Genomic DNA, 115,343 nt, shown 5'->3' on the forward strand with positions numbered 1-115,343 from the left:
CATAAGCGTTATAGTATTAAAGCCTTAAAAAGCTATAAGGATATTTAACATGGATATTTTAGTTATTAACGGTCCAAACCTTAATCTCTTGGGAAAGAGACAGCCTCATATCTATGGTAATAAGACTATTGATGATATCAATAATGACTTATATAGAACGGCACAAAATAATAAACTAGCCATTGATTTCTTTCAGAGTAATCATGAAGGAGAAATCGTTGACAAAATTCAACAAACAGAGGCAAAAATAATAATTATTAATCCTGCAGCATATACGCATACAAGTATTGCAATACGTGATGCTTTTTTGGCTATAGATAAGCCTTTTATTGAAATACATTTGTCGAATATATATAATAGAGAAGAGTTTAGGACTAAGTCGCTTCTATCGGATATCGCTTATGGGTGCATATTTGGGTTTGGGCCAAACGGATATACATTAGCGCTAATAGAAGCAATTAACTACATTAATATGAAAGGAGATTAGAAATATGGATTTATTAAAAGCGATAGATAGATTAGCAGAGATTCTTAACTCGAGCGATATCAAAGAAATTAGAGTTAAAGATGGTGGCTCAAGCATTTTTATGACAAAAAATAATACAGCTGCTACAGTTGTATCAGCAGCTCCTGCTGTGAGTAACGTAGCACCTGCAGCTCCAGTAGTAGCTAATACTACAGCTTCTGCATTGGCTCCTAAGCAAGTTGAAGTAGCTAATGAAGTTAGTGGTGAAGAAATTAAATCTCCTATGGTTGGTACATTCTATGGGGCGTCTTCACCAGATGCAGCACCTTATGTTAAAGAAGGTCAAGAAGTTAAGAAAGGTGATATTCTTTGTATAATCGAAGCGATGAAGATTATGAATAAAATTGAAGCTGAGAAAGCTGGTAAGATCGTTAAAATAATTGCTAAAGATGGCGATCCTGTTCAATTCGATCAACCTTTATTTATTATTGAATAATAACGAATCAATAATTTAAGTAGAGACTTCATAAATCTAGTATAAACTTTTAAAGGTAATACAAAATGATTAAAAAAGTATTAATTGCCAATAGAGGTGAGATAGCTCTTAGAATATTAAGAGCATGTAGAGAGTTGGGGATTAAGACAGTAGCAGTGTATTCAACTGCTGATGCTAATCTTATGCATGTAAAGTTAGCTGATGAAGCCGTTTGTATTGGTCCAGCAGCGCCTAATCTAAGTTATCTTAATATCCAAGCTATTATAGCAGCTGCTGAAATAACATCTGCAGATGCAATTCATCCAGGTTACGGTTTCTTATCTGAAAATGCAAAATTTGCAAAAGCAGTTGAAGAGAGTGGTTTCATTTTTATCGGTCCACGTGCTGAAAATATTGAAGTGATGGGTGATAAAGTAGAAGCTATTAAGTATATGAAGAAAGCTGGTGTGCCTTGTGTACCTGGTTCAGGTGGTCCATTAGGAAGTGATGAAAAGAAAAATCTAGAAATCGCTGAGCAAATTGGATACCCTGTTATCATCAAAGCCGCTGGTGGTGGTGGTGGTCGTGGTATGAGCATCGTTAGAAAGAAAGAAGATTTAATTAGTGCTATCTCTCTTACTAAGAGTGAAGCAAGAATAGCTTTCAATAACGATATGGTATACATGGAGAAGTTTTTAGAGAATCCACGCCACATTGAGATCCAAGTTTTCGGAGATGGTCAAGGTAATGCTGTCTACTTATTTGAGAGAGATTGTTCAACTCAAAGAAGACATCAAAAAGTTATTGAAGAGGCTCCAGCTATCGGTTTAACTGATGAAGAGAGAAAGCGTATTGGTGAGCAATGCGTTAATGCTTGTAAAATACTTAAATATCGTGGTGCTGGTACTTTTGAATTCTTATATGAAAATGGCGAATTCTATTTCATTGAGATGAATACTAGAATTCAGGTTGAGCATCCTGTTACAGAGTCGATTACATCTACAGATCTTATTAAAGAACAGATCAAAGTTGCATCTGGTCTAGGACTAAGTTGGAAACAAGAAGATATTGCTATAGTTGGTCATGCTATTGAATGTAGAATCAATGCTGAAGATCCTGAGAGAATGATACCATCTCCAGGTAAGATAGATATGTATCATGCTCCAGCGGGTCCAAGAGTTCGTGTTGACTCTCATATATACTCTGGTTATACAGTGCCACCAAATTATGACTCAATGATTGCGAAAGTGATTGTGCGTGGACATGATAGGGAGACTGCATTACAGAAAATGCGTGCTGCACTTGAAGAAATGGTTATTAGTGGTATTAAAACTAATATTTCACTTCACCAAGAAATTCTTAATCATGAAGAGTTTATAAAGGGTGGAACTAACATACATTTCTTAGAAAAAATGTTAGAAAAGAAAAAACAGTCTAAGTAAATATCTTCCTTTCGTATATATCTTCATTTAAATTTTTAGTTTTTTCTTATATAATTTTCTTAGTATCTAAATATAATAAAATATTTGTAAATTATGCATAATTTTCAAACTTTTCTTAAAGCTACAAGAGAAGCAAAAGAACTTCAACTAGAGACAGTTGCTGATGCTATAAACTTGTCAGTACAAACAATAAAGATAATTGAAGAAGCTGATAATGACTCGCTATTGCAAAACTCTAGTAGTGTACTCAAAAATCAGATTAGAAGATATTGTGAATATTTAGAAATTCCTGAGAAAAAGATAGTCTCTATGCTTAACAAAATTGATGTTTTGTATTATAAGAAATCACGCTATGGAAAACTAAAGTTTTTTGATTATTTGAATAGGTTAGCAATTCTTATAATTGCAATAGCAATAATTGTTTTAGTTGTTAAACATATCAAAGAAAATATGTATATAGCGAGCACAGAAGAAGGTCCTAAGTCATCTATAATATACACACCAATTAATTATGATTTGAATGAGCCAGACCAACAACCTGTTACTGATAATTCATCTGCTTCTAATAATGTATCTATCACTCAAAATAATGTATCAACTGCAAGCGATAAGACAAGTAGTGGCTCTTCTGTAGCAACAGAGTCAAAAGAATATCCTCAAAGTAGTACTAACAATATTATGGCAGCTCATCCACCAGTAACTGCAAATATGAATAATATTGTCATAGATGATGATATTGACAGTAACAGATAAACTTTTATATGGTTTTTTTAATAATGAGTTTTTTAAATAATATCTTATTGAGAATGGATAATTATTCCATTCTGTATATTTTATTTATAGATTTTTTATTATGCCTAGTTCTTAGTATAGTAGTTTCTGTATTTGGAAGTATTATAGTAATTAAATATAAAAATACTTTTAGATTCTCATTTGTTAAATCTCTGAAGCTGAGCTTACATTTAATAATTTGGATCTATTTTATAAAAACATGTATAAATTTACCTGTTGCTGTATATTTACCAAATTATAAGCATATTGTTATTGCATATTTAGATAAGATTTTTGATTTTTGTATTTATATTGTAATTATTATTAGTTTGTTTAGATTTTTATATAATAGTAAGAACATTGCTATTGAAAAGAAAAAAGCTCAGAATAAAAATTCATATAGTGATTTTAGAGATATAAATGCTATATATAAGGCTTCTGAACTTGTTGCTGCAGTGATCTCCTTCATTTTAATTTTAGCTGCACTTAAAGTTCCTTTAACCGCTTTAGGAGCTTTTAGTGGGGTCGCTTTTGCAGGCTTAACTTTTTCTCAAAGTACACTAATTACAAATTTTTTTGGTGGATTATTTGTTATATTTAATCGCAAATATTCTGAAGGCGATGTTATTTCATCAGATATTAATTCATCGATTAAGTTTAGTGGAACTATTAAAAAAATTGGTACTCTTACAACACAGGTTGATAATTATGAGACTGCACCAATGCATATTCCAAATTCGGTGTTTTTAAATACATGTATAACAACGACTTCGCGTCGTACTCATAGACGCATAGTACAGTTTATAACTATTGATTATAAATATATCGATAAAATACCTGTTATTAAAGAAAAAATTCTTGCAGTGCTTAAGTCACATCCTGATATTGATCAGAATAAAACAGTATCAGTATCACTAGCTTCTAGTGGTAGTAATATTTCCGGTAGATCGGAGGGTAGCTTTGGGATTAATGGTATAAACTTACAAGTTTATGCTATGGTAAATAAGGTATTTTTTGTTGATTTTATAACCGTCCAAGATGAAGTGTTTTTGAGTATTGCAAAAGAGCTAAGGGATTTGAATGTTGAGTTTGCAATAAATCCAATTACTTTGCATAAGTAGTATTGTTGATTAAATTAATCTATAATGCTCAGATCTTGTATTTTATCAATATTTTCTAAACTCATAATAAGTCTATCAAAACCTAATGCTACTCCTGAACATTCTGGTATATTTTCTATACAGTTTAGAAGTTTATAGTCTATATCTAAATAGGCTTTATTTTGTTGCTTTCTTATTTCGAGATCACTATTGAAGCGTTTGAGCTGTTCATCTTTATCAATTAATTCATAGTATCCATTTGCTAGTTCAATACCATTACTAAATACTTCAAACCTTGCAGCTACTAGTTGTTGATTTTGATTATATATTTTTTTAGCGAGTGCTGACTGGTGTATCGTATAATCATAAATAAAATAAATAGTATCTTTTTGGTTAAGATTTTTTTCAATTTTATAACTAAAAAGTATATCTAAACAATCTGCAATGGTTGGATTTGTCAGTCCTTGAATATCTCCGACAGTTTCTCTGACTATATCTTGTAAATGTTCTAAAGAGGTATCATGAGGATTAATCTTATAATATTTTTCAAATGCTTCATGATAACTTAAGTATATAAAGTTTAAATTTGGTTTAAGCGCTAAGAATAAATTCTCCATCTCTTGCATTAGTTGTAGATAGTCAACACCTACTCTATACCACTCTATCATTGTAAATTCATGCTTATGGAGTTGTCCACAAGGCTCATCACGAAATGCTTTACAAATTTGGTATATACTACCACTACCTGCAGCTAATAATCTTTTCATTGCATACTCTGGCGAACTTTGGAGATATCTTTTACCAGAAACTGTCTCAATATTAAAAACATCTATAAAAGGATCTGTTACACCAAACTCATATGCTAAAGGTGTATCCACTTCGAGAACTTCTAAGTTTTTGAAATAAGTACGAATTTTTTCTAAATATTCCGCACGTTTTTTAATATTTTTCATACTCATTATATAACTCTTATTTTGCTGATATTTGCTAGATCAAACTCGTGAAGATTGTTATTTTGATCTAAAATTTTTAGCATTAGATTATCAGTAATACCTTTGGCAATACCTTGGAAATTCTTATTTGAATAGTTAAACGTGATCTTTTTGTTTAGCGTGTAATCATACTTTGAAAAAGTTTCTAGAGTATCTAAGTAAGATTTCTCAAAATTATTAATAACATATCTTACTAAATCGACTATAACTTTGGATGAGTCTATCTCATGATTATTAATTATGGATAGTGATGTCCATTGCCTATCAATATCTTCATTAATATCTGTCATATTTATGTTTATACCGATACCAATAACAATATCAAAACTATCTTTTTTAATATTTTTAGTTTCAATAAGTATTCCTGCTAATTTATGATCTTCAAAATATATATCATTTGGTAATTTTATTTTTAGTTTTTCTTGTTGATCAATGGGAATATATTTCTTGATAGTTTCTAAAACTCCCAGTGCTATTTTAAGACTTATAAAAGAGTCTTTTGCGATGCTAAAGTTACAGCTAAATGCTAATGTTGAGTAAATGTTATCACTGTTATCAGAGATCCATTTATCGCCACGACGTCCACGTCCTTTTGTTTGTTGATCTGCATAGCAAAAATGATATTTATGTGATAAATCTCTTTCTAGTAAATAGTCATTAGTTGAGCCTATTGTAGATAAATGTTCAACATATATATCATCAATAACTTTATTGAGAGTTGTTTTAATATATTTATGATTTTTCATTTTTCGATAAGTTTAATATTGAGAGATAAGTTTGTCTGCCCGAGGAATTCTTCTTTTTGAAGTTCATAACAGGCTTTTATAGTATCGCCAATAGCTATTTGTTCAATTATTTTATTTTCTGAAGCATTAAACCATATAGCTTTGATTGAAGGAATATTTTTATAGCGTAAAATTAGTTGGGCATGATTTTTATCTTTACCAACTAAACGTAGATTCTCTATAGTAAAACTGTTGTAAAATAGTGGTTTTTCAAATTCTCTACCAAATGGTTCAAGAGATTCTATCTTTTCTAGAGTTTGTAGTTTGAAATCATTTTCATCAAGTTCAAAATCATACTCTAAAATAGGCTCTAAAGATATACTATTATTTTTAATGAAATTGATAATTTCACTTTCAAATAAATCATAAAAAGTATCGAAATCAGATTTGTTTATTGTTAAGCCAGCAGCACCTTTATGACCACCATATTTTATCATTAAAGCAGGCGATTTAAGTGCTATAGTATCAAGTATTGTTTTAATATTAATACTATCTACACTCCTAGCAGAACCTGATATTAAGTTAGGATCATTTTGTGTTTCAGAAAAAATAATCACAGGCTTACCAAACATTTCTTTGACTCTACTTGCTGTAATACCATGAATTCCAGAGTGGCCATCATCAAGTAATATACATAGTGAGTTGTTATCATTGTCTAATTGATATGCTTTGGCTATTGCTTCATGAGTAAGCTTTTTTTGAATTTCTTTACGTTGGCTATTTTGTTTAGTTAGGTTTTCGTACGTTTCTTCAATTTTGCGTTCATCATTCTCAAGCAAAAAGCTAACAGACCCTAGTGCATCAGAAACTCTTCCATCACTATTTAGCAAGGGAGCTATACTGAAACTAATATACTCACTTGATAGTTTCTCTTTATCTAAGAAGTCCCAACATAGACGATCGTTATTCTTAAGTTGCTCTATACCTAGTTTTGTAACAATACGGTTATTATGACTATTTGCCATACTAACACAGTCCGCAACTGTACCAATTGCAACAAAATCAAGTAAATTACTTAATCCATAAGACTTAGATAATGATTTACCATTTTGCAGATATTTTCTACGAAGAGCTGTCATAAAAAGCCAAGCAACCATACAACCAGCTATAGCTTTATCTGGATAATTACAATCATGTTGAGTAGGGTTTAGTACGGCGATAGCACTTTTAGGTGCTCCCTCAGGAGGAATACCATGGTGATCAGTTACGATAGTATCAATACCATTTTGTTTAAGAACAGCAATCCTAGGCTCATCTGTTGAACCATTGTCAGCTGTTATGATAAGACTTGGTCTAGTACTGTCTGTTAATATTCTATTCATTAAAGACTCAGACAGACCATATCCTTCTAGCATTCTATGACCTATATAGGAGCGAATCTTATCTTTAGGATAATTGAATATCTTTGTCAGAGCTTCATATAAAATTGCATGAGATGTTTGTCCATCACAGTCATGATCAGTTTCTAGTCCAATGACTTCATTATTTTGTAATGCTTGAAAAAGTCGATCTACAGCTTTATCAATATCTTTGAATAGGAATGGAGATGATAGATCTTTTATAGAGCCTTTTAGTATAAGATCAATATTCTCAAAATTACTTACTCTAGAAGAGATAATCCGTGCTAAAAATAAGTCATAACCTTTTGATAATAGGGTAGATAATATATTGTGATTAGTTTGTTTTTGTCTTATTAACATAAATTTATATTAGAAAGATTTTTTTTACCACTGAGATGGTTTCGACACATATTTACACCTGATATAAATAGTAATGCTAATGGTATTGCAAAGAATATACCCCACAATCCCCAAATACCCCCAAATATCAAGATAGATGATACTACCCCTACTGGGTGGATATTTAGAACTTCAGAAAAAAGAAGAGGTACTAATAAATTACCATCTAAAGCTTGAATAATAAAGAATACGATCAACATTGATACAAAAGTACCATTTAAACCAAACTGTAAAATACCAACCATGACTACTGGGATTGTAATAATTACCATGCCAACATAAGGTATAATTACGGACAAACCGACACCAACAGCTAGTAGTAATGCATAGTTTAGATTAAAGTATGCAAAACCCATATATGTTACGATAGACACTATAATCAGCTCAATAGCTTTGCCTCTAACATAATCAGCAAGTTTAGGTTTAAGATCATTCCAAACGAAATATAATGCACCATTTTGCTCTGGTAAAAATGATTTAAACCAGTTAATCATTCTTGCTTTATCTTTTAGAAAGTAAAACACCATAAGTGGTACTAAAAATAGATATATCAAAATAGAGAAAAGAACAGGAATTGTTGTCGCAGTATTTTGTAGAATAAATGATCCTATATTAGAGCTTATTTTTTGCCAGTCAATACTATCAAACCAAGTCACTATTGAATTGATTCTAGCTTCGGTAAGTATTGTTGGATACTTTACAGATAGCTGTTCTAAGCTTTCTTTTAAACTAGATAGTGTATGCGAAGCTTGTTTAATAAAATCAATTAGCTGATTAACAATAATTGGTAATAATACAAATATTAGTGATAAAAGTAATATAAGGAATAGCATATATACAATATATACTAATATGATACGTTTTATCTTGGTGAATTTTTGTAATATATTAACAAGTGTGTCGAGTAAATAGGCAATAACAAGAGCTGCCAATATAGGTGCTATATAATTACCTAAAAATGTTAAAACCAAGTAGAAAAATAGCATTAAGCCAAAAAACACTATAGGCTCATTATTTTGATATCTATTGCGATACCAGTCTTTTATAGTTTGTAAAATCATTTATAATTAAATCATTATTAAATTGAAGATATTGTAACAGTTTTCAAAAAAATTGAATACACAAAGACATTAAAAGTATACCTGAGAAGAGGCTATTTTTTGATAGTTATAACAGCTGGGATAATTAGAGCTATTACAATTCCACCAACAAGCATCATATCAAAATTTAAAACCGACATATCCATATTGTCTATAGGAATAAATCCAACAATAATTGCAACTATACAACCAACACAGCCTAACAGAGCCATTAGTATAGTTCCAAGAGAGCCTTTACATATTTCATATTGACCTTCTTGAAGAGGATAGCTTATTTTAAGCTTAACAGCCGTTATAAACATAAATATGTATGCGATTACAGCTAATTGCGCAGTTAAATCACTAAGATACCAGTATGCTTCATTGACTGATGGCATGAATATATATGAAAAACAAAATACTGTAAAGATAAGAGCTTGTGTTATAAGCATGGTATCAGGAGCGTCATTTTTGTTAGTTCTACCAAATATTTGTGGCAGGATATTATCATTACTAACAACCATAAATGCTCTGGATAATCCCATAATCCAAGCTGAAGTTGTTGTAAATGCACCAAATATTAATGTAATTGCAATAACATATGTCATCCAAGGCATATTGATTTGGTTAAAGAAGTAGTGAAATGAAACCATCAATCCTGTGACAATATCAACATCACCAATCTGTAGCTGACTACTAACTAAAATTACAGCTATATTTGATAATATCAAAGAACCTAGTATTACAGAGCCTGAGATTAGTAAGGCTCTAGGGAAGTTCTTTTTTGCATTTTTGACGTTAGCTGCATGAATTGCGCTCATCTCTAGACCAAATAGGCTAAACATAACTGTTATAAATAAAGCCCAGCTACTTATGTTATTACCTGATGGGATAAAATCACCAACAGTGGGTAAAATTATCTCAGAAGTGTGAGAAAACGACCAAATAATAGCTATTAATATAATAATAAACATAGGTAGAAGGGTACCTATAATAGCACCAAGAGTACTCACTGTGCTTGAGGTTTTGATACCAAATAAGTTGATAGCTGTAGCACTCCAAAACATAACCAAGCTCATTGATATCATATACCAAGGGTTAGATACTAACTCATTTGCATTTTGACCTATAGTCGGAGCTATTACATAAGCAATAATACCAGCGAAAAAACCACAAATAGAAGGAAACCATACAAGGTTATAAACCCATTGTATCCATATCACTAAAAAGCCTAATCTTTTACCAAAAGCTTTTTTGACCCAGATATAAATACCGCCAGTCTCTTGAGATGAACCTGTAGACATTTCAGCAGTAAGTAGAGCGCATGGAATTAAGAAGAAAATACCAGCTAGAATATAAAATGTAATAACTATCCATCCAGCTTGAGCAGTGATTGATATGTTTCTTAAGCTATCAACTGCAATAATATTTATCATTATCAGTCTGATTAGACCAAACTTTTTACTACTAACAATTTGTTCCATTATTCTACTTTTCTATTTCTCCGATACCACGGTTTAGTATATACTTAAAGGAATTTTATAACAACTAGAGCGTGTGTTACTTTTATGAAACGAAAAGTTTTTGTTTTGGGCCTGCTAGTTAGCTTACTAAATGTAGCTTATTCTGAAGAAGATTCGTATGTTTGTGATAACAAAATTCTCAAAAATCCAATTATAGCATCAGAGTCTAGAACTCAGTTGAATTTTACAAACTGGGCTGACTATATATCTCCGGATATAGTGCCTTGTTTTTCAGAGTTGTCTAATACTAGAGTTAAGTATATATACACATCTGATGATAATATGACAAGAGCGAAGATAATGACAGGCTCTTCTGGTTTTGATTTGATAGAGCAGGGTGCTTTGTATTTGAATAGCGAGATAGCATCGAATGCTCTTATTAAGTTAGATAAGTCAAAGTTACCAAATTTAGATTATCGTAATAAAGTTATTTATGACAAGGTATCTCAAATTAATGATCCGGGTAATAACTATGCTGTAGTATATAGTTATGGAACTACTGGACTAGCTTATAACAAACAAGAAATAGAACAAAGATTAGGAAAGGATGTTGTTCCTAATAGTTGGAAATATGTATTTGATAAAAAGTATCTCAAACAGATAGCACCATGTGGAGTTTCATTGCTTGATGAGCCTGAGCAGATATTCGGTAATTACTTTTTTTATCATGGTATTGATCCTAATACTAATAGTAAAGCTGAGTATGAGAAGGCAGCTCTAGATATTATCAAAAACGTACGTCCATATATTAAGTACTTTGATAGTAATAAGTATCAAAATGATTTCACAGCTGGTAATCTGTGTCTAGTAATGGGATACTCTGGTGATGTGGTTAGATCTGTCGAAAGAGCAAAAACTGTTAATCCTGATGTGACTTTAGCTTATGTGATACCTAAAGAAGGTACTAATATTTGGTTTGATATGTTGATGATTCCAAAAGGAGCTAAAGATCTTGATAAAGCTTATGCTCTTATGAACTATATTATAGATCCGTATGTGGCAGCTCAAAATAGTAATTATTTATATCAGCCTAATGCAGTAACACAAAATGAAAAATATTTAGATGATATATTTAATGATACGAATATCAGACCTACTGATGAGATGATCAAAAAGATGTATGTTCTTAATATTCATGATGCAGAAATGCAGAGTTTTATCAGTAGAATGTGGATGAATGTTAAATATGGCATAGAATTTACACCTAAGTACTATAAGCCAAATTAAAACTAGTTTAAAGCCATTTTGGATTGAATACTTCTAAAAGAGGTGATTGGTTAGGATCTATTCTTAGTTTTTGATCTCAGATAATATTCGATGATAATTCTTAAATCTAACGGGATTGATGCGACCTTGTTTAACTTGCTCAACAATTTGACAACCTTTAGATCCCTCTTCATGTGAGCAATTTCTGAATTGGCACATCCCTTTATATTTTTTGAAATCTAAGAAACCATCAAAAAGCTCTTCTTTTGTGATATGCCAAAGTCCAAATTCTCTTATGCCAGGAGAGTCAATTATATTAGTAGTATCATCTATCTCGTACAAAGTAGAGCATGTAGTAGTATGACGCCCTTTCTTGGTAGAATCTGATACAGCAGTTGTTGCAGTAATTTTTTCACCTAGTATTGTATTTAATGTTTCAGACTTGCCAACACCTGATTGACCTAAGAATATTGATGTTTTGCCTTTAAGCTCTTTAAGAGGCTTGTCAATTCCTATATTGTTTTGTGCAGATATATAAAAAACTTTATAGCCAATTTCTTGGTAAACACTTGCTAGGCTTTGAATATATTCTTTATCTTTTTCTGTCTGATTATCTATTTTGTTGATAACAATTATTGGTTCAATATTACTGTTATGTAGTGCAGCTAGATATCTATCAATATAGTGTTCAACTGGTGCTGGAGAGTGTGCAATAATTATTACAGCACTATCAATATTTGCGGCAATATTTTTATTTTTACGCTGATATTGATTCGGACGAGCGATTAAATTCTTTCTATCTAATAATTTAGTAATTACATAAGTGGAATTTGTATATTCTAATTCTACATTATCCCCTACAGTCAGTTCACCTTTTAAGTGGCTTCGTAATAGTGCCGAAACTTTCTCGCCATTTGTAAGTTTGACAGAAATGTTGCCACCGAAATTCGTTATGATTTTTCCTTGCAAGAATATAGACTTAATTACTTAATATTAAAATTAATTATAAGCCTTATTTATAAAAATGCTAATAATGTCTCGTATATATTTGAATAAAAATATTATCTTTGTTAGTATCGAGAGGTTAAGAAATAAAATTTATACTTAATCTTAAAGAAGAATTAAAGGAGAAGTAATGAAAAAAACTAAAATTTTAGCATTAATGGCTTTGGCAACGTTTGGTGCGACAAGTTTTTCTTATGCGGATGATACAGGAGGCGTTAACCTATCACCAGAAGGATACTGGGTACAATTTGATGAAGATCCTGATGCTGGTCGTGGTATGCCACAAGGTATTATTCATACTTATTTCGCAGATAATAATGATTATGGAAAGAAAGGGACTCTTCAAATGGAGATAGTAGTTCCTCTAATGTATGTCGATGCATCTGGTAAACCAACTAAGCCAAGAGCAACATGTAATAATTGCTCAAATGGCTCATATAATGGTTTTGATTACAAAGGTAAAAACACTCCGCTACAGGGAATAGTATTCGCAGGTAATATGCAGCCACAATCAGGTACAGGTGTTGCTGGTCAAAGTAGTGATGTATATAAAGATGGTGGTGTAATAAATCCAAATGATGGTAAAGTTTACGCATCTGAAGCACAAGTTCAAGATGCAGGTAGAACAATGTATGCTAAAGCTGCTTATATCGTGTGGGGTAAAGAACTAGGTAGCAAAGCTGCTCATTGGCAAAGAATCACAAAAGCTGATTACGAAAAAGTTAAAGCAGATTGTGGTGTAACCGCTGATGGACAATATGTAAATAAAGATGAGAAGGTTACTGCTACTTGTACTAACTATCCTGTTGAGCAATTTGGCGTTAAAAGTCCTGTCTAATTAGTTTGTATAATTCCAATTTTTCTTTATACTTTATCTTAAAAGTCATAACAAATTTTCTAGAATGATTAAAAAAATTACTTTCCTAATTTTTGGTTTTTTTATAGCTGTGAGTAGTTATGCAAATTTTGATAAATCAAATGTAAATGGTTATTGGTTACAGAGAGATGAAGCTACAAATACAAATGTTGGTGTAATTCATGCTTATACTAACGATCATGGTAGTTTAAATGCAAGAATGTTTGTACCATTAGCAAATATTGATGATGGTAAGATTCATCCTCCGATTGTATATTGTAAAAACTGTGGCAAAGGCGATGCTTATGGACATAAATATGATTACTCTAGTGGACATGATACATATCAAGGACTAGAGTTTGTATGGGATATTAAAAAGTCAGGTTCTGCTGATAAATCACATGGAAAAGGACCAGTTTATACCGAAGGATCTGTACTAAATCCACATGATGGTAAATTTTATCATGTTAAAGCTCAAACTATAGAAGATGGTGATAAAGTTTATGTTAGAGCTTTTTGGGGATTTTTAGGCAAAGATGAATATTGGCAAAGAATACCTAAATCCCAAGCTAATAAAATAAAATGGGAGTGCGGTTTAACAAAAGATAAAATCTATCCATATCAAGATAAGTCTGGCAAGATTGTAGATCAAGAGCTATGGAAGGAGTGTTCAACAAGAGATTTTGTAAAAGATCCTTTGTGATAAATTATCTATGTATTCTCAGCAAAATTATCGCCAAATAAGATTATTACCTGAAGATTTAGCCAATCAAATAGCTGCAGGAGAAGTTATAGAAAGACCTTCATCTGTTGTCAAAGAACTTATTGAAAACTCTATAGATGCAGGAGCAACTGCTATTACTATAGAAATTCAAGAGGGCGGTAAGTCATTAATCAGAATTAGAGATAATGGTAAAGGAATTGTTTATGATGATTTGCGACTAGCTCTAGCACCTCATGCAACAAGTAAGGTTTATACTCTTGAAGAATTAGAGTCTGTTGCTAGCATGGGCTTTCGTGGTGAGGCATTAGCAAGTATTGCATCTGTATCTAAGTTAAAGATTATATCTAAGCATCAAGACTATGATGATGCTTGGCAAATCAATAACGAAACTAGAGAGGTTACTCCTGCTGCACATGTGACAGGGACAACTATAGAGGTTAGTGAACTCTTTTACAATACACCAGCACGACGCAAATTTTTGAAAAAAGATAATACTGAGTTTTTACATATTTCTGATTTACTTAAGAAATATATGCTTTGCTATTTTGGTATAGCCTTTAGGCTTATTCATAATGGTAAAGAGGTCAAAGATCTACTTTTAGCAGAAGATGCGCAACTTAAATACAATCGTGTCTTAGATTTGTATAGTCGTGATTTTATTGAGAATGCTATTTATATAGATAAAGAGGTTGGAGATGCTCATCTATGGGGCTGGGTGGCTAGTCCTAGATTCAATAGAGCTAGAGCAGATATGCAGAGCTTCTATATAAATGGACGTATTATCAAAGACAAGATTGTTACTCATGCGATAAAAAATGCTTATAAAGATGTAATGTATGGTAATAGATATCCAGCATTTTTGCTTTATCTTGATATGGATTATAAAGAGGTGGATGTAAACGTTCATCCAGCTAAAAGTGAAGTGCGCTTTAGAAATCAGAAATTCATCTATGATTTTCTTTTTGGTACAGTCAATAAAGCTATAACTACAAGTGCAGATATCGAAATTGAGACTTCTAGCTATAGTGAAAGCAATATATATCAAGAATCTAAAGGTACTAATAATCCTCTTAATATTGGTAATATGAGTTTGGATATCAATATTGAAGATGATAAGGAAGAAGATAATAGTGCGACTATATTAGATAGGTACTTTAATAATCAAAACACTCAAGAAAATGAAATTCATATATCACAAAAAACAAAGTCTAGTGGATTAGGGCAGGCTATTTGTCAGATACATGGTATCTATATTCTCTCGCAGGTTGAAGATGGTGTAGTACTTGTTGATATGCATGCAGCACATGAGAGAATACTCTATGAAGAAATGAAAAAAACTTGGCATGCTGATACTGCTAAGTTTAAGCAAAATCTATTAATGCCCTTAACATGCAGATTATCAAGTAATATAGTCGCAACGATTGATGAGAATCTAGAAGTTTTTGAGAAGCTAGGCTTTGAAATATCAGTAGTAGCAGATGATGCAGTATTAGTTCGTTCAACGCCAATATATGTCAAAGATAAAGATGTACAAAATCTAATATCAAATATAGCTACAGAGCTTACATCTTCTGGTAAGACAAAGAGTGTCGAGTTTTATCTAAACCATATTTTGGCTACAGTATCTTGTCATGCTGCTGTACGAGCAAATGATAAGCTTAGTATTCAGGAGATGAATCATCTACTAAGACAGATGGAAACTGTTGAAAATTCCGGTCAATGTAATCATGGCAGACCGACTTGGGTTAAATTAAATTTTGCTCAGCTGGATGGTTTCTTTTTGAGGGGGCGATAATTCTAAACTTTTTGTAGAAATCAGTCGCGACTTGTCTAATCATTATAGTAGAAAATTATAGTTCAATCTTTTTTGTTTCGCTACTTACTGCGTAAGTTATAGCGACATACTTTTTTCATGGCAGAAAAAGTATGCAAAACTGCCTAGCACTACGCTATCGTAGTTCAAAATAAATGGAAAATAAAAAACTCACTTCGTTCAAACAGTTTTATTTTCTAATCATTTGTTTTTGAAACTACTTGTCGCTGATGTGCTTTTTTCAAAAAAGGCTTATACTTAAAGATAAGAATACAAGATTTTGATGAGATATGACTGATAGAGAAATCCGTGTACATTTGAGTAGAGTTTATTATGAGGATGAAGCCAAAAAAGATAGATTGGTTTTTGAGTTAGATAATAGTAACAAGATAATTAGAGAAATTGTTGATGGTGATTTAGGTAAGAGCATATTGCTTAGTAAAGAAGATTTAATAAAGAATGGTTTTGTGCTAGATGGAGATAGAAGAACTGAGCAAGAAATGCTTTCAGGGGAAAATATGCTTGTGGTTTCTAATTTCATCTTTGCAGATAATACATTTTCTATTCAAAATTATATTAATGAGGATAATAAACAGCAAAAATTTAAAAAAATTATTTTTGTTAACTGTATATTTTTGTGTAGAGTTATTTTTGATGTTAATGATATTTCTATAGAATTTAGTAACTGTTTTTTTAAAGATTTTTTTAATATAGGGCAGACATCAAAAGAATATATAGAGTTTGATGTTATAATCTCTTTTAAAGAGAGTATTTTTATAAAAGGTATCTATACTAAAAATAGATCTTTTAAAGAAAAGATAGTAATTGAAAAATCTATATTTTTTCTTGGAGGAATTTCTTTTGTCGATTCAACATTTGAAAATACTATAAGCCTTAATGAGTCTATCTTTAATGAAAGAGTGTTTTTTGAAAATACTAACTTCAATGGTAAATCAGTATTTGAGAGAGTCATATTTGATAAATTTATGGATTTTAGATATGTCTTTTTCAAAGAAAATGTGAGTTTTAGAGAGGCTAAGTTTAATCAAGGCTTAAATTTGGCTAGGATAAATGTTGATGCTGGAGCTATTTTAGATTTTTATGATATTACTGTTGCAAAAAGTTCTTATGAAATCTCAAATAAAGAAGCTCAAGAAACTGCAAGGGTACTTAAGTATGAAGCAATAAAGAAAAATGATTCTATAAAAGCAGTTGAGCACTATAAAGATGAATGTGAGTATCATTATCAAAGTTTAAAATGGTCGAGTCTAAAAGACTTCTTTGATAAGCTAATCCTATGTTTTGAAAGAAATGTTAGTAGTTATGGAACAAATCCTTATAAGACAGTATTAATTTTCTTAGGCTTTAATCTCTTATTTACATTAAATGAAATTCGTTCATTATTGATATTAATTGTTAGTTTTTCTCTACTTATTTTATTTGAAGACATAAGAGACACATCTTTAAAGTATGATATAAAGCCTGATTTAAAGTTATTTATTTATATGATAAAGATATTAGCAGTGTATATTATTTTAATTATTATATGTGTTTTAGCTATAGGATTTTTTATGCTTTGGGTTTATTCCAATGACTTATTGTATAACTTTGCAAGGATCTTAAATCCTATTACTAGTCTGGGTAGAGATAATATAAGTTTATTGAATATTATTCATTTAATAATAAATATTACCTTAATATACGAAGTACAAAAAAGCTTTAGGAAATATTCAAGAAAACTATAGAAAAAAATAAATAGTACATAAAATGTGCTAAATATTTACCTTGTTTATAACTATTTCTAATATAGAATAACCTTAGATTATTTGTATCTATATTTTCTGTAATTAATTTAGTCGTATGACTTTAAAAAATCTTATCTTAATAGGTATTGTATGCTCAATTATTTTAAAGCTAGAAGTAGACTATTTAGTAATAGTTCTTTTAGCTATGCTTGTGTGATGACATTATTTAATGCTACTGTGGTAGGTATCGCGTATATATCTATAAGTTGGCATTTGTTAACTCTAAAGAATAACCTTGAAGTTATAATGTTGTTTATGCTTACTTGGTGGATTTTTGGAGTTATATTATCTCCAATTACCGGTTATTTTGCTGATCTTATACCTAGAAGAATAATTATAGTTCTAGTAAATATCTTTAGAGTTATATTACTTTCAGCATTTGTATTTTTTGGTAATTTAGATTCTTTAACTCTAGTATATTTGTTTACAAGTATATGGGGGATTATATTAGCATTTTTTATGCCGGCAATGATGATAATGTCACGAGAGCTATTTCCTAATGATGATGTTCTATTATATGCAAATAGTACGATGGATGGGCTATTTGAATTTGGTATGGTTATTGGAATGTCTTTAGGAGGGATCTTAGTAGCGTATTTCGATATGCATCAGATTATGATAATAATGCTTGCTGGAAGTATTTTTGCGACTTTGTGTAGTTTTATGATTGTGCCAAAGAGAATTGTAAAAAATCAAAAAGGGAATTTTTTAGATAATTGGAAGGAGGCGATTAACTACCTTAACAAAAATATATCGTTATACTGGTGTTATTTGGCTCAAGTTAGCATGACTTGTATATATATGATTGCGCCAATCTTTATATCTCCATATGCTAAGAATATTCTTCATGCTTCATCTTTGCAATTTGGACTAATAGAGATAGCATTTTCGATAGGTTTTATTATTGGGAATATTCTATTGCCATATATGATAGAAAAAATGTCGCCAAAATTAACGCTAGCTTTTTCTATAAGTGCATCAGCTATGATGTATTTATTGTTGGGATTAAACCAGAGTATAGCTTTTGCTATCTTGTATTATCTAGTAGCTGGTGTATTTATATCATCATGGGTAATAATTGTTACTATAGCACAAAAAAATACGCCGATAACTTTACAGGGTAAAATACAAGGTGTTGCTTATGGTTTATCTGGTCTAGTAGTTATGTTTATATATACAATATTTTTTATGATTAATTATTTAGAACCATTACCTAGTAATAGATGGTTTTATGTATTGGCAGCTTTGGCATTATGTACATTATTACCAATATTTAAAGGATTAAAGTTTTTAGACAAAACTAAGTAATAGATATTGAATTAGTGATGAGTTGAAATTATTGATTTAGATTATCTAAGTACTTCTCAGCATCTAGTGCAGCCATGCAACCAGTACCAGCAGAAGTTACTGCTTGTTTGTAAATATGATCAGCTACATCACCAGCAGCAAACACGCCTTTGATATTCGTTTGAGTAGCATCGCCAGCTAGACCAGATTTTACCTTGATATAACCATTTTCCATTTCAAGCTGATCTTTGAAGATACCTGTGTTTGGAGTATGACCGATAGCAATAAATACTCCCATAACATCAATCTTAGATTCTTCGTTAGTTTTGACATTTTTAAGGCGTAAAGAATTAACGCCCATATCATCACCAAGAACCTCCTCTAATGTACTATCCCAGATAATGTTTACATTACCATTTTCTGCTTTTTCCATTAGTTTATCGATAAGGATTTTCTCAGATCTAAGAGAATCTCTACGATGAATTAGTGTTACAGATTTCGCAATATTTGATAAGAAAAGAGCTTCTTCAACAGCAGTGTTACCACCACCAACTACAGCGACATCTTTGTTTTTGTAAAAAAAGCCGTCACAAGTAGCACAAGCAGACACACCTTTGCCCATGAACTTTTCTTCTGATTCTAAACCTAAATATCTAGCAGTAGCACCAGTAGCTATAATTAGAGCATCACAAGTATACTCTTCAATCTCTCCAACTAATTTGAAAGGTCTAGTTTGTAGATCTACAGAGTTAATTGTGTCATATGTGATTTGTGTATCGAATCTCTCAGCCTGTTTCTGTAGTTTTTCCATAAGCTCAGGGCCCATGATACCATCAGCTTCACCTGGCCAGTTATCTACATCTGTAGTAGTTGTAAGTTGTCCACCAGGTTGCATACCTGTGATTATTACAGGGTTTAAGTTTGCACGAGCCGCATAGATCGCTGCAGTATATCCAGCAGGACCAGATCCTAGGATTATTAATTTATGATGATTTGCCATTTTTAAAAAGTTCTTCAAAATACGATTATGGCGAAATTATAGCATAGTGCTTGTTCAAGTGAAATTTTGAAATAACCTTCTTAAGAGGTTTATTTTGAAACTACTAATTGTTAATGTGGATTTATTTCTTTGACAATGTTTTGAATCTCAGCAAAATTATCAATATATGCAAAGCTATCTAGAGCTTCTAGATCTACACCATTATGATAACCGTAACTTACCATTATAGTTTTTACATTTGCCTCTCTAGCACACAAAAAATCATTCATAGAGTCGCCAACCATCAAACTCTCTTCGGCTTTAGCATTTAGCTTATTCATAGCAAACAGTAAGGGTTCAGCGTATGGTTTGTAGCTTGTTGTAGTATCTCCACCAACAATTACTTCAAAATAGTCAATTAAATCTAAATGGGTTAGGGATTGTATAGCATCTTCTTCATGTTTGTTTGTTACAACAGCCATTTTTATACCTTGTTGCTTTAAGAAATCTAAAGTTTCAATGACATTGGGATATACTCTACTATTTGCACTATTTAGAGTTTTGTATGTTTGACTGACAATTTTAACACCTGTATCAGCTATAGATTCAATATAATCATTATCATTGAAATCTAATGCTAGAACTTTTCTAACGGTGGTAGGGTAACCTTTACCAATTATATTTGCTAAGACATCTTCAGATACCGGCTCAAGTCCAAAATATTTACGCATGGCATTTGTTGCAACTGTTAGATCACCAACTGTATTTACAAGTGTGCCATCTAAGTCAAAGAATATATTTTTTATCATCATTTGGGATTTATTAGAAAACTAAGATTTCAAGATTATAGTTAAGTATTGCTAAAATCTAGAATTAAGTCTAATTATTAAGAGTTTTTTTGTTGAGATAAGATTTTGTTAGGCGTAAAAAAGAGAAGTATAAAGTACTAACAAAAACAATACATAATAATGTAACAATAGTACTCAAAAGGCGTTGGTATCCAGCTTGTACTTGTAAAATATCATTATTTGCATATATAGACGTCAAAAAACATAAGTTTGCTTGAGCTCCCATATAAGCTATGTATTTGCCTTGTAGTTGGATTAGACCAAATAAGATAACGATAATAAAAGAAATAATTAGAACTAAAATTATACTTAGATTAAATAACGCAAGTATAAATGGTACCAATAGACCTATTAAACATCCTAAAAACCTTTGTAAGCTTAGGTGATGTATTTGAGAGTGTTCAAAACTAGACATAACAGCGACAACACCTATGAGGGCTTGTTCAAATAATAATATGTTCTTAAATGGAACTGTTATAAAGAATATGAAAGCAAATGTTAAGATAAAGAAAATTGAAAAAGCTATCATTTCAAAATGACGCTCTTTAGTTTGTTTCTGAGATTGTTTCTTAGCAATCTCCTTTTTTTTCAAAAATGGTAGGACTATCACACATACACATAGAGCACCTATTATAGTCACTATAGAGCGATCAATAATAATAGCTATAGCTATATCCTTTGAAAAAACTGTATATGGATAGAAAAATAGACCTAAAGTGATACAAAACATAATAAAGAAATATGTATACTCGGTAAAATAATATGCCATTGAAACACAAAGAACCAATAAAAAAACTATCAGACTGATAATGGCAATATCAGATCTAAATAATGAGGTGCATATTAGTACAACTAATAAAGCCATGAGTGTTCCTATACATCTTAATAGGCCTCGTTTATAAGTCATAGTTTTGTTATCGGTCATAATACGCACACAAGTATAGCCTGCCCAATATGCGTACTGTATATGTAGAGCATATGAGATACCTATAGAGACCAAGACCGAAATACTTAGTAATACGCTAATCATGAATATATAACTATTAATACTCATTTTAGCAAGATCACTGTATAGATTTTTAAAATGTTGATACATGTTGATAAGTTGGTACTTAAATAAAATAACCTTATAGCCAAGGTATTATAATAGATTTGTTATTTATTTCTATTGAATTTGTAGCTAATTTTATGATTCACTATTTGATCTGAAGTCTTGATTTAATTACTGATATTTCATCAACTTGACTAACTTTAATTTCTAAGGCGGAAGTTGGGAATACTGTAGAGTCAATATCTCGTAAAATTTTTTTAGAAGCAGAGCAGTGGATATTTGTCACTTTTGTAGTTTCGAGTATTTCTTTTATATTATTTGAGTTAATTCCACCACCAGGCATTATTTGAATTTGGCTGCCAAACTTTTCTTGTAGAGTTCTTATAATTTCTAAACCTTTAATTACATTTGGCTTAGCTCCAGATGTTAAAATTCTATCAAAACCTAGTTCAATAACTTCTTGCGTAGCTGTGTATATATCTGTTGTTAAATCAATTGCTCTATGAAATGTTAGTTCTTTGCCAGCTTGTTTTGCCAGCTTGATAAATGGCTTTAGAAACTCTTTATCTATTTTATTTTCTTTAGTTAAAGCACCAATGACAATACCATCAACACCAAGCTCTAGCATCAGTTTACAATCAGTAAGCATAATTTGCTGGTCTATCTTATCATAATAAAAATCACCAGCACGATGGCGAACCATAGCCTGTAATGAACCTATGAAATTCTCTTTGGCAAATTTGACTAAACTAGGCGAGGGTGTAAGTCCTTCTACTCCAAGAGCGGAGCATAGTTCTAATCTATCAGCGCCAGCTTTTTGGGCATTGAGTATTGATTGATAGTTATCTATACAGATTTCTAGGGTTGTCATGGATTAGTAGATTATCTAACTTTGATTTATCATATTATAACATTAGTTTTATGTTGGTTTCGCTACTAACTACTAATGAGTAACCCTTTATTAATCATAATTCATAGTCTTCAATTTGTTTTAGAGTTGGTATAATTGTTTGTAACAAAATTAATTTTATAGAGTTTTTATGAGTCAACTATTTATCGTTTATCTTGGCGGGAACGCACCCAAAGCAAATATCGAGTTACATGATGTACAGTTTGTAATTGGTAATACTATCGAAGATACGTATGAGCAACTTAGACAAAATTGGTTTGGCACGGTCAAAGGATTGCATTTGGATAGTTATAAAGCTCTCAAAGGTGCAGATGGTTATCAAATATCTATCCAAGATAGACCTCAAAACTTTAATAAAAAGTTATATTTTGTCAATCTTGGAGGCTATGATGAATCTAAGCTAAATGAGCTACATGAGTTTGCTTTATTTGTTGCTACAGATAAGACAGAGGCAAAAGAGAAAGCGAAGCAAAGCCTACTAAAAAACTCATTACATCTGCATAAAGATAATCTTATGGAAGTCGATGATTGTTTAGAGATTGGCTCTATTGGAGGTAAGTATATTCATTTAACTCCGAGTGATGAAGAATATGACTTAAAACCTGATTGGTTTGGGTATAGAGTTATAGGTTCTTAAAGTTAATATGGTTTTGAAATAGCTTGAGTAACACTAACATTTTCATGAATTTCTTTGAACGCATTTGAAAATGCCTCTTTACTATTAACGTATTTATAGGTATTTTCTAAAAAATCTGATTGATTAATACTAGCAGCATCAAATGATTTGGTTTTCCATTCTTGTCCAATTTGTATTATAGTGCTTTTGAATTTAATAAATTTAAAAATAGCTATCTCACCAGGATTGTTATTATAGGCTTTTATATTTTTATTTGATAAGGATCCACATAGCAAAATTGACATACTTGAAGATTCTGTCTTTGCAGTGTTTAGAATTTTAACATTTTTACCACATGACTTTACAAACCCAGATAGAACATAGTTAGCATATTGAGATACACTAAGCTTATTTTCTTTGTCATATAATCCTGATATGGTATATATTTCTTTCCAATCATCAAAACTCTGTCCCGTAGGTATTTGCTCATATAAAAAGCTAATCCCTTTTTGACTTCTATATACATCGCCGACTAGATCCGTGCTAAACCATGTTGGATATGGGTATATCAATGAAGCATCATAAATTTGCATTGTTTGAATAGAGTTTTTAACTTGATCCTTCGACATCCCCATATAATCTCTTTCTGCTGAGAATGAAATACTAAGCGATATTAATATGGTAAAAACTGATAAAAGTAATTTTGTCATTTACTAGAGCATTTTATTTGAATATATCTATTTTAAATAGATGTATTAAGAAAAGTAAATAACTACGATATTAATTCAGCCTGCTTTTTAACAGGCTCATTCATACTGTCAGTCCAAACCCAATAGAATACTGGTTCGCTACCTTTAAAGCTTGCCACATAGTGATTGTCTTGACTATCAATAGCATGAATTGTTAGCTCATCTAAATATCCAGTTTTAAGATAGCGTAAATCTTTAGCAGCTTCTAACACAGCATCTTTTACAGACATTCCCATTTTCATATATAGAACTACAGACCTAGCTGTGCCACAACGAATAGCCATCTCACCAGTATGTGTACAAGCACAAGCACCATATCTAGAGTCGGCATACGAGCCAGCACCAATAATTGGGCTATCACCTAACCTACCAGGATAACGCCAGCCCCAGCCAGAAGTACTTGTAGCAGATGAGATAGTGTTATTATAGTCTTTTGATAGATAGACTGTAGTATCAAATATTTTTTCAGGATCAACAGCAAATTTACTTAGTTCTATCAGTGGAATATTTGGAAACTTAGCTTTTTGCTCAGCAGTTAAATGTTTATCTAAATGTTCTAACCAAACTTTTTTAATTTCTGGTAATAGGTTATCGATTTTAGTAGCATTAATTTCATTAGCAAATCGATTTGCTCCTTCAGCAACTAATATCTCATGATGTAATCTTTGCATAACTTCATAAGCAACCTCGACAGCATTAGCATAACCTTTTAGAGCACCGATAGAGCCTGTACGCAGATCATCACCATCCATTACAGAAGCATCTAGAGTTACATTGCCCAAAATATCAGGCCAAGAGCCTCTACCTACAGTTTTGATAGTAGTATCATTCTCTACAAGTTTAATACCCTCAATTATAGATCTGAGACCATTTTCTTTATTTTTAAGTCGTTTGAAAGCTTCAGGTACGCCACCACGACCTTCATCATTTGCAATTAGAATCATCTTTATACCCTAAGTTTAGTAAGTTTTTTTTAATACTGGAGTTAATGCAAATAATATAACAGCCATAATAATTGCTGCAATAAAAAGTTTAAAATATCCTGATGCAAAACTATTTGCAGGAGTGTTTTTATCTACAGCAATATGTGAACTAATTACACCACCAAAGAATCCAGCATAAGCACTAATTGTCCACCATACACCCATCATTGTTGATTTTAGATGCTCAGGAGCAAGGCGAGTGACTAAGGCTAATCCAACAGGTGAAATGCACAGCTCACCAAATACAAGCACTAGATAGCATAGTAATAACCATATTACATTAGCATGACCTGACTGAGCTGCTATTGATCCAGCTATGCTTAAGAATAAGAAACATAACGCAAGAAATACTAAGCTAAATACAAATTTTAACTCATCAGAAGGTTCTTTGTTACGTTGACTTAGTTTCTGCCATAAAACACCAAAAAAAGGGGTAATTATAACTAATAAAGTCAGTTGTGTTGCCATAACAGTAGTAACAGGCATATTAAAACCTAAGATATTAAGTTCAATATTATGCTTGATAAATATAGGAATACTAATAGAAGTTTGATTACTCAGTGACCAGTAAAAAAGCATAAATATTGATAGTATTAAAAGAATAGCAATATTAGTCTTTTGATTACTTCCAAGAGATTTCCAAAGAGATATTAGATAAATCAACAGAACAATTCCAGATAATGAAATAATTATCATAGATTGAGTAGGGTGAGCTATTAAATAAGCAAAAATACATGCTGAAAAAATCACAAATAATATAATTGCTTGCCAAACATTTAATCCCAAGAAAAGTTTTCTTTGCATAACTTCATAGTTCGGCGCATCACAGCTTTTAGGGAAATGCTTTTTACCTGATTCAAAAAATATTAACCCGAGAGCCATTCCAAAAGCGGCTAAACTAAAACCATAATGCCAACCAATTTTTTCACCAACAAAACCAACTATAAAAGTTGCTAATACAGAACCAAAGTTTATACCTGTGTAAAAGTATGCAAAGCCACTATTTCGTAGAGACTCTCTATCATCATAGAGCCTACCAACCATTGTAGAGACATTTGACTTGAAAAAACCTGTGCCAGCAGAAATACAACCTAACCCTAAAAATAATGCAGTATCACTAGATCCAGATAGTGCCATAATTATATGACCAGTCATAATTGAGACACCACCAATCAGCACACAACGCCTGTAGCCAATAATTCTATCTGCTAAAATCCCACCAACAGCGGTAGTGATATATAGATATGTTACATAGCTACCAAAAACTAGAGCAGCATTAGCATCTGTGAAATCTAATCGCTGAGTCATGTATAGAATTAAAATAGCTGATAATCCGTAAAAGCTGAAGCGTTCCCACATTTCAGCAAAGAATAAGAATTTGAGTCCTTGAGGATGTCTAAGATGTTCCATTTTTGATTTTATTAAAATATAGGGTAAATTCATTTTAACTAAACACTAAATATAAATCATTAATAAGCTATTGCTAAATGCACTTTTAATAGCTTAAAAGCCTTAGTAGCTATTGATATCTAATGTATATTGAATATAATTTCCGCTCTTATATAAAATTAATAACCCAAGGTAAGTAAGTATGTCATTCAAAGGTTCGTGTCTTTGTAATTCTGTTCAATTTGAAATTAATGGTAGTTTTGAAAATTTCTTTCTGTGTCATTGTGAGCATTGTCGTAAAGATACAGGTTCAGCTCATGCAGCTAATTTGTTTTCATCAAATGCAAAATTAAATTGGCAATCTGGTCAAGCATTAGTCAAAAAATATAAACTACCTGCATCACATCATACAAAAAGTTTTTGTAGTGAATGTGGTTCAGCATTACCTTTTGAGCAATCAGAATTTAATTTATTAGTAGTGCCTGCTGGTAGTCTAGATGATAAAGTAGATATTAAGCCGACAGCTAATATATTTATGGCTAGTAAAGCTAATTGGGATGAAAATTTAGCATCAGCTCATAGTTTTGATGCTTTTCCAATGCCTTAAAGAATAATATTACTTACTATTTTTCATAAGTTTTTCTATACCAACGAATGTAACATTAAATATTACAGGTCCAAGAAATATTCCGATAAAACCAAAAGCTTGGATTCCTCCTAGTATACCTATCAATGAGGCAGCGAAACTAAGTTGTACTTGTTTATTGATAATTTTGGGTTGCATAATATTGTCTGTGAAAATATTTAGAGCAAAACCGACTACTAATATTATAATAGCTTTGGTAGCACCATATACTACAAATACACTGGCTCCGATGAGTATATAAACAATGCCAACCATAAATGGGATCATAGATGCAATAGCTACGGTAAATGCAAGTAAAATAGGTGTTGGCATACCTGTTAGTAAGAATGTTATAGCCATAACAGTACCAACAAGTGATGCGGTTAGAAAAATTGCTAAACTTACTCTACGAGTTGTAATAATTGCTGTAGATATGAAACTATCACTATCATCAAAGTCCTTAAGTACTACTTTTTTTGCAAATTTTTCTAAAGTAGAGCTACTAACTAGGAATTGATATACCAGTAAAAGTGTAATTAAAAAATCTGTTATAAAGCTTATAGATGTTGAGCCTACGTATCTAACTTTAGGTAATATTTGACCTAAATTGGAGATTATGGTGTCACTATCATCGTTAATTGCCTTTACTAGTTTGTCAAAATGTTCTTGAAGGATACTTCCTATGTAAGGAATTTTGCCTATAGAATTACCAAGAGTAGTAAAAGTTTGTGAAAGTGTTTCTGGATGTTGTAAGTATGAAACAATCTCTGAAATAGCATAGTATAGAACAATTAATATAGGAATAAAAACACACAGAAGAATCCCCATAACTAATAGGAAACTACTTCTATGTTTACCAATATGTTGCTCTAAGTACTCTTGAAGGGGAGCAAGTATTATTGCTAAAAGTCCTGCAAAAAGAATAGAGTAAATAAAAGGGTATAAAACCCACATTACTAAAGCACCAATAATGCAAATAATAGATAGTTTTTTGATAGTTTGTAGTGACATTTTATTTATAGTTGTTGTAACAATTAGAATAAAGAATAGCAATATGTTTAAGTTTTATAAACTGCTCTATAAGCTTAATTCATAAAACTTACAACTATTTAAGTTGATTCTAAAGTGTAACAAGGTTGATTTATCAATGTTTAGAAGCATTTCGAGAGATTTTACCATTGCTCAATATTTCCTTGAGCATCTAAAAATTTTCCAGAATCTTTATGATGAAGATTCTCAATAAGATTCGTCATTGTTTGGATGCTATCACTAATTTCCATAGTAGCATTATCTCCACCCATCTTAGTTTTAACCCAACCAGGTCGAAGACTTATGGTAATTATCTCTGGGCACTCAGCAGCAAATGTTTTTGTCAACATATTTAGAGCTGCTTTTGATATGCGGTATGAATAACCAAAACCAGCTTTTGTTTGCTCTATAGAGCCAGCTTGACTAGCCATATTGATAACTATTGGATTAGCAGATTTTAGCAGATTCTCTTTGAAATTATGAATAAGATAAAAAGCTCCTAAACAGTTCGTTTGAAAAGCATTATTTATCCAGTTTGGATTAGTTTCAGAAATACTAAATTTTTGATGGTTCTCAGGGTAAATACCGGCATTGTTTATTAATATATCAATAACAATACTTTTATACTTTTGAAATAATTGCTCTTGGTCTGTAGGACTACTAACATCAAGTTTTTCTATAATAAGTTTTTGATATTTCTTAGAAAGTTCTTTTAGGTCATTTGCTTTAGCTGGATCACGGCAAGTTGCGATTACATTACAGTTTTTTGTTAAATAGTGTTCAACGAAACCTAGCCCAATTCCTCTATTCGCACCCGTAATTAAAATATTTTTTTGCATTATTTTAGTACTTATATATTTGGTTTTATATTATATGACAATTAGTTTTGGCATCACTAATTAAACTCTTCGCGGTACTTTTAGGTAGTTCAACAGCTCCTACTCCTGCACCTAAAATAGCTCCTAAAATAACAGCCCCGCCTATTTGGAATAGTTGTATAAATGAGTTTTTACTTAAGCCACCACTATCAAACATCATTGGAGACATCATGGCTCCGCCAACCATTCCTCCTAATAAACCTACAGGTACCATTAGAATAGTTCCTACTCCTATACCTACTGCTGAGATAGGCGTCATAAGGATGGTAGATAGTGTGCCACATTCTTTGTTTTGTTTATTATTTTTGCTCTCTGATAAGCAATACCCTATGTTGGTAGATAGGAGTAGTATCGTAAGACTAAAAAATAAAATTATTTTCTTAAACATAATCTCACTAGTAAGTTAATAGCTTATATGAAACTATATTATCACTTTAAATTAGATTTTTTAAAATTATAAAATTGAAATATGAATAAAGAAAAAATATTTAGAAAATAAAAATTACCAACCAGTAACTTCTTTAAGTTTAGAACCTAATTCAGCAGGTGATCTAGTATAAGCAATACCAGCAGCTTCAAATGCAGCGAATTTTTCTTCAGCTGTACCTTTACCACCAGAGATGATCGCACCAGCATGACCCATACGCTTTCCTGGAGGAGCTGTAACACCAGCGATATATCCGATAACTGGCTTAGTCACATTATGTTTAATGTACTCAGCAGCTTCTTCTTCAGCTGTACCACCAATTTCACCGATTAAGATGATAGCTTCAGTTTGAGGATCATTCTCTAAAAGTTTAAGAGCTTCGATTTGGTTCATACCTGGGATTGGATCTCCACCTATACCGATACAAGTAGATTGACCAAAGCCTAACTTAGTAGTTTGAGCAACTGCTTCATAAGTTAGAGTACCAGAACGAGAAATGATACCAACTTTACCAGGTTGGTGAATATGACCAGGCATAATACCAATCTTACATTGACCTGGAGTGATCACACCAGGGCAGTTAGGACCAACAACTTGTACATCTTTACCTTTTAAATATTCTTTAACTACTAACATATCTAGAGTAGGAACACCTTCAGTAATGATTACAACTAACTTAACACCAGAATCGATTGCTTCGATAGCAGAATCTTTTACAAATGGAGCTGGTACATAGATTACAGATGCATCCGCTCCAGTAGCTGCAACAGCTTCAGCCATTGTGTTAAAAACTGGTCTATCTAAGTGAGTAGTACCACCTTTACCAGGAGTTACACCACCTACGATATTTGTACCATAAGCAATAGCTTGCTCTGAGTGGAAAGTACCGTTTTTACCAGTAAAACCTTGTACTAAAACTTTTGTATTTTTATCAACTAATACGCTCATTATTTAATATCCTTTTAACTGTTTTAATTTATTAACCTAGTGATTTCACAACTTTATCAGCAGCATCAGCTAAACCATCAGCAGGTATTAGTGTTAAACCTGAATCAGCTAATATCTTAGCGCCTTTTTCTGCATTGTTACCTTCTAGACGAACAACTACTGGTACAGTTACGTTTACTTCTTTAACAGCTTCGATAATTGCTTCAGCGATCATATCACAACGTACAATACCACCGAAGATGTTAATTAAAACAGCTTTTACATTTTCATCATCTAGGATTAGTTTGAAAGCTTCGATTACTCTTTCTTTAGTAGCACCACCACCTACATCTAGGAAGTTAGCAGGCTTACCACCGTATAATTGGATAATATCCATAGTAGCCATTGCTAGACCAGCACCGTTTACCATACAACCGATGTTACCTTCAAGAGCTACATAGTTTAGCTCATGCTCAGAAGCTTTAAGTTCTTTAGCATTTTCTTGAGATTTGTCTCTAAGAGCTAATAATTTAGGGTGTCTGTAAAGAGCGTTTGAATCAAGGTTGATTTTACCATCAACACAAACGATTTCGCCGTTTTCTCTAACTGCAAGAGGGTTGATTTCAAATAATGCAAAATCACACTCAACAAATGCTTTGTAAGCACCTAGCATAGTTTTAACGAAATCATTAATTTGCTTACCTTCAAGACCAAGTTTGAAAGCTACTTCACGAGCTTGGAATGGTTGAAGACCAACTAATGGATCTACTTCTACTTTAAGGATTTTCTCTGGAGTGTTGTGAGCTACTTCTTCAATATCTACACCACCTTCAGTTGAAGCCATGAATGTTACTTTACGGCTAGATCTATCAACTACCGCACCAAGGTATAACTCACGAGTAACAGGGTATACATCTTCAAATACACCTACAGAATTAACTGGCTGACCTTCAGCATCAGTTTGGAAAGTAACAAGATTTGTACCGATTAGGCTCTCTGCTACTTCACGAGCTTCTTGAGATGATTTAACAACTTTTACACCACCAGCTTTACCACGACCACCAGCATGTACCTGAGCTTTAACCACAGCAAATTTACCACCAAGTTGGTCAAATGCTTGAGCAGCTTCATTTGGGTTATGAGCTACGATACCTTTTTGAACTTTTAGACCATAGCTTTCTAAAAGATCTTTAGCTTGATATTCATGTAAGTTCATTGATTTTCTTCCTTATTTGATCGTTTGACGAAAATTTTTGTTAAATAACATCTCAAATAATAACTCATTTACGCTATTTTTTCTAATAAAAAACAGAATTTAAACTTAAAGAATAGGATATATGAAAACTCTTTAGCTAAAGCATGTAATGGAGTACTCAATATCATTGATTTTATCGTCTATAAGTATTTTGTTTATGGTGGTGTTACATTTTACCTAGAGTAAATATAATTTACTAAAACTCTCGAATGCTGAAAGATTAGTCCTAAAAAAGTCGTTAATAAAATGCAATTATAGTAATATTATTTGGTAAATTTAAAAATAAAATAAGGTGATTGGGAATGTTTGATTACATATTTAATAAAATTAAATCGACTATTTTTTCTAAACTCACGCCTGCACAATTGTTAATTACATCAGTATTAGCGTTTGTGTTTGGTTTTATTCCAGGAGTCTCATACTCACCATTACTCTTTGTAGCAGTAATAATATTGGTGATAATTCTTAGAATAAATATTGGTGTGTTTGTATTTATTGCGATTATTGCAAAAGCACTTTCATTTTTGCTTGAGATTGTTAGCTTCTCATTCGGACAATTTTTGCTAGATGGTTTTACACAACCTATTTTCAAGACTATGGTTAATACGCCAGTCTTAGCCTATGCCGGATTTGATTATTATCTCGTTGCAGGAGGGTTTGTTCTAGCAATAATCTTAGGTGTTATATTTGGTCTTATTATCGCAAAGATATACAAAAAGATAATTGCAAAAATGTCATCTATTCAGTCAGGTACAGAACTATATAACAAAATCACTAAGAATTTTTTTGTTAAGGTAGCTAGCTGGATCTTCTTGGGTAAGAATATTGCAAAAGTTGACTGGGTTGAAATGCAAAATCGTAAGTTTAGACAGCCATTTAGATTAACAGGAATTGTTCTTGTAGCTTTAATTATTGCGGCTTTGATATATTCTCCTAAGCTCTTAGAAACATCAATGGTATCAAATATCATTAAGCAACAGTTGACTAAAGCAAATGGAGCAACAGTAGACTATCAATCTTTAAGCTTAGATTTCACAAAAGCAAGTCTTGATATTAAAGGTTTAGGCGTGGCAGATCCAAAAAATCTTGATAAGGATAGATTCTATGCTGAAAATGTGAGTGCGAGTCTAAATATTTCAAATTTACTTACTAGACAATTAACGCTAAAAAATGTTTTAGTTACTGGTGTATCTTTAGATAAACAAAGAGCTGAAAAAGCTAGCTTATATATCAATACTAAAGCAACATCTAAAGATGGTGCTAGTATAAACTCAGAAGAATTCAAGAAGAAAGCTATAGAAAGTATTGGTAAAGCAAGTCAAAATTTACAACAAGTAGATCTGCAAAAGTTAGAAGCTAATGCAAAGCAAACTAAAGAAATTGCTGATGGTATTAAGCAAGCAGCAGAGTTCTTATCAAACTTTAGTTCTAGTAATGATGATGCAACTGGTACTAAACAGACAGGATCAATTACACCGAAGCAACAAGCTAAAGTATATGGTTATGCGAATGTAAAAAATGAAATGCTTCGTGATAAGTATCCTAGTTTTGTAATTCAAAATATTGATATAAAAGGTTATCAAAATGCAGGTATTACCTACGATGCTAATATAACTAACATATCAACAAACCCCGTGTTATTAGGTCAGCCAACAGCAATTAATGTTAAATCTGTAAATAATAGTGATGTTGATGTTAGCGTAGTTGTTTCAAATGAGCTAAATGTTGATAATACTGTCAAATTTAATTTGCAAAATGTAGCTGGAAAAGCAATTAAGGGCTTAAATATTCAAGGGGTTAATATAGATGCTAATAGCTTAACAATATCTGGTCAAGGAACTTGGCAGTTTAGTGGAGTAAGAAATATAATGTTCAATATTCCTTTGCAGCTAAAATTTGATATTGTAAGTGTTAGCTTTAACCAGTTTACTCAGAAAATACCTAGCTTAACATTAAACGGTGTTATCACTGGTGATTTGAATAAACTCAACTTTAGTGTTGATGCATCTTCTTTGAAGAACTTATTGAGTGCTGATACTGTCAAAAATGTTGCAAATCAAGTAGCTAAGCAGGCAGGGTTAGATAAGAAAGCGCAACAAATTATTAACAACACCAAGATTAATGGTAAGTCTATCCAAGATTTAAATGCAAATGACATCAAAAAAATTAATAAAAAAGATGTTCAAAATATAGCTTCTCAGTTTGGAATTAAAATTAATTGATAAATTTATTTATAGTCAACTTTCTATTAGAATCCATTTAGTAAATTACTTATATGATATCAGCATATTTATATAGTACTCTTTGCTAGAATATTTATTTATAGTTTTATTTTTTATTATGATGTTACAATAAATGCCTAGGTATTAGGTTTAGTACTGCACTTTACTCATAAAAAGGAGAATAGTTTTGAGAAGGTTTATTATATCTATATTCAGTGTTTTGAGTTTAATGTTATCTAGCTGTGCTAATCAACAAGTTGAGACTAAACCAGCTACTTCTGTAGATGATGCAATATCAACAAAAAATGAAGATACTAGATCGTATGCAGAAGTTATAGCAATTCCTATGGTAATGAGTAGTCTATTAGATGATGAATCAACTCCTAGAGTTGGTCCTAAAAATGCTAAAAAAGCAGTAGTTATATTCTTTGACTATGCGTGTGGCAAGTGTGCACAAATATCAAAAGAAATGAATAAACTAATTAAGGAAAATCCAGATACAGAGTTTATCTTTAAGGCATATCCTTCATTGAAAAGAGATGCAAAAGTTGCAAATTATGCGACGTTAGTTGCTAATGAAGCGTATCTTCAAGGTGGATCAGAATTGTTTTTAGCATACAACAAAGCAGTTTTCTCACAGCGTGAGAGTAGTGGTCGTTTGACAAATGTAGATGTCGAGAATGCTGCTAAACGACTTGGAATCAAAGTCGATGATAATAATCTTAAGCAGAAGGCAGTTACTGAAGAACTTGAAACAAGAAAGCTTGGTAAATTAATAGGATTTCACGGGCCTCATGCATTTATAGTCCTTCCTACGGATTTGGCAAATATGAATGCGAAGCAGCTTGAGAGTAATACAGACAAAATATATGTGATTTCTGACAAGCAAACAAATTCTGTAACAGATGATTATCAAAAGGCTGCAAAATGGTCAGCATCAAAAATTCAAATACAGCTTAAAAATATGAAGTAGAGATGTAATATTACTCAAATACTTCTATAGCTTTCAGGAAAGTATCTACGTTAGCATCTTTTTTAGTTGCATTTTCACTTAAATAGCGACGGAAGACTTTAGCATTAGGCAAACCATTAAATAAGTTTAATGTGTGTTTTGTTATATTGTTAAGTTTCATGTTAGGATCACTTTTTAGCTGGATTTTTATGTATTCAGCCATTTCATAAGCTACTTCAAGTGGAGATATGTCATTGATCGGCTGATTATAAAACAAATTATCAAAATTCTTAAATAACATAGGATTATGATAAGCCTCGCGACCAATCATCACACTATCTACATACTTTAAATGTTCTTGAGTATCTTCTATGGTTGTGACTCCACCATTGATACCCAGTTCTAGGTTTGGGAAATCTTTTTTAATATTATAAACAACATCATATTTTAGTTCAGGAATTGTTCTATTTTCTTTGGGAGATAGACCACTAAGCCAACCTTTGCGAGCATGAATACAAAGATAATCAACACCAGCTTGTACTTGTTTGTTGACGAAGTTATAAAGTTCTTCATAACTGTCATTATGATCGTAGCCAATACGACATTTTACAGAAATAGGTATATCTAAATTATCCTTCATAGCTTTGACACAATCTGCTACAAGTTCAGGCTCAGCCATTAGTGATAAGCCAAAATTACCTTTTTTTACTCTTTCACTAGGGCAGCCTACATTTATATTTATTTCATTGTAGCCAAGATTTTGTGCAAGTTTACCACATGTTATGAAATCTTCTGGGACACATCCTCCAAGCTGCAATGTAACAGGATTTTCTTCGGGATTATATTTTAATAAAAAATCTTTATTGCCATGTATTATGGCATTCAAGGTAATCATTTCTGTATATAGCATAGTCTGCTTTGTTATTAGACGCATCATATAGCGATAGTGCTTATCTGTCCAATCTAACATTGGCGCAATACATATTTTTCTATCAGTAACTTTCATTTAATTGTGTAGTAAGAAATTGAATTATGGGTAATTATAATGGATCATCATCAAAAGTTAAGCGATGAATGATACTATCTATTTGAGTACGATATTTTTCGGTGTCTTTTGAATATCTACTATATTGAGGATTTGATCTATCATATAGCCAGTTAGCTAAATCCCAACCATAAGTTGTTGTAAAGCAAAGTTTACCGAATTCTGTTAGATTAAACTCTGCTTGAGTTTGAAGACACCCTGTCATAAAAACATCAGCATAAGTTTGCAAAATTGGATAATCTTTATTTGGGAATTCAGCATCTTTGAAGTCCTTAACATACATCCAATAGTCACCTTTGGGTAAGCTTTTGATGCCTAGTGGAACAATGTCTTTGTGTGGTATTTTTACGCGACAGTATGATGCTTCTCTTAAATCTGTAGCAGATATATCAGATGCGTTAGCTTGGTAATATATTGCATTCATTACATAGCCTTTATTTGGCACAGCCAATAAAAATGTAGCATGGGATTTATCACCACGTGATGCCCATAATCTTTCAAAACCACTAACAATTATAGGTGCCGCATAAGTCGCTTCAGGAACAGTTATTTGTCGAGAATCTTTATTCATCAAGCTTCCATAGCCAATAACATAGTTATTTCTTTTTGAACTGACCTCAGGACGGCAATTTAAACTGTTTTCAGGTGTTTGAGATAGTTTACTTTGTTCTAATATTCTAAGTTCACTTTGGTGAACTGATTCTGCTTTTTGTATGCCTGATTTCTTCCCGATCAGGAAACTAGAAGCAATTATAACAACTAATAATACTAGTAATAAAATATTTTTCTTTTTCAAGGCTCTAAAAACTGCTTTATATCTAAAGTATAAGATTATATTAGCATTTCTATATTAAATGAAAACCCCTTAAGGATTATTAGAAGGTTACTGATCTAAATTAATATAAATGTTTATTTGTGTTATAATATCATGTGATTGTAGATTTTAAATATAAATATATATTGGAGCTTGTTAATGTCTGAAAATAAAGCTTATGATTCGTCGAGTATTAAAGTACTCAAAGGCTTAGATGCAGTTAGAAAAAGACCAGGAATGTACATTGGTGATACGGATGATGGTAGTGGTTTGCATCATATGGTATTTGAGGTTGTCGATAATGCTATCGATGAAGCTTTGGCTGGTCATTGTGATGATATTAAAGTTATCATAAATAAAGATGGCTCAGTATCTGTGTCAGATAACGGACGTGGTATTCCAACAGATATTCATAAAGAAGAAGGTCGTTCAGCTGCTGAAGTGATTTTGACTGTGCTTCATGCTGGTGGTAAGTTTGATGACAACTCATATAAGGTTTCTGGTGGTTTACATGGTGTGGGTGTCTCTGTAGTTAACGCTTTATCAGAACAGCTAAAACTTACTATATATCGTAATGGTATCGAGCATTATCAAGAGTATGTTCATGGTGTTCCACAATTTCCACTTAAAGAAGTTGGAACTACCGATAAAAAAGGTACAGTTATTACTTTCAAGCCTAGTAAAGATACATTTTCTTTTGTCGATTTTGATTATGATATTCTGATGAAAAGAATACGTGAATTATCTTTTTTAAATTCAGGTGTAAAAATTGAGCTTATCGATAGAATCAATAATAGATCAGAAATATTCAAGTATGATGGTGGTATTATAGCCTTTGTAAAATATTTGAATAATAGTAAGAAACCAATCCATGAAAATGTTATTGCTGTAAATGGCATTAAAGATGATATTCAGGTTGAGCTTGCATTGCAGTGGAATGATTCTTACAAAGAGTCTATTTTCTGTTTTACAAACAATATTCCTCAACGCGATGGTGGTACTCACTTATCAGGTTTAAAGGCAGCTGTTACTCGTACTATGAATACATATATCGAGTCAGAAGGTTTAAACAAAAAGCTTAAGGTTACACTTACAGGTGAGGATACTCGAGAGGGCTTGGCTGCTGTATTATCTGTAAAAGTTCCAGATCCTAAATTCTCTTCTCAAACAAAGGATAAACTAGTATCGTCAGATGTTAAATCTGCTGTTGAATCATTAGTAAATGAGAAGTTACAAGAGTTTCTTTTAGAGAACCCTAAAGAGGCTAAAATAGTATGTGAGAAGATTTTAGACTCTGCAAAAGCTCGTGAAGCAGCTCGTAAAGCTCGTGATATGACTCGTCGTAAAGGAGCTTTGGATATTGCAGGTCTTCCAGGTAAGTTAGCAGACTGTCAAGAAAAAGATCCTTCATTATCTGAAATCTATCTAGTGGAGGGAGATTCTGCAGGAGGTTCAGCTAAACAGGCTCGTGATCGTAAAACTCAAGCAATTCTACCTCTAAAAGGTAAGATTTTGAATGTAGAGAAAGCTCGTTTCGACAAAATGCTTGGTTCTCAAGAAGTTGCTACTCTTATCAAAGCACTAGGTTGTGGTATTGGTGCAGAAGACTATAATCCTGATAAAACTAGATATCATAAAATTATTTTGATGACGGATGCTGATGTTGATGGATCTCATATTAGAACTCTTCTTTTAACATTCTTCTATAGACAAATGCCTGAACTCGTTGAGAGAGGTTATTTATATATTGCACAACCACCTTTATATAAGGTTAAAAAAGGTAAGCAAGAAACATACTTAAAAGATGAAGATGCTTTAGCAGTATATCTTGGGAATATTGGTTTAGAGGGCGCTATTATTTTCCTTGAAGGGGGTAATGCTATTTCTGGTCAAGTTTTAACTAATTATTATGAGCTCTATCAGAAATCAGAAAAAGTAATTAAAAAGTATGCAAAAACATATCCTGAAAAATTACTTAGAGTGATGGCATATGGTGCTAAGTATGTAGATGAAAGTGCTGATATAAAACAATGGTGGGAAACTATTGTTGATAAATGTAATCACAAAGCATTATCTTACGAAAGATTTAAGCTTATAGAAACTAAAGATGTAGATGAGGATGGTCAAGAAACTATTTCTTATGGTGTTAACCACTATATCAATGGTTATGATACTGACTATATTGTTAAAAATAGTTTCTTTACTACTAAGGATTATGAAGATCTTGTTACTTATGGTGATGTATTATCTGATATTTCTTTTAAAGGTGCTTATGTAGAAAGGGGTACTAAAAAGGAATATGTTGATGACTTTGAGTCAGCAATTGATTGGTTACTTAAAGAAGCAAGACGCGGTAATGATGTACAGCGTTACAAAGGTCTAGGTGAGATGAACCCAGGCCAGCTTTGGGAGACAACTATGGATCCTGATAATAGAGTGTTACTTCAGGTATCAATCAAAGACGCTGTAGAGGCAGATGCTTTATTTACTACTCTTATGGGTGATGAAGTTGAGCCTCGTAGGAATTTTATTGAGTCTAACGCGCTTAATGTTGTTAATTTGGATGTTTAATCCTTGTATCTTGTTTACTATTACTTTAATTACATTTACGTTATAATTCTGCTAACTATATATTCATAATTTGACATTTTCTGGTGAAGTATTATAAGCATATAGATGGTTTAAGGGCTGTTGCGGTATTATCTGTAGTATTTTTTCATCTTGATATAAATTTAGTTAAGTCTGGATTTTTGGGTGTTGATATATTTTTTGTTATATCAGGCTTTTTAATTACTAGTATCATTATTAGAGATTTAGAGAATAAAAGTTTTTCATTAAAGAGCTTTTATTTAAGAAGGATGCGAAGAATACTTCCAGCCTTAATTACTGTATTAATATTTTCTACGATTTTTGCATGGTTGATATTGTTACCACAAGATTTAAAGAATTACTCTAAATCGTTAGTAAGTGCATTGGGATCATTCTCAAATTTATATTTTTTCAAGACATTAAGTTTTGGTTACTTTAGTACAGATGCGACGGTAATACCTTTATTACATACATGGTCTTTAGGAATTGAGGAACAATTTTATATATTTTGGCCTTTATTTTTAATATTTGCTTTTAATGTATATATAGGAATAGGTTGGAAAGATAAACAAGCGTTGAGTAGTTTTGATAAGTATTTGATTATAAGTCTGATACTTATAGTTTTATCTTTATTTTGTTTTAGATATTTTAGTTATTTTGAGATATATGATTACTTTAATCATGAGAGGTTTTATTATTTTCCATTAACAAGGGCCTTTGAGCTTTTGTTTGGATGTGCACTTGCTATTTATCTTACAAAATATAAGCCAACAAGTAACAAGTTAATACTTGAGTTATTATCAATTATTTCGATATTGCTTATGTTGTATCCAATATTGTTTAAGGATGTGTCTTATCCAAGTAATTGGACAGTTATTGCATGTGTTGGAGCGGTATTGTATATATATGCTGGTTGTAACGAAAGATATAATACTTTAGTTAATAGGTTTTTATCGATTAAGCCAATTGTATTTATAGGTTTGATTTCATATTCATTATATTTATGGCATTGGCCAATTATTGCGTATTTAAATTATTTAAGTATAGAGAAGACACATTTAGTTAAATTGATCGTACTGACTGTAAGTATTGTATTGGCTACATTGACTTATTTATTTGTGGAGAAGCCATTTAGGTATAAGTTTAAGACATCATTTAAAAAGACACTTATAATATTATGGATAATTCCAATAGCAATCGCATGTTGTTTCGCTTTAGGTTCTAAATATATTAATAATTTCGGCTTTAACAAATATACTATAAAAACAGTAGATTTAGATAGTGATTTTACACAACTATTATATTGTTTTACACACGATAATGATGATGGTGACGGGACGATTAGTAAGAAAATGGCTTCTGATTTACCAAGTAAAGATAAGTGCACTATTATTAAAAATAATAAATCTCCGGATGTTCTTATAGTCGGAGACTCGCATGCTTCTTCAGACTTGCACATGCTAGGAGTGTTTTTAAAGAATGCGAAATTATCTGTTAGAGTTGCTACTCAATCAGGCACACCATTTGTTATCGATTCACAAATAACTGATAAAGTAAGTAATAGGTCTCTTAGAACAAGAAGCATAGTGATTCAAAAACTAATTAAAAGTAATCATTATAAATATGTGGTCTTAGCAGGATTTTGGAATTTATACGATACAAAAGGGTTTTGGCATGTCGATGATATTTGCTATAAGGATCGTTATAAACTTTTAAAAAAAGGCATGACAAATGCTGTTAAGTTTATTATTAATAATGGAGCTATTCCTGTCATAGTAAAAGATAATGCAAGTACGCTTGATTTAAAAGTCTATTGTGGACTTTCAACAGTGAGTCTAAAGTCATGCTTGAATCCATACACTAAAATAAAACAAAATCAAATCGAAATAAATTCTTTTATAGATAAGTTGAAAAAGAAGTATCATCAAATAATTATAATAGATCCAAATAAGATAATTTGTGCTGATGACAACTGGTGTAGAACATCAATAGATAATGTACCTTTATATGTAACTGCAGGAGTTAATAGTCACCTGAGTCCAGAAGGTTCAACATTAATAGGACAAAAATACTTACAAAAATATGGAAACCCTTTTAAGTAAAAATTTTAAAATGGTAATGCTATGAATAATAATTTTTAGTATTATATTTTTATAATTTATATATAATTTTATTAGTTGTATTTTTAGTAGAAGCTTTCCTTTGAAGTATTATAAGCATATAGATGGTTTAAGGGCTGTTGCGGTATTATCTGTAGTATTTTTTCATCTTGATATAAATTTAGTTAAGTCTGGATTTTTGGGTGTTGATATATTTTTTGTTATATCAGGCTTTTTAATTACTAGTATCATTATTAGAGATTTAGAGAATAAAAGTTTTTCATTAAAGAGCTTTTATTTAAGAAGGATGCGAAGAATACTTCCAGCCTTAATTACTGTATTAATATTTTCTACGATTTTTGCATGGTTGATATTGTTACCACAAGATTTAAAGAATTACTCTAAATCGTTAGTAAGTGCATTGGGATCATTCTCAAATTTATATTTTTTCAAGACATTAAGTTTTGGTTACTTTAGTACAGATGCGACGGTAATACCTTTATTACATACATGGTCTTTAGGAATTGAGGAACAATTTTATATATTTTGGCCTTTATTTTTAATATTTGCTTTTAATGTATATATAGGAATAGGTTGGAAAGATAAACAAGCGTTGAGTAGTTTTGATAAGTATTTGATTATAAGTCTGATACTTATAGTTTTATCTTTATTTTGTTTTAGATATTTTAGTTATTTTGAGATATATGATTACTTTAATCATGAGAGGTTTTATTATTTTCCATTAACAAGGGCCTTTGAGCTTTTGTTTGGATGTGCACTTGCTATTTATCTTACAAAATATAAGCCAACAAGTAACAAGTTAATACTTGAGTTATTATCAATTATTTCGATATTGCTTATGTTGTATCCAATATTGTTTAAGGATGTGTCTTATCCAAGTAATTGGACAGTTATTGCATGTGTTGGAGCGGTATTGTATATATATGCTGGTTGTAACGAAAGATATAATACTTTAGTTAATAGGTTTTTATCGATTAAGCCAATTGTATTTATAGGTTTGATTTCATATTCATTATATTTATGGCATTGGCCAATTATTGCGTATTTAAATTATTTAAGTATAGAGAAGACACATTTAGTTAAATTGATCGTACTGACTGTAAGTATTGTATTGGCTACATTGACTTATTTATTTGTGGAGAAGCCATTTAGGTATAAGTTTAAGACATCATTTAAAAAGACACTTATAATATTATGGATAATTCCAATAGCAATCGCATGTTGTTTCGCTTTAGGTTCTAAATATATTAATAATTTCGGCTTTAACAAATATACTATAAAAACAGTAGATTTAGATCAGAATGTTTTACAAGTTCAAAAAAATTGCTTTACTTATGATAATGTTGGCAAAGTGCCCGTTGTAACTAATAAGTCAGCTTCTATTTTACCGATAGCAAATAATTGTATTATAGGAAACTTAAATGCTAAAGCTAATATCTTAATAGTTGGAGACTCGCATGCTTCTTCAGCCTTAGAAATGATAAATGTTTTTTTGAAAAATGTTGATTTGTCAGCAAGAGTTGTGACACAGGCAGGATCACCTTATGTATCAGGAAGCGAAATAGCAAATAATTTGGATACTAGCTATATAAAATCAAGAAGTACTGCTATTGAGAAGTTGATTAAAGAAAATCACTATAAATATATTGCTATGATAGGGTTCTGGAATCTTTATAGTACGGATCCCAATGTTTATAATCCTTTTTGGAAAGCTAATATTAATAAGTACCATGATAATTACGCTTTATTTAAAAGTGGTTTAGAAGAGGCTATCAAATTTATAATACATAATGATGCAATACCTGTTATTTTTAAAGATAATGCGAGTACATTCGATTTGGGAGTAGATTGTGGGCTTACTAAGATAACTGTAAAAAAATGTTTAAATCCATATTCAAAGATAAAAAAAGAGCAATTAGAGATAAATTCTTTTATAGATGAAATGAAAAGAAAATATCCTCAAATAATAGTGGTAGATCCTAATAAAATAATTTGCGCTGATGGTAAATTTTGTAAAGTATCAATTGATGGTGTGCCTTTATATCAGACCTCTGGGGCTAATAGTCACTTAAGTCCTATGGGCTCGACGATTATAGGTGATAGGTATATCAAAAAATATGGAAATCCTTTTAGGTTGGAATAAAATTTATTGTGTATTATATTCTCAGCCTCATTAGTGTATGTTTAACTAACCTTAGCTTTTGTCAGATTGTGATATGACAAATTAAGAAATATTTATATTTGCAATTGATACTTTTTGTTCTATTTCATAAATTTTTATATATAATTTTATTAGTTGTATTTTTAGTAGAAGCTTTCCTTTGAAGTATTATAAGCATATAGATGGTTTAAGGGCTGTTGCGGTATTATCTGTAGTATTTTTTCATCTTGATATAAATTTAGTTAAGTCTGGATTTTTGGGTGTTGATATATTTTTTGTTATATCAGGCTTTTTAATTACTAGTATCATTATTAGAGATTTAGAGAATAAAAGTTTTTCATTAAAGAGCTTTTATTTAAGAAGGATGCGAAGAATACTTCCAGCCTTAATTACTGTATTAATATTTTCTACGATTTTTGCATGGTTGATATTGTTACCACAAGATTTAAAGAATTACTCTAAATCGTTAGTAAGTGCATTGGGATCATTCTCAAATTTATATTTTTTCAAGACATTAAGTTTTGGTTACTTTAGTACAGATGCGACGGTAATACCTTTATTACATACATGGTCTTTAGGAATTGAGGAACAATTTTATATATTTTGGCCTTTATTTTTAATATTTGCTTTTAATGTATATATAGGAATAGGTTGGAAAGATAAACAAGCGTTGAGTAGTTTTGATAAGTATTTGATTATAAGTCTGATACTTATAGTTTTATCTTTATTTTGTTTTAGATATTTTAGTTATTTTGAGATATATGATTACTTTAATCATGAGAGGTTTTATTATTTTCCATTAACAAGGGCCTTTGAGCTTTTGTTTGGATGTGCACTTGCTATTTATCTTACAAAATATAAGCCAACAAGTAACAAGTTAATACTTGAGTTATTATCAATTATTTCGATATTGCTTATGTTGTATCCAATATTGTTTAAGGATGTGTCTTATCCAAGTAATTGGACAGTTATTGCATGTGTTGGAGCGGTATTGTATATATATGCTGGTTGTAACGAAAGATATAATACTTTAGTTAATAGGTTTTTATCGATTAAGCCAATTGTATTTATAGGTTTGATTTCATATTCATTATATTTATGGCATTGGCCAATTATTGCGTATTTAAATTATTTAAGTATAGAGAAGACACATTTAGTTAAATTGATCGTACTGACTGTAAGTATTGTATTGGCTACATTGACTTATTTATTTGTGGAGAAGCCATTTAGGTATAAGTTTAAGACATCATTTAAAAAGACACTTATAATATTATGGATAATTCCAATAGCAATCGCATGTTGTTTCGCTTTAGGTTCTAAATATATTAATAATTTCGGCTTTAATAAAAGTGTTGGAGACTATGTCGCTGTTGGAAAAAATGGTAATGGGGTGTATGAGTATCAATATCCTGGTTGGCAAGAAAGGCTAAAAAAATTATATAATATTAATGACATTTGGGATTATGATTCTAAAGATCTTAATGAAAAAAAATTAGTTCAACAAATTGGGAATGATAAAGTATACGATGTACTTATCTTTGGTGATTCGCATTCTAAAGTTGCTAAATCCATGATAAATAACTGGACCAAAGATCTTGGTTATAGCTCTATTTTGATTGGAGGCGATCAGGGAGCTATATATAAAATTATTGCTGACAAAAGTTATAAAGATATTGTTGAAACCATAATTCATAAAACACATCCTAAGATTTTTGTTTTAGTAGGATGGTGGAATGCTTATGGGGAGAATGGTGGTCCAAAATATGGGAATACAATTTATTTTTTAAACGATATAATTAGTATTCTTGAAAAAAATAATATTCAGCCAGTAATATTATTAGACTGGCCATCACTTAAGGGAATGAAGCCTACTTGTGGAATGACAAAACTTCAACAATTATTGGGTATGGAGTGCTCTAGACCATTATCAGATGTTATAAGATCTCAAAGTAGTGCTGTTGAATATATAAATAGATTGAAAGAAAAATATAATAACTTGATAATTATTGACCCTAAAAAAATAATTTGTTCTCATAATAAATGTCCTAATGTGATGAATAATCATATTATATATATGGATAGTAATAAAATGATTGATAATAATGATTTAAATAATGCACATCTTAATGAATATGGCTCAAATCTAATTGGTGAGTTGTATTTGAAAAAATATGGAAATCCTTTAAAGAGTAGTTAGTCTATTTATTCTGCCAAATTGATTTATATTTCTTTAATTTAGTAATCTTAACAAAAATTAATTTATCTACAGCAATTTAAAAAACTATAATCTTTCGTAAATTTTAAAGTACGACAAATTTAGTGGAGTTTATAGATGTCAGATATTAATTTGAAGATTGGTTTAGCCGAGATGTTAAAGGGTGGCGTTATTATGGATGTTGTTAACGCTGAACAGGCAGAGATTGCTCAACAGGCAGGTGCAGTAGCTGTAATGGCTTTAGAAAGAGTGCCGGCAGATATCCGTAAAGATGGTGGCATCGCTAGAATGTCAGATCCAAAGCTGATTAAAGAAATTATGTCAGTAACCTCTATACCTGTGATGGCAAAAGCTCGTATAGGACATTTTGTTGAAGCACAGATTCTTGAGTCTTTAGGTGTTGATTTTATTGATGAAAGTGAGGTCTTAAGTCCTGCGGATGACCTTAATCATATAGCTAAAGATAACTTTAAAGTTCCTTTCGTATGTGGTTGTACAAATTTGGGTGAAGCTCTAAGAAGAATTGGTGAGGGGGCTGCCTTAATTAGAACAAAAGGTGAAGCAGGGACTGGTAATATTGTTGAAGCTGTTAGGCAGTTAAGACAAGTTAATAAAGATATTAATTACATTAAAGGTGCTGATCAGTCAGAGCTTATGGCTATAGCAAAGAATATGCAAGCTCCCTATGATCTAGTTAAGTATGTACACAAAAATGGTAAGTTACCAGTACCAAACTTTTCTGCGGGAGGTGTGGCAACTCCAGCTGATGCGGCTCTTATGATGCAACTAGGAGCTGAGTCAGTATTTGTAGGTTCTGGAATATTTAAATCAGCAGATCCTCTAAAGAGGGCTAAAGCTATAGTCAGTGCTGTTACATATTATAATGATCCAAAAATTTTAGCTGAAGTTTCTGAAGATCTTGGTGAGCCTATGACTGGGATTAATTGTGATTTTGAGAAATTCTCACAAAGAGGTTGGTAAAAGATGTCTGTCAACGTAGGCGTACTAGCGATTCAAGGAGGGTTCCAGAAACATGCTGAGATGCTTGAGTCTTTAGGTGTAGAAGTTAAGTTAGTCAAATTTACAAATGATTTTGATGAAATTGATAGGCTTATTATTCCTGGGGGAGAAAGTACAGCATTATTAAATCTTTTAACTAAACACCAAATTCTCGATAAATTACAAGATTTTTGCTCACGGAATCCAGTCTTTGGAACTTGTGCAGGTAGTATAATTCTATCAAAAGGCTCTCAGTATTTAAGTCTTATAGATTTAGAGGTAGAGAGAAATGGCTATGGACGTCAAGTTGATAGTTTTGTCACAGACTTAGGTTTTATGAGTAATTCTATCAAAGCCGTATTTATTAGAGCTCCAAAATTTACTAGAGTGGGAGATAATATTGAGGTGTTGGCTAAATTTGATGATTTACCTGTACTAGTTAGGCAAGGTAATATTTTAGTGAGTAGTTTTCATCCTGAATTGACTGAGGATTCTTCTGTGCATAAGTACTTTCTAAATATGTAGTCTTATTTTTGACATTTTTTGCAAAAGAATGTGTTTCTTTGGGCTATCACTAAACTTTCGATTTTAGTACTACAGATGTAACAGTTTTGATTGGCTCTGCCATAAACATTGAGTTGTTGTGTGAAGTAGCCAGGTTTACCTTCTGTATTTTTATAGTCCTTGAGTGTTGTACCACCTTCGGCAATTGCTTTATCAAGTATTTTCTTAATTGAGGTTACAAGCCTCTCAGCTTCTTTTTTTGTGATGGTGTTAGAAGCTCTTGTGGGTAAGATATTACTATCAAATAATGCTTCACTGGCATATATATTTCCTACGCCAACAACTATGCTATTATCCATGATAGTTTGTTTGATTTTTCTAGAGGTTTTCTTTAATTTAGATATCAAATATTCAGTATTGAAATCATCTGTTAAAGGTTCAACTCCATGAGTGGCTAAAACTCTGTGTTCTAGTGGCATCTTATTAGTATTGACTAACCAATATCCAAATTTACGCGGATCATTATAGACTAGATTTAAATCATCAGATAACTCTAAAATAATGTGGTCATGTTTGATCTTGTTGTATTCAGAAGTATTTATAATTTTAACGACACCTGACATACCTAGATGAATAATTAACTGTAAGTTATCTTCTAGATAAATAATTAGATGCTTACCTCTTCTTTGAATATTTTTTACGACTTTGTTTTTTAGTGATAGAAGTTGGGCTTTATCTACGGGATAGCGAAGCTTATCCGTATTTATCTGTACACTTTTAATCTTTTTGCTAATAATATTTTTGGTTAAACCTCTTTTGACAGTCTCTACTTCAGGAAGTTCAGGCATAAATTTGATATTACTATAAAAATTAAGATTACTATATGATAACATAATAGGTTATCTATAAGCTTATTATTACAATTAATACCGGTATAAAAATGCGCCTAAAACAGCTTAAATCTGCTATACATAAAAAATTAAATCAATCTTATATCTATGACTGCAATAAAGAAATTGACTTTAAAAGTTTTGTAAATGGGTCAATAATTATTGCTAATGATACTTCTATAATTACACTGTTAGCATTAAAGAAATATTTAAAAGATAAGGCTATCACTGTACTGGGATGTTTTGATGATAGAATCAGAGGTCTTGAAAAAGCTGTAATTGATGCTGATATAAATTATATTGATGATATTAGTTTTTGGAATCATCAAGATATACTTGTGGTAGATAAGAGCTACATTTCTCAGGTTGAGCAAAATGATAATAGATTTTTGTTGTTTGTATGTGGGCCTGAAATGCCATATTTTTCAGATCGTAAGAACCTAGATAGGCAAGTATTTTTCGATATTGCTAAACTTAAAAATTTAAAAAGTTTGAATGAGGAGATGGATGATCTTTCTGTGAGGGCATGGGAAGGGTACTTAACCTTGCTAAAAGCTCCTGCTGAAATTTGGTTTAGACAAATGTTAAATGCTAAAAAAAATTTAGTATTAACTGATACTACAGGTGTTGCTTTAGATGGCTACAAGTTTGCAACAGGTGCAGCATTGATGTCTAAAAAGCTTCAGGAAATCACTAAGCAAGAAGACAATGTTGGAGTTTGTTTGCCTACTAGTGCTGGTGGGTATTTGGCAATATTGGCTTTGATGATGAGTGCAAAGGCAATAGTTAATCTGAATTATACAGCTTCAGAAGAAGCATTAAGACATGCTATTAATAATGCGGCAATTAAAACAATAATTACCTCTAGAGCATTTGTCGAGAAGCTAACTCACAAAGGTTTTTTTGTCGAAGAGATTTTCTCGATGTGTAAGATTGTTTATCTAGAGGATATCAAAGCAAAAATAACTAAAGCTGAGTCAATAAAAACATTTTTACAAATCAAAATCTTACCTGTTAGATGGTTAGTTAAAAAATATCTTAAACCGACCAAACTAGATGACTTAGCTTTTATAATATTTAGTAGTGGTAGTGAAGGGGTGCCTAAAGGTATTGCAATCAAGCATAAAAACCTTCTTGCAAATGTTTATCAAAGTACAAATGTTATCGAGTGCCAAGAGAATGATTCTGTGGCTGGAATTTTACCAATATTTCATGCTTTTGGTCTTACAATCTCACTAGTTTCTCTGTTTCAAGGGGGGTATATAGCATGCCATCCAGATCCAACAGATGCTAAAGGAGTTGCTAATTTAATCAAGAAAAATAAGACCACAGTATTGTGTGCAACACCAACATTTTTAAGAATTTATACCAAAAATAAAGCAGTTGAAAAAGAAGATTTTGAAACTCTTAGACTTATTATTACGGGTGCTGAAAAACTTTCTAAAGAAGTTCGTACGATGTTTGAAGATAAGTTTGATAAGGTTATTAATGAAGGTTATGGGACAACCGAACTTTCACCAGTTGCTGCTGTTAATAGACCAACCAAATCGCCTAATAAAATAGGTACTGTAGGTTTAACAGTTCCTGGTGGCCAATTCAAAATCATTCACCCAGAATCTCATGAAGAGCTACCTATTGGTGTTGAGGGTATGATTATATATCGCGGGGTTAATAAGATGGATTACTATCTTAATGATCCCAAAAAGACGAATGAGGTGATGATAGAGAAGGGTGGTTATAAATGGTACATAACTGGGGATAAAGGCAAAATTGATGGCGAAGGTTACTTAACAGTAGTTGATAGGTACTCTAGATTTGCAAAAGTTGCTGGTGAAATGGTGAGTTTGGGACTTTTAGAGCAAAAAGTCTATGATACTTTGAGAGAAAAAGGTTATGACTCTCATAAAATTGATTTTGAGGTTTTAGCTGTGGCTACATCAGATACCAAAAGAGGTGAGATTATTAACTTACTATATACTCTAGAAGACTTGGAGCCAACTGATTTGAAAGAGATTGTAAGACATTCAGGGATAGAGAATCTTTATAAGCCAACCAATTATTTTAAAGTTATCTCTATACCTAAACTAGGCTCTGGGAAGACTGATTTCTCAAAGGCTAAAAAACTTGCCAACGAACTGGTTAAGGCATAATTTGTATGCATTTTTCAGTTTTACTTCAAGAATCTATCGCTGATCTAAATATTAATCCAGAAGGTATCTATATAGATGCGACATTTGGTCGAGGAGGTCATTCAAAAGCAATATTGGATAAATTAACATCAGGAAGATTGATAGCTTTTGATAAAGATTTAGATGCTATAGATTATGCAACACATAACTTCCAGAGTGATAATTTTGAAATGGTTCATGCAAGTTTTACCTACATTTATGATTATTGCTTACAGCACAATCTTTTGGGTAAGGTCGATGGTATCATTATGGATTTGGGTGTTTCTTCTCCTCAGTTGGATAATGCTAATAGAGGTTTTAGCTTTACTCATGATGGTCCATTAGATATGCGAATGGATATATCGAAAGGTCTGACAGCTAGTCAAGCACTAGAAGAGTTATCAGTAGATGAGTTGACTTATATTTTTAAGGTTTATGGTGAAGAGCGTTTTGCAAAAAAAATTGCTCTAAGAATTAAAGACTATATAGTCGAAAATGGGAGTATAACTACTACCCATCAGTTAGCTGAACTTATTCGAGCGACTATTGGCAAAAGAGAGAAAAAGAATCCTGCAACAAGGTGTTTTCAAGCATTGCGCATATATGTTAATGATGAGCTCAAAGACTTAGAAATTCTTTTGGAGAGTATTTTAGATGTTATCAAAAAAGGTGGTAGAGTTGCGGCTATTTCTTTTCATTCATTAGAGGATAGGATTGTTAAACAGAAATTTACTTCTTTAATTAATCCAAAGCAAGAAACTAATAGAATTGCAAAAATGTTACCACAAGACAATAGCCAAGCGAAAATGAAATGGATTACAAAAAAAGCGAAAGCAAATCAAGATGAACTTAGTCAAAACGTTCGTTCTAGAAGTGCTATTTTAAGGGTTGTTGAAAAGTTATGATGCTAACAAACCGTCAAATACGGATAAGATTATTTGAGTCATTAAAAAATAGTTTCCTAAAAAAGACTGTGGGCATTGCCTTTGTGCTTTTATTTGTGTTGCTGCTTACAGCTTTTACACTAATCGTAACTCGTTTTGAATTTAAGCTGTTATTGAATGAGCGTAAGGATTTGATTGTTGAACAAACTCAGTTAGATGAGCAGTGGAGTCAGATTGTATTAGAGTACAGCTCATTAGCTACACCTACAGCAGTAGAGAAATTTGCTGAAAAAGAAAAAATGTCACTACCTACACAAAAAAGTATAGGTACTTTGAGTGATCAGAAGGAGATCTCTACAAATGAGTAACTATAGACCAAAGTTAAGGCATTTAGTTGTTATCTTATTACTCTTATCAAGTTTTATAGTTTTATTTGCTAAGCTAGTCTATATGGAAAGTGTTGAATATCCCAAACTTAAGCAAGAAGGTGATAATCGTAGTGACAGAAGTATAGATATAAAGTCTTACAGAGGTATAATTCTTGATAGAAATGGTAATCCTCTAGCTATAAGTACTCCAGTAGATACTATTTGGGTAGACCCGTATTATGTTAGTGCGGATAGTCCCGAACTCAAAGAAGTTATGAATATTTTAAATCTATCTAAAGAAAAAAGAGAAAAGATAGAAAGACAAGTTAAGGTCAGAGAGGGTAGAAGTGGCTTCGTTTATATCGAAAGAAAAGTTCAGCCGTACTTATCTCAAAAAGTTAAAGATCTTGATATTACTGGTATTCATGTTATTCGAGAGTTTAAAAGATATTATCCAATGGCAGAAGTTGCTTCTCATATTGTTGGTTTTACTAATGTGGATGGCAAGGGTCAGGAAGGTTTGGAGCTAGAATTTAATCAATTCCTTACAGGGCAGGATGGTTACTTTGAGTATAAAAAAGATTTACATGGTGGCGTTGCTAAGGTTGAAGATAATTTTATATTACCTAAAAATGGACACAACCTTCAAATAAGTATTGATTCTAGATTACAGTATGTTGCATATAAGTATTTAAAAAAAGGAGTTATTAAAACAAACTCTGAAGCTGGATCAGTCATTATTGAAAACATTCATACAGGCGAAATACTAGCTATGGCTAATTATCCGTCATATAATCCTAACAGTATGGCAGATGCTTACCCTGATAGACGTAGAAATAGGGCTATCACGGACGTGTATGAGTTGGGTTCTGTAATGAAAGTTTTTGCAGCAGTTACGGCGCTTATTTATGGTGATGATGTGACCCCAGAGCAACCTGTAATTAATTCGCACCCAGGTTTTTATCGTATTGGTAAAAATACTGTCAGAGATGAGAGGGATTATGGTGAAGAAGATTTAAGATATATTCTTATGAAATCTAGTAACGTAGGTATATCTAAAATGATATTGGGTTTGACTGATCCTACAATACTTGAACCATCATTAAGAAATTTTGGCTTTGGAGACAAAACAGGTATACAACTACCAGGTGAGCGTGATGGATTTGTTCCAGTTAAGGATAAGTGGGGCGATTTCCAATTAGCCACTCTATCTTTTGGATATGGTATGAATGCTACAGATCTTCAGTTAGTTGCTGGAGTATCAGCTATTGCTAATGATGGTAAGTACATTAAACCAACGATTCTTAAAAGAAAACCTGGAGAGGAGATTGACTCAAGAGTGGTAGCATCTAAGAAAGTTTCTGAGGAGATGATTAGTATGATGCAGTCTGTTGTTGAAGATTCTGGTGGAACAGGAGCTAATGCAAGAATACCTCTGTATCATGTTGCAGGTAAAACAGGTACTGCCAGGATGCTTGCCGGAGGAACCTATGGTGCAAAATATTTGGCAAGCTTTGTAGGTGTCGTGCCAGCTAGTGATCCGCAGTTAGCGATAGTTGTTACAATCAAAGATCCTAAAGGCGATAAATATGGAGGTGGTTCTGTTGCGGCTCCAGTTTTTGCAGACGTAGCTCTTAATAGTTTACAAATATTAGGTATCAAACCAGATAAGATTGATAACTAAACTTTTGTTTTTTTTGCTTTAATAGTATATAATCTCCAACTGGTAAACTGTTCCTTTGTGCGGTTTATCGTGTGTTAATTAATAAGAAAACAAATGGAGAAATGTTATGTTAACAACTCAAGATAAGCAAAATATTATTAAAGAAAATCAACAGTCTGAAGGTGATACTGGTTCACCTGAAGTGCAAGTTGCTCTTTTAACTGCTAGAATCAATGATCTACAAGGTCATTTTGCAACTCATAAAAAAGACAATCATTCAAGAAGAGGTCTTTTAAGACTAGTAAGTCAACGTCGTAAATTATTGGATTACTTACATGGTAAAGATGTAGAAAGATACCGTGTATTAATCAAGAAACTAAATTTACGTAGATAATAATTTCATCTTAATCGTTCTTACGTCATTCAATCAAATAATTATATAAGGTTAAACTGTGAAAATATTTAGAGAAGTCTTTGAACTAGGTAACAAAGAAATAGTTCTAGAAACAGGTGGAATGGCTCGTCAAGCAGATGGGTCTGTGACTGTAAGTTGTGGTAATAATGTTGTGTTGGTGACTACAGTAGTCAAAAAATCAGTAGCAGCAGGCGCTGATTTCTTTCCATTGTCAGTACACTATTTAGAAAAAACATATGCTGCTGGTAAGATACCTGGAGGTTTCTTAAGAAGAGAAGGAAGACCATCTGAAGAGCAAATTCTTATTTCTAGATTAATAGATAGATCTATAAGACCATCATTCCCTGATGGATTTTTTAATGAGATTCAGATTGTAGCTACAGTCTTATCTTATGATGGATCGTTTTCTCCGGATATGTTGGCTTTGATAGGAGCATCTGCTTCTTTAGCAATATCAGGGGCTCCTTATGATGATATTATTGCTGGTGTAAGAGTCGGTTATACTAATGGTAAGTATATTCTTAATCCTAACAAAGAGGAACTAAAAGAGTCTGATTTAGACTTAGTCGTTTCTGGTACGGATGATGCGATACTAATGGTTGAGTCAGAGGCTAATAGCTTACCAGAATCTGTAATGCTTGGCGGTATTTTATATGCGCATAAGCATCTTAAGACTATTATCAATTCTATTAGTAAACTGGCTAAAGTATCATCTAAACCACGTATAGAATATACAATTTATCAAATTAATAAATTATTAAAGTCTCAAATTAAATCACATTTTTTTGGCGAGATTAAAAATGCTTATACAATACCATCTAAGCAAGAAAGAAATATTAAGCTTAACGAACTGAGAAAAAATGTTTTAGAGCATATATTTACAAGTGATGTCGATGGGAATGAGTATGCTGAAAAAGAAATTCTAGAAGCTTTTCATGATATAGAAAAAGATCTTGTTAGATCAAATATCTTAGAAGGCAAGCCAAGAATCGATGGTAGATGCACAGAAACTATTAGACCAATAAATGTTAAAATAGGAGTGCTACCTGGAGTACATGGTTCAGCTCTATTTACAAGAGGTGAAACACAAGCTCTAGTGGTTACAACTCTTGGAAGTGATAGAGATGCACAACTTGTTGAATCTTTAGACGGTATTGAAAAATCGCGTTATATGCTTCACTATAACTTTCCTCCATATTCTGTAGGCGAGTGTGGTATGGTAGGTATGGCTCCGAAGCGCCGTGAAATCGGTCATGCAAACTTAGCTAAGCGTGCTACTCAAGCAGTTTTTCCTAATGAAGAGGCATATCCATATGTGGTTAGAATAGTATCTGAGATATTAGAGTCAAATGGTTCTAGTTCTATGGCAACTGTTTGTGGCTCGTCATTATCTATGATGGATGCAGGTGTGCCTATAGCTGAGCCTGTAGCAGGTATTGCAATGGGGCTTATCAAGGATGGTGCAAAATATGCTGTATTATCCGATATTTTAGGTGATGAAGATCACTTGGGTGATATGGATTTTAAAGTTGCTGGTACTAGATATGGTGTTACAGCTCTTCAAATGGATATCAAAATTAAAGGGATATCTAGAGAAATTCTTGAGCAAGCTCTTGAACAAGCAAGAACTGGTAGACTACATATACTAGGAATTATGAATGAAGTGATCAGAGAGCATAAAGAATCTGTTTCTGACGTTGCTCCACAAATTCATATTATGAATGTAAATCCTGCTAAAATAAAAGATGTTGTTGGTCGTGGTGGTTCTGTAGTAAAAGGCATAGTAGAAAAAACAGGTGCGCAGATAGATACTAGTGACTCTGGTGAAGTTAAGATTTTTGCTAAAGATAAAAGATCCTTAGATTTGGCTAAATCTATGGTTGAAGAGATTGTTGCAGAAGTTGAAGAAGGACAAATTTATAAAGGTAAAATTGTTAAGCTTTTAGATTCTGGAGCATTTGTTAATCTTCTTGGGAGCCAAGATGGATATTTACCATTCTCTGAAATTGAACAAGCTGGGATGAAAACTAATTCATTAGTAGAGGGTCAGGGCTTGGAAGTTTTGGTTCAAAATATTGATAGAGGTGGTAGAGTTAAACTTTCTCTTGTTGCGAGGTAATTATTATGAGTGAAGTAGTTCAAAGTGTTGATCCAATCAACTTTACAGAGTCAGCATCTTTAAAGGTTAAGGAACTAATTGAAGAAGAGGGTGATAATTCTCTGAGCCTTAGAGTCTATATAACAGGCGGTGGATGCTCAGGGTTTCAGTATGCTTTTGCATTTGATAATGAGATAAAAGAAGATGATATGGTCATTACAAAAAATGGTGTTCGTCTTTTGGTTGATTCTATGAGCTTTCAGTATTTAGTTGGAGCTGATGTTGATTACAAGGATGATGTTGAAGGTGCCTATTTTGTAATAAGAAATCCAAATGCCAAAACTACTTGTGGTTGTGGTTCATCTTTTTCTGTATAATATTTAATCGTAATTAACTTATTTAAAGTAGAAGTGTTTTTATGAAAATTGCTAATTTTGAAGTAGGAAATGGTAAGCCATTTTTCTTAATGTCTGGACCATGTGTAATTGAGTCAGAGCAAATGGCTATGGATACTGCTGGATATTTGGCAGAAGTTACAAAAGATTTAGGTATCAATTTTGTTTATAAATCGTCTTTTGATAAAGCAAATCGTTCATCTATTAACAGCTTTAGAGGTCTTGGAGTTGACAAAGGACTTGAGATTTTAGCTAAAGTTAAAAAAACATACAACGTCCCAGTTGTTACAGATGTACACGAAGATACTCCATTTGCTGAGGTTGCAGAAGTTGTTGATGTGATGCAGACTCCTGCTTTTTTATGTCGTCAGACAAACTTTATATTAGATGTATGTAAACAAGGTAAACCTGTAAATATTAAAAAAGGTCAATTCTTAGCACCTTGGGATATGCAACATGTGGTTGCTAAGGCAAAATCTACTGGAAATGAGCAAATCATGGTTTGTGAGAGAGGCGTGAGCTTTGGTTATAATAATCTGGTTTCAGATATGCGCTCTCTTGAGATAATGAAATCTACTGGTTGTCCCGTAGTATTTGATGCTACTCATTCAGTGCAATTACCAGGTGGTCAAGGTAGCTCATCAGGCGGTCAAAGAGAATTTGTACCTGTTCTATCAAAGGCGGCTATGGCAGTAGGTATTGATGGTCTTTTTATGGAGACTCATCCAAAGCCAGCAGAAGCTTTAAGTGATGGTCCTAATTCTTTTCCAATGTATAAAATAAAAGAGTTTTTAAGTTTACTAAAAGAACTAGATCATTTAGTTAAGAGTCAACCAAAAATAGAGTTGTAAGGTATAAGTAATGGCTGGTAAAGGCGATGTTTTTATAATAGGTATTGTTGGAGGATCAGGCTCTGGTAAGACTTTATTTTCAAATGAGATTATCAAAAAATTAAAATCAAAACATTTAAACAAAATTGCAGTAATTTCTGAAGATAGATATTATAAAAACTGGGGAGAGATGGTTGGTTTTGAAGAAGCTAATAAAATCAATTATGATCATCCAGATGCTTTTGATCATAAGTTATTGAGAAAAGACTTAGCAGATTTGATTGAAGGTAATGATATTTATATACCTCATTATGACTATACTACTCATTCAAGAATAAAAGAGAAATCCGAAAAAATTACTGGTGGAGTAAGTGTAATTATCCTTGAAGGAATCATGTTGTTTAATGATCGTAAGTTATTAAAGATGATGGATTTTAAGGTATATATGGATACGCCATCAGACTTGTGCTTCATCAGAAGACTTATGCGTGACCAAAATGAAAGAGGTCGTAGTGTTGAAAGTGTTATAAATCAGTACCTAGAAACAGTAAGACCAATGCATATTAAGTTTATTGAGCCATCAAAGAGAAAAGCTGATATTATAGTTCCTGATGGAGCACAAAATAAAACTGTGATTGATATAATATATAATAAAGTAAAACAATTATTGAAGAAAAATGGAGTAAAAAATGGCTAGAGTAACAGTTGAAGATTGCCTTGATAAGGTAGAAACAAGATTTGATTTAGTAGTTTTGGCTTCTATGAGAGCAAATAATATACTTAAGAAAGGCTATTCAGAGTCTGCAGATAATGAGAAAAAAGAAAAGGCAACTGTAGTAGCTTTAAGAGAAATAGCGGAATCTGAAATTACCCCGGACCAAATTTTAAGAAATGAAATAGAAGGTTAATAAAAGTTTTATAAAAAGCTTGACTTGTTTTCACAAAGCTGTATAATTTTGATTTATCGGGTGCTTAGCTCAGCTGGGAGAGCATCGCCCTTACAAGGCGAGGGTCGGGGGTTCGAACCCCTCAGCACCCACCACGATTCAAAAAGCGACTCTAGTCGCTTTTTTTATATCTAATAATATAATTTATCATTAAGAATATTCTACTTTTATATGTTAAAATCTTTCTAGAAGCTTTGTTAGGAGATTTTATGAAGAAAGTATTATTAAGTTCGTTATTTTTATCTTTGAGTGTTTGTTCATTATCTTACGCAGATGATACAGATACTTCGGTATGTCCAGCTGACTTGAAATATCAAACTATTAATATGAGAGATATGGCTTTTGAATATGCACAATATGAAGATCATATTTGTGCAGTTTTAAGTGTAGATATTAGCAAGAATAGTGACTGGCAAAAAGATGGTAGTGGATGGTTTGCAGCTGGATTTGGTGCAGAAACTATGAAGGGCTCTAATATGTTTATATTTGTACCTGAAAAACTACAGGAAGGGATTAAGTATGATGTCTATGCAAATATTGGTGGAGCATATGGTCCAACTAAGCCTTTAGATACTAAGCCGACTACTGGACAAATAAAGCTCTTATCATCATCTTTAGGTAAAGTTGAGTTTGCTATTTATCCTCAGAAAATATCAGGATTATCAAATAGTGGTAAAATTGATATGATTTTTTCTCATTCAAAAGCTGGAGTATATAAATTTGCTCCAGGACATATTGCTGCATATGATGATAAAGCAATGAATCTGAAATAAATCCTTTGGTTGTATTTATAAATTTAATTAAATACAATTGTCGTAATATATTTTGTTAGAATTTTTTATGGGAAGATCTAGAAGACATAAGAAACCTCAAGAGGGTATTTTTGAAGCTGAAATTATAGCACTTAGTCATGATGGTAGAGGAATAGCAAAAGTTAATGGTAAAACGACTTTTATTCCATTTACATTACCTGGAGAAGTAGTCAAATTTGAGTATACATTTACAAAGGCTAAGTTTGATGAAGCAAAAGTAGTTGAATATATTAAAAAATCACCTAATAGAGTTAATCCACCTTGCGAGTATTTTGAAATCTGTGGAGGTTGTAGCTTGCAACATATGTCTACAGATGCACAGATTGAACATAAGCAACAAACCTTACTTAATCAACTTAAGTATATTGGTCAAGGAGTCGAACCTCAGAATATTCTAGAACCATTACGTACGACTAAAACCGAAGGGTATCGTAATAAAGCGCGTTTAGGTGTTAGATATGTTAATAAAAAAGAAAAAATTCTAGTAGGATTCAGAGAACGTAATGGCAGATTTTTAGCAGAGATAGATAGCTGCAAAGTATTAAATCCATTAGTAGGTGAGAAACTAACACAAATTGCCTCTTTTATAGAGACACTCTCTATATATCAGCACATAGCTCAATTAGAGATTGCAATTGATGATACTAGACCAGCACTTATCGTGCGCCACCTTGAGCCGTTTGTAAATGAAGATCTTGAAAAGCTAAAAGCTTTTGGTTTGGAAAATAGTTATTGGATATATCTGCAATCAAAAGGTCCTGATACTATCTTTAGACTATATCCACTAGAAGCTGTTGAGCCTAAAAAGTTAAGTTATCAGCCAGTTGCTGGGATAAATATTGGGTTTGAACCCAATGATTTTACTCAAGTTAATAATGATATTAATAAAAAAATGATTAAAAGAGCTATTGATCTTTTAGAAATATCAGAAAATGATTCTATTATCGATTTGTTTTGTGGTTTAGGAAACTTTACGTTGCCAATTTCTCAGTATGCAAAAACTGTAATTGGTGTTGAGGGAGAGCAGACAATGGTTAGCAGAGCTAAAGAGACAGCAGTTAATAATAATATTAGCAATGTTAAGTTTTATGCGGCTAACCTTTTTGAAAGCTTTGAAGATAAAGAATGGTTTAATAATTTTGAATATAACAAAATGCTTTTGGACCCGCCGAGAGCTGGGGCTCAAGAAGTTTGTAGCAATATTGAAAAATTTGATGTTGAGCGTATTGTTTATGTATCGTGTGATACTGCTACTTTGGCAAGAGATGCTGGCATTTTAGTAAATCATAAAGGTTATAAACTAGTTAGTGCAGGTGTTATGGATATGTTCCCTCATACAATGCATGTGGAATCAATAGCTGTTTTTGAAAAGGTTTAATCATGTTTATAGGTTTAGATATTGGTGGTAGTAATATTTCAGCAGGAATTTTTGATGAACATAAGAATCTACTTAAGACAGCCAAGGTAAAATCAAAAGGCAAGAGTGACTCTGATACAATTTTGGGTCAAATTTTTAAAGTTATTAACAAGTTACTTGATGACTCAACAAGAGACAAAATTAAGGCTATAGGTATTGGTATAGCTGGATTTGTAGATTCAAAAAATGGTATTTTAAATTTTAGTGCAAATATCAATCTCAATGGTATAAACATAGCTAAAGAAGTTAGTCAAAAATTTGGTAATGTACCGGTATTTATTGAAAATGATGTCAATGTAGGTGTTATTGGTGAATGGAAATACGGAGTTGGGCAAGGTCATGAAAATATCGTTGGTATATTTGCAGGCACAGGGATTGGCGGTGGTCTAGTTATAAATAATCAGTTTTTATATGGAGTTACCGGAGGTGCCGGAGCTGTAGGACATGTTAGTATCAATACCCAAGGCACTTATTGCCAAAGTTGTGGTTCACAGGGCTGTGTTGAGACTTATGCTGGTAAAGTAGGTATGGAAAATAGGATTCTAAACCTACATAAAAAAGGTGTCAAAAGCTTACTTATAGATTTGGTTTTAGAAAATAACAATAAGCTTAAGGGATCACATTTGAAAAAAGCACTAGATTCTAAAGATTCTGTGGCAGAAGATATTGTCAATCTGGCAATGACAAATTTGGGTATTGCTATAGCTAATTATATAAATCTTTTGAATCCATCATTGGTATTGTTGGGCGGTGGTGTTATGGAAGCTATTGGACATAAGTATTTGAATACTATTTATAATTCATGTTCAAAGTATGCTTTTAAGACAATGTTAGAGGCATGTGAATTGAAGATCGCAACATTAGGCGACAACTCAGGTGTTTATGGTGCTATGGATATAGCAGTTAATAGATTAGAAGGAAATTGGTAATGTTTATAGGTGTAGATATTGGCGGTTCAAATATGGCCGCTGGATTATTTGATGAAAATAAAAAGTTAATAACTACTGCAAAAGTCAAATCAAAAGCCAAAGAAAAAACTGATATCGTCATAGGGCAGCTATTTAAAGTTATTGATAAACTAATCTCAGAAATTCCTTCGGATAAGAAGCTTGAGGGTATAGGCATTGGTGTAGCAGGGCTTATAGATAAAAGAACATCAGTTGTACGTCGAAGTGTTAACATAAACCTTAATGGTGTTAATCTCAAAGAAGTCGTTGAAGATAAATACAAAGTTAAATCTGAGATAGATAATGATGTTAACGTTGGTGTTTTAGGTGAAGCGAAATATGGAGCTGGTATTGGCCATGATGATATAGTTGGTGCTTTTGTAGGTACTGGTATTGGTGGTGGATTAGTTCTAAATGGCAAACTCTATGGTGGTAATAGCGGCTTGGCGGCTGAGCTAGGACATACAATCATAAAACAAGGTGGGGCTTACTGTCCTGGATGTGGTTCTCAAGGTTGTTTAGAAGCATATGCTGGTAAAGTAGGTATAGAAAAGAAAATTGAAAATTTAGCTAAAAAGAAAGTTAAAAGTACACTAATTGAATTAGTAACTGAAAATGATGGTAAGCTAAAGAGTAGTCATATCAAAAAAGCACTTGAAACAAATGATGAGATTGCTAAGGATATACTTAGTGAGGCTATGGAGTATTTAGGTACTGGATTAGGTAGTGCTTTAAATATGATAAATCCTTCGATGGTAATATTAGGAGGTGGTGTTATGGAAGCTATTGGTGAACAATATTTACCACAAATCAAAAGAGCTGCTATGAGAAATTCATTTGCTGATATTTATGCAGAGTGTCAATTTAAACTTGCAAAGCTCGGGGATCAAGCAGGAATTTATGGTGCTATGGAGTTAGTTGCTGGTTAATCTAATTAGGATTATATTAATATGACTTGTGTTCTAAGTGAGTTTTTTTCTCAATTGTCTGCTTATTTTAAAGGCTTTAGAAATATAAGTTTGACGCAAATTTTTAATGATTGGAATATTTTTGAGATAGTTTGGCTTATAGCTTCTGTGAGTATTCTAGCTGTCATAAGTATTTTGACTACGGATGATTATTTAGTGCTCACAGTTATAGCTACAGTCACAGGAATGCTAAATCTGTTGTTAGTCGCTAAAGGAAAAATTCTTAACTATTTTTTTGCTTTTGTAAATAATCTTACTTATGCGTATATTTGTTATACTCAGGGTATTTATGGACAGTTTCTGCTTTTTGCATTTTTCTTTTTTCCAATGCAATTTTATGGTTTATATACCTGGACTAAGCCACAGAATATAACAGAAAATAGTGATATTATTACAAAAACGCTATCTAACAAATATAGAATTTATCTTATTAGTGGAATTGTGATTGCTGCATTTTTGTATGGTTTTTTTATTTTAAAAGGATACTTTCATCAACAAATAGGTTTAGTTGCCGACTCATTAACCGGAGTAGTATCTGTTGTGGCAATTATCTTGATGGTTAAAGCATATATTGAACAATGGGTATTGTGGATAGTTATTAATACACTTTCAACAGTTATATGGCTACAACAGTACTTTTCTGGCTCAAGTGATGGTATTGCATTTTTGGCAATGTGGTTGATATATTTATTTAATGCAATATATGGATATATAAACTGGCTAAAGCTAAAAAAAGACATATAAAAAAGCTCTTAAAAAACTTTCCTATAATTAGCTTAACTTACTTGGTCCATTTCTATATAATTTGCAGTATTGATTATATATCTTATGGAGGGTAGAACAGTGACTGTTAGACAAACTCTATTTCTTATTATTACTCCTATAATTGCAATGTGTGTACTATCATTTGGTAATGGTTATTTCACAACATACTCATCAATAGAGCTAAATAGTCTTGGTCGTTCTAACTTAATGATAGGTATAATATCAGCGGCCTATTTTTTTGGGATGACAGCGGGATCTTATTTTTCGCAATTTACTATAGTCAGAGTAGGATATATTCGAGCTTTTGTTTTGTTCGCATCTCTTATGGCAATTAGTACTTTGATAGTAGGTGTCAACAAAAGTGTACCAGTTTGGGTCTTTTTTAGATTTGTTTGTGGGTACTCTCTTGCCGCGTTATTTATTGTCATAGAAAGTTGGTGTATCTTATCTGCAGAGAGAAAAAATCGTGGCTTAGTATTTTCGATATATCTATTTGTTTACTATGGAACACAAGCATTATCACAGTTAATGATTAATGTTCATTTTAGCAATGGATTACTGGCATATTGTTTTATATCATCACTTTGTAGTGTTGCAATTGTTTTGATGGCATTTACAAAAACAGTAGCTCCAGTACCGCATTCTGAGGGGGTTTGTTCACCATTAAGGATTATTAAAAAGGTGCCTCTTGCAATGGCCGCTAGTGTGATAGGCGGATCTCTTTTGGGTTCTATATATACTTTATTACCAATATTTATGGTCAGGGTAAACATTCAACATGATATGGTCTCTGTGCTAATGATGACAACTATTCTTGGAGGAATGTTATTACAAGTACCTATCGGAAAAATCTCAGATCTTATCGATAGGAGAAAGGTAATATTGTTAGCTGGAGCAGGTATACTTATTGCATCATTGCTTATTGCTATTTTTCATACTTCTTATTTGATATTTGGAGTAGTTATATTTGTATTTGGTGGTTGTGCTTTTGTGATATATCCCTTATCTATATCTCACGCTAGTGACTTTTTAGAGGAAAATGAAGTGCTTGGGGCCATAGGGGTTTTGACAATTGCTTATGGAATAGGATCAGTTGTTAGTCCTGTTATAATATCCAGTGTTATGTCAGTATTTGGTCCATTTGGATTTTTTATTATAACAGCGATACTTAGTGCTATTTTATGTGTGTACTCAACGTATAGGATTTTTGTTAGAAAATCAGCAGTTGATACTTCTTCATTCACCATAGCAACACCAGAGAGTCTTAATTTTAGCGAAGCGCAAGAGATAGTTTCGGAGAAATAATCTAAGTATATTAAATTGCAAAGCATACATCGCTAGCTTATAATTGATAAGGTTTTTAAAATTCATAACAAGACTTAATTTATCTAAAGGAGATTATAGTTATGTCATCACAAATCAAGCAAGTTTTTGCTAGACAAATATTAGATTCACGTGGTAATCCTACTGTTGAAGTAGATGTAATTTTAGAAAGTGGAGCTTTTGGTCGTGCTGCTGTTCCTTCAGGAGCTTCTACTGGTATTAGAGAAGCATTAGAGTTAAGAGATGGTAATAAGTCTCTTTTCTTGGGTAAAAGTGTCTATAAAGCAGTTGAGAATGTTAATACTAAAATTGCTCAAGCAGTTAAAGGTTTAGATGCTCTTGATCAAAGATTAATTGACAAGACTATGATAGAACTTGATGGTTCAGAGAATAAAGGTAATCTTGGCGCAAATGCTATTTTAGGTGTTTCATTAGCAACAGCTAGAGCGGCAGCATCTCATTTGAGAAAGCCTTTCTACCGTTATCTGATGGATGTTAAAGAATATTTAATGCCTGTGCCAATGATGAATGTGATCAATGGTGGATCACATGCTGATAATAATGTGGATATGCAGGAGTTCATGATCGTTCCAGCAGGGTTTGATACTTTTTCAGAAGCTCTAAGATGTGGATCTGAAGTTTTCCATACACTTAAAAAAGTTCTAATTGCTGATGGTTATAGTGTAGCTGGTGTTGGTGATGAGGGTGGTTATGCTCCAGATCTTCCATCAAATGAGTCTGCTATTGAAGCAATTCTTAAAGCAGTTAAAGAAGCTGGATACGAGCCTGGTAAGCATGTGTTTATAGCATTAGATCCTGCTAGTAGTGAATACTATAAAGATGGCAAATATGAATTAGCCTCTGAAGGCAAGTCACTAACTTCTGAAGAGATGGTAGAGTACTTTGCTAAGTGGGTTGAAAAATATCCAATTGTATCAATCGAAGATGGTATGGCTGAGCAAGATTGGAATGGTTGGAAGTTAATGACTGAAAGATTAGGTAAGAAAGTCCAGTTAGTTGGGGATGATTTATTCGTAACTAATCCAAAAATCCTTGCTGAAGGTATCGAAAAAGGCGTCGCTAATTCAATTTTGATTAAGCTTAATCAGATCGGTACTCTAACAGAGACTTTCGAAGCAATGGCTATGGCTGGTCAAGCAGGCTATACATGTGTAGTATCACATCGTTCAGGCGAAACCTCTGATACTATCATTGCTGATTTAGCAGTAGCAACATGCTCAGGACAAATCAAAACAGGTTCATTATCAAGAGCTGATCGTATAGCAAAATATAACCAGCTAATTAGAATAGAAGAAGAGTTAGGTGAAAATGCTATCTATCCAGGTATCAAAGCATTTGTATTTAGCTCAGAAGAAGCTGATAATGAAGTCCAAGAGATTATTGTTGAAGAAAGTGAAACTGAAAAAGTTGTAGTGCAAGTAGAAGAATAATAGTTTCATGGATATTAAATCTAATTCTTTTTTTTATATTTTTATTTCAGCAGTTTTGTTACTAATTATCTTGTTACAATATCAGCTTTGGTTCAGTAATACAGGATTGTTAAATTATGAGACTCTAAAAAAATCAATTGCTACTCAAACAAAAGAAATTAAGCATAAATCTCAGACCAATGCTCAACTGTATTCCGAAGTAGTTTCACTGCGTAAAAATAGCGAAGTGCTTGAGAGTTTGGCTCGTGAAAATATGGGCTTCATAAAGCAGGGAGAGGTTTTTTATAGTGTCAAATAAATATGTAATAATTCCAGCTGCTGGGATAGGCTCAAGAATGGGATTAGATATTCCTAAGCAATATTACAAACTCATTAATGGTAAGACTATACTTGATAATACTTTAGAAAAGTTTGTCAAAGATTCCTTTTTTGATAAAGTAATTGTAGCTGTTAGTGATAATGATAATCTTTGGAGTAATTCTGAGTATTATAATCATCCAAAAGTACAATCCTGTATAGGTGGAGCCACAAGGTTTAATAGCGTTTATAAATCACTTAAAACTATCAATGATCGTAAAAGTGATGATTGGATATTTGTACATGATGCAGCTAGACCTTGTGTAAATATAGAAGATGTTATAGCTCTTTATAATCAAACTCAAAAATCTCATACTCAAGCTGGTATCTTGGCTATTAGAGCATTTGAGACGGTTAAAAAGGTAGCGATAAAGATGATTGTAACTAAGACTATTGATCGACAAGATATTTGGCTTGCACAGACTCCACAACTATCAAGACTTGGGCAGTTAGAAACAGCATTTGATTTTTGTTATACAAATAATCTCATAGATAAAATAACAGACGAAGCATCGGCTTTGGAGCTGTATGGTATAAACCCAATAGTCGTTGAAGGTTCTAGGAAGAATATTAAGATCACTACACAAGATGATTTAGAGTTTGCTAACTGGCAGATTAGCTAGTTATCTATTTTAGTAGTAAGCCTATCACATATCCAAATATTATCACTAATCCCATTATAAATAAAATACAATCAAGTACTACACGTCTGTAGTTTTTGTATTGTATGTTTTTGTAGATTATTATCACGGGTAATACATACAATAAGAAAGCTACGGTAGGAGCGACTAATATTCCTATAATGTTAAGTATTTTGAAGTTGCAGATTGTACATATCCATAAGATTATAAATATTAGACTGACACAAATTCTATTTATGACTATATCTGTGATATTGATCTTATAGATATTTCTAAAAAAGTATTTGAATAAATATTTTAATGCTTCTTTAGAGCCAATATAGCAACCGATAAATGAGCTTATAATAGCTGTAAAAACTATCATAGGAGCTAGAATGTTTAGTAATGTCCCCGGATGTTGTTCTTGTATTAGAGTTACTATTGAGAGGTTATTTATATTCGCTCTATCAAGGTCATGTATTGTAGTGCTGAGTAAGCAAGATGTTACAAATAATAGTACAAATATAAAAAGAATCAATGCATTAATCTGAAGTATTTTATATACTTTGTACTTCTCTTGCGAGCGTTCTACTTTTACATAATCACGATAGAATATTACTAGACTAGAAATAACCGGTGAATGATTCATCGATAATATCAAAATTGGCAAGACCATTAATACACCAGTAATATAACCAATAGTGTCAAAATGACTATCAGTTATAAACTCAAAGTTCCAATATGGAATTATATATAGTGACAGTGTAATTACTAATATTATTAGAAATATTACTATTAGTTGCATAAATTTAAGGATTAAATTGATCCCTAAAGAAACAATAACTAATAGTCCAGCAAGAATACTAAAGCTAAACCATATATTAGTCGAAAGATTTGTGTTGACAATATGATAGTTTAATAAGAAGTTACTTAGTTCATTATTTAAACCAATTGAGTACATCGGCATATTTAAAAATATAGCAAAAAAATAGAGTACTACACAAATTAGCCCAAATAACTTACCAAGATTATGTGTGAAAACATCTGTGATGCCACCATTATCTGTATATAAAACTATATTCGCCATATTCTTATGTGAATAATATGTCAATGGTAGCGCAAAAATAAGAACTGTTACTAAAGCCCATAATCCACTATGCCCAGCTTGAACAGGAAGATATAATAGTCCTGCTCCAATAGCAGTACCAAATAGTGTAAAAATCCACTGTATATCAACTTTAGTTGTCTTTGTGTGATTTGAATTTTCCACTTACCTACTCCAATCCAATATCACTTTACCACATTGACCACTTTTCATTATTTCAAATCCTTTTTGATAATCATCAATATGAAGTCTGTGTGTGATGATTGGTTCCATATCCATGCCTGCTTGAAGCATACTAGTCATCAGATACCATGTTTCAAACATTTCTCTGCCATAAATACCTTTAAGAGTAAGACCTTTGAACAATATAGCTCCCCAGTCAACAGAGATATCACCAGCTGATATGCCCAAAAGTGACAGCTTGCCACCATGATTCATAACATCAAGCATCATAGATATTGCTGAGTTAATCCCAGACATTTCTAGACCTACATCAAACCCTTCTGTCATGCCAATTTCTGACATAACTTTACGCATTTTTGCGGTTAATTGTTGTTGATTTTGAAACTCTGATACATTTACTGCAACAGTAGCTCCGAAGTCTCTAGCCATCTGTAGACGATATTCATTAATATCCGTGATAACTATTCTACGAGCACCGCAGAATCTTGCTATCTTGACTGCCATAAGTCCAATAGGACCAGCTCCAGTTATAAGCACATCCTCACCAGTTAGGTTAAATGAAAGTGCTGTATGAATAGCATTACCCATAGGATCGAATGTACTAGCTATATCATCACTTATAGAATCAGGGATCTTAAAAACATTGACAGCTGGCATTACTAAATATTCAGCAAAAGCTCCCTGTACATTTACACCTATTCCTATGGTTTTTCTACAAAGATGGCGTTTACCTGCTCTACAATTACGACATTGTCCACATACAAGATGACCTTCACCAGATACTCTATCGCCAACATCTACACTTGTGACACCATTTCCCTTGGCTACAACTTCGCCAGCAAACTCATGTCCGGTAATCATTGGTACAGGTATGGTAGCTTGAGACCATTTATCCCAATTATAAATATGTAAATCAGTGCCACAAATTGCTGTTTTTTTAATTTTAATCAAAACATCATTGTAGCCATATTCTGGCATAGGAGCATCATCAATCATCCAAATACCAGGTTCTTTTTTTAATTTAGCAAGTGCTTTCATAGTTTGATTCCTATTAACTATATAATACCTAATTCTTTAGCAGCTTTTGTAAAGCCATCAACAGCTTTGTCAATTTGCTCAAAAGTATGAGCAGCAGACATTTGTGTTCTAATTCTGGCTTTACCCTTAGGTACCACTGGATATGAAAAAGCGATTACATATATGCCATAATCTAGCAGCTTATCAGCAAATTCAGCTGCTTTTTTCTCATCGTATATCATGACAGGAATAATAGGGTGTTCTCCTGGTATTAAATCAAAACCTGCGGCAGTCATTTTTGATCTAAATCTCTGTTGATTTGCCTGTAATTGCTCTCTTAACTCATTTGAATTTTTAGTTATCTCTAAAGCTTTAATAGATGTTTTAGCTATTATAGGTGCTAAAGCATTTGAGAAAAGATATGGTCTAGAAAGGTTTTTAAGTAAATCTACTACTTCTTTTTTAGCGCAAATGTATCCACCTGAAGCGCCACCTAATCCTTTGCCTAGAGTACCAGTTAGGATATCAACTCTACCCATAACATCACAATGCTCAATTGAACCTTTACCATTTTTACCTACAAACCCTGAAGCGTGAGAATCATCAACCATAACAATAGCATTATATTTATCAGCTAAGTCACAGATCGATTTTAGATCAGCAATAATACCATCCATTGAGAAGACGCCATCTGTAGCAATCATTTTAAATCTTGCTCCAGATTGATCAGCCTCTATAAGTTTTGCTTCAAGGTCTTGCATATCATTATTGTTATATCTAAAACGCATCGCCTTGCACAATCTAACACCATCAATAATACTAGCATGATTAAGAGAATCACTTATAATAGCATCTTCTTTTGTAAGAAGTGTCTCAAAAAGCCCCGCATTGGCATCAAAACATGATGGATATAGGATTGTATCTTCAAACTCAAAGAACTCACTTAGTTCTTTTTCTAGTTGCTTATGCACAGAGTTTGTACCACAGATAAACCTAACTGATGCCATACCATAACCACATTCTTCAATATGGTTTTTTGCATAAGAAACTATTTCTGGATTATTTGCAAAGCCAAGATAGTTGTTTGCACAGAAGTTAATTAGTGTTTCACCATTTTCTAGATTAATGACAGGTTCTTGTGGGGTTGCTATTATTCTTTCGCTTTTGTATGTACCAGCTTCTTTTATTTCTTGTATTTTGTTCTCAACATTAGCATAGAAATTATTATTCATATTTGAGCTCCTCTCAAAAATAGAGTTTATATTATATTTGACTTTAGAATATTAGCTAATAAAGATACTTTTTAAAACAATTTGATATCAAATTATATTAATAATGAATATTATTTTTGCTTGGTAAATATTCTGCTAGCTCATAAGTTGTAGATTTAATGAAATAAAGCTGTTTAAAAAATTAATATTTTATTTGCTCTATATTATAGGTGTCGACTGTAAAGTTAATTATGTTGTTGTAGATTTGGCTATTAGTTTTTGCTGTGAGCTATTAGTTTTTGATAATTATTTATTTTTGGCTATATGTTATATTGTGTCTCAATAAAAATTCAGCAGGGTCTTTAAAGAAAAATTAATATTTATTTATGCAAATCATAATAAACAGGTTTTTTAAAAAAATTTGCTTGATTTGCTTTATTTTGTAAGCATAAAATTAATTTGTAAGCAATATGCTTACGGTTATTAATCTTTGTATAAGGAGAAATTCATGAACAAAACAAAATTAGTTTCAATGGTATGCGCTTTGATGGGTGTTGGTTCTTTTGCAGTAGCTGAAGCAGCTCCAGTAAATGATGTCAAAACTTATGATTTCAAAGCACCATTTAAGGACTATAATAATAAAATTGTTTTAAGTATTAATAATGTAGCATCTGGTAAAACAGTTGAATTTACAAGTAACTTTAAACCTAAAGCAGGTTGGGGTAATTGTTTTGGTACAACTGTTGATAATGTTAATTTTGATACTACTCAGAATGCCAATGGTGATTTTGTAACAAAAATGACATTAAAAGATGATACTGCATCATTTAACTTTAGTCAGTCATGTGACATTATGGGTACAGACTCTGGTAATGCAGTTGTATTACCGGGAGTAGTAGTTCCTATCGTAAGTAGTCTAAAAGTAGATGGTAAAGATCTAGATATTCAAAGACCGTGCGAAAATAATGTTTGTGAAGATCCAACACCAGGATATACAAATGCTGCATATTACGCACAGTGGGCTGTCTGGGGTCGTAAATATAACCCGTATGATTTCAAATACGATAAGTTAAACACTATAATTTATGCGTTTATAGGGTTTGATAAAAATACTGGTAATATCAAAACATTAGATGCCTCAGCAGACTCTTGGGGTTTATCTGCAGCAGCTAGAGCAGCTAAAAAATATCCATATTTAAAATCATTTTTATCATTTGGTGGTTGGACTAATAATGGAATTACAACAGCTCCAATGTTTGAAAAGCTAGCTTCAAATCCACAAAGTATGCAAAATTTTGCAGATCAATCAATTGAGCTTATGCGTAAGCTTGGTTTCAATGGTATTGATATCGACTGGGAGTGGTGGTCAGATTATGGTAATGATGTGGCACCAGCTAAGAAGATGTTAGCTTTCTTCAAAGTATTGCGTACAGAGTTAGATAAGGCTGGTAAAGCAGATGGTAAGAAATACTACCTTGCTATAGCTGTGAATGGTGCTAGAAGTCGTATCGAGGCAATGGAAAATCCGAGTAATCCAAATAGCGTATCAGATTTCTGGAAGCAAACTGGTGAATTGATGGATGAAATTAACATTATGAGTTATGACTATCAAGGTGGTTGGGGTACAGGTTTCCCTGCATACTTCCAAGCATCAACTGACTTCCCTAGCAATACTCCATACAGTAATAGAGTATACTCAGCTGGAGCTTCTCCTGTTGATGCTCAAGATAATGTTACTGATATTGGTAAAGATGGCGTTACCTTAGTTCAAGCTATAGGTAAAGAAGGAGGCTGGTCAATTAAAGGTGCAGTAGATGCATATATTGCAGCAGGTGTACCGGCTAAGAAATTAATTGTTGGCTTGCCATTATATGCTAGATCGATGACTGTAGATAGTGATGTTGATGGAGGTCTTTTCCAAACTATTACAGCACCTGGTATAGGTGATTACGAAGCAGGTGTATTTGACTATAAATGTTTAGTTAACCCTGTAAATGATCCAGTTACTGGTTGTGGTACAGCTAAGCCTGTTAGTGGTTTGGCTAATCTTAAGTACTATGATATTAGCCATAATGTCGATGTATTTAACAAATATGGTAAGGTCGCAATGCAGCCTTGGGCATATAGTCCATCAACTAAATCATTTATAACTTATGATGATGTTTGGTCTGTAGGTGAGAAGACTAAGTATACTAAGAGTAGGAATCTTGGTGGTACTATGTTCTGGCAAGCAGATAATGATTCTACAGATCCTAACAAATCATTGATAAATGCTGTTGCTAAAGTATATGCATCTGACACAATTAATGTATCTGTAACAGATGTTACTGAAAATTCTGCTACAGTATCTTGGAACAAACCAGAACTAGATGGTTCTATTAGTTATAAAGTGATAGTAAATGGTAATGTGATTGCTGAGAATATTACTGCTTTAAACTATGTATTAACTAATTTAGAGAAAGGTACTAGATACACTGTTGAAGTTGTTGCAAGTACATCTGCTACATCTAGAGAAGATAGTTTGACTTTTGAAACTGTAGGTGCAGAACCAGCTGATGATCAAAATCAAGATCAGAATGATGATCAAAATAATAATGAAGATCAAAACCAAAACCAAAATGATAATGAAGATCAAAATGCTGGTGATCAAACAGCAAGTACTTGGAAAGCTGATGGTGTATACAACAAAGGCGATAGAGTAGTTGTAAATGGTGTAACGTATGAGGCACAATGGTGGACTCAAGGCGAGAACCCTACTCAAACTGGTCAGTGGGGCGTATGGCGTACAGTTTCTGGTCAGACTGATAACCAAGATAATAATCAAGGTGATGACGCAGATCAGGGTAACGATCAAGGAAACACAGATCAAGGTAATACTGATACAAACCAAGGAAATGAGAATGATAACTCATCAGCTTCAGGTACTTGGGATGCTACAAAAGTCTATAATAAAGGCGATAAAGTAACTTATAATGGTGTAAGCTATGAAGCACAATGGTGGACTCAAGGTAACAAGCCTTCTGATGGTGGTGCTTGGAAGAAACCTGTTGTAGCTGGTGGTGCTTGGGAGAGTGGCATTGCTTACTCTGGAGGTCAAACAGTAACTTATCAAGGATCTACATACAAAGCTAAATGGTGGACTCAAGGAGATACTCCATCAAATAGTAGTGTTTGGCAAAAACAGTAATAATCTTTTGTCTAAAAATTTCTAAATAATATTCTGTCCTATTCAATATGCCTCCTGACTATTCAGCAAGGAGGTTATTTATTTTTAAGCTCGTAATAAACTAATTCAAAACACTTAATTTAATAAACTTTTGTTATAATTAAACAAATTAGTCTATCTCGAGAAAATTATGAAAGTAGTTGAAATCAAACATCCCATGGTTAAGCACAAGCTTGGTCTTATGCGCGCATTAGCAATAAGTACACAAGAGTTTAGAAGATTAACTAAGGAAATAACAAGCTTATTAACTTATGAAGTCACAGCAAGGTTTGAACTTGAAAAAACAGAAATTCTAGGTTGGCAAGGCGAAAATATCGAAGTTGATCAAATCAAAGGTAAGAAGTTGACTGTTGTACCTATACTCCGTGCTGGGCTTGGTATGATGGATGGGGTGTTTGAGCATGTCCCTGCTGCAAAAGTTAGTATGGTTGGTATGTACCGTGATGAAAATACTGCTAAACCGGTAGCTTATTTTGCTAAACTTTGTGACAAGCTTGATGAGAGAGTTGCACTAATCGTGGATCCAATGTTGGCAACTGGAGGATCTATGATTGAGACTGTTACATTATTAAAAAAAGCAGGCTCAAAAGATATAAAAATAATTACTCTAGTTTCTGCTCCAGAAGGTATAGAGGCATTAGCTAATGCTCATCCAGATGTTGAGTTATACACAGCATCTATAGATAGTTATCTAAATGAGAAAAAATATATAATTCCAGGTCTTGGAGATGCTGGCGACAAGATATTTGGAACTAAATAAATCAAAAAAATAATTAAAAATCTAACTAAAATAATAATTATGTATTATAGTTTATGGTTATTATTAATTTCTTTTAAAATATATGATGCAAAAGTATCGATTATTGATTGAGACAGATGACCAAAAAGGCTTGGTTTATAAAGTTTCAAAAATTATCTATGAAAATAATCTCAATGTTGAGAGAAACTCTGAATTCGTTGATAAACAGCATAATAAATTTTTTATGCGTACTGAGTTTTCTGGAGAAGTAAACATTGAGCAAATGTTGGTTGATGTAAAGAGTACTTTGCCTGCTAATTCAGAGATTAAACTAGTAGATTCTTCCAAAAAGAATATAGTTATCTTGGCTACAAAAGAAATGCATTGCTTAGGGGATTTGCTCATAAAGCATGCAGAAGGAAAACTAGATGCAAATATTACCGCAGTAATATCAAACTACGATAATCTTAAGAATCTGGTAAAGAAGTTTGATATCCCATTTGAGTATGTTTCTCATGAAGGGATTTCTCGAGAAGAGCATGAGGAAAAGGTCCAAGATATCATAAAAACTTATGATTATGATGTAATTGTACTTGCAAAGTATATGAGAATATTGTCTCCAAATTTTGTTGAGCAATTTCAAGGTAAGTTACTTAATATTCATCATTCATTTTTACCAGCATTTATTGGGGCTAATCCTTATAAACAGGCTTATGAAAGAGGAGTGAAAATAATTGGTGCAACTAGTCATTTTGTCACAGATGATTTAGATGAAGGACCAATTATAGCTCAGGATATAATTAGGGTGGATCATAATTACTCATGGCAAGATATGCGAGATGCAGGACATGATGTTGAAAAAAATGTTTTATCAACAGCCTTGAGTTTAGTTCTTAATGATAGAATTTTTATTTACAACAATAAAACAATAATTCTTTAAGTTAAAATAATAAGAAAAAGATTTAAGAAATATCTGACATTTATCTTGTGATTAAATAATATTGAAGCTAGTATCTCAGATAAATTAATTGTTGATAGTGAGAGATAAATTTGTATTATAGATCTTTATTTCTTAGCAAATATTTCTTGAGAATAGTTAGCCAAGGCATGGACGTTTTCACCTGTTACAATATCTTGGTTATATATTGAGTGTGTTCCCATAGCCACTTGGTTTATTGCCCAGAACATTGAGCCGCCAAAGCCATTATTAGCTATATAATCAATCATATTTTTATCTAGGTCCATACCTTCCCAATCGCCACTAGCAGCTTGACCGCCTGGCTCAAAACCAAGAACAATTAAGCTAGGGTCTACATAATTAGCATAGCTAGATAGTACATCTTTGTATACATCAGCAGTCCAAGTTTTTCCATTTGGCATCTCAGTAGGACCAACGTCATAAGCCATAATATTTACCCAATTGACAACTTTATCCAATGATGAACCATTATCTTTAAGCCATTTATCAATAGCAATACCTTCTCCATCTGAATTATAGTCAGTTGCAAAACCATGGGCTTTACTACTTTCAAAGAAAGCATTAAATCTAGTTGTATAGCCTATTTGTTTATCACTCATGCCTTCAGCATCTAGCTTTTCTCTAAGAGTTTTTAGTGTCTTAGCTAGAGTAGCTAATTGCTGATCTTTGTTAGGATTTGGTGAACCATTTGCTAATTGACTTAGATGTTCCCAGTCAAAGTCTACTCCATCACCAGCAATTTTTAATAACTTAACTACTTGATCAACAAAAGCATCAATCTGACTATCGCTTATAGTCTGTTGTAAGTCAGACCATCCTCCGATTGCCCATATAAACTTGCCATTATTTGCATGAGTTAAGTTAATAAGAGAGTCTATACGTACTCTTTGCCAATTAGAATTATTATCCCATGGATTCTCATAATTGCCCATTACAGATAGCACATCTACACCAGCCATGCTTTCATTCAAGTGTCCACTATTCCACGCTTTATTAGCTGGATTTTCATCATTTGGATTTGTATCTAAAGTTAAGAAAGAGTATAAAACATGAGTGTATGGAGCTACATCTTCAGCGCTACCTTTATAATCACCGCTTATTAAACCAGGTTTCCAGTTCTCCCAGTATCCAATAACTTTTTTACCATCCTCTATAGGTGCTAGTTGCTCAAAGCTAACGTTGATATTTTGAGCGTTATTATTAGCTGAGAAAGAAGAAGGGGATACAGTTGCTTTATATCCAGGGATATTATCTATAGTCACATTCCAGACACTATTGTCTTTAGGTATGTTAGTAGATAAAGTAGAGTTAGAATCTATAGTTATATTTTTATGTTCCCCACTTTTGTTAGTTAACGTCAATTTAGTTGATTTATTTTCAGGAAGTTGATCAACCATTATGTAGATATCTTCAGTAGGGATGGCTTTTTTAGTAAATGCGACATCGATATTAGAAGTATTGAAGTTGTATACAGTTACAGAATACTTATCATCAGCAGTGAAGCTAAATCCACTACTACTGAAACTACCGACAGTAAGAGTGTAAGTTACGCCTTTTTCAGAAGCTGGAATTTTTTCAAGAGTAGTTACTTTATTGATTTGTAGTTCACCTGTAGCAATTGTATTGCCTTTAGCATCTGTAAGAGTATAAGAAGTTGTAGGGCTATCGCTAACATCAGCTTTAGGGTTGATAGTAATAGAACCTTGTTCAGCAGGAGAAGCAGATTTATATTCAATACTAACAGTCTTAGATGCATTTTTAGCAAGAGTGAATGAAGCAGGTGTTGCCGATCCAGTAGCGCCATCAATTGCAGGTACGTTAATAGTCAGATTTGATTTTTCGCCAACTTCAACTTGTAAACTTTTAGTTGAGCCCCAGTTAGCATTATTAACTTCAGCAATTATTTTACCATCTTTTAGGATCTGAACATCTGCTAATTTATCATTAGCGATAAAATCAGGTTTAGCAGGTAGAACTATAGATACAGTTCCTTTACCTTGGGATGCTTCACCATTATATTCCCAAGGACCCCACTTAGAATCTTTACTTGGGGTTTCACCTTGAGTCCACCATTTTGCAGTATATTTTTCACCGTTATAAGTAACAATATCGCCTTTATTGTATGATTTTGAAGAGTTCCAATCAGAAGAGCTAGGCTCAGGCTTAGGTTCTGGCTTAGGTTCAGGTTCAGGTTTAGGATCTGGAGTTGGTCCATCACCGACAACATCCCAAGCATCAGAGCCATATATTCCACTTGGTTTATAAGAAGCATTTTGGCACCATCCAGAAGCAGGCCACTCTTTACATTGGTATGTTTTACCACTATCAGTTACTTGAGTACCAGCAACATAAGAAGAGACTTTAGATGCTGACCATGCATCAGTAGCATTAGCTACTGAGAATGAGCTTATACCCATTAAAGCACAAAGCATAGCTGGAGATAATTTAAGTTTATTTTTCATAAAGAAATCCTGTGGTTTATTAATTAAAAATATAATACAAATTATAAGTGGTTTTTTAAAATCATCACATATTATATTTATATTTAAATTAATTTTCAATAATTAAAAATTAATTTAAGTTAATTATTATGGTTGGTTAAATTAAGACTTAATTTGAGTATTAGATAGGTATATTGTAATTGTTTGATGTATAGAAATGTGAAGTGGTGATTGATTAGTTATAAGCTACTTCTTTGACACCATCAACCCAAGTCCAGCCTTGATAGTCATCTGAGTTTACAATCCAAGTCATTACACCGCCGTATTGGCTATAGTTACCAAGACCACCGTTAGTAATGTCTTTAGTTATATCAGCAGGTTTGTATAATCCCGAACCTGAGCATTTAGCTGTCGCTAAACAAGTTCCTGTTCTGTATTCAGATTCAGATACTGATGGATCTTTAAAGTTTGGTACTCCTAAGACTATTTTTGTTTCTTCTGGTATATAAAATGCATCAGCAGGTACGCCAGGCATTTTATCGCGTGTTTGTGGGCTTAGTAGCTCAAATGTTTTGGTTAAGAAGCCAACATCTTGTCCTTTAAGTCCAGAGAAGTTAGCACCACCATACTGGTTGTATGTTTGTATAAAGAAAGCGTCAAAGTGAGCATTGTTTACAAAGTTTTGAGTATACATAGGCTCAGCAAACTTAGCGCTACCACTTGCCCATTGACCGCTTCCATACCAACCTTGTATTTGAGGAGCTGCTGTTAGATACATGTCTTTACCAGTGATGTTTTTGTACTCAGCTCTAGTTGCTTCGATATAGCGTAAGAAATTTGCATCTATTTTGGCTGATCCAACAGGGTGCTCAACATCTATATCTAAACCATCGAAGTTGTGTTCTGCAATGAATTTACCCATAGCTTTACCAGCAGATACTGCTTTTTCTCCACTCATATCAGGTCTGAAGAAGTTGACTCCTCCACCAATAGCTATTAAAGCAATACCACCTTTTTGATGAATTGTTTCCATTTGAGTAGGCAGCTGGGCAATTAGGCTATCTTCCCATTTAAGTTGCATGTTATCTACCTCAAAAGGGCTGTCAAAGAAAACTGTACCGTCAGTATCTTGACCAATAAAAGCATATACTAGTACATTGTAGCCTCTGTCAAGAGCTGTTGAGATCATTTGATTTGTAGTATCTGGTTGACTATACCATTTTGAGTTGTAGCCTTTAACATAACCAACAACTACTCTATCAGGCCAGCCATCTCTTGATGAGCTATTTTCAGTAATTTTTAGTGAGATTTGCTGAGTATCTTGATTAGCTGTAAAAGATGTTGGAGTCACAGTAAGTTTAAATCCAGCGATTGCAGCTACTGCAATATTCCAAGTACTGCCATCTTTTGGTACTTCTATAGAAATTGAAGAGTTGCTCTTAACATCAACCTCTTTAGTATCACCATTTTCATTAGTTAATGTAAGAGTTGTTGTTTTATCTTTTGGTAGACCTTCTACTGCTATGGAAATAGTTTCAGTAGGAACTTGTTTTTTAGAGAATGTAACATCAACAGCTGTAGTATTAAAGTTAGTAACAGTTATAGCGTAAGTCTTGCTAGGAGTATAGTTGTAACCATTAGTTGTAAAACTACCTATAGTTAGAGTATAAGCAGTACCATTTTCAGATGAAGGAATATGATCTAAGGTAGTAGAACTATTAATTGTAAGATTACCACTACTAACAATATTTCCATTAGTATCTTTGAGAGTGTAAGTTGCTGTAGGATTACCTATTGCTTCTACTGTAGCGTTTATTTTAATAGATCCTTCTTCAGCAGGCTTAGGAGCTGTGTATTCTATATTAACTGTTTTGGAAGCATCTTTAGCTAGAGTAAATGAAGCTGGTGTAGCAGAACCTGTAGCTCCATCAATAGCTGGAACACTTACAGTTAAGTCTGCACTATCGCCAACTACAACTTCTAGATTTGTAGTAGAGCCCCATTTAGCATTGGTTGATTCTGCTATTTTTTGACCATCTTTTAAGATTTGAACATCCGCTAATTTATCATTAGCTATAAAGTCAGGTTTTGCCGGTAATACTATTGATACAGTTGCTTTACCTTGCTCAGCAACAGGGCCTTCATTTTTCCAAACCCCCCATTGCCCAGATTGACTAGGATTTTCACCACGGGTCCACCATTTAGCAGTATATAAGTTGCCATTATATATAGCTTGAGAAGGCTTAGACTTATCGCTTGGATTGTATACAGTATTTGCATCCCACTGTTGTACTGAGTCACCAGGATTTACTGGATCTGGTGTAGGCGTAGGCTCCGGAGTTGGCTCTGGTGTAGGTTCTGGTGCTGGAGTTGGATCATCACCAATAACATCCCAAGCATCAGAGCCATATGTGCCACTTGGTTTATATGCAGCGATTTGGCACCATCCAGAAGCTGGCCAGACTTTGCATTTATATGTTTTGCCACCATCAGTTACTTGAGAGCCTGCAACGTATGACTTTAGGTTTGCAGTAGACCATGCATCAGTAGCATTAGCTATTGAAAATGATCCTATACCTATCAAAGCACAAACCATAGTAGGTGTAAGTTTAAGTTTATTTTTCATAATGGAATTCTCCTTATACAAATATTAATAACCGTAAGTGTATTGCTTACAAATTAATTTTATGCTTATGAAATAAAGCTAATCAAGAAAAAAATATTTTTCCTGATGTTTATTATGATTTGCATAAATAAAAATTAATTTTTCTTTAAAGGTGCTGGTATGTCATTGATTGCGACACAATATAACATATTGTCATAAATTGTTAATTATCAAAAACTAATAGCTGGCTGTAAAAACTAATAGCTAAATATGTATAGCTAATGGAATTGTTATACATTTTTAAATGCTATAATTTTGTTCATAAATAGATTCTTGATTCTTTAGATGCACAAAAAAATATTTTTATTATCTTTACCTCTTATATTATCTAATTTGGTTTTACCAATGGTTGGTATTGTCAATACTGCATTAATTGGTCATCTTAGTGATAGCAACTATCTTGCAGCTATAGGCTTAGGAGTTTCAATAATAAATGTTATTTGTTTCATGTTTTCATTTTTTAGAATGAGTTTGACAGGGTTGATAGCTCAGTCTCTTAATAATCTTGAAAAGATGCTGGAAATAGTTATAAAGGCAGTGTTAATTGCATTATTAATATCAATAATTATTTTTAGTCTTAAAAGTGTGATTCTGATTGCTGTATTAAAAATAGTAAATACTTCATTTGATATAAAAATGTTATTAGCAAACTTTTATAATATTGCTATTTATATTTTGTTTTTTTCATTATTAAATTATATTTTTATTGGTTTCTTTATTGGTGTTGGAAATCCTAGAGTAGTACTTTATAGTTCTATTATCTATATGAGTGTAGCAATAGGGTTGAGCACGCTCTTGGTGGTTATTCTCAATTATAATGTTGTTGGTGTAGCAATTTCTTTAGTTATAGCCTCTGCTAGTTGTAGTATATATCTGAGTACAAAAATATTTAGATATTTCTATAGATCAGGTAGTTTTAGTATCAAAAAGTTGGTAGATTTTAAGCTCTTAAATTTTGGTAGTTATATGCCTTTTCTTCAACTTAATATAAATATTTTTGTGCGTTCTTTATGTTTATTATTAGCATTTAATTCTTTTTATATATTTTCTTCGAATTACGGGAAAACTATTTTAGCTGCGAATACTATCCTTGTAGAAATAGGTATGTTTTTTGCGATGTTTCTAGATGCTCTTGCTAATACAACTGAGTCGTTAGTTGCTCAAGCGCACGTTGATAAAAATACTAGCCTATTGAGAGAAACTATCTATAAAACATTTGTGCAAAGTATGATACTAACTCTGGTTTTATCTATAGTTTATTTTTCTTTTAGTGGTTATATAATATCAATCTTTACCGATATTGTAGATGTTAAGATCCAGATAAATAAATATATTATTTTTTCGTTTCTTATGCCGTTATTTGCAAGTTTTAGCTTTTGGATAGATGGTGTGTTTGTAGGTCTCCTAAAGACTGTAGCAATGAGAAATGCGATGATTTTATCAGCAGGAGTGTATATTGCTTTTGTTTTTTTATTACAACCCTATGAAAATTATGGCTTATGGATTGCGCTAATATTATTCTATATAGCTAGAACAGTATTTTTGATGCTTCCACTAGGTCAGTATATTAAAAAAGGAGTTTAAATGCCGCATATAATCTTAGAAGTACCTCAACAATTTGATACAGAATTAGCAAAGAAGGTAATAAATTTAGCACAGCAATTTTTGGTAGAAAAGTTACCAACTAAATTAGAAACCTTTAAAAGTAGAGTTTATAGATACAGTTTTAGTAGTGTAGCTGGAGATGATAGCCTGGATGTAATCCATGTGCAGATAAAAGTTCTAAAAGGAAGAAAGCCTGGGCACCTAGAAGAGATCTCACAACAATTGAAAGCTAAAATTCGCGAAGTGTTAAATTCTGAAATTGATTTAGACAGTTATAGTGTAACTTTAGAGTTGATGGAGCTATCTACTGCTTATGCTAATTAATATTTGATTATCGTTATTATTTCACTAATATATACTAAAATCTTCAAACTTAGATATTAGAAAATTAATGAAAAACTATAATAGATTACTATTTTCATCATTAGGTGCTGCTTTTGAGTTCTATGATTTTGCAATATATTCAGTATTTGCTGTAGCTATTGGTAGTAAGTTTTTTGATAAAAGTAGTTCTATAAGCAATACGTTATTGGTTTTTTTAGTATATATCGTTGGCTATCTTGTGCGTCCTATTGGTGCTTGGGGGTTTGGATATATAGCTGATAAGAAGGGTAGAGCATTTGTCTTAAGGCTTAATATGTTCTTACTATTCTTCGCAACTCTTGCATTAGCTTTTTTACCTACGATAGAAAGTATTGGTGTTTTAGCTACTATTTTGTTTGTTGGTTTGCGTTGTATACAGTCATTGGCAGTAGGAGCTGAAATACCAGTATCAGTAGTATATATTGTCGAGAACTACCCTCAAAGACAAGGCTTTATGACTAGTATAGTGTTTTGTTGTTTGAGTATTGGGATTATGATGACATCACTTGTACTGTTTATATTAAATCATTTTACTAGCCAAAGCTTTATAGAAAATTACGGTTGGCGGATTGGATTTTTCATAGGTGCTTGTTTTACATTTATATTATTTTTCCTCAGAAAAAATATTGTTGATGTTCCTAGAGTTGTTGAAGCGCTAGATAAACCTCGCTCCGAAAACTCTTTGTTTATTGTGAAGGTAATTGTTGGTATAGCCTTAGTTGCTTGTATTGCTATGTTAACTACTCAGCTATATATGTTTTTACCAGCGTATAAACAAATGTATGTAGAGTCAAATTATGATATTTCTAATTTACTTCTAACTGGTTCTATAATTATGGCGATTAGTTGTTTGGTAGGTGGTTTTATTAGTGATTATGTATCTAAGTCTAAGGTGATGGCACTATTGATTTTGATAAGTATAGCAGTAACCCCAATCTTCTATAAAAATATGATTGCCGGAACTGATGTTTTTGCATGTTTTATTATTTTGTCAATTATAATGGGATTTTTTGCTTCAACATATAATGTGATTATTACAAATTTCTTTAGATTAGAATATAGGTGTCGCGGTTATGGTATTGCCTATAATTTGGGATATCTAATATTTTCTGCAGGCATACCTGCTTTGACAATATCGCTTATAGCTACAACTAATAATCTTCTGGTACCAGTATATTTAATTATATTTGCTGGAGCGGTATCATTTTTTGGGATTGCTGCTGCTAGTTGGTTTATGAGAAAGGCTTAAAAATCATTGCCGAAGGGTCTGATTTGAATTGATTATAGAGCTCAATTATATATCTATCGGTCATAGAAGATATATAATCGCTTATAATTCTGGCTTTCTCGTGAATGTTTTGCGTATTATAAAATATAGCACCAATGTCATCTGGTAATAGGCTTTCATCTGGAGTTGAGCTAATCAAAATATCAAAAATCTCTGAAATTATTTCTCGACCACGATATCTTAGGACATTGAGTTTAGGTGATTTTATAATTTTGAATAAAATATATTTTTTAAGTACTTCTACCTGTTTTCTAATCTTATTATTTAGATACACCTTTGAAATAATAGGAACTTCTAGGTTTAAGTCTAGTTCAATATTTTGAATGCAACTATTGACTAGTTTTGAAGTTAGTTTAGTGCGTAATAAGCTATTATTAGCAATATTTTTTGATATCTTGTATATCTCAGTGCTATCTGCATTGAAATCAATATAATCTGAAAATATATCTTTGAGGATATTTTGAATTTCATCCTTAGTAATCTCTAAATCACTAGGCATTGCATTGTAGATTTTATCTAGAAGCTTATTATCAATACTTGCCATAGATAGCGGATCTATAAATCCGCCTTTAAGAGCATCTTCGACATCATAAGTTGAGTAGGCAATATCATCTGCTACATCCATAATATAACATTCTATAGTTTTGAAGTTTTCTATAGTTGTTATGCCATAAGGCTCCAGGAGTTTTTGTTTAATATCTTCAACTAGTCCTGACTCTTCATGATAGTAGCCTTTTGTAAGCTTGCCTAGATCACTAATTGGTGGAATATGCTGATCATATTTTATAGTTGCTGCAAGAGTTCTATATGTTAGATTTAAACCAAAAGTTTGCTTTTGATCAATATCTTTTTTCGCAGTATGTGATATCAGTCGTAGCGTCTGAGCATTACTTTCAAAACCACCAAAATTATGCATTTTTTTATTTAAGGCAACTTCACCGTTATGACCAAAAGGAGGGTGCCCAATATCATGGCAGAGTGCTGCTGTTTCAATTAGATCATAATCTAAATTTAGTCCATGTTCTGCGTTAAGTTTAACAGCTATAGATTTGGCTATTTGTGCTACCTCTAGAGAGTGAGTAAGCCTATTTCTAAAAAAGTCATTTTCAAAACTAGGGAAAATTTGTGTTTTTGCTTGAAGTCTTCTAAATGATGAAGAGTGAACGACACGAGCATAATCCCGTCTGAAAGGAGAAAAGTTATCCTTTTTTGATATATCATTATTTTGTCTTAGATAATCATTTTCATGATAAAGATTTATTGCCATATATACTCAAATATAATTTGTGATTATATATTAAATATTAGAGTAAATGACTAGATATGCAATATTTTAGTAGTAAGAAAGATAAAGAGACTAAGAATAATTATTCTTGAACATCAAATCTGCCAAGCATCATAACTTTATGCCAAGCTTTTGCAAAGTCATTTACAAACTTTTGCTCATTACCATTTTCAGCATAAACTTGAGCCACAGCTTTAAGTTCAGAATTTGAACCAAAGATTAGATCTACAGAAGAAGCAGTCCACTTTTGTGCACCAGTTTTTCTATCTATACCGATATACTCACCATTGTTTGTGTCAGATTTTTCCCATTTTGTAGACATATCAAGTAAGTTTACAAAGAAGTTGTTATTTAACTGACCAGGAGTTTTGGTAAATACACCTTCTTGGGAGTCATCGTAGTTTACATTTAGTGCACGCATACCACCAACCAAGACAGTCATTTCAGGTATATTTAGATTAAGCATGCTTGCTTTTTCAACTAGTGCTTGAGGTAGCTTGTTAGATGCTAGACTACCATCACTATAGTTTACAAAGCCATCAGCTTTTGTTTTTAGATAGTTGAAAGACTCTATATCAGTTTGAGCTTGAGTAGCATCTGTTCTACCTGGTACAAATGGTATTTCTATAGTATAACTAGCTTCTTTAGCTGCTTGCTCAACACCAACATTACCACCTAGTACTATTAAGTCTGCTAATGATACTTTGGTGCCATCAGTTTTGCTATTGTTAAAGTTGGTTTGAATCTCTTTAAGCTTAGCAAGAACAACTTCAAGTTTAGCAGGTTGATTCATTTGCCAATCTTTTTCAGGAGCTAAAGCAATTCTTGCACCATTTGATCCACCTCTATAGTCGGTTTTACGATAAGTAGAAGCTGAATCCCAAGCAGTTCTTATAAGTTGTTGATTCGTTAATCCAGAGTTTATGATATCTTGCTTAAGTTGAGCGATATCTTGAGCTGATACTTGCTTGTAGTCAGCAACAGGTACAGGATCTTGCCATATAAAGTTTTGTTCAGGAATCCAAGGACCTATATATCTAGATTTTGGACCCATATCTCTATGTGTTAATTTAAACCATGCCTTAGCAAATTCTTCTTTAAATTCTTCAGGATTATTGTAGAATTCTTGAGTATATTTATTAAATCCATCGTCTTCTTTTAATGCTAAGTCTGTTGTAAACATTATAGGTTTATGTTTTACACCTGGCTTATGAGCATCAGGAACCATATTTTCTGGCTTAGCATTTGTAGGAGTCCATTGATGAGCTCCAGAAGGGCTAAGAGTTTTTTCCCAATTTAAGTTATATAGGTTATGTAAGAAATCATGATTCCAAAAAGTTGGTGTAGAAGTCCAAGAGCCTTCAAGACCACTACCCATAGTATCATCACCCATGCCAGTACCGTAGCTATTATGCCATCCTAAGCCCTGTTGCTCGATAGGTGCTTTATCCGGAGCAGGACCAATATCTTTTTTGATATCTTTCTCTGGAACTGCACCATGAGTTTTACCAAATGTGTGACCACCAGCAATAAGAGCTACTGTTTCTTTATCAGTCATACCCATAGCTCTAAAAGCTTGGCGAATTTCACTAGCAGCACCTTTTATATCAGGTTTGCCATCTGGACCTTCAGGGTTTACATATATCAGACCCATTTGAGTTGCTGCATAAGCTGGAGCAAGCTTGCCATCTTTGACATTACTAGACATTAGTTGTTCAGGAGATATACCCCAGTTTGTATCATCGCCTTGCCAATCGTCTTCTCTACCAAAGGCAAAACCAATCGGCTTCATACCCATTGATTCTAATGAAACAGTACCAGCTAAAACAATCAAATCAGACCATGATACAGCATCACCATATTTCTGCTTGATTGGCCATAAAAGCTGTCTTGCTTTATCAAGGTTAACATTATCTGGCCAACTATTTAGCGGAGAGAATCTTTGCTGACCACGATTAGCACCACCACGACCATCTGCTAATCTGTAAGTACCAGCATCATGCCAAGATAATCTAATAAAGAAAGGACCATAATTACCAAAATCTGCAGGCCACCAATCTTGAGATTGGGTCAAAAGATCTTGCATATCCTTTTTAAGTTCTTCAGTATTTAACTTCTTGAAAGACTGGTGATAGTCATAGTTTTTCCCCATTGGACTATCAAGCTTATTTAGATTACGTAAGGGCGATAAATCTACACTTTGAGGTGTAGCCATTTCGGTATTTTTGTCATCAGCTATAGCACTATTGGCTGCTAGTAGCATTCCAGACATTCCTAATGCTGTTACAATTTTCTTTAGCATGGTGATTTCCTCGCTATAAAGTTAACTTATAATACAAGATTCTTCTTATATTTTCTAAACTGAACCGAATCTTATCTTTAAAATAAAATTAAGGTCTACAAGTGATTGTATGTAAATGAAAAAGTCTAGTCAAATAGTATATGGTTATAAGCTCTATAACAATTTCTTATATATTCATTAATTTAAAGATTTATTTTGATTTATTCACAGTCCACCAGTGATATCGATAATAGTTCCTGTGCAGTAGTTTGCACCATCTGATAATAGCCATATAACTCCACTAGCAATCTCTTCAGGATAACCACCTCTTTTAAGCGGGATTTTATGTTTGATTTTATCAACTCTAGCAGCATCACCAGATAGCTTATGGATATCTGTATAAGTAGAACCAGGTCTAATACAATTTACAAGGATTCCTTCATCAGCTAGCTCTTTTGATAATCCTTTTGTAAGAGTATCAATCGCACCTTTGGTACAAGCGTAATCTATATACTCATTAGGGGAGCCAGAGCGAGATGCACCAGATGATATGTTAATAATCTTACCACCACTGTAGCCATATTTTTGCGACATATTTTTTATCGCATGCTTTGCACATAGAATATTTCCAATAGCATTTACTTGGAATACTTTTTGTAGACGATCAGCACTCATATCCTCTAGCCGACAGGTCTGAAAAATTGTACTAGCATTATTTATAAGAGCATATATAGAACCATGCTGAGAAATAAATTCATCAAACATTATTTTGATATCTTCTTCATTTGCTATGTTAGCACAATGAGTAGAAATATTGATGTTATATTCAGATAGCTGAATTTTTAGTTTATCAATATTCTTATGATTTTTATTATAATGTAAACCAACATTATAACCAGCTTTTGCTGCCGCTAATGCTATGGCAGATCCAATTCCACCATTAGCACCAGTGATTAAAATATTTTTCATAAATGTATTTTTTAGTGTTTTTTTGCACTTAGGTTCCAGCAGATAGCTAATAATGCAGTAGCAATCACACAAGAGCCTAATAAGAATATAAATACAGCATCCCAACCTAGCATAGTTGCGATAATACCAATCACCGCTTGAGCTCCAACTGTACCTAAGAAATAGCCAAACAATCCTGTGAATCCAGCTGCAGTACCACCAGCTTTTTTAGGCACTAAGTCCAAAGCTAATATTCCTATCAAAGCAACAGGTCCGTAGATAAGTACACCCATAGCAGATAATGAAAGTAGTAATACCCAAGCAGTGTCACTATACCAGTATACAAATAAAGCACCGATGAATAAAAGCATACATATCACACCCATAGGAGCTCTACGACTACCAAAATATTTATCTGTTATCCAACCAATTATTATAGTTCCTGGAATCGCAGGTAATTCAAACAATGCAAATCCCAAAAGTCCTGTAGTTGTTGACATGTGCTTAACATGAACAAGATAATATGTTGACCAGCTTAAAAGACCATATCTGGCACAATAAACAAAAGCATTTGCAAATGCAATTAGCCAAACCCATTTATTGTTTAGGACATATTTAAAGAAGATTTCTTTAGCTGAAAACTCTTGTTCATGATGAGCTTCTGAAGTTGTATAGCCTTTGTATACTTCTATAGCTGGTAAGCCAACTGATTGAGGAGTATCAGCACCAAATATCAAAACTAAAATAGATACAAATATACACATTGCACCAGCAACATAAAAAAGTCCGTGCCAGTTATCATTGAATATTAGTAGTCCAATAGGTACAACTGCAATAGCTAAAAATCCAGCACCAACATTATGAGCAGTATTCCAGATTCCCATTTTTGTACCACGCTCATTAGCACAAAACCAGTGTGTCATGATACGCGCACATGCTGGCCATCCCATACCTTGTACCCATCCGTTAACAAGCATGGCAATGAATAACACAAGTACGCCTAGAGATAATAAGCTTGGTAATAAAAGGTTTATAAGCCCCGTAATAAATAATCCAATAGCCAAAAATATCTTTGCATTACTTCTATCTGAAATATTTCCCATCAAAAATTTACTTATACCATAAGCTATACCTAAACCCGCTCCAATTAGTCCAAGCTCATCTGGAGTTAAGGTTGTAATATATTGTTTTGATACATCGAAACTACTACGACCAAAATAGTATGTGAAATAGCCTATATAGGCTACCAAAAACATTCTCAGGCGCCAATGAGGGTAAGCTTTTTGAATTTGCTCTTTAGCTAATAAAGGCAGAGCTTTCGCAGGTTTAAGAAAATTCATTATTAATTGGTAAATATTAAACAATAGTAATTCGCTAGTTTAGTTTAATTTTTGGTATTCAGCAATATAAATTAACTGTTTAATTGGGATGTTTTAGGTAATGATTAGAATTTTTTTGGAAAAGGGATGTTAGGATAAGCAGGTGGTAAATCTAAACCTTTAGCTGCTTCTACACCTCTTAGTATGTCTGGTCTATCAGTAATGATACCATCAACTTTCCAATCGATTAAGTTATTGATAACTTCATAGTTGAAATCACTACCTTCATCTTCTGTCCAGCCCCAAGTCACAACTTTGACACCTAGTTTGTGAGCTTCTTCAACATCTTTTTTAGTTAGATCTTTTTCATAAGGTTCCCAGAATGTACCGCCTAATTTTTTGACCATTAATGGATAATTGTAATTATAGTCTTTAGGATCAAGTGGAGCTGTCCATTTTTGGTAATCCGTAAGTTGTTTTGCTTGTTCGGCATTCATTGGCTCTGTTGTATGATCTGTCAAATATGCTGTTTTGACTTTTGGATTTAATTTCTGTAAATCTACTAGAGCTTGCCATTCAAAAGATTGTACTTCAACATTATCAGTCATATCTGTTTTAACCAAAACTTTGTTTAAAGCTTCAGCCATTTCTTCTGCAGTCCAACTTGCATTTGGATCATAAGGGTTGGTTTTTATCTCAATTTGTAGACGAACTCTACTACCAACATTAGATTTGACATAGTTGATAACTTCTTCAAGTGTTGGCATGTGAACATTATCCATACCAATATGATTTGGATACATTTTTGCTGTTGCAGAATTAGGTTTTATATATCCAACTGTGTATTTTTTGACTTGATCTAAAGTGAGATCTTTTATTGGAGTTTTTTCTGTTACCCAATTACCATTTTCATCTTTTGTAAGATCTGGGTTTAGTGTTAAATCGTGTGTTACAACTAAAACTTTGTCTTTAGTCATATTTATATCCATATCAATAACATCGACACCAACACGCATAGCCTCTGTATATGCTGGCAAAGTGTTTTCTGGAGCAATAGGTCTAAGACCTCTATGAGCATAAATGTTTATAACATCAGCAGTAGCGATACTAACACTACATAAAGTAAAAGCAGTTGCGGTAATTTTTTTGAACATTTTGACTTACATGATTTGGTTGAAAGCAGAAGTATAATTACTTTTTTATTATCAAATAGCAATATTTTTATATCAGAAAAATGGTTTTTTATGATAGTTGTTTACTTTATAATCACCGTAGTGATTTTTATCTTTGATTAGTGATGTCGATTAGAAAAAAAATTATAATTGTATCGATTATATTTGTTACTTTTGTCTTAGGATTTATTTATTATATTAGTAGATCGAGTATTAAAGTAATTCCTGGTTACGTTGGTACAGATGTTAGATATATATCTTCACAGGAAAGTGGTAGGCTTCTTAGATTAGATGTAAGTCAAGGAGAGTATATTAGAGAGGGGCAATCATTATTTCTAATTGATTCATCAAAAAATCAGACTTTATTAGATTCAAATAAATTTTTGTACAGTGCATCTCAGGCAGTCTCAGAAAATATGTCTAAAGGTAAAAGACAACCATATATAGAAAAGACAGCCATCGATATATCTAATGCTAAAGCAAATTTAGCCGTTGCATCTAAAGAGTATCAGCGCCAACAAATGTTATTAAAAGATGATAGTACTTCTCAAAAAGAATTTGAACAGGCGCAAAGTAAATATATCCAAGCAAATAATCAAGTTGAAGTATTAGAGGTAATGCAAATTATTAATAATTTACCTGCTCGAGAGGATTTGCGAAATGCGATTGACTTTATGTCAAAATTTATCAATAGTAACTCTAAATATTTACAACAAAAAATCAGTTCAGCAGATGTTAAATCACTAGAAAATGGTTATGTTTATCAGATTTTTTATCACAAAGGTGAAGAAGTACGGGCGTATAGTCCAGTAATGACTATTATTAATCCTAAAGATGTATATATTGTATTTTACTTATCAAAGGATAATTTAGCTAACCTACATATTGGTCAAAGTATTAAATTTATTACACCTAATAATAAGAGTTTAGAAGCTAAAGTTAGTTATATCTCACAAAAGGCTGAATATACACCACCATTATTGTATGGCATAAATTCTGATTCAGAGATTTCTTTTGAAGTGCATGCTAAGGTTGATTACTCTGCAAATAGCTCTGAGATTCATATCGGAGAGCCTGTAAAGGTAGAGCTAAGATGATAAGTGACAAAGAAGATCAACTAATAATAGATGTCAAAAACCTTACCAAAGTCTATGGTGATAAAACGGTAGTTGATAATATCTCTCTGCAAGTTAAGCAAGGGGATATTTATGGTTTTTTGGGACCTAATGGTTCAGGTAAGACAACCTCTATAAGAATGGTATGTGGTCTACTTCCAATTACAAAAGGTGAGGGTACTTGTCTTGGTTATGATATAGGTACTCACGCGAGTATTATTAAACAGCAAGTTGGTTACATGACTCAGAAATTTACACTCTATCCAGATCTTACAGTTAGAGAGAATCTCAAGATTTTTGCGCGACTTCATAGTTTAAAAAATATTAAAGAAGCTGTTGAGAAGACTATAGATAATTTACAAATAGGTAAAGCTAGAGCGAATCAAAAAGCTTATGAGTTATCAGGTGGTTGGAAACAACGATTAGCTTTAGGTGTGGCAACAATTCATGATCCTAAATTATTACTATTAGATGAACCTACAGCTGGAGTAGATCCAAAAGCACGTAGAGAATTTTGGGACTATATATCTACTCTATCAAGTAAAGGCATCACAACATTGGTATCAACTCACTATATGGATGAAGCAGAAAGATGCAATAAGTTGTCATATATCGCTTATGGAAAGCTGTTATCTAGTGGTACTCAAAAAGATATTATTGATAGCTGTGGTATCAAAACATACAATATTTCAGGCAAAAATGTTTATAGCCTTGTGTTAGAGCTTCAAGATAATACTGAAGTTGAGCAAGTATCAATGTTTGGTAGTAGTGTACATCTTAGTGTTAAAAATAATGTTGATATTACACATATTCAAACAGAGTATAATCAATTTGAATGGCAATCAATAGAAACATCACTTGAGGATGCTTTTATATATTTGATGAGTAGCCAAAAGGATAACTTTGCATGAAGTATTTTGATATTAATAGGTACTATGCGATTTTTCTCAAAGAAGTTATTCATATGCTTAGAGATAAAGTCACAATTGGACTAGTGATTGGTATACCACTTATTCAGCTAATACTATTTGGCTTTGCTATAAATATGAATCCAAAGCATCTAAGTACAGCAATAGTTAATGCTGATAAGACACTACAAACAAACTATCTAATCGAGAAAATTAATAATACTGGTTATTTTGATATCAAATATCAAGACATCTCAAGAGATGATGCGACAACACTAATGCGTAAAGGTAAGGTACAGTTTATTATAGATATACCGCCTAACTTTACTAAGCAAGTTTATCGTGGTGAATCTCCGAATATTCTAATAATAGCAGATGGAGCAAATGCAACTTCAAACTCAGGTGCTTTACAAGCTGTTGATAAGGTCAAAGAGATATACAGTCAATACTTTTCTAATAAACAAATACCTCAGCCACAGCCTTTTAATTTTGTAATCCATAATAAATATAATCCAGAGAGTAAAACACAAAATAATATCGTACCAGCATTGGCAGGAGTGATTTTGACTATGACTATGGTTATGGTTACATCTTTGACAATCACACGCGAGAAAGAGTATGGAACTATGGAATCTCTACTTGCGACACCTGTTACATCTCTTGAGATTATTTTCGGTAAGATTACTCCATATATTGTGGTTGGTTATATTCAGTTATTGCTTATTATAATATTTGCCAAAGTAATATTTGGAATAACTATAGTTGGTAGTATTTTACTATTACTTATCGCAACTTTTCCTTTCATTATTGCAAATCTCTTGGTGGGTATTACATTTTCAACTATTGCTGATACACAATTACAAGCAATGCAAATGACATTCTTCTTTTTCTTACCATCGATATTGCTGTCAGGATTTATGTTTCCATTTGATGGTATGCCAGAGTGGGCACAAGTCATAGGTAATATTTTACCTTTAACTCATTATCTAAATATTGTCCGAGAAATTCTTCTCAAAGGAGGAGGATTCTTTGATATTCTAAATAGCATTTATCCACTATTGATTTTTATGATTGTGGTTTCGATAATATGTATTAAAAAATACAAAAATACTATTTAGATTATTTAGACGAACTTTAATTCTACTTAAATACAAATTTCTTTTATGGTATCTTTAAGGCTTAAAAATTAGAATCTAAAAAATTAGGAAATAAGTTTGTTAAATTATAAAGAGAATTTTATTGGCAGGAACATCAAATCAGATGTATTATCTGGTTTTGTAGTTGCAGTTGCTCTTATCCCTGAAGCTATAGGCTTTTCATTTATCGCGGGAGTATCTCCTACAGTTGGTTTATATACTGCTTTTATATTGGGTCTGATAACAGCTCTTATAGGTGGTAAACCCGGGATGATCTCTGGAGCAACTGGAGCGGTAGCAGTTGTATTAGTAAGCTTAGGTATTCAAGTTAAGGCATCACTTTCTCCTGAGATGCTAAACTCACTTACCCAGTCTGGTGAACTAAGTAGTTATATCCTGCAGTACATATTGTTATGTGCGATTATGGCTGGTGTTATACAAGTTATAATTGGGATACTTCGCTTAGGTAAGTTAATTCGCCTAGTACCACAACCGGCGATGTATGGTTTTGTTAATGGTTTAGCTATAGTTATCGCTTTAGCACAAATACCGTTATTCCGAGGTGAAGGAATTACAATGTATGTATTAGTTGGCGTAACTATGTTGATAGTTTACTTCTTACCTAAATTTACTGATAAAGTGCCTTCAGGTCTAGTAGCAATTATTGTTATAACAGCTGTAGTAGTATTCTTCAAATTACAGACAAAAAATGTTGGAGATTTGGCAGATATCTCTGGAGCATTTCCAAGTTTTGCATTGCCTAATATTCATTTGACTATGCAGTCATTTCTTATGGTATTACCTTATGCTGTGATTGTTGCACTTGTTGGTTTGATTGAATCACTGCTGACATTATCAGTGCTTGATGAAATGGATAATAAGCGTGGTAATGGTAATCAAGAATGTATCGCTCAAGGTACTGGTAATATTGTTTGTGGTTTCTTTGGTGGGATGGCTGGTTGTACCATGATAGGTCAGTCGATAATTAACTTCACAAATGGTGGGCGTGGGCGTTTATCATCATTAACAGCAGCATTGCTACTGATATCTTTTGTAGTTGCTCTATCTGGGTATATATCTTATATTCCTGTCGCGGTGTTAGCTGGTATTATGTTTATGGTGTGTATCAATACTTTTGAGTGGGAGAGTGTTAATCGTATCCGTTATATGCCAAATTCAGATAAGGTGGTTTTAGTAGCGGTCACAGTTATTACTGTATTTTCGGACTTAGCGATTGCCGTTATTTCTGGTGTGATTATTTCAGCTTTAGTTTTTGCTTGGAAGAGTTCACAAGTACATAGCCGTACTCATAGAGAAGATGACAATACAAAAGTATATGAGTTTTTTGGACCACTATTTTTTGGTTCAACATCTTCGTTTAAGAGCTTATTTGATGTAAATTATGATCCAGATAATGTTATATTAGATTTTGCTAACTCTAGAGTTATGGATATCTCCGGAGCTGAGGCAATAGATGATATTACTAAGAAATACTTAGATTTAGGTAAGAAAGTTACGCTTAAACATCTAAGTGAAGATTGTCGTAAAATACTCAAAAGTGCTGGTCCATACTGTGTTTTTGAAGAAATAGATCCAACTTATAAACTCGCGAGGGATGTCTAATGGAAAAGATTAAAATAAATACTACTAATGCACCGCAAGCTATAGGTTCGTATGAGCAAGCTATAAAAGTAGGAAACTTTGTATATACTTCTGGTCAAATACCACTAAAAGCAGATGGCACTATGTCTGGAGAGTGTGTTAAAGAACAAACTACTCAAGTCATGCAGAATCTAAAAGCAGTATTAGAAGCAGCAGGCTCAGGTCTAGATAAAGTAATCAAGGCAACTATCTTTATCAAAGATATGACAGAGTTTAAGCTTATTGATGAAGTTTATGGCTCTTTCTTTAATGGTAATTTCCCAGCTCGTTCATGTGTAGAGGTAGCTAGGTTACCAAGAGATGTGAAGGTTGAAATAGAAGCGGTCGCTTTAGCAGAGTAATAATTTTTTATACTATCTCTTATTAGAAGAGATTATAAAGTTTGAAGCCTAAGACAGTAATTATCATTACTACAGAAGGGTAGAATGTTAAAGTGAATCCTAAAGCTCTGGCACTGGCTCCTTTTCTATAATTAACAAAGAATAATACTCTTCCTAGAGCAAAAGTGAAAGCTGCGAAAATGATAGTTGACATACTTTGAGCTGGCATGATTACAGACCAAGCAGTATATGCTACAAAAGCTATACATAATTGCTCTAAAGTATTTTGTATTAAAGATTGTAGGATCTTAGCTTGCTGTGATCCTTGTGTTAACCCACTACCATTTATATCAGTATCACTAAAGAAGCGATATTTTGCTAATCTTGCTACGGCAATTACAAGAAATACCCCAGGAATTATTAAACTATTAAAAGCTATAGTAATTTTATTATCTATTTTTCCCAAATTAAAAACATCACATATTGATCCTATAGCAACTATCAAAACAGATAGAACTATTCCAATTAATAATCCCTGTAAAACGCCTTTTTGTTCATTGGTCATATATCCAATCCTATATTTTTATCTCTTAGAAGTATTATGATTTCTTAAATGATAACTTGCAAACTTTAATAAAAACAATTTACTTAGGATATCTATATAAGATATATTGAAATTATGACTTCTTAATTTTGAAATCAATATGAAAATATTTCGTCACTTATATGCACAGGTTTTACTTGGTATATTTATAGGAGTTTTACTTGGAATTATTGCTCCTCATTTCGCTGTGGCTTTGAAGCCTTTTGCAGATGTTTTTGTTAAATTAATCAAGCTGATGATAGCCCCAATTATTTTCCTCACTTTGGTATCTGGTATTGCTGCAATGAAAGACTTAAAAGCAGTGGGTAAGATAGGTGGAGTGGCATTATTGTATTTTTTCTCAATGACTATAGTTGCTCTAATTATTGGGATGGTTACAGCAAATTTATTAAAGCCTGGATTAGGTCTTAATATCGATCCAAATACTCTAGATGCTAGCGCCGCAAAAGCGTATATGGGAAATGTTGAGCATGTGGCAAATATGCAAGACTTTTTTATGAATATTATTCCTCATACATTTGTAGGAGCTTTTACAGATGGCGATATTCTACAGGTACTTTTTGTATCAATATTATTTGCTGTTGGCTTAGTAATGTATGGAGAATCAGGCAAGCCAATATTAGATGGTATCCAGAGCTTATCCAAAGTATTTTTTAAGATAATTCATGTAATAATGCATTATTCACCGATAGCTGCTTGTGCTGCGATTGGTTATACAATAGGTATGTATGGAGCAGGTACACTGCTTGGATTATTGGGGTTGTTATTATGCTTTTATATCACATGTTTGATATTTATCTTAGTATTTTTAGGGTTAATACTAAAGCTATATTGTGGCATAAATATATTTAAACTACTTGGATATATCAAGACAGAAATACTTATCGTATTAGGTACTTCATCATCAGAAACAGTTCTACCAAATTTGATGGAGAAACTTGAGAATTTAGGTTGTGATAAATCGGTTGTAGGTCTGGTGATACCAACTGGATATTCTTTTAATTTAGATGGTACAGCTATATATTTATCACTAGCTGCGATATTTATAGCACAAGCATTAGGTATAGAGCTTACTTTGAGCCAGCAAGTTTTTATGCTATTAATTATGGTTATTAGTTCAAAAGGGGCAGCTGGTGTTACAGGCAGTGGATTTATTATATTAGCGAGTACTTTGAGCGCCTTGGGCGTAGTACCAGTTGCAGGTATTGTGATTATCTTGGGTATAGATAGATTTATGTCAGAAGGGCGCGCTATTACAAATATGATTGGTAATACCATAGGAACGATTATTATATCCAAATGGCAGAAGAAATTAGATATTGATAAATTAAATAGTGAGTTGAGAGGGTAAACAAATCTATCCTATTTTTTTCGATACTTTTGCAATCTACTTTTAGGTTTATCAGGAATAGTCATCTCTATAAAACCTTGCTCTAAAGCTGGATTAAGATACCTGTCAGCAAATGATTTTCTATCTTTTAAGCCTAATTTATCTTGTATTTCTTGTCTTGATAGCTCCAAAGTTCCTAAAACTTTGAGAAGCTCTTTGACTTGGGGGGTAACATGCTGTGTGACTTGGGGGGTAATATCTTTGATTGAGATTAGAAGCATCTCAAGCATAAACTCTATAAATACAGAGCAATCAGTGTTATCTGTACTATCTTTAATAGCTTTATAATATGCTTGTTGGTTGTCATATATGATGCTTTCAACTGGTAAATAACTAAAGATTTCATTCCATTGGCTTAAAATTAGCGATTGCCATAATCTACCCATACGACCATTACCATCAGCAAATGGATGTATAAACTCAAACTCATAATGAAAAATACAACTACTTATCAAAGGATGTTCATCTGTATTAGATATCCAATTAAATAGATCAGCCATTAAATGAGGAAGTTTCTTACTTGGAGGTGCAACATGAATTACATCACTACCAGACATAACACCAACAGATCCAGAGCGATAGCAACCTATCTCATCAACCAAACCAGTCATTAGAAGCAAATGAGTTTCAATAAAGTCTTCTTCACTTTTATAGTTTAGTGTGTTAAAAGTATCATAAACCTTGATAGCATTTCTGATTTCTAAAATTTCTTTTTGAGGAGCTAAAACTTTTTTACCTTCAAGTATTGCTGTAATAACAGACTCATCTAGAGTATTACCCTCTATTGCTAGAGTTCCGCGTATAGTTTTAACTTTATTTACTTTGCGTAGTCTAAGATCTCTTTGGATTTTTGATGAAGCATTTATCTCACCAACCATTTGGCTTATTTCAGATACTAATGAAACAATTTTAGATGTAATAGTGTATGGCGGCTTATACTTCATCTCGTACTTTATATAAGTAATTTAATTGTTATAAATTATAACATTTTATTTTTCTATAAATTTGAAAAGAGTTTTATTGATATATCCGCTAGATTCTATTCTAGAAACCAATACTTCTAGTAATCATAAAACCAATTAAATATAATCTTTATATAGACCTTAAAATAATTTTATCTAAATGGTTAAATCTAAACCTAAGTCAAAAAAACAAATTTTGAGATTGATATTTCTTCGATTTGAAGAAGTGTTTTTTTTCAAAAATGGCAACTGTGGAGGGGTGAGGTTTGGATAAAGATTGTATAACTAGCTCACTTAAAAAACTTTTAGAACAACCTAATGCTTTATGTATAGCCATCAATGGTCAATGGGGAGTTGGTAAAACTTATTTTTGGAATGAATTTACAAAAGAAAGTTTCAAGAATATTAAAGAAACTACTCTCTCCATATCTATCAAAGAGTTCATCATTCGTTGTAAGAGTAAACCTAGCACCATATTTAACTTTAAAGATATTTATTTACAAGCTAAAGATCAATACAAAAAAGAAAAAAATATTAAAACAGCAGTTTATATATCGTTATTTGGTAAAGAAACTTTATCGCAAGTTAAAGAAGAGTTATTAATACAAATTTATAGAGAAAACAATTGGATTAATAAATTAAAAAATAAATTTGGTACTTTAAAATATAATGGTTTGAGTGCTGGAGCATTGCTTACTTTTTTTGAAAAAAAAGATTTTGAAAATCTTATTATTTGTTTTGATGACTTTGAACGAATATCAGATAAATTAAATTTAAAAGATGTCTTCGGATTAATATCTGAGCTTAAAGAGCAGAAAAACTGCCATATCGTTATGATTTTGAATAATAACGAGTTAGAAGAAACTGAGATTTTGGGTATTTATAAAGATAAGATAGTTGATTATGAATTTGAATATAACCCTTCACCAGAAAACTCATTTGATTTGGTAAAAAATGAGCTTTTAGCTTTTCATCAAAATGCTTTAGATTATTTTTATAGATTTAATATAAATAATATACGAAGTATAAAGCGAGTTATTAATGCCCTAAATGATTATAGTTTTATACAAAACAAGCTTACTTACTATATTGGGTTAGAAAAGGCTATAGTTAACAAAATAATAGGTTTAGCTTATGTTAATGCTATTAGCCAGACTAACTTTGAAGATTTGGATACGTATAATCAAAAATATTCTTTGGATAAAACTTTAACTGATGGTGAACCAGAGAAAGATAAAGAAAAAGAGGAGTTGTCAAAGTATCTAACAGTTGATAGTTATTACAGATTTACTATATCTGATTTAGAAACGAATATAATTGAATATCTTAGAACGTCAATAGTAAATAAAGAATCCATTAATATGGTTATTGATAAAAATATAGCTCGAATAAAAAAATCTAACATACAAGATGAGTTACAAGAGTTTATCAAAAAATCTCAAAATGATTTGACATACACCTTTGAAGAGTATGTAAGAGATGTTTTTAACAAATTAAATCAAAATAAAAGTCAAATAGAAGAGTTTATAGATTATAGAAACTTTCTTTTTTATATAGAAGAATTAATGAATTTTGATAAAAAAAATGAAGAAAAATATAGAAAATTTGCAATACCAGTTTTAAAAAAATATATTGAAAACTGTCTTTCTAATAATCATTTTTGTGCTAGACAATCGATAAATCAAATAGTTGGTTTTGATAACTCTTTAAAGGATTTTTATGAAGAAGAAATAGCAAGAATTAATCAAATTAAAATTAGTGATAAAGATGCTGTTAAAAATATTATGAAAGATGTTTTATTCAAACGAAGTTGGGATGAAGAACCTCAGATACTGTCTAGCATTAGTATAGATATTCTAAAAGAATATTTATTAAGTGATATGAATTTCATGTATTACTTTAGAGAATTTATAGATTGGGTTAATAGTTTTAGTATCAGAAGCGAAAATGGTTATGAGTCTTTTAGAAAAAATCTTATTAAAGCTATGGAAGAGCTATTGAATGAAGGAACTCAAGACCAAAAAACAAAATTAGCTATGATACTTGAAAGATATAAAAAATAAGCAAATTCACAGAAGAAAAACTAGAGCTTGCATTTATTGAGCTACTTGGGGAGTAGAAGAGACCACCCCACCACCTGCGGTGGCACCCCTCCAGCGGAGGGGAATTTGGCTTATAGCTAAGCTTAGGTACATTCCCTTTCTGTGAAAGGGTGGATTGCGAAGCAAAACAGGATAGTACTATACTTGGTAAAAAAATGAACAAATTTACAGAAGATGAGGTTTTCAAAGAGATATTTAAACAAGCTGAGAATTTTAAGAAGAATAGATAATTAAAAGGCTCTTTCCAATTAACTGTGTAAATTCTTAATTAAGATGCTAGATTATTTCTAGCAAAATATTAAGGATAAAAACAATGTCTAAAAATAAGAAATCAGAAGATATTTACTCAATGCTAGCAGACCAGATACTAGATTCTAGAGTTGATGTTAACCAGATGTTTGAGAAAGATGGTTTACTCAAGCAACTGACAAAAAGGTTATTGGAAAAAGCATTAGATACAGAGATGAATAGTCATCTTGGCTATTCAAAGCATCAACGAAGCAATTCTTCAAATGCTAGAAATGGCTATAGCAATAAAAGCCTATCTACAGATAGTGGCAATATAGATATATTAGTACCTAGAGATAGAGAAAGTGAATTTGAGCCACAAATAGTTCCTAAAAGAGTAACAAAAATAAATGGCTTAGATCAAAAAATCATATCTCTGTATGCTAAAGGCATGAGTACTACAGATATCCAACAGCAACTATTTGAGCTGTATGAGGCAGAGATAAGTACAAGCTTTATAAGTGATGTTACAGAAGCTATTATTAATGATGTTAAAGCATGGCAAAATAGACCGTTAGAGTCCGTTTACCCAATAGTATTTTTTGACTGCATAGTCGTTAAAGTTAGAGAGGATAAGCGTATTATTAACAAGGCAGTATATGTTGCACTAAGTGGTCACAAAGATGTATTAGGTCTTTGGATAAGTCAAAATGAAGGTTCTAAGTATTGGCTAGGAGTTTTTACTGAATTAAAGAATAGAGGCTTAGAGGATATATTTATAGCATGTACAGATAATTTAAAGGGTATGTCTGATACTATACAAGCTGTATACCCTCAAACAAAACATCAGCTTTGTATTGTTCACCAAATTAGAAACTCTTTAAAATATGTGCCTTACAAAGATAAAAAAGAAGTGGCAAGAGAGCTAAAGAAAATATATGACGCTGAAACCATTGATATAGCTGAATCTGAGCTTGAAAACTTTGCAAGCAAGTATGATGCTAAATACCCATTAATTTCAAAATCTTGGCTAAATAACTGGGATAATCTGACTGTATTCTTGCAATACCCTCCAAAAATTCGTAAAGTAATTTATACTACTAATGCGATAGAGTCGCTTAATAGTCAGTTTAGGAAAGTTATTAAAAATAAAAAAGTATTTCCTAAAGATGACTCTGTGTTCAAATCTTTATATTTGACTATAGATTATTTGACTAAAAAATGGTCTATGCCTGTGAGATATTGGAGTGAGGCTATGCCTTATTTCGCTATAGAATTTGAAGATAGAATTCAGAGATTTATGTAAGTGAATTTACACACTTATTTGGAAAGGCTCAATTAAAACCTAACAACCCTATCAAATTTATTCAAAAGCTTAGCATTATGAGTAATAAATATAACAGTCTTATTTTGCATAAGCTTAACTAAGTTTTCAAAAACTAGCCTTTCAGTCTCTTTATCAAGTCCTTCAGTAGGCTCATCTAGGATAAGTATAGGCTTATCTTGTAAGAATGCACGCGCTAAAGCTAGGCGTTTTTGTTGACCGCCTGATAATTGCCTACCAAGCTCCCCAGTCCAAGTATCAAGACCTTTTGGTAGTGATTCAACATGTTTTCTTAATTCAACTTTTCCTAAAGCTTCTAGGAGCTCTTCTTCAGTAGCATTATCTTTAGCAATCTTTAGATTTTCTCTAATTGTTGTATTAAAAATATGTGGAGATTGATTAATCACAGTCATTAGGTTTCTAAGTTGATCTTCGTTAAATTCTTTGATATTTCTATCGCCGATAGTGACTTCGCCACTACTAACATCCCAGAATCTAGCAAGTAGGTTGATAATGGTAGATTTGCCTTTTCCTGTTGGTGCGAATAGTGCTATTTTTTCATTTTGTTTGATTTTTAAACAAAAATCTTTAAGTACTGATTGCTCTGCATTATATCCAAAATCAACATTATTGAAGCTGATACTATAGTTATCTAAACTAATGTCAGAGTTTGTTGGATACTCAACATCTGCTTTAGCATCTGTAATATTTAATATCCTTTTTGAAGCAGAAATTGTCTTACCTAAATACTGATATGCTAGTGGTAATGGCATAATTGACTCAAACATCGCCATTATCGCCAAGAATATCAAAGCAATAAATGCACCACTTATATAGCCATTTTGAGTTAGTTTGACTGCAAAGACTGTTACCATAACTACAGTTAAGCCTAATGCCAAAGTCATTAAAGCACTACCAAAACCACTTATAAAGCTAATTTTTTCTTCTTGATTCAGTAGCTCAGAATTTTGCTTTTTAATATTTTCAAGATGCTTACCTTCTAAGTCAAAGATTTTAAGCTCTGCTAGAGAGTTAACATGTTCAGTGATATTTGTTTTTAATTCTGCACTAGTGTGATTAAGATCTTGAGTTTTTTTCATGGCTAATAGACTACTAACCAATGGTATCACAAAGCCTATTAACAGCAATGCTATAAATGTAAGTAGTGCAAGGCTTAAGCTAAAGAAACTAAATAATATAGCTATAGTTAAACTTGCTAAGACAAATACAATGGTTGGGGAAATTATACGAATATATAGATTATCTAATGCACCAATATCATTGACTAGACGTGTAAGTAAGTCGCCACTTTTATATTTGTACAAATGAGAAGGCGCTAGTGGTTCAAGCTTTTGATAGAACCACACACGAATATCTGTGATTATTCTAAAAGTTGCTTCATGTGTTAGTATTCTTTCACCATATCTACTTAGTATTCTACCGAGTGAGAAAGAGCGTACACCAGCAGAAGGGTAAAAATAGTTAAATGAAGTTGCAATAGCATAGGTAGTAGTAGCCAAATAGCCAGTATATGAAATAAACCAACCAGATAGTGACATTAATCCTATGCCCATAAGTATTGCTGACCATGCAAGTAGGGTACCCAAGAGCATCCATTGAGTTTGATTTTTAAACAGCTTTATAAATGGTATTAAATTTCTCATGCTGTTACCTCATTTCTATAGAAGTTATAGAATTCACTATTTTGATCGCTAACTAGCTCTTCAAATGTTCCTGTTTCAACTATTTTTCCATCTGCTAAGACTACAATTTTGTCAACACACTCTAGGAAGCTTAGTTTATGAGTTAGCATAATCACAGTTTTATCATTCCAGTTTGATTTTAATGAGTTAATGATTTTTTCTTCACTATCTTTATCTAGACTTGCTGTAGGCTCATCGAGAATTAGAATATCATGAGGTTTTAGATATGCGCGAGCTAAAGCTAATCTTTGTGCTTGACCTCCAGATACTCCTATATTCTGCTCGCCAACTTCCGTATTTAAACCATTTGAGAGAGAGTTTATAAAGTCATTTAAATCGGTATTTTGTAAAGCTTGATTTATTTGCTCATTTGTAGCACTAGCATTTGCCAGTAGCAGATTATCTTTGATAGAACCTTTAAATAATGATGAGTTTTGTCCTAGCCACGAGATATTTCTAAGCCAAGATTTTTCTTCAAGATTTTTGAGCTCAACATTGTTATTAACTAAGATATTGCCTTGATATTTTATAAAACCAAGTAGTGTATTTATCAACGTGGTTTTACCTGCGCCACTAGCTCCAACTATAGCTATTTTCTGTTTGTGATTAATCTCTAAAGAAACATTATCAAGAGCTATTTTATCATCATATTTAACAGTCAGATACTTGATGTTTATAGAGTTTACTTTATCGTTAAATATTTCATTTCTTTCTTGATGAGATGGTTGCATCTCAAATATTTTAGCTATTTCTAGAGCAGCACCAACTGCTTCAGCTTTGGCATGATAATGAGTGCTAAGCTCTCTAAGAGGCATAAAAAATTCAGGGGCTAAAAGTAGAATAAATAATCCACCTTGTAAAGTTATATTTTCTAGTGACCACCAAATATCATTACCTGCACCAGCATTGATAAAACCCATACCAAGATATATCGCAACTAGAGCGATAGAAGCAGCAGCAAAAAGCTCTAGTACAGCCGAAGATAAAAAGGCAATTTTAAGAACTTTCATTGTACGGATTCTATAGTTATCAGATGCTTCGTAAATAGTCTCGCTATGAGATTTACTTTTATTAAAAAGTTTTAGAGTTGTAAGTCCTTTTAGAGTATCTAAGAAAGTCATACTCATTCTTGCAAGAGTTTTAAAATGTTTTTGGCTCTCAGATTCTGCACCTAAACCTACTAAGATCATAAATAATGGTATAAGAGGAGCACATATTAGTAGTAGAATCCCACATACTATACTTTGTGGAAATATAAATACTAAAATAGCCAAGGGCATTAGCCCAGATAATGTTATTTGAGGTAAAAATTTAGTCAAGAAACCTGTTAGCCCTTCAACTTGCTCCATTGCGCTGGTTATTATGTTGGCATTAGAGGTTTTATTAAGCTCAATAGGACCAAGACTGTTAACATGAGCTAGGATATCTTCACGAATTTGTTTTTTGACCATTGTTGCGGCTTTGTAGCTTACTATTTCTCGGATCCAGCTTAGACCAGCTCTAACTAGTACAATTACAATAATCAAAACAAAATAAGTACTTAGTTGACCTAAGGTTGAATTTTGTAGATATGCTTCATAAGAGATATGAGCAAGTAAATAGAGTTGACCTATTAGTAGTAGGCCACTTAGGAAAGCTATTAATACAGTTAATTTAATCCATTTTTTAGCAGGAGATGCGATATCTTTAAGCCAATTCCTTGCTAGTTTTTTATCTTCTTTAGATGCATCTGATAGCATTAGAAATTCATTAGTTTTTATTTTGTTTTAAATTATAACACAATAGAATTATAAACTTGTTTATGATATCAAACTAGTGCTGAAATATAGTAAAAAAAGGAGTTTTGTGGTAATTTCTATAGTAATTTATTCGCTTTATAGTGAGGTTAATACGATGAAAAAAAGATATCTAAGTTTGTCGGTATTAAGTTTGATGATATTACCAATGTTCTGTGGAGCTATTCCTGAAGCTACTTCTATGGATACTCCAGCCCAAAATATAACTAGTGATAGTAGTACAACTCCGCAGCAATCACAATCAGTTAAGACTTTAGCAGATGTTGAATCTGAAAATAATCAAGCAACTATTGATAACTCTAGTAAAACTCAAACTATGAAAGAAGAAATTAGCAATATTGATGATGCGGCTAATGGTTTGACTAGTTAGCTAATTTTATAAAATTGGATATAGATAATTACTAGGAGATTCTCTTATGAAAAAAATTAAAATAGCAATTATAGCGACAGCTTTGGGATTATCTTCTTTATCAGTATATGCTGATGATTTTGATTATTCGCAAGGAGATTCTTATCAAGCTGGTAAAGAATTTGGACAATCTGTTACTCAAGCAAAACAGGATATTATTGAGAAGACTAACAACGCTTCACAATCTATGAATCAAACATATAATAATGTTAAGAATAAATTTTCTGAAACAGCTAATCAGATAGTAGATCAAGCAAATAAGAGCCAAGAAGTTATAAAAGCAAAGGCAAATGATGCCTCAGATGCTTTGAATGATATGGCTAATAGCGCCCAAACAAAAGTTCAAAACTTCAAAAAAGGATTTGATGATGGTACAGATCAAGCAAGTAGCGGAGCAACAATGGTTTTTTAAATAATTAAGTAGATATAGTATGAAAATTTTAAAAAAAATTCTTGGAAAAATAAATATACCGTTAATAGTTTTCTTGGCTCTTGTAGGTGGCTTGTTACTTGTTGCAAATATAAAAAGTGAGCCAGTAAAGGAAGTCAAAGAAAAAGTAAATAACGCCGTTGATAACGTTTCTAAATCACTTAATAGCGCAGCTAAGACTAATAGTAGTCCAATAGAGTCGTAAGACTATCTAAAAATAAATATAGTAGGATTGATCTTTATTTTTGTGAATACTTTATACAATAAATGAATATTCCAGTATATCATTGAAATGCTTGAAGCAACTGCTAGTCCGTATACACCCCAATACAATGTAAAAATACTTCCTAATACGATATTTAGAACTAAGGCAATATAAAATGCAAAGCAAGTACTTCTTTCAAATCCTGCCATATTAAGAATTGTCGCCACACAGCCAGAAAGTACATTAACAATTTGCCCAATCATTAGAATACAGAAAATAAAGTATGATGTTGTATATTGCTCTCCATACATCAAAGTTATTGGGTAACCGCAAATAATAAGCCCTAAAATAGCGATAATAGATAAAACGAATATTATTCTTGTGTATGATGTTATCTTCTGTTGAAATATCTCTCTAGAGTTATTTTTGTAGTCATCAGCTATCTGTGACAAAACATTAGAGTTTACCGCATTTAAAACAAAGCTTACTAGAGCACTGAGCTGTAGTGCAACACCGAATAGCGCTACATCACTAGGACCTGACAATCCTTTTAAAATGATAATATCAATCTGTGATAGAAGTAATAATCCCCATTGCATCAAAGCAAAAGATAAGTTGCTACCAACAGGTTTGGCACTTTCGAAGCTATATTTTGATGTTTGGATAAGCCATATAGATGTTACATATATGGTCATAAAAATCATCATTGTACCAATAAGCATTGCAGTGTCATTAATATATAAGACTATAAAAGCTACAGTTAAAAATAGCATAATAAGTCTTAAACCTAGTTGTATTAGGTTAGCAAAAACAACTACTCTTCTTGCAACGAAGAATGATTGAAATATATTTGCCATAAAAAATGGTACAGCAAACAACAGTGCAAAATTCTCTATTGAATTATCACTATGTTCAGAACGGTTATAAAAAATTATAAGAGCGATTACTATAACTACTATGGCGAAACCTCGTTTGAAGTACCAGTTGTGGACTCTAAATGTTTCTTTATGGCGCTCAAAATTACTTTTTAGGTCAGACTTGCCCCAAGTCCTAGCTAATATACCTCCAGCTCCCATAGTCGCAACTACTGCTATGATAGTAGCAACAGTAACACCAAAGATATAAAAACCATAATCTTTCATATTTAAGTGGCGAGCTAAAAGGATAGCTGTAATAAATGCACATGCTTGTCCTAAAGCCTGAACTACCATGGTTTGTAAAGATTTAGATAGTATATGGTTAGAAAGTATTTTTTTTATCAAGATTAGCTAATAGTTTATTTATCAATTAAATTTAAGGAGATTTTAACAGTAAAGAGCAAATAATATAAGGATAATTTTGACTAGATTACTTAGTTTGTGTATTGAAAGTTTCTAGTGCAAGAGCAAGGGAGCCTTTGACACCTGTATTGTCACCAAAAGAAGCAGGTACTATAAAGTTATCCATGTCTTTTAATGCAGGATAGTCAAAATAGTTGTTTAAGTATTGTTTCACATTTTTACGAATCATATCAAACAAGATTGTTTTATGCATTACACCACCTCCAAGAATAATCTTTTCTGGAGAAAAAGCACATATATAGTTTACTAATGCTTTCGCTAGATACTCTGCTTCAAATACCCATGCGATATGATCATCGTTAAGCGCTCCAGCATGAGCAACTTGCCATCTTTTATTTATAGCTGTACCAGAAGCTAAACCCTCTATGCATGTGCCATGAAAAGGGCAACAGCCCTCAAATTTATCTTCAGGATTCTTTGGGATAAAAAGATGACCAATTTCAGGATGCATAGCTCCTTGAACTAATCTATTATTACATATAACACCGCCACCAACACCAGTACCAACCGTTAGATATAAAAGATTTTCTAGGTCTTGAGCACAACCCCAAAGTTGTTCGCAAACTGCCGCAGCATTTACATCAGTATTAAAACCAATCGGTCCTTTATATACTGACTTTATAGCTCCAACAATATCAAAGTTTTGCCATGCTATCTTAGGAGTGTTTGTAATATATCCATAAGTTTTAGATTTAGTATTAATATCAATAGGTCCAAAACATGCCAAACCTAGAGCTTTGATCTCATAATTGTTCTGATAATCTCTTATTATCTCAAGAACTTCATACATTGTTTCTTCTGGAGTGGTAGTATCAGTACGATGACGTTCAATTACATTTCCATCAAAATCACCAATAGTTGTAAAAAACTTGGTTCCACCAGCTTCTATACCTAGTAAATGCATATTAAATAAATAAATTTTGAAATACACTGATGAAATTTTATCATTATTTTATGGTAAAACTTATGAATAAATACTGAATCAAATAATTTTTTTGAGAAGTTTACTTAATAACAGAAATTCCACCCATATAGTTAATAAGTGCTTCAGGAATCATGATAGATCCATCTTCTTGTTGGTAATTCTCAATAATAGCTAGTAATGTTCTACCAACTGCTAAACCAGAACCATTTAAAGTATGTACCAATTCAGGTTTTTTCATACTTGGATTTTTGTGTCTAGCTTTCATGCGACGAGCTTGGAAATCTCCACACCAGCTACATGATGATATTTCTCTATAAGTATTTTGTGAAGGTATCCAAACTTCTAGATCATAGGTTTTTTTCGCACTAAAACCCATATCTCCCGTACATAGTTTGACTACTCTGTATGGTAGGTTTAGTTTTTGTAGTACTTTTTCTGCATGAGATGTTAATAGCTCTAAAGATTCTTCGCCTTTATCAGCTATAGTGATATGCACTAATTCAACTTTCTCAAACTGATGTTGACGAATTAATCCTTTAGTATCTCGCCCATAAGAACCAGCTTCACTTCTAAAACATGGTGTGTGTGCCGTGTAGTATCTAGGCAGAGATTCTGTATCTAAGATTTCATCTCTTACTAGATTTGTGATAGGTACTTCTGCCGTTGGTATTAGGCTATATTCAAAGTCACCTTCTAATTTAAACAAATCTTCAGAGAATTTAGGTAACTGACCTGTTCCATACAAACTATCATTATTTACCATATATGGCACATATAATTCTTCATAGCCATGTTTTTCTGTATGCATATCTAACATAAATTGTGTCAATGCACGATGAAGCTTAGCAATTTTACTTTTTAGAACTACAAATCGACTACCTGTAATTTTTGCTGCAGCTTTGAAGTCAATCATATTAAGTATTTCGCCAATATCTGCATGATCTTTAGCTTGAGCTTCAGGGTGGAATTCACGAGGAGTTCCCCATTTTTTTATCTCGAGATTTTCACTCTCATCCTTACCAACTGGTACATCATCAGCTGGAAGATTTGGCATTGACAGAAGAGTATTATTTATACAGTCTTGAAGATCTTTAAGCTCTTTTTCGATTACTTTTAGTTCATCATTGATATCATTAACTTTGGCAAAAATGTCACTAGCATCTTCACCTTTAGACTTTCTTTTACCTATTTCTTTGGAGATAGTATTACGTTGAGATTGAAGCTCTTGAGTTCTCTCTTGAAGGTCTTTTCTTTTTGCTTCTTGAGCTTTGAATTCTGCTATATCAAACTGATAACCTCTAGTTGCGAGTTTCTCAGCCACTTCTTCTAAATTATCTTTAATATATTTAGCATCAAGCATTTTGTCTGAAATCCTTATTTTTCAAATTTAAATATAGTTTTGCCTGTCATTTCTTGAGGCTGAGCAATATTCATCACATTAAGTATAGTTGGAGCAATATCAGATAACTTGCCATGCTCTAAAGCTACTTGAGCTTTTTTATGCCCAACATATACAAATGGTACCAGATTGGTAGTATGAGCAGTATGAGGCTTTTGTGTTTTAGGATTGACCATCATATCTGCATTACCGTGATCTGCGGTAATAAACATATTACCATCATGTTCAAGTATTGCGTCTTTCAATCTTGCTAAACATTTATCAAGATATTCAATTGCTTGCATTGCTGCTTCATAGTTGCCAGTATGACCAACCATATCTGAGTTTGCATAGTTACAAACTATACAGTCATATTTACCATTGTTGATAGCATCAACTAATTTGTCAGTAACTTCCGGAGCTGACATCTCTGGCTGTAGATCATAAGTGGCAACTTTTGGAGAAGGAATTAATATTCTATCTTCACCTTCAAATTGATCCTCCTTACCACCATTAAAAAAGAAAGTTACGTGAGGATACTTTTCAGTTTCAGCTATTCTTAGTTGAGTCTTATGATTTTTCATTAGCACTTCACCAAGAGTGTTAACTGGTTGTTCTGGTGGGAATGCTACATTACATTTAAGTTTTGAATCATACTCTGTGAGAGTCGTGAAGTTTATGTTTAAATGTCTATCTTTCGGGAAATGATCAAAGTTCTCATCCGTGAAAGCATGAGATATTTCTCTAGCTCTATCAGCTCTAAAATTCATAAAAATAACACTATCATTATCTTCAACTTTTATCAGTTTTCCATTTTTTTGGATACAGGTTGGAATTACAAATTCATCAGATTGATCACGAGCATAAGACTCTTCTAGAGCTTCTAATGCGGAATTACAAACAAATTCAGCATCAGCATTTACTATAGCATTGTATGCTTTTTCAACTCTATCCCAACGATTATCTCTATCCATTGCATAGTATCTACCACTAACACTAGCAATATAGCCAAGATTAAGTTTTTGTAGCAGATCATCTGTTTTTTTGATTGAGCTTTCAGCTGAGCGTGGAGGAGTATCTCTACCATCTAAGAAAGCATGTAGATATACTCTTTTGACACCTTTTTGTTTAGCAATTTTTATCATTTCAAAAATATGTTCTTCGTGAGAGTGAACTCCTCCAGGAGAGAGTAGGCCCATTAAGTGAAGATTTGAGTCTTTTTGAATAACATTATCAATAGCATCACAGATGGCTTTATTATTACCAAAAGTTTTTTCTTCGATCGCTTTATCAATTTTTGTAAGCTCTTGATAGACCACTCTACCACAACCAATATTTACATGTCCGACTTCAGAGTTTCCCATTTGACCTTTAGGTAAACCAACTTCTAAGCTAGATGCGCTAATTAATGTTCTAGGAAAGTCTTGCCAGATGCTATCCCAAGTAGGAGTGTTTGCATTTTTGATAGCATTAAAGTAATCACTTTCGCTATAGCCCCAACCATCTAAGATTACTAAAAGAGTAGTTTTTTTCATATTTATCCTCAAAAACTTTTAACTTTTGAAATTATTTTTAAATACGAGTGTTATTATAACTTTATATTTGTACTTTGTCTGCTTTGATACAAAAAAATGAAATGTTTTTATCTTCTATGTATTTTTCTAATATTATTTATGTGAAGTTAATTTTCTTATATAATTTAAGAGAATCTTGTCTGTTTTTTATTAACTAGGGTCATTTTTTATATATGAAAACAAGTAAACTGCCAGTCTTAAATAAGACAAATGCTCTAAATGCTTTGATTAATGCTTTTGCTGAGGAGCTAAGAGGAAAAGGATTTGAAGGTGATATACATTCTGACTATGCTTCGAGAATATCGTCATCAATGGATAATAGTGTATATTTTGTTGTTCCTGAGCTTGTTGTTTTTCCATGTAATAAAAATGATGTAAATAGAATTTTTGCATTAGCAAGCAAAAAAGAATATCAAGAGCTTAAATTCTCACCTCGTGGCGGTGGCACAGGTACATCTGGACATTCATTGTGTGCTGGTGTTATTGTTGATACTAGTCGATACATGAATAATATTCTAGAGGTGGATTTTGATAATGAATATGTCAAAGTAGAGCCAGGTGTTGTACTTGATCAGTTAAATGATACATTAGCCGACTCAGAATATTTCTTTGCACCGAACTTATCACCAAGTAATAGAGCAACTTTGGGTGGTATGGTAAATACTGATGCATGTGGTAAAGGTTCTAGAATATATGGGCGTACAAGTGCTCATGTCTTAGAATTAGAGTGTACTCTAGTAAATGGGCAGAAATTCTCTACTAAAAAAATTAAGTTAAGTGATCTTAATGAAAATAAGTTAAATGATATTGAGAAAAATATATACTCAACAGTTGTTGAGCAAATTATAGATAAGTATGAGCTAATCGAGGAGAAGTTTCCTAAATTAAGCCGTTATCTGACGGGATATAATCTAGCTAAAACTTATAATAAAAAAGATAATACGGTCAATCTAAGTTATTTAATATCCGGTTCTGAAGGAACATTAGCTTTTGTTACTGAGCTAAAACTTAAACTAACTAAAAAACCTAAATTTAAAGCACTGTTTGCAATTTCATATAGTAGTTTTGATGACGCATTGAGAGCTGCTAGAGATTTATTATCATCTAACCCATCTGCTATAGAGACTATAGATAATAATATTATTGAGATTGCAAAGGGTGATGAGGTTTATCACAAAATAAAGTATATGCTTGAAAAGGGTCGTAACTCTACAAATGTAGCAGCTGTAAATTTAGTTGAATTTATTGCTGATAGTCAACATGAGTTAGATAATATGACTTCTCGTCTAGAAAGAAAACTGTTAGAAAAGCAAGCAGTGTTTCATTTCACAGAAAGTCAAACAGATATGGATAGTCTTTGGGAGTTGAGAAAAAAAGGTGTAGGTCTACTTGGTGCTATGAAAGGAGATCGTAAACCAATACCTTTTATTGAAGATACGACAGTGGCTCCTGAAAAATTAGCAGACTATATCAAAGAGTTAACGGTATTGTTAGATTCTTATGGTGTTAAATACGGAATGTTTGGTCATGTTGATGTAGGCTGTCTGCATGTAAGACCAGCGCTAGATATGTCTTCAGCTGAAGATTCTCAAAAGGTCAAACAAATTACCCAAAAAGTTAGTGATCTTGTTAAGAAGTATGGTGGAGTCTTATGTGGTGAGCATGGTCATGGCTATAGAAGTGAGTACATCAAAGAGTACTTTGGTCAAGAGCTGTATGATTCATTAGGACATATCAAAAAAGTATTTGATCCACATAATCAACTTAATCCTGGTAAGATTACTGTTCCAACAGGTAGTAAAGATAAGCTTGTAAAAGTAGATGGACCATTCAGAGGCTATTCAGATGAGCAAGTGCCAAAAGAAATGCGCGAACAATTCTCTGGAGCATATAACTGCAATGGTAATTCACAATGCCTAAACTATAATTTAGATACTGTAATATGTCCATCAGCCAAAGCTAGTAGAAACTGGTTATACTCACCAAAAGGTAGGTCAGCAGTATTACGTGAGTGGCTTAATCAGCTCTCAGCAGCAGGGTACTCAACAAAAGATAAAGTTTATAACACTGGTTTTGATAAGTTGGAAGAATATCCAGATGATTTCTCACATCAAGTATATGACTCACTAGATAAGTGTTTAGGGTGTAAGGCTTGTGTATCTGGATGTCCAATAAAAGTTGATATTCCTACGATGAAATCACAATTTTTATATCACTATCATTCTAAATATAAACGTCCTGGCTTGGATTATTTTGTTAAATTTAGTGAATCATTGCTGAGTATCAATTTATATATGCCAAAAATATATAATGATATTTTTAATACTCAATTTGTTAGGGCTGGGTTGACTAACTTGGTTGGTTTTGCGGATACTCCAATTATTAGTTCATTAAATCTAAGATCAGAGCTTAAAAAAAGAGGTGCTCCAGAGTTTAATCTCGAAGAGATGATAAGTCTGTCTACAGAGCAAAAGAAAAAAACTGTTTGTATCGTTCAAGATATATTTACATCTTTATATGATACTCATATAGTTTTGACATTATATGACTTTTTGACAGCTTTAGGCTTTAGGGTTTATTTTGCTCCATTTAAAGTAAATGGTAAGCCATCACATGTCAAAGGTTTCCTTAAGTACTTTAAAAAGCAAGCTATGAAAGCTACTAAGCTATACAACCAAATAGCAGAAACAAAAGTCGAAATGATTGGTGTCGATCCGGCAATGACTCTTGTTTATAGAGATGAGTACAAAAAGATCTGTGGTGATAAGGTAAGATTCAAAGTCAAACTAATACAAGAGTGGTTAACAACAAAACTTGATACTTTGCCGACTATGCGCAAAATGCTAGATAAAGAGTTTAATTTATTTAATCACTGTACAGAAAAATCATTATCAGCTGTTTCGATAGAGCAATGGCAAAAAATATTTAAGCATTTTGGGGTAGAAACTAAAATTGCTAAAGTCGGTTGTTGTGGTATGTCTGGTAGCTTTGGTCATGAGACTAAGCATATCGATACATCAAAGCATATTTATAATTTGAGCTGGAAAGACAAAATTAAAGAAAGTGGAATTAGGTCTGTAATCGCAACAGGATTTTCATGTAGATGTCAAGTAAAGCGTATGGAAGGCCATACAATCAAACACCCTATAGAAATTTTGGAATTAAATAGAAAAAAACAGCATAAAGTGTTGACACAAAAAATCTAGTCAGTATAATAAACAGCATCTTTTGGGTAGTTAGCTCAGTCGGTAGAGCAGTTGGCTTTTAACCAATTGGTCACAGGTTCGAATCCTGTACTACCCACCATTAGATTAATCATTTCAATACAAAAT

General features: G+C 32.4%; 97 protein-coding genes, 2 tRNA genes and 1 pseudogene (1 of these 100 only partly in view). 61 read left to right on the plus strand and 39 right to left on the minus strand.

All coding sequences use genetic code 11. The features are described 5' to 3' along the window. From IMS64_RS02505 to IMS64_RS02530, 6 genes are all read left to right on the plus strand, one after another. Positions 1-48, plus strand: partial view of a symmetrical bis(5'-nucleosyl)-tetraphosphatase gene (locus IMS64_RS02505; RefSeq protein WP_211490803.1) — the 3' end only. It extends 780 nt beyond the left edge of the window; the window shows 48 of its 828 coding nt (coding positions 781-828); the start codon falls outside the window, past its left edge; it ends in the stop codon at positions 46-48. Between the two features lies 1 nt (position 49). Further along, positions 50-487 carry a type II 3-dehydroquinate dehydratase gene (aroQ, locus tag IMS64_RS02510; protein WP_211490804.1) on the plus strand — a complete coding sequence of 146 codons (438 nt, stop codon included), beginning with the start codon at positions 50-52 and terminating at the stop codon, positions 485-487. A 4-nt stretch (positions 488-491) separates the two neighbouring features. After that, positions 492-962: an acetyl-CoA carboxylase biotin carboxyl carrier protein gene (accB, locus tag IMS64_RS02515; protein WP_211490805.1), complete on the plus strand. Its 471-nt coding sequence runs from the start codon at positions 492-494 to the stop codon at positions 960-962. 65 nt (positions 963-1,027) lie between these two features. After that, the gene (accC, locus tag IMS64_RS02520) at positions 1,028-2,383 is read left to right on the plus strand and encodes an acetyl-CoA carboxylase biotin carboxylase subunit (RefSeq protein ID WP_004288176.1); all 1,356 of its coding nucleotides are present in this window, start codon (positions 1,028-1,030) and stop codon (positions 2,381-2,383) included. A 93-nt stretch (positions 2,384-2,476) separates the two neighbouring features. Further along, positions 2,477-3,136, plus strand: a complete 660-nt coding sequence (locus IMS64_RS02525; protein WP_211490806.1) for a helix-turn-helix domain-containing protein — start codon at positions 2,477-2,479, stop codon at positions 3,134-3,136. Positions 3,137-3,159: 23 nt separating this feature from the next. Further along, the gene (locus tag IMS64_RS02530) at positions 3,160-4,275 is read left to right on the plus strand and encodes a mechanosensitive ion channel domain-containing protein (protein WP_211490807.1); all 1,116 of its coding nucleotides are present in this window, start codon (positions 3,160-3,162) and stop codon (positions 4,273-4,275) included. A gap of 14 nt (positions 4,276-4,289) precedes the next feature. On the opposite strand, the gene epmA is transcribed toward IMS64_RS02530, so the two are convergent. The 5 genes from epmA to gadC form a co-directional block, all read right to left on the minus strand. Next, a complete protein-coding gene (epmA, locus tag IMS64_RS02535) occupies positions 4,290-5,213 on the minus strand; it encodes an EF-P lysine aminoacylase EpmA (RefSeq protein ID WP_211490808.1) in 924 nt (307 codons plus the stop codon). Beyond that, positions 5,213-5,992 (minus strand): biotin--[acetyl-CoA-carboxylase] ligase, encoded by a 780-nt coding sequence (locus IMS64_RS02540; protein WP_211490809.1) that lies wholly within the window; start codon positions 5,990-5,992, stop codon positions 5,213-5,215. The genes epmA and IMS64_RS02540 overlap by 1 nt, the downstream gene beginning before the upstream one ends. Beyond that, positions 5,989-7,731, minus strand: a complete 1,743-nt coding sequence (recJ, locus tag IMS64_RS02545) for a single-stranded-DNA-specific exonuclease RecJ (protein WP_211490810.1) — start codon at positions 7,729-7,731, stop codon at positions 5,989-5,991. The genes IMS64_RS02540 and recJ overlap by 4 nt, the downstream gene beginning before the upstream one ends. Then, on the minus strand, positions 7,725-8,831 hold the full coding sequence (locus IMS64_RS02550) for an AI-2E family transporter (protein ID WP_042522852.1): 1,107 nt from the start codon (positions 8,829-8,831) through the stop codon (positions 7,725-7,727). The genes recJ and IMS64_RS02550 overlap by 7 nt, the downstream gene beginning before the upstream one ends. A gap of 92 nt (positions 8,832-8,923) precedes the next feature. After that, positions 8,924-10,333, minus strand: coding sequence for a glutamate transporter GadC (gene gadC, locus IMS64_RS02555; protein ID WP_211490811.1), 1,410 nt, complete (start codon positions 10,331-10,333; stop codon positions 8,924-8,926). 84 nt (positions 10,334-10,417) lie between these two features. Here gadC and IMS64_RS02560 point away from each other — a divergent pair, with 84 nt between their 5' ends. Next, positions 10,418-11,599 carry a polyamine ABC transporter substrate-binding protein gene (locus IMS64_RS02560; protein ID WP_211490812.1) on the plus strand — a complete coding sequence of 394 codons (1,182 nt, stop codon included), beginning with the start codon at positions 10,418-10,420 and terminating at the stop codon, positions 11,597-11,599. A gap of 63 nt (positions 11,600-11,662) precedes the next feature. Here IMS64_RS02560 and rsgA read toward each other — a convergent pair whose 3' ends face one another. Beyond that, positions 11,663-12,547 (minus strand): ribosome small subunit-dependent GTPase A, encoded by an 885-nt coding sequence (rsgA, locus tag IMS64_RS02565; RefSeq protein WP_211490813.1) that lies wholly within the window; start codon positions 12,545-12,547, stop codon positions 11,663-11,665. A 166-nt stretch (positions 12,548-12,713) separates the two neighbouring features. On the opposite strand from rsgA, the gene IMS64_RS02570 reads away from it, so the two are divergent. The 5 genes from IMS64_RS02570 to IMS64_RS02590 all read left to right on the plus strand — a co-directional run bounded on the left by IMS64_RS02570 (position 12,714) and on the right by IMS64_RS02590 (position 19,089). Continuing rightward, entirely contained in the window at positions 12,714-13,421 is a 708-nt protein-coding gene (locus IMS64_RS02570) for a DUF2147 domain-containing protein (RefSeq protein ID WP_004288166.1), read from the plus strand. A 64-nt stretch (positions 13,422-13,485) separates the two neighbouring features. After that, positions 13,486-14,142, plus strand: coding sequence for a DUF2147 domain-containing protein (locus tag IMS64_RS02575; protein WP_088820993.1), 657 nt, complete (start codon positions 13,486-13,488; stop codon positions 14,140-14,142). Between the two features lie 10 nt (positions 14,143-14,152). Beyond that, on the plus strand, positions 14,153-15,958 hold the full coding sequence (mutL, locus tag IMS64_RS02580) for a DNA mismatch repair endonuclease MutL (protein ID WP_211490814.1): 1,806 nt from the start codon (positions 14,153-14,155) through the stop codon (positions 15,956-15,958). Positions 15,959-16,266: 308 nt separating this feature from the next. Further along, on the plus strand, positions 16,267-17,721 hold the full coding sequence (locus IMS64_RS02585; protein ID WP_211490815.1) for a pentapeptide repeat-containing protein: 1,455 nt from the start codon (positions 16,267-16,269) through the stop codon (positions 17,719-17,721). A gap of 150 nt (positions 17,722-17,871) precedes the next feature. Beyond that, positions 17,872-19,089 (plus strand): MFS transporter, encoded by a 1,218-nt coding sequence (locus tag IMS64_RS02590; RefSeq protein WP_211490816.1) that lies wholly within the window; start codon positions 17,872-17,874, stop codon positions 19,087-19,089. A gap of 28 nt (positions 19,090-19,117) precedes the next feature. Here the strand turns inward: IMS64_RS02590 and trxB are convergent, their stop codons facing one another. The 4 genes from trxB to IMS64_RS02610 all read right to left on the minus strand — a co-directional run bounded on the left by trxB (position 19,118) and on the right by IMS64_RS02610 (position 22,817). Continuing rightward, positions 19,118-20,068 carry a thioredoxin-disulfide reductase gene (gene trxB, locus IMS64_RS02595; RefSeq protein ID WP_211490817.1) on the minus strand — a complete coding sequence of 317 codons (951 nt, stop codon included), beginning with the start codon at positions 20,066-20,068 and terminating at the stop codon, positions 19,118-19,120. Between the two features lie 110 nt (positions 20,069-20,178). Then, positions 20,179-20,856, minus strand: a complete 678-nt coding sequence (locus IMS64_RS02600) for an HAD-IA family hydrolase (protein WP_211491079.1) — start codon at positions 20,854-20,856, stop codon at positions 20,179-20,181. A gap of 70 nt (positions 20,857-20,926) precedes the next feature. After that, positions 20,927-21,949, minus strand: coding sequence for an FUSC family protein (locus tag IMS64_RS02605; protein ID WP_211490818.1), 1,023 nt, complete (start codon positions 21,947-21,949; stop codon positions 20,927-20,929). 142 nt (positions 21,950-22,091) lie between these two features. Further along, the gene (locus tag IMS64_RS02610) at positions 22,092-22,817 is read right to left on the minus strand and encodes a copper homeostasis protein CutC (protein WP_211490819.1); all 726 of its coding nucleotides are present in this window, start codon (positions 22,815-22,817) and stop codon (positions 22,092-22,094) included. A 169-nt stretch (positions 22,818-22,986) separates the two neighbouring features. On the opposite strand from IMS64_RS02610, the gene IMS64_RS02615 reads away from it, so the two are divergent. After that, entirely contained in the window at positions 22,987-23,493 is a 507-nt protein-coding gene (locus tag IMS64_RS02615; RefSeq protein WP_200151383.1) for a DUF1543 domain-containing protein, read from the plus strand. Positions 23,494-23,495: 2 nt separating this feature from the next. On the opposite strand, the gene IMS64_RS02620 is transcribed toward IMS64_RS02615, so the two are convergent. The 3 genes and pseudogenes from IMS64_RS02620 to IMS64_RS02630 form a co-directional block, all read right to left on the minus strand. After that, on the minus strand, positions 23,496-24,182 hold the full coding sequence (locus IMS64_RS02620; protein WP_200151384.1) for a hypothetical protein: 687 nt from the start codon (positions 24,180-24,182) through the stop codon (positions 23,496-23,498). 62 nt (positions 24,183-24,244) lie between these two features. Next, entirely contained in the window at positions 24,245-25,165 is a 921-nt protein-coding gene (locus tag IMS64_RS02625) for a glycosylasparaginase (protein ID WP_211490820.1), read from the minus strand. A gap of 2 nt (positions 25,166-25,167) precedes the next feature. Then, a pseudogene (locus tag IMS64_RS02630) lies at positions 25,168-26,614 on the minus strand (peptide MFS transporter). Positions 26,615-26,795: 181 nt separating this feature from the next. Here IMS64_RS02630 and IMS64_RS02635 point away from each other — a divergent pair. Further along, positions 26,796-27,200, plus strand: coding sequence for a GFA family protein (locus IMS64_RS02635; protein ID WP_211490822.1), 405 nt, complete (start codon positions 26,796-26,798; stop codon positions 27,198-27,200). 9 nt (positions 27,201-27,209) lie between these two features. Here IMS64_RS02635 and IMS64_RS02640 read toward each other — a convergent pair whose 3' ends face one another. The 5 genes from IMS64_RS02640 to sucC form a co-directional block, all read right to left on the minus strand. Continuing rightward, positions 27,210-28,229, minus strand: coding sequence for an AI-2E family transporter (locus IMS64_RS02640; RefSeq protein WP_211490823.1), 1,020 nt, complete (start codon positions 28,227-28,229; stop codon positions 27,210-27,212). A 161-nt stretch (positions 28,230-28,390) separates the two neighbouring features. After that, positions 28,391-29,086, minus strand: coding sequence for an SDR family oxidoreductase (locus tag IMS64_RS02645; RefSeq protein ID WP_211490824.1), 696 nt, complete (start codon positions 29,084-29,086; stop codon positions 28,391-28,393). Positions 29,087-29,111: 25 nt separating this feature from the next. Then, positions 29,112-29,513 (minus strand): hypothetical protein, encoded by a 402-nt coding sequence (locus IMS64_RS02650; RefSeq protein WP_211490825.1) that lies wholly within the window; start codon positions 29,511-29,513, stop codon positions 29,112-29,114. Between the two features lie 114 nt (positions 29,514-29,627). Next, positions 29,628-30,500, minus strand: a complete 873-nt coding sequence (sucD, locus tag IMS64_RS02655; protein WP_035735287.1) for a succinate--CoA ligase subunit alpha — start codon at positions 30,498-30,500, stop codon at positions 29,628-29,630. A gap of 31 nt (positions 30,501-30,531) precedes the next feature. Then, complete coding sequence (sucC, locus tag IMS64_RS02660) at positions 30,532-31,695, minus strand: ADP-forming succinate--CoA ligase subunit beta (RefSeq protein ID WP_004288146.1); 1,164 nt, start codon at positions 31,693-31,695, stop codon at positions 30,532-30,534. Positions 31,696-32,036: 341 nt separating this feature from the next. On the opposite strand from sucC, the gene IMS64_RS02665 reads away from it, so the two are divergent. Together IMS64_RS02665 and IMS64_RS02670 are read left to right on the plus strand one after the other, a co-directional pair. Then, positions 32,037-33,956, plus strand: a complete 1,920-nt coding sequence (locus IMS64_RS02665; RefSeq protein ID WP_211490826.1) for a TIGR03546 family protein — start codon at positions 32,037-32,039, stop codon at positions 33,954-33,956. Between the two features lie 187 nt (positions 33,957-34,143). Continuing rightward, the gene (locus IMS64_RS02670) at positions 34,144-34,929 is read left to right on the plus strand and encodes a thioredoxin domain-containing protein (protein ID WP_211490827.1); all 786 of its coding nucleotides are present in this window, start codon (positions 34,144-34,146) and stop codon (positions 34,927-34,929) included. A gap of 10 nt (positions 34,930-34,939) precedes the next feature. Here IMS64_RS02670 and dusA read toward each other — a convergent pair whose 3' ends face one another. Further along, positions 34,940-35,914, minus strand: a complete 975-nt coding sequence (gene dusA / locus IMS64_RS02675; protein ID WP_211490828.1) for a tRNA dihydrouridine(20/20a) synthase DusA — start codon at positions 35,912-35,914, stop codon at positions 34,940-34,942. A gap of 34 nt (positions 35,915-35,948) precedes the next feature. Then, a complete protein-coding gene (gene chaC, locus IMS64_RS02680) occupies positions 35,949-36,749 on the minus strand; it encodes a gamma-glutamylcyclotransferase ChaC (protein ID WP_211490829.1) in 801 nt (266 codons plus the stop codon). 177 nt (positions 36,750-36,926) lie between these two features. Between chaC and gyrB the strand changes: the two genes are divergently transcribed. From gyrB to pdxT, 6 genes are all read left to right on the plus strand, one after another. Then, positions 36,927-39,338, plus strand: coding sequence for a DNA topoisomerase (ATP-hydrolyzing) subunit B (gene gyrB, locus IMS64_RS02685; protein ID WP_088821007.1), 2,412 nt, complete (start codon positions 36,927-36,929; stop codon positions 39,336-39,338). Between the two features lie 83 nt (positions 39,339-39,421). Next, complete coding sequence (locus IMS64_RS02690) at positions 39,422-41,458, plus strand: acyltransferase family protein (RefSeq protein ID WP_211490830.1); 2,037 nt, start codon at positions 39,422-39,424, stop codon at positions 41,456-41,458. Between the two features lie 100 nt (positions 41,459-41,558). Next, positions 41,559-43,619, plus strand: a complete 2,061-nt coding sequence (locus IMS64_RS02695) for an acyltransferase family protein (protein WP_211490831.1) — start codon at positions 41,559-41,561, stop codon at positions 43,617-43,619. Between the two features lie 178 nt (positions 43,620-43,797). Beyond that, the gene (locus IMS64_RS02700; protein ID WP_211490832.1) at positions 43,798-45,834 is read left to right on the plus strand and encodes an acyltransferase family protein; all 2,037 of its coding nucleotides are present in this window, start codon (positions 43,798-43,800) and stop codon (positions 45,832-45,834) included. 135 nt (positions 45,835-45,969) lie between these two features. Beyond that, positions 45,970-46,833 carry a pyridoxal 5'-phosphate synthase lyase subunit PdxS gene (gene pdxS, locus IMS64_RS02705; RefSeq protein WP_004288138.1) on the plus strand — a complete coding sequence of 288 codons (864 nt, stop codon included), beginning with the start codon at positions 45,970-45,972 and terminating at the stop codon, positions 46,831-46,833. A gap of 3 nt (positions 46,834-46,836) precedes the next feature. After that, on the plus strand, positions 46,837-47,376 hold the full coding sequence (pdxT, locus tag IMS64_RS02710; protein ID WP_211490833.1) for a pyridoxal 5'-phosphate synthase glutaminase subunit PdxT: 540 nt from the start codon (positions 46,837-46,839) through the stop codon (positions 47,374-47,376). A gap of 2 nt (positions 47,377-47,378) precedes the next feature. Here pdxT and mutM read toward each other — a convergent pair whose 3' ends face one another. Next, the gene (gene mutM / locus IMS64_RS02715; protein ID WP_200149677.1) at positions 47,379-48,203 is read right to left on the minus strand and encodes a bifunctional DNA-formamidopyrimidine glycosylase/DNA-(apurinic or apyrimidinic site) lyase; all 825 of its coding nucleotides are present in this window, start codon (positions 48,201-48,203) and stop codon (positions 47,379-47,381) included. 92 nt (positions 48,204-48,295) lie between these two features. Here mutM and migR point away from each other — a divergent pair, with 92 nt between their 5' ends. The 20 genes from migR to ispD all read left to right on the plus strand — a co-directional run bounded on the left by migR (position 48,296) and on the right by ispD (position 66,676). Further along, positions 48,296-50,395: an iglABCD operon regulator MigR gene (gene migR / locus IMS64_RS02720; protein WP_211490834.1), complete on the plus strand. Its 2,100-nt coding sequence runs from the start codon at positions 48,296-48,298 to the stop codon at positions 50,393-50,395. A 5-nt stretch (positions 50,396-50,400) separates the two neighbouring features. Further along, positions 50,401-51,318: a 16S rRNA (cytosine(1402)-N(4))-methyltransferase RsmH gene (gene rsmH, locus IMS64_RS02725; RefSeq protein WP_211490835.1), complete on the plus strand. Its 918-nt coding sequence runs from the start codon at positions 50,401-50,403 to the stop codon at positions 51,316-51,318. Further along, positions 51,315-51,665, plus strand: a complete 351-nt coding sequence (gene ftsL / locus IMS64_RS02730; protein ID WP_211490836.1) for a cell division protein FtsL — start codon at positions 51,315-51,317, stop codon at positions 51,663-51,665. The genes rsmH and ftsL overlap by 4 nt, the downstream gene beginning before the upstream one ends. Next, positions 51,658-53,349 carry a peptidoglycan D,D-transpeptidase FtsI family protein gene (locus IMS64_RS02735; protein ID WP_211490837.1) on the plus strand — a complete coding sequence of 564 codons (1,692 nt, stop codon included), beginning with the start codon at positions 51,658-51,660 and terminating at the stop codon, positions 53,347-53,349. The genes ftsL and IMS64_RS02735 overlap by 8 nt, the downstream gene beginning before the upstream one ends. 106 nt (positions 53,350-53,455) lie before the next feature. After that, positions 53,456-53,722, plus strand: coding sequence for a 30S ribosomal protein S15 (rpsO, locus tag IMS64_RS02740; RefSeq protein ID WP_211490838.1), 267 nt, complete (start codon positions 53,456-53,458; stop codon positions 53,720-53,722). 58 nt (positions 53,723-53,780) lie between these two features. After that, complete coding sequence (gene pnp / locus IMS64_RS02745) at positions 53,781-55,862, plus strand: polyribonucleotide nucleotidyltransferase (RefSeq protein WP_042518874.1); 2,082 nt, start codon at positions 53,781-53,783, stop codon at positions 55,860-55,862. A gap of 5 nt (positions 55,863-55,867) precedes the next feature. Next, on the plus strand, positions 55,868-56,218 hold the full coding sequence (erpA, locus tag IMS64_RS02750; protein WP_004288128.1) for an iron-sulfur cluster insertion protein ErpA: 351 nt from the start codon (positions 55,868-55,870) through the stop codon (positions 56,216-56,218). Between the two features lie 41 nt (positions 56,219-56,259). After that, on the plus strand, positions 56,260-57,087 hold the full coding sequence (gene kdsA / locus IMS64_RS02755) for a 3-deoxy-8-phosphooctulonate synthase (protein WP_004288127.1): 828 nt from the start codon (positions 56,260-56,262) through the stop codon (positions 57,085-57,087). Positions 57,088-57,097: 10 nt separating this feature from the next. Continuing rightward, the gene (gene udk, locus IMS64_RS02760; protein ID WP_004288126.1) at positions 57,098-57,763 is read left to right on the plus strand and encodes a uridine kinase; all 666 of its coding nucleotides are present in this window, start codon (positions 57,098-57,100) and stop codon (positions 57,761-57,763) included. Then, positions 57,756-57,974, plus strand: coding sequence for a DNA-directed RNA polymerase subunit omega (rpoZ, locus tag IMS64_RS02765; protein WP_004288125.1), 219 nt, complete (start codon positions 57,756-57,758; stop codon positions 57,972-57,974). Before udk ends, rpoZ begins: the two co-directional genes overlap by 8 nt. Before the next feature lie 58 nt (positions 57,975-58,032). Next, positions 58,033-58,108 (plus strand) — tRNA-Val (locus IMS64_RS02770). A 114-nt stretch (positions 58,109-58,222) separates the two neighbouring features. Next, positions 58,223-58,786, plus strand: a complete 564-nt coding sequence (locus IMS64_RS02775; RefSeq protein ID WP_012279743.1) for a hypothetical protein — start codon at positions 58,223-58,225, stop codon at positions 58,784-58,786. Positions 58,787-58,853: 67 nt separating this feature from the next. Next, complete coding sequence (gene rlmD / locus IMS64_RS02780; protein ID WP_211490839.1) at positions 58,854-60,203, plus strand: 23S rRNA (uracil(1939)-C(5))-methyltransferase RlmD; 1,350 nt, start codon at positions 58,854-58,856, stop codon at positions 60,201-60,203. A gap of 2 nt (positions 60,204-60,205) precedes the next feature. Next, positions 60,206-61,171, plus strand: a complete 966-nt coding sequence (locus tag IMS64_RS02785; RefSeq protein ID WP_088821017.1) for an ROK family protein — start codon at positions 60,206-60,208, stop codon at positions 61,169-61,171. Next, positions 61,171-62,118, plus strand: coding sequence for an ROK family protein (locus IMS64_RS02790; RefSeq protein WP_004288121.1), 948 nt, complete (start codon positions 61,171-61,173; stop codon positions 62,116-62,118). Before IMS64_RS02785 ends, IMS64_RS02790 begins: the two co-directional genes overlap by 1 nt. A gap of 21 nt (positions 62,119-62,139) precedes the next feature. Beyond that, the gene (gene pnuC, locus IMS64_RS02795; RefSeq protein ID WP_234362488.1) at positions 62,140-62,901 is read left to right on the plus strand and encodes a nicotinamide riboside transporter PnuC; all 762 of its coding nucleotides are present in this window, start codon (positions 62,140-62,142) and stop codon (positions 62,899-62,901) included. Between the two features lie 84 nt (positions 62,902-62,985). Further along, complete coding sequence (locus IMS64_RS02800) at positions 62,986-64,227, plus strand: MFS transporter (RefSeq protein WP_004288119.1); 1,242 nt, start codon at positions 62,986-62,988, stop codon at positions 64,225-64,227. Positions 64,228-64,328: 101 nt separating this feature from the next. Continuing rightward, positions 64,329-65,696 (plus strand): phosphopyruvate hydratase, encoded by a 1,368-nt coding sequence (gene eno, locus IMS64_RS02805; RefSeq protein WP_004288118.1) that lies wholly within the window; start codon positions 64,329-64,331, stop codon positions 65,694-65,696. A 7-nt stretch (positions 65,697-65,703) separates the two neighbouring features. Next, a complete protein-coding gene (locus IMS64_RS02810) occupies positions 65,704-65,994 on the plus strand; it encodes an FtsB family cell division protein (protein WP_088821018.1) in 291 nt (96 codons plus the stop codon). Next, a complete protein-coding gene (gene ispD, locus IMS64_RS02815; RefSeq protein WP_211490840.1) occupies positions 65,984-66,676 on the plus strand; it encodes a 2-C-methyl-D-erythritol 4-phosphate cytidylyltransferase in 693 nt (230 codons plus the stop codon). The genes IMS64_RS02810 and ispD overlap by 11 nt, the downstream gene beginning before the upstream one ends. Positions 66,677-66,680: 4 nt before the next feature. On the opposite strand, the gene IMS64_RS02820 is transcribed toward ispD, so the two are convergent. Genes IMS64_RS02820 through IMS64_RS02830 form a run of 3 tightly spaced genes read right to left on the minus strand, consistent with a single transcriptional unit; the run spans position 66,681 to position 70,210 of the window. Beyond that, positions 66,681-67,943 (minus strand): amino acid permease, encoded by a 1,263-nt coding sequence (locus IMS64_RS02820; protein WP_004288115.1) that lies wholly within the window; start codon positions 67,941-67,943, stop codon positions 66,681-66,683. Continuing rightward, a complete protein-coding gene (gene tdh / locus IMS64_RS02825) occupies positions 67,944-68,999 on the minus strand; it encodes an L-threonine 3-dehydrogenase (RefSeq protein WP_088821020.1) in 1,056 nt (351 codons plus the stop codon). 17 nt (positions 69,000-69,016) lie between these two features. Then, positions 69,017-70,210 carry a glycine C-acetyltransferase gene (locus tag IMS64_RS02830; RefSeq protein ID WP_211490841.1) on the minus strand — a complete coding sequence of 398 codons (1,194 nt, stop codon included), beginning with the start codon at positions 70,208-70,210 and terminating at the stop codon, positions 69,017-69,019. 487 nt (positions 70,211-70,697) lie between these two features. Between IMS64_RS02830 and IMS64_RS02835 the strand changes: the two genes are divergently transcribed. The 3 genes from IMS64_RS02835 to purU all read left to right on the plus strand — a co-directional run bounded on the left by IMS64_RS02835 (position 70,698) and on the right by purU (position 75,094). Continuing rightward, the gene (locus IMS64_RS02835; RefSeq protein ID WP_211490842.1) at positions 70,698-73,376 is read left to right on the plus strand and encodes a glycosyl hydrolase family 18 protein; all 2,679 of its coding nucleotides are present in this window, start codon (positions 70,698-70,700) and stop codon (positions 73,374-73,376) included. A 169-nt stretch (positions 73,377-73,545) separates the two neighbouring features. Further along, a complete protein-coding gene (gene upp / locus IMS64_RS02840; RefSeq protein ID WP_211490843.1) occupies positions 73,546-74,175 on the plus strand; it encodes a uracil phosphoribosyltransferase in 630 nt (209 codons plus the stop codon). An 85-nt stretch (positions 74,176-74,260) separates the two neighbouring features. After that, complete coding sequence (gene purU / locus IMS64_RS02845) at positions 74,261-75,094, plus strand: formyltetrahydrofolate deformylase (protein ID WP_211491080.1); 834 nt, start codon at positions 74,261-74,263, stop codon at positions 75,092-75,094. A 125-nt stretch (positions 75,095-75,219) separates the two neighbouring features. On the opposite strand, the gene IMS64_RS02850 is transcribed toward purU, so the two are convergent. Together IMS64_RS02850 and IMS64_RS02855 are read right to left on the minus strand one after the other, a co-directional pair. After that, positions 75,220-77,595 carry a carbohydrate-binding protein gene (locus tag IMS64_RS02850; protein ID WP_211490844.1) on the minus strand — a complete coding sequence of 792 codons (2,376 nt, stop codon included), beginning with the start codon at positions 77,593-77,595 and terminating at the stop codon, positions 75,220-75,222. A gap of 214 nt (positions 77,596-77,809) precedes the next feature. Beyond that, positions 77,810-80,200 carry a glycosyl hydrolase family 18 protein gene (locus IMS64_RS02855; protein ID WP_211490845.1) on the minus strand — a complete coding sequence of 797 codons (2,391 nt, stop codon included), beginning with the start codon at positions 80,198-80,200 and terminating at the stop codon, positions 77,810-77,812. 324 nt (positions 80,201-80,524) lie between these two features. On the opposite strand from IMS64_RS02855, the gene IMS64_RS02860 reads away from it, so the two are divergent. The 3 genes from IMS64_RS02860 to IMS64_RS02870 all read left to right on the plus strand — a co-directional run bounded on the left by IMS64_RS02860 (position 80,525) and on the right by IMS64_RS02870 (position 83,456). Beyond that, positions 80,525-81,823, plus strand: coding sequence for an MATE family efflux transporter (locus tag IMS64_RS02860; protein WP_211490846.1), 1,299 nt, complete (start codon positions 80,525-80,527; stop codon positions 81,821-81,823). After that, positions 81,824-82,168, plus strand: a complete 345-nt coding sequence (locus IMS64_RS02865) for a tautomerase family protein (protein WP_211490847.1) — start codon at positions 81,824-81,826, stop codon at positions 82,166-82,168. It abuts the gene before it with no gap. A 67-nt stretch (positions 82,169-82,235) separates the two neighbouring features. Then, positions 82,236-83,456: an MFS transporter gene (locus tag IMS64_RS02870; protein WP_211490848.1), complete on the plus strand. Its 1,221-nt coding sequence runs from the start codon at positions 82,236-82,238 to the stop codon at positions 83,454-83,456. Here IMS64_RS02870 and dgt read toward each other — a convergent pair. From dgt to IMS64_RS02895, 5 genes are all read right to left on the minus strand, one after another. Then, entirely contained in the window at positions 83,440-84,762 is a 1,323-nt protein-coding gene (gene dgt / locus IMS64_RS02875) for a dGTP triphosphohydrolase (protein WP_211490849.1), read from the minus strand. The two genes, IMS64_RS02870 and dgt, sit on opposite strands and share 17 nt — an antisense overlap. 100 nt (positions 84,763-84,862) lie before the next feature. Beyond that, positions 84,863-87,082: a catalase/peroxidase HPI gene (katG, locus tag IMS64_RS02880; RefSeq protein ID WP_211490850.1), complete on the minus strand. Its 2,220-nt coding sequence runs from the start codon at positions 87,080-87,082 to the stop codon at positions 84,863-84,865. Between the two features lie 204 nt (positions 87,083-87,286). Then, the gene (locus tag IMS64_RS02885) at positions 87,287-88,030 is read right to left on the minus strand and encodes an SDR family oxidoreductase (RefSeq protein ID WP_211490851.1); all 744 of its coding nucleotides are present in this window, start codon (positions 88,028-88,030) and stop codon (positions 87,287-87,289) included. Positions 88,031-88,041: 11 nt separating this feature from the next. Beyond that, on the minus strand, positions 88,042-89,349 hold the full coding sequence (locus IMS64_RS02890; protein WP_012279724.1) for an MFS transporter: 1,308 nt from the start codon (positions 89,347-89,349) through the stop codon (positions 88,042-88,044). 104 nt (positions 89,350-89,453) lie between these two features. After that, positions 89,454-90,482 carry a glycerophosphodiester phosphodiesterase gene (locus IMS64_RS02895; protein ID WP_211490852.1) on the minus strand — a complete coding sequence of 343 codons (1,029 nt, stop codon included), beginning with the start codon at positions 90,480-90,482 and terminating at the stop codon, positions 89,454-89,456. Positions 90,483-90,625: 143 nt separating this feature from the next. Between IMS64_RS02895 and IMS64_RS02900 the strand changes: the two genes are divergently transcribed. The 5 genes from IMS64_RS02900 to IMS64_RS02920 all read left to right on the plus strand — a co-directional run bounded on the left by IMS64_RS02900 (position 90,626) and on the right by IMS64_RS02920 (position 95,662). Further along, the gene (locus tag IMS64_RS02900; RefSeq protein ID WP_244972913.1) at positions 90,626-91,597 is read left to right on the plus strand and encodes an HlyD family secretion protein; all 972 of its coding nucleotides are present in this window, start codon (positions 90,626-90,628) and stop codon (positions 91,595-91,597) included. Next, complete coding sequence (locus IMS64_RS02905; protein ID WP_211490853.1) at positions 91,594-92,526, plus strand: ABC transporter ATP-binding protein; 933 nt, start codon at positions 91,594-91,596, stop codon at positions 92,524-92,526. The genes IMS64_RS02900 and IMS64_RS02905 overlap by 4 nt, the downstream gene beginning before the upstream one ends. Further along, complete coding sequence (locus tag IMS64_RS02910; RefSeq protein ID WP_035735326.1) at positions 92,523-93,641, plus strand: ABC transporter permease; 1,119 nt, start codon at positions 92,523-92,525, stop codon at positions 93,639-93,641. Before IMS64_RS02905 ends, IMS64_RS02910 begins: the two co-directional genes overlap by 4 nt. A 96-nt stretch (positions 93,642-93,737) precedes the next feature. After that, positions 93,738-95,282 (plus strand): SulP family inorganic anion transporter, encoded by a 1,545-nt coding sequence (locus IMS64_RS02915; protein WP_042522945.1) that lies wholly within the window; start codon positions 93,738-93,740, stop codon positions 95,280-95,282. Then, the gene (locus IMS64_RS02920; RefSeq protein WP_035735328.1) at positions 95,282-95,662 is read left to right on the plus strand and encodes a RidA family protein; all 381 of its coding nucleotides are present in this window, start codon (positions 95,282-95,284) and stop codon (positions 95,660-95,662) included. Before IMS64_RS02915 ends, IMS64_RS02920 begins: the two co-directional genes overlap by 1 nt. 22 nt (positions 95,663-95,684) lie before the next feature. Here the strand turns inward: IMS64_RS02920 and IMS64_RS02925 are convergent, their stop codons facing one another. Then, the gene (locus tag IMS64_RS02925) at positions 95,685-96,206 is read right to left on the minus strand and encodes an MAPEG family protein (protein ID WP_088821032.1); all 522 of its coding nucleotides are present in this window, start codon (positions 96,204-96,206) and stop codon (positions 95,685-95,687) included. A 139-nt stretch (positions 96,207-96,345) separates the two neighbouring features. Here IMS64_RS02925 and dctA point away from each other — a divergent pair, with 139 nt between their 5' ends. After that, on the plus strand, positions 96,346-97,596 hold the full coding sequence (gene dctA / locus IMS64_RS02930) for a C4-dicarboxylate transporter DctA (protein ID WP_088821033.1): 1,251 nt from the start codon (positions 96,346-96,348) through the stop codon (positions 97,594-97,596). Between the two features lie 11 nt (positions 97,597-97,607). On the opposite strand, the gene IMS64_RS02935 is transcribed toward dctA, so the two are convergent. Further along, the gene (locus IMS64_RS02935) at positions 97,608-98,579 is read right to left on the minus strand and encodes a Fic family protein (protein WP_211490854.1); all 972 of its coding nucleotides are present in this window, start codon (positions 98,577-98,579) and stop codon (positions 97,608-97,610) included. A gap of 284 nt (positions 98,580-98,863) precedes the next feature. Between IMS64_RS02935 and IMS64_RS02940 the strand changes: the two genes are divergently transcribed. After that, on the plus strand, positions 98,864-100,660 hold the full coding sequence (locus IMS64_RS02940) for a P-loop NTPase fold protein (RefSeq protein WP_211490855.1): 1,797 nt from the start codon (positions 98,864-98,866) through the stop codon (positions 100,658-100,660). Between the two features lie 388 nt (positions 100,661-101,048). Next, the gene (locus IMS64_RS02945; RefSeq protein ID WP_430886729.1) at positions 101,049-102,233 is read left to right on the plus strand and encodes an IS256 family transposase; all 1,185 of its coding nucleotides are present in this window, start codon (positions 101,049-101,051) and stop codon (positions 102,231-102,233) included. Between the two features lie 32 nt (positions 102,234-102,265). On the opposite strand, the gene cydC is transcribed toward IMS64_RS02945, so the two are convergent. Next, on the minus strand, positions 102,266-103,915 hold the full coding sequence (gene cydC / locus IMS64_RS02950; protein ID WP_211490857.1) for a heme ABC transporter ATP-binding protein/permease CydC: 1,650 nt from the start codon (positions 103,913-103,915) through the stop codon (positions 102,266-102,268). Further along, entirely contained in the window at positions 103,912-105,693 is a 1,782-nt protein-coding gene (gene cydD / locus IMS64_RS02955) for a heme ABC transporter permease/ATP-binding protein CydD (RefSeq protein ID WP_211490858.1), read from the minus strand. Before cydD ends, cydC begins: the two co-directional genes overlap by 4 nt. A 154-nt stretch (positions 105,694-105,847) precedes the next feature. On the opposite strand from cydD, the gene IMS64_RS02960 reads away from it, so the two are divergent. Genes IMS64_RS02960 through IMS64_RS02970 form a run of 3 tightly spaced genes read left to right on the plus strand, consistent with a single transcriptional unit; the run spans position 105,848 to position 106,794 of the window. Then, entirely contained in the window at positions 105,848-106,120 is a 273-nt protein-coding gene (locus tag IMS64_RS02960) for a hypothetical protein (RefSeq protein ID WP_035735338.1), read from the plus strand. 46 nt (positions 106,121-106,166) lie between these two features. Next, positions 106,167-106,571, plus strand: coding sequence for a hypothetical protein (locus IMS64_RS02965; RefSeq protein ID WP_042522962.1), 405 nt, complete (start codon positions 106,167-106,169; stop codon positions 106,569-106,571). 19 nt (positions 106,572-106,590) lie between these two features. Continuing rightward, positions 106,591-106,794 (plus strand): hypothetical protein, encoded by a 204-nt coding sequence (locus IMS64_RS02970; protein WP_042518810.1) that lies wholly within the window; start codon positions 106,591-106,593, stop codon positions 106,792-106,794. A 2-nt stretch (positions 106,795-106,796) separates the two neighbouring features. Here IMS64_RS02970 and IMS64_RS02975 read toward each other — a convergent pair whose 3' ends face one another. From IMS64_RS02975 to gpmI, 4 genes are all read right to left on the minus strand, one after another. Then, a complete protein-coding gene (locus tag IMS64_RS02975) occupies positions 106,797-108,056 on the minus strand; it encodes a lipopolysaccharide biosynthesis protein (RefSeq protein ID WP_088821037.1) in 1,260 nt (419 codons plus the stop codon). Positions 108,057-108,141: 85 nt separating this feature from the next. Beyond that, on the minus strand, positions 108,142-109,038 hold the full coding sequence (locus tag IMS64_RS02980; RefSeq protein WP_211490859.1) for an ROK family protein: 897 nt from the start codon (positions 109,036-109,038) through the stop codon (positions 108,142-108,144). A gap of 100 nt (positions 109,039-109,138) precedes the next feature. Further along, complete coding sequence (gene serS / locus IMS64_RS02985; RefSeq protein WP_211490860.1) at positions 109,139-110,419, minus strand: serine--tRNA ligase; 1,281 nt, start codon at positions 110,417-110,419, stop codon at positions 109,139-109,141. A 14-nt stretch (positions 110,420-110,433) separates the two neighbouring features. Further along, positions 110,434-111,972: a 2,3-bisphosphoglycerate-independent phosphoglycerate mutase gene (gene gpmI, locus IMS64_RS02990; protein ID WP_211490861.1), complete on the minus strand. Its 1,539-nt coding sequence runs from the start codon at positions 111,970-111,972 to the stop codon at positions 110,434-110,436. 212 nt (positions 111,973-112,184) lie between these two features. On the opposite strand from gpmI, the gene IMS64_RS02995 reads away from it, so the two are divergent. Next, positions 112,185-115,217: an FAD-binding and (Fe-S)-binding domain-containing protein gene (locus tag IMS64_RS02995; protein WP_211490862.1), complete on the plus strand. Its 3,033-nt coding sequence runs from the start codon at positions 112,185-112,187 to the stop codon at positions 115,215-115,217. 24 nt (positions 115,218-115,241) lie between these two features. After that, positions 115,242-115,317, plus strand: a tRNA-Lys gene (locus IMS64_RS03000). The last annotated feature ends 26 nt before the right edge of the window (positions 115,318-115,343 follow it).

It is taken from the genome of Francisella philomiragia, assembly GCF_018135955.1.
GTDB lineage: Bacteria > Pseudomonadota > Gammaproteobacteria > Francisellales > Francisellaceae > Francisella > Francisella philomiragia.

What these genes read in the sequence shown, in the direction of transcription:
- aroQ (WP_211490804.1), top strand. Translation starts at nt 50, where the DNA reads ATGGATATTTTAGTTATTAACGGTCCAAACCTTAATCTCTTGGGAAAG.
- accB (WP_211490805.1), top strand. Translation starts at nt 492, where the DNA reads ATGGATTTATTAAAAGCGATAGATAGATTAGCAGAGATTCTTAACTCG.
- accC (WP_004288176.1), top strand. Translation starts at nt 1,028, where the DNA reads ATGATTAAAAAAGTATTAATTGCCAATAGAGGTGAGATAGCTCTTAGA.
- IMS64_RS02525 (WP_211490806.1), top strand. Translation starts at nt 2,477, where the DNA reads ATGCATAATTTTCAAACTTTTCTTAAAGCTACAAGAGAAGCAAAAGAA.
- IMS64_RS02530 (WP_211490807.1), top strand. Translation starts at nt 3,160, where the DNA reads ATGAGTTTTTTAAATAATATCTTATTGAGAATGGATAATTATTCCATT.
- epmA (WP_211490808.1), bottom strand. Translation starts at nt 5,213, where the DNA reads ATGAGTATGAAAAATATTAAAAAACGTGCGGAATATTTAGAAAAAATT.
- IMS64_RS02540 (WP_211490809.1), bottom strand. Translation starts at nt 5,992, where the DNA reads ATGAAAAATCATAAATATATTAAAACAACTCTCAATAAAGTTATTGAT.
- recJ (WP_211490810.1), bottom strand. Translation starts at nt 7,731, where the DNA reads ATGTTAATAAGACAAAAACAAACTAATCACAATATATTATCTACCCTA.
- IMS64_RS02550 (WP_042522852.1), bottom strand. Translation starts at nt 8,831, where the DNA reads ATGATTTTACAAACTATAAAAGACTGGTATCGCAATAGATATCAAAAT.
- gadC (WP_211490811.1), bottom strand. Translation starts at nt 10,333, where the DNA reads ATGGAACAAATTGTTAGTAGTAAAAAGTTTGGTCTAATCAGACTGATA.
- IMS64_RS02560 (WP_211490812.1), top strand. Translation starts at nt 10,418, where the DNA reads ATGAAACGAAAAGTTTTTGTTTTGGGCCTGCTAGTTAGCTTACTAAAT.
- IMS64_RS02570 (WP_004288166.1), top strand. Translation starts at nt 12,714, where the DNA reads ATGAAAAAAACTAAAATTTTAGCATTAATGGCTTTGGCAACGTTTGGT.
- IMS64_RS02575 (WP_088820993.1), top strand. Translation starts at nt 13,486, where the DNA reads ATGATTAAAAAAATTACTTTCCTAATTTTTGGTTTTTTTATAGCTGTG.
- mutL (WP_211490814.1), top strand. Translation starts at nt 14,153, where the DNA reads ATGTATTCTCAGCAAAATTATCGCCAAATAAGATTATTACCTGAAGAT.
- IMS64_RS02585 (WP_211490815.1), top strand. Translation starts at nt 16,267, where the DNA reads ATGACTGATAGAGAAATCCGTGTACATTTGAGTAGAGTTTATTATGAG.
- IMS64_RS02590 (WP_211490816.1), top strand. Translation starts at nt 17,872, where the DNA reads ATGCTCAATTATTTTAAAGCTAGAAGTAGACTATTTAGTAATAGTTCT.
- trxB (WP_211490817.1), bottom strand. Translation starts at nt 20,068, where the DNA reads ATGGCAAATCATCATAAATTAATAATCCTAGGATCTGGTCCTGCTGGA.
- IMS64_RS02600 (WP_211491079.1), bottom strand. Translation starts at nt 20,856, where the DNA reads ATGATAAAAAATATATTCTTTGACTTAGATGGCACACTTGTAAATACA.
- IMS64_RS02605 (WP_211490818.1), bottom strand. Translation starts at nt 21,949, where the DNA reads ATGAGTATTAATAGTTATATATTCATGATTAGCGTATTACTAAGTATT.
- IMS64_RS02610 (WP_211490819.1), bottom strand. Translation starts at nt 22,817, where the DNA reads ATGACAACCCTAGAAATCTGTATAGATAACTATCAATCAATACTCAAT.
- IMS64_RS02615 (WP_200151383.1), top strand. Translation starts at nt 22,987, where the DNA reads ATGAGTCAACTATTTATCGTTTATCTTGGCGGGAACGCACCCAAAGCA.
- IMS64_RS02620 (WP_200151384.1), bottom strand. Translation starts at nt 24,182, where the DNA reads ATGACAAAATTACTTTTATCAGTTTTTACCATATTAATATCGCTTAGT.
- IMS64_RS02625 (WP_211490820.1), bottom strand. Translation starts at nt 25,165, where the DNA reads ATGATTCTAATTGCAAATGATGAAGGTCGTGGTGGCGTACCTGAAGCT.
- IMS64_RS02635 (WP_211490822.1), top strand. Translation starts at nt 26,796, where the DNA reads ATGTCATTCAAAGGTTCGTGTCTTTGTAATTCTGTTCAATTTGAAATT.
- IMS64_RS02640 (WP_211490823.1), bottom strand. Translation starts at nt 28,229, where the DNA reads ATGTCACTACAAACTATCAAAAAACTATCTATTATTTGCATTATTGGT.
- IMS64_RS02645 (WP_211490824.1), bottom strand. Translation starts at nt 29,086, where the DNA reads ATGCAAAAAAATATTTTAATTACGGGTGCGAATAGAGGAATTGGGCTA.
- IMS64_RS02650 (WP_211490825.1), bottom strand. Translation starts at nt 29,513, where the DNA reads ATGTTTAAGAAAATAATTTTATTTTTTAGTCTTACGATACTACTCCTA.
- sucD (WP_035735287.1), bottom strand. Translation starts at nt 30,500, where the DNA reads ATGAGCGTATTAGTTGATAAAAATACAAAAGTTTTAGTACAAGGTTTT.
- sucC (WP_004288146.1), bottom strand. Translation starts at nt 31,695, where the DNA reads ATGAACTTACATGAATATCAAGCTAAAGATCTTTTAGAAAGCTATGGT.
- IMS64_RS02665 (WP_211490826.1), top strand. Translation starts at nt 32,037, where the DNA reads ATGTTTGATTACATATTTAATAAAATTAAATCGACTATTTTTTCTAAA.
- dusA (WP_211490828.1), bottom strand. Translation starts at nt 35,914, where the DNA reads ATGAAAGTTACTGATAGAAAAATATGTATTGCGCCAATGTTAGATTGG.
- gyrB (WP_088821007.1), top strand. Translation starts at nt 36,927, where the DNA reads ATGTCTGAAAATAAAGCTTATGATTCGTCGAGTATTAAAGTACTCAAA.
- pdxS (WP_004288138.1), top strand. Translation starts at nt 45,970, where the DNA reads ATGTCAGATATTAATTTGAAGATTGGTTTAGCCGAGATGTTAAAGGGT.
- pdxT (WP_211490833.1), top strand. Translation starts at nt 46,837, where the DNA reads ATGTCTGTCAACGTAGGCGTACTAGCGATTCAAGGAGGGTTCCAGAAA.
- mutM (WP_200149677.1), bottom strand. Translation starts at nt 48,203, where the DNA reads ATGCCTGAACTTCCTGAAGTAGAGACTGTCAAAAGAGGTTTAACCAAA.
- migR (WP_211490834.1), top strand. Translation starts at nt 48,296, where the DNA reads ATGCGCCTAAAACAGCTTAAATCTGCTATACATAAAAAATTAAATCAA.
- rsmH (WP_211490835.1), top strand. Translation starts at nt 50,401, where the DNA reads ATGCATTTTTCAGTTTTACTTCAAGAATCTATCGCTGATCTAAATATT.
- ftsL (WP_211490836.1), top strand. Translation starts at nt 51,315, where the DNA reads ATGATGCTAACAAACCGTCAAATACGGATAAGATTATTTGAGTCATTA.
- IMS64_RS02735 (WP_211490837.1), top strand. Translation starts at nt 51,658, where the DNA reads ATGAGTAACTATAGACCAAAGTTAAGGCATTTAGTTGTTATCTTATTA.
- rpsO (WP_211490838.1), top strand. Translation starts at nt 53,456, where the DNA reads ATGTTAACAACTCAAGATAAGCAAAATATTATTAAAGAAAATCAACAG.
- erpA (WP_004288128.1), top strand. Translation starts at nt 55,868, where the DNA reads ATGAGTGAAGTAGTTCAAAGTGTTGATCCAATCAACTTTACAGAGTCA.
- kdsA (WP_004288127.1), top strand. Translation starts at nt 56,260, where the DNA reads ATGAAAATTGCTAATTTTGAAGTAGGAAATGGTAAGCCATTTTTCTTA.
- udk (WP_004288126.1), top strand. Translation starts at nt 57,098, where the DNA reads ATGGCTGGTAAAGGCGATGTTTTTATAATAGGTATTGTTGGAGGATCA.
- rpoZ (WP_004288125.1), top strand. Translation starts at nt 57,756, where the DNA reads ATGGCTAGAGTAACAGTTGAAGATTGCCTTGATAAGGTAGAAACAAGA.
- IMS64_RS02775 (WP_012279743.1), top strand. Translation starts at nt 58,223, where the DNA reads ATGAAGAAAGTATTATTAAGTTCGTTATTTTTATCTTTGAGTGTTTGT.
- rlmD (WP_211490839.1), top strand. Translation starts at nt 58,854, where the DNA reads ATGGGAAGATCTAGAAGACATAAGAAACCTCAAGAGGGTATTTTTGAA.
- IMS64_RS02785 (WP_088821017.1), top strand. Translation starts at nt 60,206, where the DNA reads ATGTTTATAGGTTTAGATATTGGTGGTAGTAATATTTCAGCAGGAATT.
- IMS64_RS02790 (WP_004288121.1), top strand. Translation starts at nt 61,171, where the DNA reads ATGTTTATAGGTGTAGATATTGGCGGTTCAAATATGGCCGCTGGATTA.
- pnuC (WP_234362488.1), top strand. Translation starts at nt 62,140, where the DNA reads ATGACTTGTGTTCTAAGTGAGTTTTTTTCTCAATTGTCTGCTTATTTT.
- IMS64_RS02800 (WP_004288119.1), top strand. Translation starts at nt 62,986, where the DNA reads ATGGAGGGTAGAACAGTGACTGTTAGACAAACTCTATTTCTTATTATT.
- eno (WP_004288118.1), top strand. Translation starts at nt 64,329, where the DNA reads ATGTCATCACAAATCAAGCAAGTTTTTGCTAGACAAATATTAGATTCA.
- IMS64_RS02810 (WP_088821018.1), top strand. Translation starts at nt 65,704, where the DNA reads ATGGATATTAAATCTAATTCTTTTTTTTATATTTTTATTTCAGCAGTT.
- tdh (WP_088821020.1), bottom strand. Translation starts at nt 68,999, where the DNA reads ATGAAAGCACTTGCTAAATTAAAAAAAGAACCTGGTATTTGGATGATT.
- IMS64_RS02830 (WP_211490841.1), bottom strand. Translation starts at nt 70,210, where the DNA reads ATGAATAATAATTTCTATGCTAATGTTGAGAACAAAATACAAGAAATA.
- IMS64_RS02835 (WP_211490842.1), top strand. Translation starts at nt 70,698, where the DNA reads ATGAACAAAACAAAATTAGTTTCAATGGTATGCGCTTTGATGGGTGTT.
- upp (WP_211490843.1), top strand. Translation starts at nt 73,546, where the DNA reads ATGAAAGTAGTTGAAATCAAACATCCCATGGTTAAGCACAAGCTTGGT.
- purU (WP_211491080.1), top strand. Translation starts at nt 74,261, where the DNA reads ATGCAAAAGTATCGATTATTGATTGAGACAGATGACCAAAAAGGCTTG.
- IMS64_RS02850 (WP_211490844.1), bottom strand. Translation starts at nt 77,595, where the DNA reads ATGAAAAATAAACTTAAATTATCTCCAGCTATGCTTTGTGCTTTAATG.
- IMS64_RS02855 (WP_211490845.1), bottom strand. Translation starts at nt 80,200, where the DNA reads ATGAAAAATAAACTTAAACTTACACCTACTATGGTTTGTGCTTTGATA.
- IMS64_RS02860 (WP_211490846.1), top strand. Translation starts at nt 80,525, where the DNA reads ATGCACAAAAAAATATTTTTATTATCTTTACCTCTTATATTATCTAAT.
- IMS64_RS02865 (WP_211490847.1), top strand. Translation starts at nt 81,824, where the DNA reads ATGCCGCATATAATCTTAGAAGTACCTCAACAATTTGATACAGAATTA.
- IMS64_RS02870 (WP_211490848.1), top strand. Translation starts at nt 82,236, where the DNA reads ATGAAAAACTATAATAGATTACTATTTTCATCATTAGGTGCTGCTTTT.
- dgt (WP_211490849.1), bottom strand. Translation starts at nt 84,762, where the DNA reads ATGGCAATAAATCTTTATCATGAAAATGATTATCTAAGACAAAATAAT.
- katG (WP_211490850.1), bottom strand. Translation starts at nt 87,082, where the DNA reads ATGCTAAAGAAAATTGTAACAGCATTAGGAATGTCTGGAATGCTACTA.
- IMS64_RS02885 (WP_211490851.1), bottom strand. Translation starts at nt 88,030, where the DNA reads ATGAAAAATATTTTAATCACTGGTGCTAATGGTGGAATTGGATCTGCC.
- IMS64_RS02890 (WP_012279724.1), bottom strand. Translation starts at nt 89,349, where the DNA reads ATGAATTTTCTTAAACCTGCGAAAGCTCTGCCTTTATTAGCTAAAGAG.
- IMS64_RS02895 (WP_211490852.1), bottom strand. Translation starts at nt 90,482, where the DNA reads ATGTTCAAAAAAATTACCGCAACTGCTTTTACTTTATGTAGTGTTAGT.
- IMS64_RS02900 (WP_244972913.1), top strand. Translation starts at nt 90,626, where the DNA reads ATGTCGATTAGAAAAAAAATTATAATTGTATCGATTATATTTGTTACT.
- IMS64_RS02905 (WP_211490853.1), top strand. Translation starts at nt 91,594, where the DNA reads ATGATAAGTGACAAAGAAGATCAACTAATAATAGATGTCAAAAACCTT.
- IMS64_RS02910 (WP_035735326.1), top strand. Translation starts at nt 92,523, where the DNA reads ATGAAGTATTTTGATATTAATAGGTACTATGCGATTTTTCTCAAAGAA.
- IMS64_RS02920 (WP_035735328.1), top strand. Translation starts at nt 95,282, where the DNA reads ATGGAAAAGATTAAAATAAATACTACTAATGCACCGCAAGCTATAGGT.
- IMS64_RS02925 (WP_088821032.1), bottom strand. Translation starts at nt 96,206, where the DNA reads ATGACCAATGAACAAAAAGGCGTTTTACAGGGATTATTAATTGGAATA.
- dctA (WP_088821033.1), top strand. Translation starts at nt 96,346, where the DNA reads ATGAAAATATTTCGTCACTTATATGCACAGGTTTTACTTGGTATATTT.
- IMS64_RS02935 (WP_211490854.1), bottom strand. Translation starts at nt 98,579, where the DNA reads ATGAAGTATAAGCCGCCATACACTATTACATCTAAAATTGTTTCATTA.
- IMS64_RS02945 (WP_430886729.1), top strand. Translation starts at nt 101,049, where the DNA reads ATGCTAGCAGACCAGATACTAGATTCTAGAGTTGATGTTAACCAGATG.
- cydC (WP_211490857.1), bottom strand. Translation starts at nt 103,915, where the DNA reads ATGAGAAATTTAATACCATTTATAAAGCTGTTTAAAAATCAAACTCAA.
- cydD (WP_211490858.1), bottom strand. Translation starts at nt 105,693, where the DNA reads ATGCTATCAGATGCATCTAAAGAAGATAAAAAACTAGCAAGGAATTGG.
- IMS64_RS02960 (WP_035735338.1), top strand. Translation starts at nt 105,848, where the DNA reads ATGAAAAAAAGATATCTAAGTTTGTCGGTATTAAGTTTGATGATATTA.
- IMS64_RS02965 (WP_042522962.1), top strand. Translation starts at nt 106,167, where the DNA reads ATGAAAAAAATTAAAATAGCAATTATAGCGACAGCTTTGGGATTATCT.
- IMS64_RS02970 (WP_042518810.1), top strand. Translation starts at nt 106,591, where the DNA reads ATGAAAATTTTAAAAAAAATTCTTGGAAAAATAAATATACCGTTAATA.
- IMS64_RS02980 (WP_211490859.1), bottom strand. Translation starts at nt 109,038, where the DNA reads ATGCATTTACTAGGTATAGAAGCTGGTGGAACCAAGTTTTTTACAACT.
- serS (WP_211490860.1), bottom strand. Translation starts at nt 110,419, where the DNA reads ATGCTTGATGCTAAATATATTAAAGATAATTTAGAAGAAGTGGCTGAG.
- gpmI (WP_211490861.1), bottom strand. Translation starts at nt 111,972, where the DNA reads ATGAAAAAAACTACTCTTTTAGTAATCTTAGATGGTTGGGGCTATAGC.
- IMS64_RS02995 (WP_211490862.1), top strand. Translation starts at nt 112,185, where the DNA reads ATGAAAACAAGTAAACTGCCAGTCTTAAATAAGACAAATGCTCTAAAT.